The sequence below is a fragment of the Nocardioides lianchengensis genome (assembly GCF_900101465.1).
Lineage (GTDB): Bacteria > Actinomycetota > Actinomycetes > Propionibacteriales > Nocardioidaceae > Nocardioides > Nocardioides lianchengensis.
This window is the reverse complement of record NZ_FMZM01000018.1, coordinates 1-100306: the sequence shown is the minus strand read 5'-3', so window position 1 is coordinate 100306 and position 100306 is coordinate 1. Positions and strand designations below refer to the sequence as shown.

Below are 100306 nucleotides of genomic sequence, written 5' to 3'. Positions count from 1 at the left end.
GCACTCGATCACCGAGCCCGCGACACCCGCTCGTCCCTCACGGGCACTCGATCACCGAGCCCGCGACACCCGCTCGTCCCTCACGGGCACTCGATGACAGGTCTAGAGCACGTCCCAGGCGCAGCCGCAGCCGGGGTGCCGCGTCCAGGGCGTGCGTCGTACGTCGAGGCCCGCGTCGAGCCGGACCGTGGCCGACCAGGTCGACGGGACCCGACCCTCGGCCCAGGTGAGCAGGTCGGACACCGCCCAGGCCAGGGCGACCGCGTGTAGCGCCGGCTCGCGCGGCACCGCGGCCCGGGCCTGCTCGAGGAGCAGCGCGCGGCGCGGGTCGGCCTGACCGACGTGGGCGTCGACGCATCGCTGGCAGGCGGTGCGGCCGGGCTCGACGAACGGACCCACGGTCACCGCGCCCGCCTCGGCGGCCACCACGAGGTGCGGCGTGCCGTCGCGGACGCAGCGGTCGAGCTGCCGTCGCGGGACCGGTCCGTCACGAAGCACCAGGACCACCGACGCGTGGTCGGGGTCCGCGGCGACCGCGAGGTCGACGTCGCGCAGCCGCTCGGCGACGTTCCGGTCGAGGTCGGACGGCCCGTCGATCCCGACGGAGACCGTGGCCCGGGCGGCGCGACCGCGCTCGCGGGCGTCGAGGTCGTCGAGCAGCCCGGCCCGGACCAGCCGGTCGAGGGCTCGGGCGCCGGCCTCGGTCTCCGGGGCCGGTGCGTCGCCCGAGCGGAGCCGGTCCAGGACCCGGCGGACCTCCGGCTCGTCCGGCAGTACGACGCAGCGCGGTGGGTCGATGCCGACCTGGAGGTGCCGGTCGTCGCGCCGGACGACGGGGACGCCGGGGTGCAGGACGGGCCGGGCGGGGAGCATGCCGCCAGCCTCACACGGTCGTCGGGTCGGCTGACGGCGTCCTCCACAGACCACGACGGCGGCGTCCCCACCCGGGGACGCCGCCGTCGAGGGCTCAGCAGGGGAGTGCGGTCACGCCTTGCCGAGGATGCGGTTGAGGTTGGTGCCGCAGACGGGACACACGGCCTTGGCCATGCGGGTGCCCTTGTCGTTGACCTTGACCTCGCCCTCGGCCTCGCGCTTCTCCTTGCACTTCACGCAGTAGAACTCGCCGCTCCAGGTCTCCGCCATGACGGCCTCCTTGCTTCTCGTCTCACGTGGTCGACACGACGTGGGCCGTCGGGCCGAGTCGACCCTACGGCACCCGGACGTGAATCCGCTCACGGCACGCGGCCCCGCGTTACGCCTACTCTCCGGGCATGACCGACCTCCCGCACCTCCGCCTGGACCGCCCCTCCGAGGGCGTCGCCCTGCTCACCCTGGACAACCCCGACCAGCGCAACGCGATGTCGGCGGAGATGACGTCCTCCTGGGTCGCCTCGATCGACGAGCTCGCGGCCGACCGCTCGCTGCGGGCCGTCGTCGTCACGGGCGCCGGCACCGCGTTCTGCTCCGGCGGCGACACCAGCTGGATCGCCAGCGAGCCGGATGCGACGGTCGACGAGCTGCGGACCCGGATGATCGCCTTCTACCGGGCGTGGCTGTCGGTACGACGGCTCGAGGTGCCGACCATCGCCGCGATCAACGGCCCAGCTATCGGGGCCGGGCTCTGCGCGGCCCTGGCCTGCGACCTGCGGTACGCCGCCCGCGGGGCCAAGCTCGGGGCGCCCTTCGTCCGGCTGGGGATGCACCCCGGGATGGCGGCGACGTACCTGCTGCCGGAGGTGGTGGGGGAGGCACACGCCCGGGACCTGCTGCTGACCGGTCGCGTCGTCGACGCCGACGAGGCGCTGCGGCTCGGGCTGGTCTCGCGCGTGCACGAGCCGGAGACCTTCCTCGACGACGTCCTGGAGACCGCGGCCGGCATCGCCGCGACCGCGCCCGTGGCGAGCCGGCTCACCAAGCTGGCCCTCGCCGACGGCGGGCACCGCGACCTGGAGAGCGGCCTGCAGTGGGAGGCGATGGCCCAGCCGATCACCCTGGCCACCGCGGACCTGCAGGAGGGGATCCGGGCCAGCCGCGAGAAGCGGCCGCCGGTCTTCACCGGGCGCTGAGGCGCCTGCGGACGACAGAGACCCCCGGCCCACCTCGCGGCACTCGCCTTCCCCTTGCGAGTGCCCCTCGGTGGCCCGGGGGCCATCTGCTGCGCAACGCTAGGGACCGGCCCCCGGGTGGTCAACGCCGGACCGGACAACCCTGTGGACAAGGCTGTGGACAACGGTGTGGACGAGGGGTCTTACCCGTGGAGGAAGCGGGTCGAGGCCGGGAGGAGCCTGTGGAAAACAATCGCGTTCCGGCGGCGTACCCTGCCCTGACCAGCCAGAACGCCGGTCCACCACCTGTGGAGGAAAGACAGTGACCGACTCGTACGACGGGGGCCCGGTCGGCGCCCTGCGCCGGATCGCCTTCCTGCTCGAGCGCGGTCGCGAGGACACCTACAAGGTGAAGGCCTTCCGTGGGGCGGCGGCGGCGCTGCTGCCGCTCTCCGACGACGACGTACGACGGGCCGCGGCCGAGGGGACGCTCACCGACCTGCCCGGCGTGGGCGCCAGCTCGGCGAAGGTGATCGCCGACGCGGTCGCCGGCCGGATGCCCGAGCGGCTGGCCAAGGCCGAGCGCGAGCACGGGGGGCCGCTGACCGCGGGCGGTCACGACCTCCGCGCCCTGCTCAAGGGCGACCTGCACTCTCACTCCGACTGGTCCGACGGCGGCTCGCCGATCGAGGAGATGGCCTTCACCGCGATGGAACTGGGCCACGAGTACCAGGTGCTCACCGACCACTCGCCGCGGCTGAAGGTGGCGCGCGGACTCAGCGCCGAGCGGCTGGCCCGCCAGCTCGACGTGGTCGACGCGGTCAACGACCACCTCGCCGGCGGCGGGTTCACCCTGCTGAAGGGCATCGAGGTCGACATCAACGAGGACGGCACGCTCGACCAGACCGACGAGCTGCTGGCCCGGCTCGACGTCCGGGTCGCCAGCGTCCACTCCAAGCTCCGCTCGGACCGGGCGACGATGACCAGGCGGATGCTCGCGGCGATCGAGCACCCCCTGATGAACGTGCTCGGTCACTGCACGGGCCGGCTGGTCACCGGTGGTCGTGGCACCCGCCCGCCGTCGGACTTCGACGCCCGCGCCGTCTTCGAGGCGTGCGTCGAGCACGACGTCGCGGTCGAGATCAACTCGCGACCCGAGCGCCGCGACCCGCCGACGAAGCTCCTGCAGCTGGCCCGCGACGTCGGCTGCCTGTTCTCGATCGACACCGACGCGCACGCCCCGGGCCAGCTCGACTTCCTCGTGTACGGCGCGGAGCGGGCCGAGGAGGCCGGCATCGAGCCGGACCGGATCGTCAACACCTGGCCGAAAGAGCGCCTGTTGGGGTGGGCGAGCAAGTAGGTTCCCCGACATGGGCGCCCCACAGGTGGAGGTACGCCGCTCGAAGCGGCGTCGCCGTACCGTGTCCGCCTACCGCGACGGCGAGAAGGTCGTGGTGCTCATCCCCGCCTCGCTGACCCGTGCCGAGGAGCGGGACTGGGTGGCCACGATGGTCGCCCGCCTGGAGCGCTCGGAGCAGCGGCGCACGCCCACCGACGACGAGCTCCTCCAACGGGCCCGGACGCTGAGCGACGACTACCTCGGCGGCCTGGCGGTCCCCGAGTCGGTGCGCTGGGTGGACAACCAGCAGGCCCGGTGGGGCTCCTGCAGCCCGGGTGACCGCTCGATCCGACTCTCCAGCCGGCTGCAGGGCATGCCCGCCTGGGTCCTCGACTACGTCGTCGTCCACGAGCTCGCCCACCTCATCGAGCCGGCCCACGACGAGCGGTTCTGGAGCTGGGTGAACCGCTACCCGCAGGCCGAGCGGGCCAAGGGCTACCTGCTGGGCTGGTCGGCCGCGGCCCAGGTCGAGCCGCCCCCGGGGGAGTCCGACGAGATCGACTGAGCGAGCGCGTGGGCGACGAGCTCGTCCAGGTCGCGGTCGGGCAGCGCGTCCACCGGCCACCAGCGGACGTCGAGCGACTCCTCGCTGACGGTGTGCCTCGCGCCAGCCGGCGCGAGCGCGACGAAGCGGACGTCGAGGTGGTGCACGTCGGCGGTCGGCCCGCAGAAGGGGACGACGTGCTCGTCGAGGTGGACAGGTACGGCGAGCAGCTGCAGCCCGGTGATCCCGGACTCCTCGGTCGCCTCGCGCAGCGCGGCCCCGCCGAGGGTCCGGTCGCCCGGCTCGCAGTGCCCGCCGAGCTGGAACCAGCGGCGGGCCTTCGCGTGCAGGGTCAGCAGCACGTGGCTCCGGTCGGCGTCGAGGACGACGGTGCTCGCGGTGACGTGGTCCGGGCGGCACTCCCGGGTCAGCCCGTCCGGGTGGGCGCGCAGGTGCTCGACGTACCGCTCCCGGAGCGCGGCCTGGGCCGCCGTCGGCGGCGTCCAGGACTGGAGGAGGGTGAGCGCGTCGGCGTGGAGCGGGGTGCTCACTCGCCGTCGAGCATCTTCTTCAGCTCGGCGTCGAAGTCGTCGTCGCTGAGGCTCTCGGGCGCGGTGGCGTCCTCGCGGAAGCCCAGCGGGTCGTCGAGGTCGGCCGGCGTGGGCAGCAGGTCGGGGTGCATCCACACGCCGTCGCGGGCCTCGACGCCCTGCCGGGTGCGCAGCGAGCCCCACAGGGTGGAGGCATCGCGCAGCCGGCGGGGCCGCAGCTCCAGCCCGACCAGCGTCGAGAAGGTCTCCTCGGCGGGGCCACCGGCGGCCCGGCGACGCCGGAACGCCTCCTGCAGCTTCGACGCGGCGGGCATCCGCTCCACGGTGGCCTGGCCGACGACCTCGTCGACCCAGCCCTCGACGAGCGCCAGCACGACCTCGAGGCGCTGCAGCGCCGCCTCCTGTGCGGGCGTCTTCGGCAGGTCGAACATGCCGCCCTCGAGCAGCGACTGCATGGCCTCCGGGTTGGTCGGGTCGATGCCGCGCAGCTGCTCCTCCATCCGCGCCTGCATGCCCTCGGCGTTGACCTGGATGCCGCGGGCGTAGTCGGTGACCGCGCCGATGACGTGCTCGCGCAGCCACGGGACGTGGGCGAAGAGCCGCTGGTGGGCGACCTCGCGGAGCGCGAGGTAGAGCAGGAGGTCGTCCTCGGAGACGTCGAGGCCCTCCGCGAACGTCGCGACGTTGGTCGGCAGCAGCGCCGCCCGGCCCGCCGGGCCGAGGGGGAGGCCGATGTCGGAGACGCTGAGCACCTCGCCGGCCAGCCCGCCGAGCCCGGAGCCCAGCTGGGTGGCCAGGATCGCGCCGACCGCCTTGCCGAGGATCCCGAGGATCGGGCCGGCCTGCGCCTGCGCCTCGGCGGGCAGTGCGCCGCCGATGGCGTCGACCGACTGCTGGGCGACCGGCTCGACGAGGACCTTCCAGACCTCCAGGGTGCTCTCGACCCACTCGGCCCGGCTCCAGGCGGCGGTCGACTGCACCCCGGACGGGAAGTCCGTGGTGGCGTCGAGCCAGTGGTCCGCGAGGCGTACGGCGTCGGCCACCGCGTCGCGCTGGCGCTGGGACGGCGTCGGGTCCGGTTCGGTCGCGACCTGCTTGCGGGCCAGGTCGGTGGCCAGGCCCCAGTTGAGCGGGCCGTCGTACGGCTGCATCAGCTGCTGGATCTGGCCGAAGAGCTGGGAGAGGTCGGGGAAGCCGCCGGGTCCGCCGGCCGCGCCGCCGAGCATGCCACCCAGGCCGCCCAGGCCGCCTGCGCCGCCACTGAAGAACTGCTCGAAGGGCGTGCCCTTGAACGGGTTCTGGTCGTCGTCAGGGCGGTCCGACGGGTCGTTGGTCATGGCTCAACGGTACGCCGCCGCGGCAACTGATCTAGGGTCGCGGCGTGCCCGATTCCGCCGTACGTCTCGTCGACATCCGCGACACACCGCTCGACGTGTCCGAGGTGCTCGCCGCGCTCGACGACGACGCCTCCGGTGGGCTGACCCTGTTCGTCGGCCGGGTCCGCGACCACGACGGCGGCAAGGGCGTCACCGGCCTCGACTACACCGCCCACCCCAGCGCGCTCGACCGGCTGCACGAGGTGTGCGACCGCGTCGCCGAGGAGTACGACGTGCAGGGCGTCGCGGCCGTCCACCGCACCGGCCCGCTCACCATCGGCGACATCGCGGTCGTGGTCGCGACCACCGCCGCCCACCGCGACGAGGCGTTCCGCGCCTCGCGGGCCCTCATCGACACCCTGAAGGCCGAGGTGCCGATCTGGAAGCACCAGGTCTTCGGCGACGGCACCGAGGAGTGGGTCGGCGCGCCCTGACCCGCCAGGACGCGACGGGCGCCTACCCTCGAGGGGTGGAGATCCTGCTGTGGCTGGTGCCGCCCGTCCTGGTGACGGCGGCGGCGATGTGCTGGGTCGGCTGGGTCGGTCGCGAGGGCCGCGGCGAGGTCGATCGCGACGTCGCCGCCCGTCGGCTGGCCCGCGCCCTCCAGCACGAGCGACCGGGTCGTTACGCCGCTCCGACTCCCGAGCGCGACCGCAGCACCGGCGTCGCCGTACGGCCCTCGAGGCGCGCGTCCTGACCCACGCCTCTCGCGCGATTGGAGCGTGATGAGAGGCTGTGCCGCATGACGCAGCGCACCGTGGCCGCCCTGGTGGCTGTGCCGCTGCTCCTGGCGCTGCTGGTCCTGGCTCTCCTGGTGCCCCTTCCGTACGCGACCTATGAGCCCGGCCTGACGGTCGATGTGCTCGGCAAGAGCGGCGACCAGGAGATCATCTCGGTCGAGGGTCACCCGGTCTACCGCGACGACGGCAACCTCCGGATGACGACTGTCTTCGTCTCGGTGGCGGGCCCGCAGGGCGACAAGCGGCTCCCGGAGCTGATCCAGACCTGGCTCGACGACGACGACGCCGTCTACCCCTACGACGTCGTGCATCCGGACGGCCAGACCCGCGAGCAGGACGAGCGCGAGGGCGCCGTCGACATGGTCACCTCCCAGGACACCGCGACCGCCGTCGCGCTGACCGAGATGGGGGAGACGGTGGAGCCCGAGATCGGCGTCTCGTACGTCGAGGAGGGCGCGCCCGCCGACGGCCGGCTGGAGGTCCGTGACCTGCTGCTGAAGGTCGACGGCGTGCGAATCACCGACAGCAAGCAGATCACCGACGCCGTCCAGGGCGCCGACGGGCCGGTCACCTTCGACGTGCTCCGGGCGGGCAAGGAGAAGAAGGTGAAGGTGACCCCGACCGACGTCGACGGCACCCGCCAGATCGGCATCAGCCTGGGGCCGCTCTACCGCTTCCCGTTCGACGTCTCGGTCAACATCGACCCGGCGATCGGGGGCCCGAGCGCGGGCCTGATGTTCTCCCTCGCGATCTACGACACGCTGACCCCCGGCTCGCTCACCGACGGGCACGACATCGCCGGCACCGGCACCATCTCCGCCGACGGCAGCGTCGGCCCGATCGGCGGCATCGAGCAGAAGATCGCCGGTGCGCGGGGCGACGGTGCCGAGCTGTTCCTGGTCCCGCCCGACAACTGCGACGAGGCGGCCCGGCTCGACGACCCGGGCCTGCGCCTGGTCCGGGCCGACACGATGCACGACGCGCGCCTGGCCATCGAGGCCTGGGCGGCCGACCCCGACGCCGACCTGCCGAGCTGCGAGGCCTCCTGATGACCTCCCTGACCGACACCAGCGACTTCGACGTCGACCCCGCGCTCGCCGCGGCGGTCCTCGAGATCGAGTCCCACGTCGCCGAGGGCGGCTGGGATCAGCCGAACCGGCTCTACGCCCTGGTCGACACCGCCCAGCTCGTGCAGCGCGAGCCGGCCCTGGCCTCCCTGATGGGCCTCGACGCCGCGTCCGAGCAGGGCTCCCTCACCCCGATCGAGCAGGACCAGCTCACGCCCGGCCAGCTGCTGGAGCAGGTCCTGGAGTCGATCTCCTGGGGGCCCGAGGTGAGCGGCTGCGCGGCGGTCGTGGAGCGGCTGGTGCTGCCCCCGGGTGCCGACGAGGCGATCCCCGACGACCCGGCCGCCGCCGAGGAGTTCGCGCGCGAGCACCCCGACCGCCAGGAGGTGCGGATCGTGGCCGGCGCCACCCGCGCCGGCTCGACGTACTGCGCCCTCCGACTTCGCGCCCACGACGACGCCCAGTCCGTCGTCGGCGGCGCCGATCTCGTCCCCGGCCTGCTTGCGCTGCTGGTGGACACCCTGCACGACGACCCCGAGGTGAACCAGTGAGAGAGATCCCGTGAGCGAGCTGTTCGACCAGGACCCGCGCGACACCGCACCACCGCCGCGCAACGGGCGTTCCCGTGCCCTGATCATCACGGCCGTCGTGCTGGTGCTGGCCTTCTTCGGCCTCACCACCTTCGCGTCGATCTACACCGACCGGCTGTGGTTCACCGACACCGGGTACGGCGGGGTCTTCTCGACGCTGCTGTGGACCCGGGTGGTCCTGTTCCTGGTCTTCGGCACGCTGATGGCCGTGGCCGTCGGCGCCGCGATGTGGGTCGCCTTCCGCACCCGGCCGCTGTTCCACCCGAGCTCGCCCGAGCAGACCGGGCTGGACCGCTACCGCGAGGCGGTCACCCCGATCCGCACCTGGCTGCTGGTCGGCATCTCCGTGGTCCTCGGCGTCTTCGCCGGCACCTCCGGCATCGGCCAGTGGCGCAACTACCTGCTGTGGCGCAACGGCACCGACTTCGGGCAGGAGGACGCGGAGTTCGGCAAGGACATCGGGTTCTTCGTCTTCGACCTGCCGTGGCTGCACTTCCTGGTCGACTACACGATGGCCGTGCTCGTCGTCGCGCTGATCGCCTCCGCCGTCGTCAACTACCTGTACGGCGGCATCCGCCTGCAGTCCCCGGGCGATCGGCTGTCCGGATCGGCCCAGGCGCAGCTCTCGGTGCTGGTCGGGCTGTTCGTGCTGGTCAAGGCGCTCGATTACTGGCTGGACCGCTTCGACGTGGCCTACCAGTCCGGCAGCCTCATCGACGGCGTCAAGTACACCGACGCCAACGCCGTGCTGCCGGCCAAGAACATCCTGATGGGCATCGCCGTGATCTGCGCGATTCTCTTCTTCGTCAACGTCTGGCGCCGCACGTGGATGCTGCCCTCGGTCGGCATCGCGCTGCTCGCCGTCTCGGCCATCCTGCTCGGGATGATCTGGCCCGCGATCATGCAGCAGTTCCAGGTCAAGCCGTCCGAGGCCGACAAGGAGGCCGAGTACATCGCGCGCAACATCGAGGCGACGCGGGCGGCGTACGACCTCGACGACGTCGTCGTGGCGCCGTACTCCGGTTCGGCTCCCGATGTGGGGGCCGGCGGGATCGCCACGGCGACGAGCAGCGTGCCGCTCGTCGACCCGCAGCTGGTGCGCGACACCTTCGAGCAGAACCAGCAGGGTCGTGCCTACTACTCCGTCGCCGACGTCCTCGACGTCGACCGCTATGAGCTGAACGGCCAGGAGCGCGCCCTGGTGCTCGGTGCCCGTGAGCTCGACCAGCAGAACCTCAACGACGGCGACAAGAACTGGTCCAACCTGCACACCGTCTACACGCACGGCAGCGGCATCATCGCGGCCTACGCCAACCAGCGGGGGACCGACGACAACTCCCCGGGCACCGAGATCCAGTGGGCCGAGGGCAACCAGGGCGTCGACCAGGACGCGCTGACCACGGCCGCCGGGCCGGACGGCTACGAGAGCCGGATCTACTTCGGCGAGCAGAGCCCGGACTACTCCGTGATCGGCAAGGAGAGCGCGGACTCCACGAGCGTCGAGCTCGGCCTCTCCGGGGCCAACGACGACGACGAGCGCACCACGACGTACGACGGCGACGGCGGCGTGCCGATCGGCTCGACCTTCCGGCAGCTGATGTACGCCATCAAGTTCGGCGAGACGAACTTCCTGCTCTCGGGCCGCGTCAACGGCAACAGCGAGGTCATCTACAACCGGACCCCGCGCGAGCGCGTCGAGAAGGTGGCCCCGTGGCTGACCATCGACGACGACGCCTACCCGGCCATCGTCGACGGCAAGATCGTCTGGATCCTCGACGGCTACACCACCACCGACCGCTACCCCGGGTCGCAGCGTGAGTCGTTCGAGGAGATGACCGACGACTCCCTGCAGCAGGACACCGGGCTGCAGACCCTGCCGACCGACGAGATCAACTACATGCGCAACGCGGTCAAGGCGACCGTCGACGCCTACGACGGCACCGTGACCCTCTATGCGTGGGACGAGGACGACCCGATCCTGAAGGCCTGGCGCAGCGCCTTCCCGGGCACGGTCGAGGACCGGTCGGAGATGTCCGACCAGCTCATCGAGCACGTGCGCTACCCCGAGGACCTGTTCAAGGTGCAGCGCTACCAGTTCGCGCGGTACCACGTCACCGACCCCGGCGACTGGTACCAGGGCAACGACCGGTGGGCGGTCCCGACCGACCCGAAGGCGGGCAGCAACAGCCTGCAGCCGCCGTACCGGCTCTTCGTGAACGTGCCGGAGGTCGAGGCCGAGGACGGGACCCAGCTCCCGGGCGGCCAGCAGTGGGCGCTGACGTCGAACTTCGTCCCCTTCGGTCGCAACAACCTGGCGTCGTTCGCGACCGTCAACTCCGACGCGACGTCGGACGACTACGGCCGGATCACGGTCCTGCAGATGCAGGACCAGAACACCGACGGCCCGGGCACGATCGCCGCCCAGATCAACACCGACGACGAGGTCCGCGGCCTGCTGCGCTCCTTCGAGACCGGTGACTCGCCGATCTCCTACGGGAACCTGCTCACGGCTCCGGTGGCCGGCGGGCTGATGCACATCCAGCCGATCTACGCCGCCCGGCTGGGCGCCTCCGGTGGCTACCCGATCCTCCAGTACGTCGTGGTCGCGATCGGTGACCGCGTCGGCATCGGCGAGACCCTGATCAAGGCGATCAGCGATGCCCTCGGTGAGGACGTCCCGGACCAGCCCACGCCCGGCACCCCGCCGGACGAGGGTGGCACCGACCCCGGTGCGGGCGAGCAGTCCGTCGAGCAGCTGCTCCAGGACGCCCAGGCGGCCCTGGACGACGCGAACGCCGCCCTGGCCGACGGCGACCTGGCGGGCTACCAGGACGGGGTCGAGAAGGCCAACGACCTGATCGCCGACGCCATCGAGCTCTCGGGCGTCGACCCCACGACAACCCCGTCGGCCGACGCCTCGGAGACCCCGTCGGAGGAGGCCACGCCCGCCGGGTGACCCCCGATTTGGAGTCGCTCCCGCCCGTGTCGTAATGTTCTGTTCACCGACGCGGGGTGGAGCAGCTCGGTAGCTCGCTGGGCTCATAACCCAGAGGTCGCAGGTTCAAATCCTGCCCCCGCTACAAGGAACAAGGCCCGATCTGCAGATATGCGGATCGGGCCTTGTCGCGTTTCCGGTCCTGATGCCGATCGTCGGCGCGGGGATCTGGTGGGTACCGACGGGGCCCGCCGTGCGCTGCTGGTCGCTCGCCACGAGGCCGGCGTCCGGCGAGACTGAGCGGCGTGAACCCGATGCTGCTGGGCCTCGACCTGCCGTCCGGATCCTGGCTCGCCACGCTCGTGGTGGTCGCGATCGCCCTGGCGGGCCTGGGGATCCGGGTCGCGGCCCTCGGGATCATCCCGGGCAACCGGAAGCCGTCGACCGGGATGGCCTGGCTGCTGATGATCCTGCTGAGCCCGTGGGTGGGGCTGGTGGCCTTCGTCTTCTTCGGGTCCAACCAGCTCGAGGAGCGTCGCCGCAGGCGGCAGGAGTCGGTCACCGCGGCGATCGCCCAGCAGGCCGGCGACCTGACGGACGTGGCGCTGCCGGCCGGCGCGCCGGCGTACCTGTCGTCGGTCGTGACGCTCAACCGCCGACTCGGGGCCTTCCCGCTGCTGGGGGGCAACAGTGTCGAGGTGATCGCCGACTACGAGGCGTCGATCGCCGAGATGGCGGCCGCGATCGAGGACGCCACGGACTACGTGAACGTCGAGTTCTACATCGCGGCGTGGGACGACGTGACTGCGCCGGTCTTCGACGCGCTGGTCGCGGCGGCCGCGCGTGGCGTGACGGTCCACCTGCTGTTCGACCACCTCGGGTCGCGCCGGATCGCGGGCTACCGGGACTTCGTCGCCCGCCTGGCGGGGACCGGGATCGACTGGCACGCGATGCTTCCGGTCCGTCCGCTGCGGGGTCGGTTCCGCCGTCCCGACCTGCGCAACCACCGCAAGCTGCTGGTGGTCGACGGTCGGGTCGGGTTCACCGGCTCGCAGAACCTGATCGAGCCGAGCTACCACAAGCCGGCCCACCAGCGGGCCGGCCGGGCGTGGGTCGAGCTCATGGTGCGGCTGCAGGGACCGGTCGTGGCCGAGCTGGACGCGGTCTTCGCGGCGGACTGGCACGCCGAGACCGGCGAGATCCCCGCCATCACGGTGGTGGCCGGGCCAGCTCCTCGGGCCGGGTCGGTCACCGACGTGTCCGGGCAGGTGGTGCCGTCCGGACCCGGCTTCGTCGCCGAGAACAACCTGCGGCTGTTCACCACGCTCATCTACGGCGCGACGCGGCGGATCTCGCTGACCAGCCCCTACTTCGTCCCCGACGAGTCGCTGCTGTACGCCGTCACGACCGCCGCCCAACGGGGGATCGACATCGAGCTGTTCGTGAGCGAGCAGTCCGACCAGTTCATGGTCGGGCACGCGCAGGCGTCGTACTACCGGGCGCTGCTGGAGGCCGGGGTGCGGATCTGGCTCTACCCGGCGCCCGCGGTGCTGCACTCGAAGCACTTCACCATCGACGACGACGTCGCGGTGATCGGGTCCAGCAACATGGACCTGCGCTCGTTCGCGCTGAACTACGAGGTCTCGCTGATGCTCGTGGGCGAGCCGGTCGTCGCGCGGCTGCGCGCCGTCGAGGACGCCTACCGGGACCTCTCGCGCGAGCTCACCCGCGAGGAGTGGTCGCAGCGGCCCGCCGGACTGCGGTACGTCGACAACGTCATGCGGCTCACGGCCGCGCTGCAGTAGTCGGCGGCCCTCAGACGTGGGTGGCCAGGTAGCGCTCGATCTCGGCCAGACCCCGACGTACCTCCCTGCGGTCCGGGCGGCACGCGGCGGGAGGGATCGCGCCGTCGTCCGGCTGTGCCGGGACGCACGTCCAGGCGGTCCCGGAGCACACGAGGCCGTCGCGGAGGAACCGCACGACCGACGGGACGCAGGACCGGATCCGATGGAGCAGCACGACGACCCCCTCGCCCGCTCGTCTGTGTGACGGGCGTCATAGTCTGGACCGAACGTTAGAGGCTGGGAGCCGATCGCGGAACAGCCGGTCCCGGACACCAGGGATCTATGACCCCGAGCGATCCACGCTGACGCGCGACGACTGGCTGAGACGGCAGCCCGAAGTCCGGGACAGGCCCGACGAAGCCTTGGTTTACTGCTGTCAGGTCGCCGAGTCGCGCGGGGGGTGAGCATGGCCGGGTTCCGCCCCGAGGTGCGCTCCGACCTGCTGGTGCTGCTCGCGGAGGCCGCGGACGGACCGGAGCTGGTCGAGGTCGTGGTCGCCCACACGACCGCCGCCGTCTCGCGCCTCTCGACGCGTGACTGGGCGGGTCTCGCCGACCGGGTCCGGCTGCCCGACGGCCGCTACCCCGGCGAGTTCGCCTGGCGCTGCGGCTACACCCACCACCACCTCGGGATGTACTCCCGGGCCATCCACTTCTACGAGCAGGCCGACGCCGACCATCTCGACGACCGCGAGCTCGCGCACCTCTACGCCTGCCAGGCCGGCACCGCGTGGAAGCGCGGCGACGTCGAGGCGTGCGAGAAGTACACCGAGCAGGCTCTCGCGCTGGCCGAGGCCACCGGCGATCCGGGCGCGCTCGCCTTCGCGTGGCTGAGCCGGGCGCTGCAGACGGCGATGGAGGGCGACCGGCACGCCAACGCGCAGGCCTACGTCCTCTGCCTCGAGTACGCCGAGGCCAGCGGCGACCTGCTCACCCAGGCCCGGGTCCACAACAACCTGGCCTCCAGCCATCTGGAGGAGGCCCGCTACGCGCAGGCCATCGAGCACCTCCAGACCGGCCTGCTGCTCAACGAGGCGACCGGCCACCTCTCCATGCAGGCCCTCCTGCGGATCAACATGGCCGAGGCGCTCCACGGCATCGGCCGCCTCGACGAGGCGCTGCTGGAGGCCGAGGCTGCCCGGGCGATCTGGCTGTCGGTGCAGTCACCGATGGCCGACGCCTGGCAGCTCCTCGGCACCCTGCAGAGCTCCCGCGGCAACGTCGCCCAGGCCGCGCTGGCCTTCGAGGAGGCGGCCCGGCTCGCCGAGGAGGAGGGCGACGCCCAGAGTCTGATCCCCAGCCTCGCCGGCCTGGCCGTCTGCCGGGTCGCCGACGACCCGGCCGCCGCCCGCCAGCTCGCGGTCGACACCCTGGAGCTGCCCGCGGCGATGGGCCACGTGCCGGCGTACGTCGCCGCCGGGTGGGTGCATCTGCACAGCGGCGACCGCCCCCAGGCCCTGTCGTACGGCGAGCGCGCGGTCCGCGAGGCCGGCCGGCGCCGGGACCTGGTGCGGCTGGCCGAGGCGCTGGAGCTGTGCGTGCTCGCCGCCGGGGGCGACCACCGCGACCCGCGGCTGGCCGAGGCGGCGTCGATCTGGGAGTCGATCGGGAACACGGTCCGCGCGCGGGTCAACGACGTCATCGTCGCGCGGCTGTCCGGCAGCCTGCTCGGTGAGGAGGTGGCCCGCCAGCGGCTGCGGGCCCTCGGCGTCCACGACGACGCGTGGGGCATCGCCGGCCCGCTGCTCGCCGTACGCCCGCGCGAGCGGACCGCGGCGCTGCACGTCCACGTGCTCGGCACCTTCGTCGTCTACCGCGACGGGACGCCCGTGCCCGGCAACGCGTGGACCTCCCGCAAGGCCCGCGACATCCTGAAGATCCTGGCCGTCCACGACGGCCCGGCGATCAGCCGGGACGCGCTCGCCGAGCTGCTGTGGCCGGGGGAGACCGGCACCGGAAGCCGGCTGTCGGTGGCGCTCTCGCAGCTGCGCAGCGCGCTCGACCCCGACCGCGAGCACGACAGCTCCCACTTCGTCGTGGCCGACCGGGCGACCGTGCGGCTCGACACCGAGCGGGTCAGCATCGACGCGGTCGAGTTCCGCCAGGCGGCCCGCGAGGCGCTCGACGCGGCGCGGGCGGGCCGCCCCGACGCGGTCGCGCTCCTCGAGGCGGCCGCGGCGCGGCACACCGGCCGGCTGCTCGACGGCGACACCTACGCCGACTGGGCGGCGACCGCCGCCGAGCAGCTCAGCCTGGTCGGCCACGAGGTGATCCGGGCCCTGGCCTTCGCACTGGTCCGCGGCGAGGACCCGCAGCGAGCGCTGCCCTGGCTGGCCCGGCTCCTGGTCGAGGACCCGTACGACGAGCCGACGTACCAGGCGACCGTGCGGCTGCTGGTCGGCGAGCGTCGGCACGGGGAGGCCCGCCGCTACTACCGCGCCTACGCGCTGCGGATGCAGGAGATCGACGCCCCCGTCACGACGTGGGACGAGCTGGCCGGGAGCGACTGAAAGGTTTCTTCAAGGGTCGGGTCCGACAGTGGTGCTCCACTCGATCCCCTCGGAGGAAATCATGAGCTCGACCCGTCCCCGCGTCCACGTCGTCGAGGACCCCGCCGCCGGTCAGGTGGTGGAGCTGTCCGCCGGCAGCCAGCTGGAGCTGCGGTTCCGCCGCCGGTTCAGCGGTGGCACCTGGCAGGTCTCCGGGCGCCCCGGGCACCTGGTGCCGCTCGTCGAGGACAGCCACGAGATCACCTTCCTGGTCTTCAGCGGCCCGGGCGAGGGGCACGAGGCGCCGCTGCGCCTGGTCCGCCGCCGCGACACTCAGGGCGACCCCTACGAGGTGCGCGAGCTGCGGGTGGTGTGCGCCGGCTGAACCCGCCAGGACACCCATCGGTCACCTGATCGACAGACGGGGACCGCCGCCCGTACGCCGGGCGGCGGAACGGTTCGAGAGACATCCGATCCGAAAGGACCCCCCCCGTGCAGGTCAAGAAGCGCACCGTGCTGGCGATCGGCGCCCTCGCGTCCGTCGTCGCTGCCGGCACCGTGGCGGCCACCGCCGCCATCCCGGACCCCGTCGAGCAGGGCTTCACGAAGGAGCGGTCCGCGGAGCTCGCCGCCCAGGTGGACCCCAGCAAGCCCCGCAACGTCATCCTGATCATCGGCGACGGGATGGACGACTCCATGATCACCGCCGCCCGCAACTACGAGTACGGCGCCGGCGGACGCTTCCCCGCCCTCGACGCGCTGCCGTTCACCGGCGCGATGACGACGTACGGCCTCAAGGTCGGCGCGGGCCCGGACTACCCGATCGCCTACGTCTCCGACTCCGCCCCCACCGCGAGCGGCTGGTCGACCGGCAAGAAGACCGTCGACGGCCGGATCTCGCAGGGCCCGAGCACCGCCGCGGCGGTGCCCGGGACCAACTACGAGACGGTCCTGGAGAAGTTCCAGGCGCAGGGCAAGCGCGTCGGCAACGTCAGCACCGCCGAGATCACCGACGCCACCCCCGCGGCGGCCGCGTCGCACATCAGCCAGCGCGCCTGCCAGAGCACCACGAACGCCGCGGCCACCTGCCCCAGCGAGACCAAGGGGCAGGGTGGCCCCGGATCGATCTCCGAGCAGCTCGTCGACCACCAGATCGACGTGCTGCTCGGTGGCGGCAAGGACCGGTTCACCACGCCGATCGACGCCAACCCGGCCACGACCACGCTGGCCTACGCCCAGCAGCAGCACGGCTACCGGCTGGTCGAGAACACCGCCCAGCTCGCCGCCGTCACCTCGCTCGACCAGGGCCCGGTCCTCGGGCTCTTCAACGGCGGCAACATGACGCCGATGTACCAGCCGCTGGTGGCGAGCGCCGCCGGCGCGGGCGGCCCGACGACGCGCTGCGAGGAGGCCGACCGCGGTGCCCAGCCCGACCTGTCGCTGATGACCGAGAAGGCCATCGCGCTGCTCGACAACGACAAGGGCTTCTTCCTGCAGACCGAGAGCGCGATGATCGACAAGCAGGAGCACGCCTCGGACATCTGCGGCGCCATCGGCGACCTGAAGGAGCTCGACGAGACGGTCGCCGTCGCGTTGTCCTACCAGGAGGCCAACCCCGACACGCTGATCATCGTGACGGGCGACCACGCGCACTCGACGCAGATCATCGCCGGCAACGCCGACGACGGTGTCCAGCGCGCGACCGTGCAGACGGCCGACGGCGACCCGATGTCGGTCGCGTACTCCACCAACGCGGTCGGCTCCGACCACACGGGCACGCAGATCCGGGTCGCCGCCTCGGGACCGCAGGCGGCCAACGTCACCGGCGTGATCGACCAGACCGACCTGTTCCTCACGATGCTCGGCCGCACGCCCAGCGTGCTGCCCGGTCCGGGGGAGCCCGGTGATCCCGACCCGCTGAAGCCCGCCGTGTCGGTCGTCGCGGGCGCCTCGCGCATCTCACTGGCCGACCTGCGCCGGCGCGGCCTCCCGGTCGCCGTGGCGGCCTCGGGTGGAACGACGGTCACGGTCCGCCTGCTCAAGGGCAGCCGAACCCTGGCCAGCAAGAAGGTCGGCGCCTCCGGCGGCACCGTCCGGCTCAAGACCCGCAAGGCGTCGAAGGGCACCGTCCGGGTCGTCGCCACGGTGACCGGCGCGGGTGGCTCCGCGACCCGGTCCGACACCGTGCGCGTCACGAAGCGCTAGCAGCCTCCACGCCGTACGACGGGTCGTCGCCCCGGTCCTCTCGGGTCCGGGGCGGCGGCCCGACCCGTCCCGGCTTCGCCGAGCTGCCCGCGGCGCGGCCGCGGGCGCATCGATCAAAATTGGCTTATCTATAGTGAATTACTGGTCTAAGATGAGGGCTCACGATCCTTCCGAGAGGAGCTCCTCATGTCCGTCGACACCGAGCCGTCCCCCGTCCGCCGTCGTCGCGAGGACTCGGTCCTGCGTCACTGGCAGGCCGTCAGCGAGCTGCTCGAGCACCGCTCCGACCTCGTCGGCGTGCACTCGCTGGCCGACCTCATCCACGACTCCGTGCGCTGGTCCGCCTGACGATCGCGGTGCCTGCGTGCAGGCGGGACGGGGGACGTCGTACGCTCGGCGGGGCGTTCGTCGTGGGCGACGCCCCGCGCGCTGACTGCCCTTTGGTGGGCGCGATCACCTACGATGTCGAAGATTCGATCATCATTCTCAGCACAGAGGAGCTCAGATGAACAAGGCCCAGCTTCGGGACGCCATTGCCGAGGCGACCGGTTCCAGTGCGGCCGAGGCCGACCGGGCCCTGGAGGCGACCCTCCAGGCGATCACCAAGGCTGTCGCCGGTGGCGACAAGGTGACCATCCCCGGCTTCGGCACGTTCGAGGCGCGCGAGCGCTCCGCCCGGACCGGCCGCAACCCCCAGACCGGCGCCGAGATCCAGATCGCGGCGAGCAAGGCTCCGGCGTTCAAGGCCGGCTCGGCCTTCAAGCAGGCCGTCGCCGGCTGACCAGCCGACGTAGCCCGCAGGGCCCGACCCCTCCGGGGGTCGGGCCCTGCGTCGTCTCCGGGGATCGTCAAGATTCGATCAGGAATGGCCGCCGGGCAGCAGGAGTGCGGTCCGGCGCCAGTACCGTGGTGGAGTTCCGTCGAGCACGTATCCCGGGAGTTCGCTCGTGTCTGTCTTCCCCCGCCGTCCTGCGCGACCCGCCTCGGGTCGCCGGGACGCCCGCCTGAGCCTGATCGGGCTCGGCCTGGGCGCCGGCATCTTCACCGTCGCCGCCGGTCTCGCCCTGACCGGCCTCGACGAGAAGATCCCCGGCCTGCCCGACCTCCCGTTCACCAGCTCCGGCCCGGACTCCCAGGCCGTGGTCGGTGGCACCCGGCTGCCCGAGGCGCCCGCCCCGGTCGAGCCGTCCGCCGCCGCGCCCACGACGCCGGCCCCCGCGACCTCCTCGGCGCCGGCCGGGTCCGACCGTCCCGGGAAGGGTCGCCGCGACGTCGGCGCCCCGGCGAAGGCCGCGGGGCTGCCCTTGGCGGCCGAGCCGATCCCGGTGACCCCGCCCGTCGCTCCCGTCGCTCCCGTCGCTCCCGTCACCACGCCCGCCGCGCCCACCACGCCCGCGCCGCCCGCGACGGGGGCCGGGGCGGTCCCGACCGACCCGACCGCCGGGGACGACGACTCGGACCCCAGTCCGACCCCGAACGGGCCGAAGGGCTCCAGCGACTCCAAGGGCTCCGGCGACTCCAAGGGCTCCAGCGACTCCAAGGGCTCCAAGGGCGACGGGCGTGACCACCGTGGTCACGGTCACCAGGGTGACCGTGACGATCGCGACCACCGCGGCGGCCGGGGCGACCGGGGTGATCGCGGCAGCCGTGACGACCGCGGCAACCGTGACGAGCGGGGCGGCCGCGAGGGTCGTGGTGGGCGTGACGACCGGAACGGCGGTGGCCACGACGACCGCGGTGACCGGGGCGGTCGCGGCGACGGCGGCGACCGGGGCGACCGGGGCGACCGGGGCGACCGCGGTGACCGGGGCGGTCGCGGCGACGGCGGCGACCGGGGCCACCGTGGTGGCCGCGGCGGCCGGCACGGCTGACCGTGATGAGCATCCTTCCTCCGCGCGAGCTGTGGGCCAGGGGACGCCGCGTGCTGCGGCCGAGCCACGAGGCCCGCTTCGGCGTGGCCGCACTGGGTGCGGGCGCGCTCGTCTTCGTGCTCGCGATCGCGTTGTCGGTCCGCGTCGTCGGTGACGACGGTTCCGACGTGCCCCTCGCCGACGGCCCGTCGCGCACGCCGGACCGCCAGGCGGTGGTCGCACCCGTGCTGCTGACGCCCGCCGACCCGGTCGTCGTTGCTGCGGTCGACGGCGCGGGCGCGGGTGTCGAGACGCCGGCCGCCGATCAGGGCGCCGACGTCGACGCGGGCACCGGTCCTGCAGCGGGCGGCGGTGCGCCGGCCCCGGAGAGCGCGCCCACCGCCCCGACCAGCCCCACCGCCCCGAGCGCCGCACCGACCACTCCGCCGGCCGAGACCCCGGTCCGCCCGGAGCCCCCGGACCCCGAGCCGCCCGCAGCCGGCGGGCCCGGCCCGGTCTCCGCCCTCGCCGCGCCCGTCGTGGCCGGGGTGACCGGCCTCCTCGACACCGCCACCGGCGGAGCCACCGCGCCCCTCACCGGCGCGGTCACCGGGGTCACCGACGCCGTCACCGGCCTGGCCGACGGTCTGCTGGGAGGTCCGCGCCCCGGTCGGGGATGATGGTCCGGTGGACCTGGTGGTCGACCTCAGCTCGCGGGCCGACCGGGCCACCGCGATCTACCGTGCCCTGCTCGAAGCGGTCCGCTCCGGACGTCTCGTGCCCGGCGACCGGCTGCCCCCGACCCGCTCGCTGGCCCGCGACCTCGGGGTCTCCCGCACCACCGTCGCCACCGCCTACGAGCGGCTGGTCGCCGAGGGGTTCCTGGAGGCCCGGGTCGGCGACGGCACGTACGTCGCGGCCGCGGCCGCGGGACCGCGTCGCCGCCCGGCCCGCGCTGCCCTGCGGGCCCGGGCGGGCTGGGGGTTCGAGGCGCACCCGGTGAGCGGGACCGCCCCCGACCCGCCGTACGACTTCCGGGCCGGGATCCCCGACGCCTCGCTCTTCGCCTTCGACACCTGGCGCCGTCTGGTGGGCGCCGAGCTGCGGGCCGGCGCCCACGCGCCCGGACGGTACGCCGACCCCGCCGGCCACCCACCACTGCGCGAGGCGGTCGTGCGCCACCTGGCCCTCTCGCGCGGGGTCGCGGCCGATCCCGAGGACGTGCTGGTCACCCACGGCACCCAGCAGGCGCTCGACCTGGTCGCCCGGGTGCTGCTGGAGCCCGGCGACGTGGTGGCCGTCGAGGATCCGGGCTACCCGTCGGCCCGCGACCTGTTCGCGTCGTACGGCGCCCGCGTGGTGCCGGTCCCGGTCGACGACGACGGGCTGGTGGTGGACCTGCTGCCGGAACGGGCGCGGCTGGTCTTCACCACCCCGTCGCACCAGTTCCCGCTCGGCCCGCCGCTGGCGCTGGACCGCCGGCGCGCCCTGCTCGACCACGCCGCCCGGCACGGCACGGCGATCGTCGAGGACGACTACGACAGCGAGTTCCGGTTCACCGACCGACCGCTGGAGACGCTGCACGCGCTCGACGAGGACGGGCGGGTGATCTACGTCGGGACCTTCTCGAAGTCGCTGCTGCCGGGGCTGCGGGCCGGCTACCTCGTGGCGCCGCCGAGCCTGCGGGGCGCGCTGCGCGGCGCCCGCCAGCTCGCGGACGGGTACGGCGCGCTCCCGGAGCAGGCCGCGCTCGCCCGGCTGGTCGGTGACGGGCTGCTGGCCCGGCACGTCCGCCGCGCCCGCGTCGTGTACGGCGAGCGCCGCGACCTGATGCGCACGGGCGTGCAGGAGCTGCTGGGCGAGCACCTGGAGGTGGTCCCGTGCGCCGCCGGCCTGCACCTGAGCGCCCGGTTCCGCGATCCGGCCCGCTCCGACGTCGCCCTGGCCGAGGCCGCCCGCGCGGAGGGGATCGCGCTGGAGGCGCTGTCGTCGTACGCGGTCGAGGCGCCGGTGCGCGGCCTCGTGCTGGGGTACGGCGCCGCCGCGACCGCGACGATCACGCCGGGTCTGGAGCGCCTCGCCCGGCTGCTGTGAACCGGCACCACGCGAGCGCGCCGAGGCTGACCAGCGCGGCTGCGGCCAGGTGGGTGCCGGTGAGCACCAGCAGGGCGGTGGTCGCGACCAGCGAGAGCACCGCCCCGCGGTGCACCCAGGTGCCGCGGGGGAGCAGCCGGACGGCCGCGGCCGTCCCGACGACGTAGACCAGCGTGAACGCGCCGGTGACGAGCAGCAGCGCGGACTCCACGGCGATGCCGGTCGCCGCGACCACGGTCAGGCAGACTAGCGAGCCGCCGGAGACCACCGCGAGCGAGCGGCGGGGGACCTCGCCCGCGGACGACCCACGGCCCAGCCAGGCGGGCAGGGCCCCGTCGCGGCCGAGGGCCGCGCCGAGCCGCGCGCCGCCGGCGAAGTAGGCGTTCATCGCGCCCAGGGAGAGCAGCACCGCGACCACGGCGGTCGCTGGCCGGGCGCCCTCGCCGAGGCCGAGTGCGAGCAGGTCGGAGAGCGGCGCCGGGCCGGCGCCGGGGCCGAGCACGGTGATCGTCGCGACCGCGACGCCGAGGTAGAGCACCGCCACCACCCCGACGGCCGCGGCGGTGGCCCGCGGGATGTCGCGGGCCGGGTGGGCGTAGTCGGCCGACAGCGACGTCACGGCCTCCCACCCGGCGAAGGCCCAGACCAGCAGGGCCGCGGCGCTGCCGATCGCGGTCCAGCCGTGCGGGGCGAACGGCGTGAGGTGCGCGGCCGACGCGTGCGGGAGCGAGACCGCGGTGGCGAGCAGCAGCAGGAGGGCGAGGAGCGCGGCGATCGCGAGCTGGACCCGGCCGGACACGCGGACGCCGTACCAGTTGAGGACGGTGACGGTGACGATCAGTGCGCCGGTCGTGACCAGCTGGGTGGTCCGTCCACCGCCGAGCGCGTCCGCGACGTACGCCCCCGCGAAGCCGGCGGCGGGCGGTGCGCCGAGCGGGATCGCGGTGTAGAAGCACCAGCCGACCACGGTGGCGGCGCGCGTGCCGAAGGCCCGCCGGGCGTACGTCGAGACGCCGCCTCCGTCGGGATGGCGCGAGCCCAGCGCGGCGAAGGTCGCGGCGAGCGGGACCGACAGCAGGATCAGGGCCAGCCAGGCCAGCAGCGAGGCCGGACCCGCGGCTTCGGCGGCTAGGGCCGGGAGCGAGATCACGCCGGTCCCCAGCACGGCGCCGACCGTGAGGGCGGTGCCCTGGGCCGCGGTGAGGCCGCCGCCCCCGGTGAGCGGAACGGGGTCGGGGAGGGTGGGGGTCGCAGGCGCCGATGCGGTGGTCACCCGGGAAACCTAAACGCCCGATTGGCTCGGGTGGCGAGCCAATCGGGCGTCAGGTCAATGGACCAATCCGATGATCAGCGGGGGACCGCCGCCACCTTGATGGCGAAGGGCTTCCGGTCGTCGCGCGGAATGCCCTGGCAGCTGAACTGCGGGTCGGCGGACGGGCTCGCGCGGTAGCAGGAGAAGCGGGTCGACGCGTTGACCGCCGTGACCGTCACGCTGCGCACCGTGCGCCGGCTGAAGGAGACCTTGGTCTGTCCCTTGCCGTTGCGGTTCAGACGGACGGTCTTGCGCACCAGTCGACCGTTGCGCAGCTGCACGGTCACGACCGCCGCCGGCGAGGCCTTCCGCGAGGGGCCGTCGACCTTGACCTTCAGCTTCCAGCGCTTGGACCGCAGGCCCTTGTCGGGGCGCAGCCGGAGGTGGCCGGAGCTCAGGTGGTTCAGCGTCAGCGTCCCGGCCCGGGCCGGCGACTTCCGCGAGAGCACCGCGCTGCCCGCGAGGGCGGGGCTCGGCCAGCGGCGTCCCTCGGAGTAGGTCCGCGACGGGAAGGCGTTGCCGGCGGAGTAGGCCGCGAAGACGCGGGCGAAACCGCCGTGGCGTCGCAGCTGCTTCTTCAGGGCCCCCAGGGCGTAGGTGTTGCGCTTGCCGCGGGGCGCCGTACTGACCCACACGTCGCGCACGATGCGGTTGCCGTAGCGCTCGGAGAGGTACTCCCAGAACGCCCAGTTGGCGTACTGGAACGAGCCGCGGCCGGTGAACGTGTCGAGCGGGACGTGCGGCGCGCGGATCTGGCTGGAGCGGAGGTACTGGCGGTTGTCGTTGACGCGGTCGGCGTACCGCTCCTCCATCCAGGTGGCGGTCGACTCCATGAACCAGCGGTCCTCGCCGTAGTCGTAGGAGAACTGCACCGCGTGGAAGAACTCGTGGGCGGCGGTCACCTGGAGCGTGGGCTTGGGGGCGGTGCCGAACTGGGCGCGTGCGAAGTCGTTGTCGAGCACGCAGTAGGCGGTGGCCCGCCAGCGGTACTTCGCCCCCACCAGGCGGAACTCGGGCACGCAGTAGCCGTAGAGGCCCCGGGAGCCCAGGTCCTTCAGGTAGATGTCGAACTTGCCGTTGCCACCGTTGCGGGAGCTGCCGGCGGCCCGGTCGCTCAGCGGCTTGCGGTAGCCCAGCCGGCGGACCTCGTGCTTCCAGACCTTGTTCATCGTGCCGAGGGTGTAGCGCACCCAGCTGGAGCTCGGGGCGGCGTCCGCGGTGCTGGTGACGTAGTGGACGCAGAAGTTGCCGCCGCAGCTGCGGCGGGACGGCACGGTGTAGCCGTCGCCGAGCCGGTCGTTGGCGCCGTCGGTCGGCCGGGCCATCAGGGCCTCGGCCTCCTTGCGCTGGTCGGCGTCGAGCCGGGGCAGCGCCACGAACAGGTCGCGCATGGCCAGGGTCAGGTCGGGTGAGCCGGCCTGCTCGGTCCCGCCGGAGCGGCGCTCGGCGGTGGTGCCCTTCCCGGCCAGCAGGTCTCGCACGGTGGTCAGGGCCTGGTCGGCCTGGTCGGCCTGGTCGTCGGTGGCCGGCGACGCGGCCTCGGCCGGCTGGAGGACGTCGCCGTCGGCGGTCGCGGCCTGGGCGGGGAGGAGGGTGAACGCGGTGGCCACGGCCACCACGGCCGCGGCGATCGTACGGCGCATGCAGGTGCCTCATTCTCGGGAGAGCGGTGCCCCTGAGACACCGCGGTCCCGGGAGCCTGCCCCTGCCGGGCACCGGGTAAAACTCAGCCGGTCGAGGAGATCTTCTCGATGAGCGCGGTCGTCGAGATGGCGGGCGTGCGGGGCAGGTAGACGACCTCGCAGATGTCGCCGAACTCGTCGAACCGGCCGGCCCAGTCGTCACCCATCACGAGGACGTCGGCGCCGTAGCGGAGGATGTAGTCACGCTTGAGATCGAGGCTCTCCTCGACGAAGACCTCGTCGACGGGCTTCAGCGCCGCGACGATCTCGAGCCGCTCGCGCTCGCTGAAGACCGGCTCGCGACCCTTCTTACTCACGTTGAGCTGGTCGGCCGAGACCCCGACCACCAGCCGGTCGCCCAGCGCCGCCGCCCGCTCGATCACCCGGAGGTGGCCGACGTGGAAGACGTCGAAGGTGCCGAACGTGATGACCGTGCGTGACATGGGGGAGATTCTGGCAGTCACCGCCCCTCGGCAAGAATCGCCGGGTGGCCAGCATCGAGATGATCACCGGGGACCCGGCAGCCGACGCCGTACGACGTCGCGCGCTCCGCAAGATGCGGGTCGTGGCGGTCTCGCTGCTGCTCCTGGCCGCGGCCGTGTACGTCGCCACGCTGGGCCAGGACGGGTTCCTCGGCTTCGTCAACGCGGGGGCCGAGGCGTCGATGGTCGGCGCGATCGCGGACTGGTTCGCCGTGACCGCGCTCTTCCGGCACCCGCTCGGGCTCCCGATCCCGCACACGGCCCTGATCCCGCGGCGCAAGGACCAGCTGGCTCAGGGGCTGGAGGAGTTCTTCGGCGAGAACTTCCTGCAGGAGGCGATCGTCCGCGACCGTCTCGCGGCCGCGACGGTGTCGCTGCGCGTGGGCCGCTGGCTGCGGGAGCCGGCCAACGCCCGCCGGGTGGTCGACGAGGCGGCGGAGGTGGCCGCGATCGGGCTCGCGAAGGTGCGCGACGACCACATCGAGACGCTGGTCCGCGACGCCCTGGTGCCGCGGTTCCACGAGGAGCCGATCGCGCCGCTGCTCGGCAGCCTGCTCAGCGAGACCCTCCACGACGATCTCCACCACGGCCTGGTCGACCTGACCCTGCGCGAGCTCCACGACTGGCTGGTCGCCAACCCCGACACCGTCGCCGACGTCCTGGTCGAGCGGGCCCCGTGGTGGACGCCGCCGCGGCTCAACGAGCGGGTCAGCAGCCGCATCCACGTCGAGCTGGTCCGCTGGGTCGCCGACATCCGCGACGACCCGCGCCACCAGGCGCGGGCGGCCCTCGACTCGATGCTGGCCCAGCTCGCCCACGACCTGCTCGAGGACCCCGACACCCAGGCCCGCACCGAGCGGTTCAAGGAGCGGCTGCTCGACCACCCGCAGGTACTCGCCTCGGCGACCTCGCTGTGGAACGCCCTGCGCCGGGTGCTCACCTCCTCGCTGCAGGACCCCGACGGTGCCCTGCGCCAGCGGCTGCTCACCGAGGTCGTCGCCTTCGCCGACCGCCTCGTCGACGACGAGACGCTCCGCGCCCGGCTCGACGGGATGGCCGCCGACGCCGCCGTCTTCGCCGTCGAGCGGTACGGCGAGGAGCTGACCGCGGTCATCACGCACACCATCGAGCGCTGGGACGGTCGCGAGGCGGCCCGTCGCATCGAGCTGCACGTCGGGCGCGACCTGCAGTTCATCCGGATCAACGGCACCATCGTCGGCGGCCTGGTCGGGGTGCTGATCCACGCCGTCTCGGTGCTGGTTCACTAGCCCCATGAGCACCGAGCCGTTCGACGTCGCGATCAAGGACGAGTCGATCCGGCTCGGCCAGTTCCTCAAGCTGGCCAACCTGGTCGACTCGGGCGCCGAGGCCAAGCCGGTCATCGCCGACGGCGCGGTCAGCGTCAACGGCGAGGTCGAGCTCCGGCGCGGCCGCCAGCTGGTGAAGGGCGACGTGGTCACCCTCGGTCCCCAGTCCGCCCGCGTCTCCGACGAGTCGGCGGGCGACGACCTGCCCTGGTGACCCACCCCCCGCCGAGTCGGCAGCAGGGTCAGCGAGGGGTGGGCGCCAGCGAGTCGCGGGACAGCTCGCGGTGGCTGGCGTAGCCGGCGTTGCCGAGGGTCAGGTCGACCTCGGCCAGCAGGCAGCGCAGGACGTGCTCGACGCCGACCTGGCCGGCGAGAGCGAGGCCGTAGAGGAACGGCCGGCCCAGGAGCACGGCGTCGGCCCCCAGGGCGAGCGCCTTGACGACGTCGGGGCCGGAGCGGATGCCGGAGTCGAAGAGCACGGCCAGCCGGTCGCCGACCGCCTCGGCGATCGCCGGGAGCTGGTCGAGCGAGGCCACCGCGCCGTCGACCTGGCGGCCGCCGTGGTTGGAGACGACGATCCCGTCCATGCCGTGCTCGGCGGCCAGCCGGGCGTCGTCGACGTGCTGGATGCCCTTGAGCAGGATCGGGCCGTCCCAGCGCTCGCGCAGCCAGGCCAGCTGGCTCCAGTCGAGGCCCGGGTTGGGGAAGACCGACGCGAAGGCGATGCCGGCGGCACCCGGGTCCTCCTCGACCGACTTCTCCAGCCGGCGCAGGAAGACCGGGTCGCTGGTGTAGTTGGCGATGCCGACGGCCTGCAGGAACGGGAGGTAGCCGCGGTCCAGGTCGCGCGGGCGCCAGCCCAGCAGGGTGGTGTCGAGGGTGACGACCAGGTGGGTGTAGCCGGCGAACGCCGCCCGCGACAGGAAGCTCTCGCACAGCTCCGGGTCGGTCGGCCAGTAGAGCTGGTACCACCGCGGCCCGTCACCGACCGCGGCCGCGACCTCCTCGATGGAGTGGCTGGCCTGCGTCGAGTGGACGTAGGGCAGGCCGACCGCCGCCGCGGCCCGCGCGGACGCGAGCTCGCCCTCGGGGTGGGCCAGGGTCTGCACGCCGACGGGGCCGAGCAGCACCGGCGCGGCCATCGACGTCCCGAGGACCTCGGTGGCCAGGTCGCGCACGGCGTGGTCGCGCAGCATCCGCGGGACGATCCGCCACCGGTCGAACGCCGCGACGTTGGCGCGAGCGGTGGCGCCGCCCCCGGCGCTCGGCACGATGTAGCCGAGCGCCTCGGGGGAGAGCACCTCGGCGGCCCGCTCCTCCAGGGAGGTCAGGTCGGTCGGCAGGTCCGGGGTCTGGCCCAGGAACATGCCGTTGAAGTAGATCGACGACTGGTGGTCGCCGAAGTGCGCCATCGCCGGTCCTCTAGGAGACGCCGATGAGGTCCACCACGAAGATCAGCGTCTCGCCGGGCTTGATGACCCCGCCGGCGCCGCGGTCGCCGTACCCGAGGTGCGGCGGGATGACGAGCTTGCGGCGCCCGCCGACCTTCATGCCCTGCACGCCCTGGTCCCAGCCGGAGATGACCTGGCCGATGCCGAGGCGGAACTTCAGGGTGTCGCCGCGGTTGTACGACGCGTCGAACTCCTCGCCGGTGGAGTGGGCCACGCCGACGTAGTGCACGGAGACGGTCTGGCCTGCGCTGGCCTCGGGGCCGTCGCCCACGGTGAGGTCCTCGATGACGAGGTCGGCGGGCGGGTCGAAGTCGGGGAAGTCGATCTCGGGCTTGTCCATGAAACCCACCCTAGCCATCGAGGACGGCCCTGGAGCCGTCAGGCCACGACCTCGCCGAGCCATCGGGTCAGCACGGCGTCGACGTCGGCCGGGTCGATCGGCTTGGCGAGGTAGTCGTCCATGCCGGCGGCCAGGCAACGCTCACGCTCACCCTCGACGGCGCCGGCGGTCAGCGCGATCACCGGGGTACGACGCCCGCCGGCCTCGCGCCGCCGCAGCTCGCGGGTCGCCTCGTAGCCGTCGATGTCGGGCATCTGGCAGTCCATCAGGACGACGTCGTACGACGTGTGCTCGAGCAGCGCGAGCGCCGAGCGGCCGTCGTCGGCGAGCTCGGTGCTGAAGCCGAGGTGCTCCAGGATCCCGGTCGCGACCAGCTGGTTGATCTCGCTGTCCTCCACGATCAGCACGTGCCCGCGGTGCGGGCGCTCCTCGTGGGGCACGACCGGCCGCCCGGCGACCGGCAGCTCCGCCCCCCGGGAGCCGAGGGCCTGGACCAGTGACTCGCGGAGCCGCGCCAGGTGCACCGGCTTGGTGAGCCGGGCGGCGATCCCGGCCGCGGTGGCCTCGCCGGTGCTGATCTCCGGACCGGAGGTCAGCAGCACCAGGGCCGGCCGAGGGGGCCGGCCGCGGGTGACCGCCTGGGCGACCTCGAGACCGTTCATGCCGGGCATCACCATGTCGAGCACGGCGAGCTGGAACGGCTCGCCCAGCTCGGCCGCCTCGCGCATCATCGCGAGGGCCGTCGGCCCGTCGGCGGCGACGCTGGGCCGCAGGCCCCAGGCGGAGGTCTGCTCGTGCAGGACCAGCCGGTTGGTCTCGTTGTCGTCGACCAGGATCACCTTCGCGCCGACCAGCACCTCGGCGGGCGGCGTCGCCGCGGTCTCGGGGTCGTGGGCGAGCCGCAGCGGCAGCTCGAAGCCGAAGGTGCTGCCCTCGCCGGGCACCGACGCCAGGTCGAGGCCGCCGCCCATCGCGGTCACCAGCTGGTGGGAGATGGCCAGGCCGAGGCCGGTGCCGCCGTACCGACGGGTCGTGGAGGAGTCCGCCTGGGCGAACGGCTCGAAGAGGTGCTCCTGCTCGCGGGCGGCGATGCCGACGCCGGTGTCGCGCACCTCGAACCGCACGACCACCGACCCGTCGTCGCCGTGGGTTCGCAGGTGGGCGGAGACGGCGACCTCGCCGGCGGCGGTGAACTTGACCGCGTTCCCGACCAGGTTGACCAGCACCTGGCGCAGCCGGGTCGGGTCCCCGCGCAGGCCGAGCGGTACGTCGGGAGCGCAGTAGGCGAGCAGCTCCAGGCCCTTGCCCTGGGCGATCTCCGCCAGCAGCTCGGTGGCCTGCTCGACGACCTGCGAGAGGTCGAAGTCGATCTCCTCCAGCTCCAGGTGGCCGGCTTCGACCTTCGAGAAGTCGAGGATGTCGTTGATGATGCTCAGCAGCTGCTGACCGGCCCCGTGCACGCCGTCGGCGTACTGCCGCTGACGGGCGTCGAGCTCGGTCCCGAGCAGCAGGCCGGTCAGCCCGATGACGCCGTTCATCGGTGTGCGGATCTCGTGGCTCATGGTCGCGAGGAACGACGACTTCGCCCGCGAGGCCTCCAGGGCGGCGTCGCGGGCGTCCGCGAGCTCGCGCCGGGTACGGCGGTCCTCGTCGAGCAGGCGGACCGTGCGGACGAAGGTCAGGGCCAGCAGCACGACGAAGCCGACCATCTGCGCGGCCACGTCGCGGGCCTGGCCCGGATCCGGGTCGAGCAGTGGCATCACCGGCGGCACCAGCAGCGGCAGCACGGCCACCGCGGAGCGGCGCAGGATGCTGCGGCGGCACAGCTCGTCGTGCTCGGCGGCGGCGACGCGGTGGACCGGGACGAAGAGAGCCCGGGCGATGAGGGCGGTGCCGAGCAGGGTCCCGGCGGTGAGGATGGTGCTGTCGCGCTCCAGGCCGAGGACCAGCGAGCAGGTGTCGGCGACCAGCCAGAAGCAGATGCCGACGGCCAGTCGGGCGCTGGTCCACGAGCGCGAGCGAGGGTCCAGCAGGACCCGCAGGACGAGGGCCAGGAGGACGGCGTCGACGACGGGGTAGGCGCTGGTGAGTGCCCGGCCGAACAGGGAGGCTCCGTCGCCGGCCAGCAGCGTCTCCTCCAGCGAGGCGGCCCAGAAGATCAGGATGCTGACGGTGAGGACCGTGGCCACGTCGAGGAACGTGTCGATGCTGTTGACCTGCAGCCGGTGGGCCAGGAGCGCGATCAGCGCAGCCCCGACGCATCCGTAGCCGGCCAGCTGGGCGAGGTCGGCGACGTCCCCGGTGACACCGCCGCGGGTGGGGTCGAGGGTGTCCAGGAGGACGCTGAGGACCATCGAGGTGGTGCCGGCGCCGATCAGTCGGGTCTTCAGCCGTCCGGCACGTCGGGAGCCGCGGACGTCGATCCAGGAGATCGCCCCGCAGCAGGCGACGGTCACCGCGAAGGTCAGGGGCAGCACGACCGCCGCGAGCGGCAGGTCGAGGGCCATCCAGAGCAGGTGCCAGACGATGCACGCCGAGCCGACGAGGTGCAGCGGGCCCGCGCGGAACCGGCCGGTGAGCGCGCTCGACCGCACGACACCACCTCCCCCCGGAGCAGCGCGGCAGCACCACGCGTGCCACGTCGACCTGCTGATCGGCCGGCAGCGGGCCGCGCTGAGGATTTCTCAGGCCCACGTGTCACCATGTCCACCGCCCCGGCGCGCTGCCGGGACGGGCTGATGAACGGACGGAGCAGCGTGGACGTGCACGACGACGAGGGCGCCACCCCGGACCCCGCTCCCGCTCCCGCTGCCGTGGCCGAGCCGAAGCGGCGGCTCTCGCTCTGGCAGGAGACGGTCGTGCTCCTCGGGGCGGCGCTGGTCCTCTCCTTCATCGTCAAGACGCTCTTCCTCCAGGCCTTCTACATCCCGTCGGGCTCGATGGAGCCGGGCCTGGAGATCAACGACCGGATCCTGGTCCAGAAGGTCTCCTACTGGGGCGGGGGCAGCCCCGAGCGCGGCGACATCGTGGTCTTCGAGGACCCGGGCGGCTGGCTCGGCCCGGGGGAGGACGTCGGTCCGACCAGCCCGGTCAGCAAGGCGCTCGGCAAGATCGGGCTCTACCCGACCGGTGGACACCTGGTGAAGCGGGTCATCGGCGTCGCGGGCGACGTCATCGAGTGCTGCGACGACCAGGGCCGGCTGATGGTCAACGGGACGCCGATCGAGTCGGACTTCACCCTCAACGACATGGACTGCGACGGCCCGATGGTCACCGACTGCGAGTCGGACTGGTCGACCGGGCCGGTGCCGGACGGCGAGCTGTTCGTGATGGGCGACCACCGCGACGCCTCGGCGGACTCCTCCGAGCACATGTGCCGCAAGGACGAGACCGACTGCGTGCCCGGCAACGAGTTCGTGCCGACCGACCTGGTCGTCGGCAAGGTGTTCGCCCGGGTGTGGCCGGCCAAGCGGTTCTCGATCCTGCACAAGCCGGACACCTTCGCCGACCTGGGCTGACCCGGATCGGGCGCCCGGCTCAGGTCTGGTGCACGTAGCTGTCGAGCTGGTCGCGCTCGAACTCCAGCTGGTCGATGCGGTGCTTGACCACGTCGCCGATGCTGATGATGCCGACCAGGCGGCCGTCGTCGACCACCGGCACGTGCCGGATCCGGCGGTCGGTCATCGTCTTCATCAGCGCATCGAGGTCGGTGTCCGGCGCGCAGGTCTCGACCACGGACGTCATGATCGCGCCGACGGTGTTGTGGACGACCGTGCCGTCGTGGTGGAGGTGGCGTACGACGTCGCGCTCGCTGACGATCCCCTCGACGCGGTCGCCGTCGCCGCTGACGATCAGCGCGCCCACGTTGTGCTCGGCGAGCAGCGCGATCAGCTCGCGCACCCCTGCCTCCGGTCCGATGGTCACCACGGTCGCGCTGGGCTTGGCCTTCAGGACGTCACCGATGTTCATGCACCGACGGTAGTGGTGACGCGGGTCACAAATCTACGGCGTCACGACGGGGTGGGAGGCCGCCGGGAGCGGAGGTCGCTGACCGAGCCGGGACCGGTCCGTCGTACGTCGGGGTCGTCATCGTCGTCGCCGAGCGAGCCCAGGAACGACAGGGCGGCCTCGTGCAGGTGGCCGTTGGTGGCCAGCGCGTTCCCGCCGAACGGCCCGTCGGTGCCGTCGAGCGAGGTGAACCGGCCGCCGGCCTCGCGCACGATGACGTCGAGCGCCGCCATGTCGTAGACCTGCAGCTCGGGCTCGGCGGCGATGTCGACCGCGCCCTCGGCGAGCAGCATGTAGGACCAGAAGTCGCCGTACGCCCGGGTGCGCCAGCAGCGGCGCATCAGCGAGAGGAAGTCGTCGAGCCGGCCGCGCTCCTCCCAGCCGCCCAGCGAGGCGTAGGACAGCGAGGCGTCCTCGAGGCGTCGGACGTCGGAGACCTGGCACTGGGTGGCCTTGAGCAGCGACTTCCCGGTCCAGGCGCCGTTGCCAGTCGACGCCCACCAGCGGCGCTGCAGCTGGGGCGCGGAGACCACGCCCACGACCACCTCGTCGTCGACGGCGAGCGAGATCAGGGTCGCCCACACGGGCACGCCGCGGACGAAGTTCTTGGTGCCGTCGATCGGGTCGACGATCCACCGGCGGGCGCTGGTGCCGGTCGAGCCCTGCTCCTCGCCGGTGATCGCGTCGCGGGACCGGGTGCGCCCGAGGGTGCGCCGGATCATCTCCTCGACCGCCTCGTCGGCGTCGGTGACGGGGGTCAGGTCGGGCTTGCTCATGACGTGCAGGTCGAGCGCCTTGAACCTCGCCGTCGTGAGCGAGTCGGCGTCGTCGGCGAGGACGTGCGCGAGGCGCAGGTCGTCGGTGAAGTCGGTGGCCACGAGCACAGGCTACTTTCAGCAATCTGGCTTAACGTTCAACCATGGACATCAACGGACTCCCACTGCACGCCCTGGTCGTGCATGCGGCGGTGGTCTTCGGGCCGCTCGCCGCCCTCGCCGGCCTCGCCTACCTGGTCCCGCGCTGGCGCGATCGGCTCCGCTGGCCCCTGGTCGTCTCGGTGCTGATCGCCACCGTGTCGGTCTGGGTCGCCTACTTCTCGGGCGAGCAGCTCACCGAGGCCAACGAGTACGGCGGCCCGCTCGCCGCGCTCGTCGAGACCCACGAGGAACGCGCCGGGATGCTGCGGATCAGCGTGACCGCCTTCGCGCTGGTCTCGTTCGTCGCCGCCTGGCTGCACACCCGCTCCGGCCCCACCCGCCTCGCGCTCGCCGGCCTGGTCGGCGTGCTGGCGATCGTCACCGCGGTCTACACGGTGCTCGTCGGCGACGCGGGCGCGCAGATCGCGTGGTACGGCACGACCGCCTGACCGGGGCGCTCAGTACAGAGGCTCGCTCCGCGCGGCCAGCAGCCGCCGGAACGAGGAGACCCGCTCGGGGTCGGCGGTGCCGGCGGCGAGCGCCTCGTCGAGACCGCACTCGGGCTCGTCCGTGCCGTGGGTGCAGCCGCGCGGGCAGTCCTCGGTCATCTCGTCGAGGTCCGGGAAGGCCTCGATGAGGTGCTCGGGCTGGACGTGGGCCAGTCCGAAGGAGCGGATGCCGGGAGTGTCGATGATCCACCCGACGCCCTGCGCCTCGGTGCGGGGGAGCTCCAGCATGTAGGCCGACGTCGAGGTGTGCCGGCCGCGGCCGGTGACGGCGTTGACGATGCCGACCTCGCGGCCCGCGTCCGGGACCAGCGCGTTCACCAGGGTCGACTTGCCGACGCCGCTGGAGCCCACCAGCACGCTGGTGCGTCCGGCCAGGCGCTCGCGCACCTCGGCAAGGTCGCCGCCGCGCCGGGTGACCACCCACGGCACGCCCAGCGAGCGGTACGTCGACAGCAGCGTCTCGGCGTCGGCCAGGTCGGCCTTGGTCAGGCAGAGCAGCGGCTGCATGCCGGCGTCGAAGGCGGCCACCAGCGCCCGGTCGATGAGCCGCGGCTGGGGCTCGGGGTCGGCGAGCGCGGTGACGATCACCAGCTGCTCGGCGTTGGCGACGATGATCCGCTCGACCGGATCGTCGTCGTCGGCGGTACGACGGAGCACGGTCACCCGCTCGCTCACCTCGACGATCCGCGACAGGCTCCCGTCGTCGCCCGACACGTCGCCCACGACCCGGACCCGGTCGCCGACGACCACGCCCTTGCGGCCCAGCGGGCGCGCCTTCATCGCCATCACGGTCCGGCCGTCGACCAGCAGCGTGTAGCGACCCCGGTCGACGGTCACGACCACGCCGGTCACCGCGTCGTCGTACGACGGGCGCTCCTTGGTGCGGGGGCGGGTCCGGCGGCGGGGGCGCTCGTAGTGCTCGACGTCCTGGTCGGAGTAGCGCCCCGACGGCATCAGAACAGCCCGGACCAGAAGCCGGCGAAGTCGGGGAAGGTCTTGCCGGTGGTGGCGACGTTCTCGACCAGGACGCCGTCGACCGCCGCGCCGACGATGACGCCCGCGTGGGCCATCCGGTGGTCGGCGTAGGTGTGGAAAAGGCCGCCGCCCAGCGGGGCGGGCCGCAGGTCGAGCCCGTCGGGACGCTCGACGACGTCGGCGCCGAGGCCGCCGAGCTCCTTGGCCAGGGCGGCCAGCCGGTCGGTCTCGTGGTGCCGGATGTGCGCGATGCCGCGCAGGTGGGACGGCGTGGTGGCCAGCGCGCAGAGCGCCGCCACCGCCGGGGCGAGCTCGCCCACGTCGTGCAGGTCGAGGTCGACGCCCTGCAGCTCGTCGGGCCCGGTCACGCGCAGGCCGGCGTCGGTGAACCCGACCTCGCAGCCCATCTGCGCCAGGATCCCGCGCAGCGCGTCGCCGGCCTGGGTGGTCGCTCGCGGCCAGTCGCGCACGGTGACCGTGCCGCCGGAGACCGCCGCCAGGGCGAGGAACGGTGCGGCGTTCGAGAGGTCGGGCTCGATGACGTGGTCGACGGGGCGCACCGGGCCCGGGGCGACCGTCCAGCGGTTCGCGCCTCCGCCCGACCCAGGGTCGTCGACCTCGACCCCGTGCTGACGCAGCATCGCCACGGTCATGTCGATGTGGGGGAGCGAGGGGACCGGCGTGCCGTCGTGGCGCACGTCGACGCCCTGCTCGTAGCGGGCGCCGGCCAGCAGCAGCGCGGAGATGAACTGCGAGGACGCCGAGGCGTCGACCACGACGGTGCCGCCGCGGACCGTGCCGCTGCCCCGGAGCGTGAACGGCAGCGCGTCGCCGTCGACCTGCACCCCGAGCCCGCGCAGCGCCGTGAGCACCTCGCCGACCGGCCGGTTGCGCATGTGGGCGTCGCCGTCGAAGGCCACGGTCCCGCGGGTCAGGCCGGCGATCGGCGGCACGAACCGCATCACGGTGCCGGCCAGGCCGACGTCCACCGCGACGTCGCCGGCGAACGGCGCCGGGGTGACCGACCAGTCCTCGCCGGCGGTGTCGACGGCCGAGCCGAGGGAGGTCAGCGCCGCCGCCATCAATGCGGTGTCGCGCGAGCGCAGGGCCCGTCGTACGACGGAGGGGCCGTCGGCCACCGCCGCCAGGACCAGCGCCCGGTTGGTCAGCGACTTGCTCCCGGGGAGGGTGACGACGGCGTCGACCGGAGAGGTCGCGCGGGGGGCGGGCCAGGGATCGGGGACGCTCGTCACGCGCGGCACTCTATCGAGACTTCAGGAGACCTTCGCCTTCACCAGCTTGGCCTCGTGCCGGGCGGCGACCGCGAGGTGCTTCGCCTCGCGGCGGGCGTCCTTGGCGGCCCGGCGGGCGCGCCAGGCGACGCCCGGCTTCCCGTCGGTGTCGCCCGCGGCGATCACCAGACCGCCGAGCAGCGAGACGTTCTTGAAGAAGTGCAGCTTCTGCTGGGTCTTCTGGGCCGGGTCCTGGACCTCCCAGTAGCGGTGGCCGGCTGCGGTGGTCGGCACCAAAGACGCGGCCAGCACCGCGGCCGACAGGCGCGGGGCGCGACCGGTGGCGAGGCCGAGCGCGGCGGCGACCTGGACGCCGGCGTTGAGCCGGACCAGGGTGGCGGGGTCCTCGGGGAGCGGGATGCCGGCCCTCTTGACCGCGGGCACGACGCGGTCGGTGACGGCCTTGGCCTTGACCGCTGACGCCTCGGCGTTCTTCAGAGCGGTCGTGGCCCCGACGAGGAAGATCGAGGCGAGCATGGGACGGGCGACGAGGCGGCTGACGGTCATGGACCCTTCTTACCCGCCCTAGGGTGGACCCATGTGCGGCCGGTACGCGTCCACGCGGCGCCCCGAGGACCTCGTCGAGGAGTTCGAGATCGCCGAGGAGATGATCGAGGCACCGCTCGAGCCCGACTACAACGTCGCGCCCACCAAGGAGGTGTACGCCGTCCTCGAACGGCCGCCCTCGAAGGACTCGAGCGAGTCGCTGCGCCAGCTGCGGGTGCTGACCTGGGGGCTGGTGCCGTCCTGGGCCAAGGACCCGTCGATCGGCAGCCGGATGATCAACGCGCGGATGGAGACGGTGGCCGAGAAGCCGGCGTACCGGAAGGCGTTCGCGAAGCGCCGCTGCCTGCTGCCGGCGGACGGCTACTTCGAGTGGTACCCCACCTCCCAGGTGGCGAAGAACGGCAAGCCGGTCAAGCAGCCCTTCTTCATCCGCCCGAAGGACGGCGGCACGCTGGCGATGGCCGGGCTGTACGAGCTCTGGCGCGACCCGACGCGGGCCGACGACGACCCTGCGCGCTGGCGCTGGACCTGCACCGTGATCACCACCGACGCCGAGGACGACCTCGGCCACATCCACGACCGGATGCCGCTGATGGTCGAGCGCGAGCGGTGGGCGGACTGGCTCGATCCGGCCGCCCCGCAGGACGGCCTGCTCGACCTGCTGGTCCCCGCCGCCCCCGGGGCACTCGAGGCGTACGCCGTCCCGACGCTGGTCAACAACGTCCGCAACAACGGGGCCGAGCTGGTCGCGCCGATCCCGCTCGAGGAGGTCGTGGAATGAGCGAGCGGCTGATCGACACCCCCCGCGGCGCGGCCCGCCTCGTCACCCACGCGGCGCCCGAGCCGGTCGCCACGCTGCTGCTCAGCCACGGCGCCGGAGGCGGGATCGACGCGCGCGACCTGGCCGCGCTGGCGGCGGCGCTGCCCTCGCACGGCTTCACGGTCGTGCTCCTCGAGCAGCCCTGGCGGGTGGCCGGCCGGAAGGTCGCGACCCCACCGCCGACCCTGGACGAGGCGCTGCTGGCCGCCGTCGCGGCCGTGGACGCCGCTGGACCGCTGGTGCTGGGCGGCCGCTCGGCCGGGGCCCGGTCGGCGGCGCGCTGCGCCGTACCGGCGGGGGCGGCGGGGTGCCTGGCGCTGTCGTTCCCGCTGCACCCGCCCGGGAAGCCCGAGAAGAGCCGGCTGCCCGAGCTGGCGGGGGCCGGCGTACCGACCCTGGTCGTGCAGGGTGAGAACGACGCCATGGGCCGCCCGGAGGAGTTCCCGGCCGAGACCGAGATCGCCGTGGTCCCCGGTGGCGACCACGGGCTGAAGGTGCCCGCCCGCGGAGCGGTCTCGCAGGCCGACGCGATGGCGATCGTCGTCGAGTCGACCCTCGAGTGGATCGTGCGCGAGGTGACCGGGAATGGGGCGCCGGGCTGACGTGTTTCACCATCGTGATGGCACTCCTGGAAGCACCCGCCCCCGGCGTAGGCTGGGAGACGATGACTGACTTCACCGACGCCACGCTCGACGACCTCGAGCCTGTCGACGTCGCCACCGAGACCGAGGCCGACCGGGCCGCGCGCTTCGAGCGCGACGCCCTGCCGTTTCTGGACCAGCTCTACTCCGCCGCGATGCGGATGACCCGCAACCCGGCCGATGCCGAGGACCTGGTCCAGGAGACCTTCGCCAAGGCGTACTCGTCGTTCCACCAGTTCCGGCCCGGCACCAACCTGAAGGCCTGGCTCTACCGGATCCTGACGAACACCTTCATCAACACCTACCGCAAGAAGCAGCGGCAGCCGCAGCAGTCCATGGCCGAGGACGTCGAGGACTGGCAGCTGGCCCGCGCGGAGTCGCACCAGTCGACCGGACTGAAGTCGGCCGAGACCGAGGCCCTCGAGCACCTGCCCGACTCGCAGGTCAAGGACGCGCTCCAGCGACTCCCCGAGGAGTTCCGGCTCGCGGTCTACCTCGCCGACGTCGAGGGGTTCGCCTACAAGGAGATCGCCGAGATCATGGAGACGCCGATCGGGACCGTCATGTCCCGCCTGCACCGCGGTCGCCGCCAGCTCCGCGACATGCTGCAGGACTACGTCCGCACCAACGACCTGCTGACCGTCGGCCGCGGCCAGGAGAGGGGCGACTCGTGAGCACCCAGGACCAGGACCACGCTGGGCACAGCCACGGCGACGTCTCCGAGCGCGAGTGTGCCGACTACCTCGAGCAGATCGTCTACTTCATCGACAACGAGCTCGCCGAGGCCGACTGCGACGCCGTCCGGGTCCACCTCGACACGTGCAACCCCTGCCTGGAGAAGTACGACCTCCAGCGCACGGTGAAGTCGGTCGTCGCCCGGTCCTGCTCCGAGGCCGCTCCGGAAGAGCTGCGTCAGCGGGTGATGTTCCGGATCCGCGAGGTCCAGGTCCGCATCAGCGACAGCTGAGTCGCGCTCGCGGCCGGAGAGTTTCATCGGCTGGCCGATGAAACTGGAGCCGGGACGATGAAGCTTCGTCGTCCCGGCGTGAGTTTCATCGGCTAGCCGATGAAACTCTCCCGCGGCCTCGACGACCGCCGCCCCAGGCGGGTCCAGGAAGCAACGAACCCCCGGCCCAGTGGGCTCGGGGGTTCGGATGCGTGGTGCCTGCGCTCAGGCGTTGGGGCGCTTCCCGTGGTTCGCGCCCTTCTTCTTGCGAGCGCGGCGCTTGCGGCCGGTCTTGCCCATGGTGATCTCCTCGAATCGGTGTCGACCCAGACAGAGGGCCATCAGACAGTCTCTCAAATGAGCCCGCCGAGGCGAAATCAGAGTCGGGACAGGAACCGCTCGGCATCGACGACGACCCGAGTCACCTCGCCGGAGGCGATCACCTTCGCCGACCCGACGTGGCGTGCGGCGACGGTGAAGCGGTGCAGGCGCCCGTCGACGTACGACGACGTCGCGGTGACCTCGACCTCCCGGCCGACGACCGACGGCGACAGGTGCTCCAGCGACATCCGGGTGCCGACGGAGGTGCCGCCGGCGGGCAGGGTGGGCTCGATCGCGGCGCAGGTGGCGGCCTCGCACCAGGCGAGCAGGCGGGGCGTGCCGAGCACGGGGAGGGTGCCGGAGCCGACGGCGAGAGCGGTGTCCGCGTCGGTGACCGTGAAGGTGAGCGACGCCTCGAGGGTCACAGTTCCCGCCGGAAGGCGATCAGGTCGATCTCGGGCAGCGGGTGCCAGTCGCGCTCGGGCAGTCGGGAGAAGCCGAGGCGCTCGTAGAGCCGGTGGGCGGTCGTCATCTCGCGCAGGCTGGACATCGCGACCGCGGCAGCACCGTCGGCGCGAAACCGGTCGAGGACCTGCTCGACCAGCGCCCGGCCGACGCCACGGCCCTGGGCAGCGGGGGAGACGGCCAGCATCCGGAACTCGCCCTCGTCGTCCCGGGCGATCTCGCGCCACGGGGAGCCTGGTGGGCAGACGGTGACGCAGCCCAGCAGCTCCTCACCCGCCACGGCCACCCAGAGCTCGGCCTCGGCGTCCCGGGAGGCCGCGTCGGCGAGCCGGGCGGCGTAGTCGTCGTCGGGGCCGGACAGGAACGGCTCGTAGGCGGCCAGGGTGACCGCGCCCGCGGCCGCGTGGTCGGCAGCGCGGGCCCGCCGGACGATCACGCCCGCGGCGCCAGGTAGTGGGGGTTGGTCGCGCGGAGCGCATCGACGACGACCAGCAGCAGGTCGGCCCGCACGGCCGGCGGCCGCGGGCCGAGCGCGAGCTGGAGGTAGAGGGCCCGGAGGAACGCCTCCGCGTTGCCGCCGACGAGGTGCGGGTCGCGGTCGTCGTACGACGACCGCACGCCGGCCACCGCCGCCAGGCGGGCCACCCAGGGCTCCAGGACCTGGAGCGGTACGACGTCGCGCCGGAGCACCTGCAGGACGGTGTGGGCCAGTCGGTCGGTCTCACCGTTGGAGAACAGCCGCTCGACCCGCTCGACCAGGCGGTCGGCGACGACGTCGAGGATGACGGTCAGCTCGGGCTGCTGGACGTGCGGGGAGCCGGCGAGCGTGCCGAGCGCGTCGGCGCCGTGGGCCACGGCGTGCGCCCAGCCCTTGCCGGGGACGTAGCCGCGCAGGTCGCGCTCGCGCAGCAGCCAGGTCGCGAGCCGGTCGCCCCACTCCAGGATCTTGCCGCCGGGGACGAGGGGGCGCTGGTTGTCGCGGGCGATGCACTCGCCGAGGACCAGAGCGGAGAAGCTGCGCCGGAAGATCCCGTCGTCGTCGACGGTGCCCAGGCCGACCGACAATCCGGTGGCCATGCCGTCGCCGAGGCCGGTCAGCAGGTCGTCGTACACGCCCCGCTCGACCCAGGTCGCCAGCGTCGGGTAGGCGGTCCCGTCGCGGAGCTCGGGGTCCGGGTCGCCGAGCATCCGGGTGAGCTCGGCGGTGAGGTCGTCGAGGGGTCGGTCGTCGGGCACCGCCAGCCCGGCGGCGTGCACCTGCTTCCAGTAGGACCCCGACATGAGGGTCATCCTGCCAAAGAACCGGCCGGTCTGGACCAGGGGCCCGGTAGGCGGCGGAACGCTCCGCCCCGGAGCGGCCCGGACCCGCCGGGGCGGCCGCCACTAGCCTGGTGACGTGCCCACCTTCAGCGAGCTGGTCCGCAGCCACACGGACCTCGACGAGGCCGACGTCGCCTGGCTCCAGCTGCTGCAGGCGGACTGGCAGATCATCGCCGACCTGTCCTTCGCCGACCTGGTGCTGTGGCTGCCCGACCGCGAGGGGAGCGGCTTCTGGGCGGCCGGCCAGATGCGGCCGACGACCGGCCCCACGGCGTACGTCGACGACGTGGTCGGCACCTTCGTCCCCGCCGGGCGCCGGCCGATGCTGGACGCCGCCTACCGCGAGGGCCGGCTGGTCCGCGAGGGCGACCCGGAGTGGCGCGACGACGTCCCGGTCCGCGTCGAGACGATCCCCGTACGACGGGCCGGCCGGGTGATCGGCGTCGTCGGCCGCAACACCAACCTGCTCGGCGTGCGCACGCCGAGCCGCCTGGAGCTGTCCTACCTGCAGACGGCCGCCGACCTGACCCAGATGATCGCGAACGGGCACTTCCCGGCCCCGGGCCAGCGCAGCGACCACGCGGACTCACCGCGGGTCGGGGACGGGTTCCTGCGCGTGGACGGCGCCGGCCGGGTGGTCTACGCGAGTCCGAACGCGCTGTCGGTCTACCGGCGGCTGGGGCTCTCGGGCGACCTGACGGGTGTGGCCCTGGCCGACCTGACCCGCGACCTGGTCCCGCCGCGCAAGCGCCCGGACGAGGAGACGCTGAGCGCCGTGCTCGGCGGCCGGGCGCACCGTGACACCGAGATCGGCACCGACAACGTCTCGCTGATCGTCCGCAGCATCCCGCTGCGCCCCCAGGGCGACCACCTGGGCGCCCTGGTGCTGGTGCGCGACGTCACCGACCTGCGCCGGCGCGACCGCGAGCTGGTCACCAAGGACGCGACGATCCGCGAGATCCACCACCGGGTGAAGAACAACCTGCAGACCGTCGCCGCGCTGCTGCGGCTCCAGGCCCGCCGGATCGACTCGGAGTCCGCCAAGTCCGCCCTCGAGGAGGCCGTACGACGGGTCGGGTCGATCGCCATCGTCCACGAGACGCTCAGCCAGGCGGTCGAGGAGACCGTCGCGTTCGACGAGATCGCCGACCGACTGGGCGCGATGGTCACCGAGGTGAGCGCGATGGGCGGCCGGGTCCGGGTCCGTCGCGAGGGCTCGTTCGGGGTGCTGCCGTCCGAGGGGTCGACGGCACTCGCGATGGTGCTGACCGAGATCCTCCAGAACGCCGTCGAGCACGGCTTCGACCCGGACGCCGACACGACCGGGCAGATCCTCGTGCGGGTCCAGCGGATCGTCGGCCGGCTGCACCTGACCGTCGACGACGACGGCCGGGGGCTCCCGGACGGGTTCACGCTGGACGGCTCGACGAACCTGGGGCTCTCGATCGTGCGGACGCTGGTCGAGTCCGAGCTCGGCGGCCAGCTGGAGCTGGGTCCGGTCCCCGGAGGGACCGGGACGCGCGCGATGGTCGACGTACCCGTGGAGTGACGTGTCGCGACCTCGCGAGCTCGGTCGTGCGGCTCGCTCGACCACCACCAGCGAGTCCGCTGGCGCGTCCTCAAGGCCTCGACACGCCGGTCACGACCTCGCGAGCTCGGTCGTGCGGCTCGCTCGACCACCGTCAGCGGAGCCGCTGGCGCGTCTCCGCTAGGCGGTCCGGACGCGGGCGCGGGCGTTGCGACGCTTGAGAGCGCGTCGCTCGTCCTCGCTCAGACCGCCCCAGACACCGTGGTCCTGGCCAGCCTCGAGCGCCCACGCGAGGCACTGCTCGCGCACCTCGCAGCGTCGGCACACCTGCTTGGCCTCCTCGATCTGGAGGATGGCCGGACCGGTGTTGCCGATCGGGAAGAACAGTTCCGGGTCCTCGTCGAGGCACGCGGAACGGTGGCGCCAATCCATGGCTGGGGAATCCCTCATCTCTACTACGTACGTGCAGGCCAGGGGCAGCTCAGGCCTGCGGGCGCTTCGGTGGGCAACGCGGAAGTGAACGCGTTCACGAGCGCCGGTCCAGCCTGGCAAGGATTGGACCGTTAAACAAGACCCGCGGTGGTCTCGTTCATCACAGGTTGTCGGACGCTCACATGCCGCGCCCACCTGGTAGGCAACGCGCGGGGGTACCCCGAAGGTTCCCGCCGCGGCCGTGTCTACGCTGTCCGCCGTGACCGACGACCGTCCCGCTGCGCCCCGCCCGCTCCTCGCCGCGGCCCTCCTGGCCGCCCTGGAGTCGCTCGCGCTGCTGGTGAGCGCGGTGCTGGAGCTGGTCAACGTCTCGGGCGTGCGGATCACCATGGGGCTCACCACGGCCCTGTTCTTCCTCGTGTACGGCGCCGCGCTCGGCCTGTGCGCCTGGGGCCTGACCCGGCTCGCCCTGTGGTCGCGGGCGCCCGTCGTCCTGGCGCAGCTGATCCAGCTGGGGGTGGCCTGGAGCTTCCGCGGTGGCGAGACCACGGCGGTGTCGGTCGTGCTGGCCGTGGTCGCGGTCGCGGTCCTGGTCGGGATCTTCCATCCGGCGAGCACGGCCGCTCTCGTGGACGACCCCACGGGATTGACCCGGCAGCCGGAGCAGCCGGACTAGTCCGGCTGCTCCAGCGAGGTCCGCAGCTGCTCCAGGGTGCGGTTGAGCAGCCGGGAGACGTGCATCTGGGAGACGCCGATCTCCACGGCGATCTGCGACTGGGTCATGTTCTTGAAGAACCGCAGCAGCAGGATCTTCTTCTCGCGGGCGTCCAGGCGGTCGAGCAGCGGCTTGATCGACTCGCGGATCTCGACGTGCTCGAGCCCCTCGTCGTCGATGCCGATCGCGTCGAGCATGGTGGCGTTGCCGTCGTCGGAGTCGTCGGTCGCGTCCAGCGAGAGCGTGGAGTAGGCGTTGCTGGACTCGATGCCCTCGACGATCTCCTCGACGGTGCAGCCGATCGCCTCGGCGAGCTCACGGGGCGTCGGGGAGCGGCCGAGCGACTGGGTCAGCTCGGCGCTGGCCGACCCGATCTGCATCCGCAGCTCCTGGAGGCGGCGCGGCACTCGGATCGCCCAGCCCTTGTCGCGGAAGTAGCGCTTGATCTCCCCGATGATCGTCGGCGTCGCGTACGTCGAGAACTCGACCCCGCGGTCGGAGTCGAAGCGGTCGATGGACTTGATCAGCCCGATGGTGCCGACCTGGACCAGGTCCTCGTAGGGCTCGCCCCGGTTGCGGAACCGGCGGGCGCAGTGCTCGACCAGCGGCAGGTGCAGGTGCACCAGGGAGTCGCGGGCACTGTCGCGGCGCGCCTGCGTCTCCTCCTCGTCGTGGAAGACCAGGAAGAACTCCGCGCTGCGGCGGCGCGTGATCTCGACCCCGGTGGGGGGCGGGTCCGGCGCCGTGGCCGGTTCCCGAGTGGAGCCGCCCATGTCAGACGTCTGCCGCGGGGACGTCCGACAGGATGCTCGACCGCATCGTCATGGTGACCGCGAACCGGCCGGGGGTCGACTCGACCGACGCCGCGCTGGCGAGGGTGTCGAGGACCTGCCAGGCGAAGCTGTCGTAGTCGGGAGACGCGGCCGAGGACGCCTGCACACCGACCGTGATCGTCAGCTGGGAGGGGGCGAGGTGGAACTCGGTGACCAGCGAGGTGCCGGGGTCGGCCTCGGGCAGCACCATCGCGCACGCCTCGCCGACGGCGATGCGCAGGTCCTCGATGTCGTCGATGGTGAAGTCGAGCCGCGCGGCCAGCCCGGCGGTCGTCGTACGCAGGACGGACACGTAGGCCCCGTCGGCGGGCAGACGCAGCTCGACGTCGGCGCGAGCCGGTCGTGGGTCGGGATCGGTGACAGCCATCGTTCGTCCTTCGTCGCAGGTGCCTCGCGTGAACCCTAGGTCACCCGGGCCGCGGGAAGGGAGAACGGGGCCGAGGTCGGCTAGGTTCTCCGCATGTCACGCGCGCGGATGCTGAACGTGTCCGTGCGCGGGCCGGCGGACGCGCCGGTGGTGGTCCTGGTGCACGGGTTCGGCTGCGGACAGCACATGTGGCGCCACCTCGCTCCCGCGTTCGAGGTCGACCACCGGGTGGTGCTGCTGGACCTCCCGGGCTCCGGCGAGGCGGATCCGGCGTCGTACGACACGGTGCGTCACGGGCGCCTGGAGGGCTACCGGGACGACCTCGCGGCGCTGTTGGACGAGCTCGCCCTCGGTCCCGTGACGCTGGTCGGCCACTCGGTGTCGGCGATGATCTCCGTCCTGGTCCAGGTGGCCCGCCCGGACCTCGTCGAGCGTCTGGTCCTGGTCACGCCCTCCGCGCGCTACCTCGACGACGGTGAGTACGTCGGCGGGTTCGCCGCGGACGACATCGACGACCTGCTCGGTCTGATGAGCCGCAACCACCTCGGCTGGCAGGACCCGCTGGCGACGCTCGTCGCCGGCGACCCGTCGTCGGACACCCACGGCGAGCTGGAGGCGTCGTTCTGTCGCACCCGGCCGGACGTCGCGGCCGAGTTCGCCGCCGTGACCTTCCGGGGCGACAACCGCGCCGACCTCCCCCGGGTGACGGCCCCGACCCTGGTAGTCCAGGCGGCCCAGGACTCGGTCGCGCCGCTGACCGCGGGCGCCTTCGTCCGCGACAGCATCCCGGGCGCCGTGCTCGAGGTGATCGACACGCGGGGCCACTGTCCCCACCTGACCGCCCCGGCGGAGACCGCCGAGGTCGTCCGGCGCTTCCTGGTCCCCGCGCCGCGGTGAGGTCGCGATGACGGAGATCGACGACCTCCGCCGCCTGTTCGACGACGCGCCCTGCGGCTACGCCGTGCTGGCCGGGCCGGAGGGTCCGGTGCGCCACGCGAACGCGGAGCTGGCGCGCCTCGTGGGGCGCCCGGTGGGCGAGCTGGTCGGGACCGCGACGCTGGCCTCGCTGCTGACGGTCGGCGGTCGCATCCTGCTGGAGACCCACCTGCTCCCCATGCTCGAGCACGACGGGGTCGTCCGCGAGGTCGCCCTCGACCTGCTGCGCCCCGACGGCGGCCGCGTCCCGGTCCTGCTCAACGCGTCCACGTCGGCGGGCGACCCCGCCGTACGCGTCGTGCTCTTCGAGGTGCGCGACCGCCACCGCTACGAGCAGGACCTCCTGGTGGCGACCCGGGCCGCCGAGCAGGCGCGCAGTGCGGCGACGGCCCTGGCCCAGACGCTGCAGCAGACCCTGATCCCGCCGGCGCCGCCCGAGATCCCGCACCTCACGATCGCCGCCGCCTACCGCCCCGCGGGTGACGGGACCATGGTCGGCGGCGACTTCTACGACGTCTTCCAGGTCGCTGCCGACGCGTGGTGCGTCGTGCTGGGCGACGTCAGCGGCAAGGGCGCGTCGGCAGCGGCCGTGACGTCCTTCGTCCGCTACACCACGCGCGCCCTGGCCCTCGACCACCCGGACCCGAGCGACCTGCTCCGGCGCCTGGACCGGGCCCTGCGAGCGCACGGCACCGACCACTACTGCACGGTCGTCGTGGCGTTCCTGGCCCGCCACGGGGAGGCCTGGGAGGTCCGCCTCGCCCTGGCCGGCCACCCACCGGCCCTGCTCCGCGACGCCGCGACCGGTCTCGTCCACGAGCTCGGGGTCTTCGGGAGCCCGATCGGGCTCCTCGAGACGACCGGCTTCACCACCGTCACGCACCTGCTGCGCGACGAGACGCTCACCCTCTACACCGACGGCGTCACGGAGGCGCGGGGCGAGGACGGACTGTTCGGGGAGTCCCGTCTGGAGCGGCTCATCGCCGGTGGGCCGCACGACCCCCGGGCCATCACCGACGCCATCACCGAGGAGGTGCTGCGCTACCAGCGCGGCGTCGCCGCCGACGACATCGCGGTGGTCACCCTCGCCGCCCGCTCCAGCGACGTCAGTGGCCCACCGGCCGCGCGAGGGAGTTGACCGCGCCGTCGAAGACCCAGGGCAGCACCCGGGCGGCCGGCACGATCGCGCGTCGCGCGGCCCGCGATCGGGTGCCGGTGAGCAGGGCCCCGGTGAGCCAGCGGTAGCGGCGGGTGAGCCGGACCCAGTCGCGCTCGTAGCGCTCCGGGTCGTCGACGACCAGGGCGCCGACGGCGGCCCGCGCCTGGGCGAAGGCCAGGGCCAGGCCCTCGCCGGTCAGTGCGTCGACGTAGCCGCCGGCGTCGCCGACCAGCAGCACCCGCCCGGCGACCCGGCGGCTGGCCTCCTGCCGCAGCGGACCGGCCCCCCGCACGACGCTGGCCGGCTCGGCGCAGCCCAGCCGGTCGCGCAGCCCGGGGAGCGCGTCGAGGCGCGCGTCGTACGACGCCTTGGCCGAGGACAGCACGGCCACGCCGACCAGGTCGGGGGCCACCGGCGTCACGTAGGCCTCCACGGCGGGGGCCCAGTGCACCTCGACGTACGGCGACCACGGCGCGACCGCGAAGTGCTGGCGCAGGCCGAACCGCGGGTGGCGGGTCGTCGGACGGTCGAGCCCGAGCGCCCGGCGGACGGGGGAGTGCAGGCCGTCGGCCGCGATCAGGTAGCGGGCCCGGACGTGGTCGGTCCGGACCTCCTCGTCGTCCTGCCGGACCGCGCCCACCGTCCGCTGCTCCACCCGGGCGCCCGCGGCGAGCACCGCGCGGGTGAGCGCGTCGTGCAGGACGGTACGGCGGATGCCGCGCCCGGACCCGTGCCGGAAGTCGGCGCTGGCCGCGCGCGGACCGGAGACGTAGCGGATGCCGCGGAAGTCGTGGCCGGACGGGTCGACGCCCAGCTCGAGCAGCCCGGCGAGCGCGCCCGGCATCAGCCCCTCGCCGCAGGCCTTGTCCACGGCTCCCGGCCGCGGCTCCCACACCTCGACGTCCAGGCCCGCTCGCGCGGCGTGCAGCGCGGTGACCAGGCCGGCGGGTCCACCACCGGCGACGAGCAGGTCGATCCGTCGGACGCTCACGCGGCCACCGCCGCGGTCAGGGCGCGCTCCTCGGCCCGGATCCGGACGGTCAGGAGCGCGGCGTTGGCGACGCTGAAGACGACGGCGGTGACCCAGGCGCCGTGCACCAAGGGCAGAGCCGCACCCTCGATGACCACCACCAGGTAGTTGGGGTGGGGGAGGAAGCGGTAGGGGCCGGACCGCACCAGCGGGAGGCCGGGCACGACGATGACGCGGGTGTTCCACTGCCGGCCGAGGGACGCGATGCACCACCACCGGACGACCTGGCTGGCGAGGACCAGGGCCAGCATCGTCCAGCCCAGCGCCGGGACGAACGGCCGGTCCGCGACCAGCACCTCGACGACGCAGCCGACCAGCAGGCCGACGTGCAGCACCACCATGACCGGGAAGTGGCCGCGTCCCGACTCGACGCCGCCGCGCTCGAAGGCCCAGGCGGCGTTGCGCCGGGAGACGGCCACCTCGGCCAGCCGCTCGAGACCGACCAGCACGACGAGGACGACGTAGAGCGCCTCGCTGCTCACGCGGGCACCCGCAGCAGCACCAGCTCGGAGCAGAAGCCGGGGCCCATGGCCAGCATCAGGCCGAGCGATCCCGGTCGTGGCGGCCGGTCGCGGAGGGTGTCCGCCAGGACGTGCAGGACCGAGGCCGAGGACAGGTTGCCGATCCGCCGCAGCGACTCCCAGGTGACCCCGAGCGTCTCACGGTCGACGCCCAGCGTGTCCTGGAGCGCCTCCAGCACCTTGGGCCCGCCGGGGTGGGCGACGTAGAACTCGACGTCGTCGCGGGTCAGGCCCTGGTCGGCGAGGAACCCGTCGACGTCGGCGCCGACGTAGCGCCGCACGACGTCGGGGACGGCGCTGTCGAGGACGATCTTCAGCCCGCCGGCGCCGACGTCCCAGCCCATCGTGCGCTCGGAGTCGGGGTAGAGCCGGCTGCGGGTCGCGACCACCTCGGGCTGCGGCCACGCGGGCGGGGGCAGCTGCGCGGCCCGGGCAGACCCGGCGGCCACCACCGCGGCGGCGCCGTCGCCGAAGAGACCGCTGGCGACCAGGTTGGCCACCGACGAGTCGTCGCGCTGGAGGGTGAGCGAGCAGAGCTCGACGCTCATCAGGACCGCGATCGCGTCCGGGTGACCGACCAGGTAGTCGTGCAGTCGGGCGACGCCGGCGGCTCCGGCCACGCACCCGAGTCCGACGATCGGCACTCGCACGACGTCCTCGCGCAGCCCGATCAGGCCCGCGACGCGGGCGTCGAGGGAGGGCACGGCCAGGCCGGTGACCGTCGCGGAGATGATCAGGTCGACGTCGGACGGGACCAGGTCGACCGCCTTCAGCGCGTCCACCACGGCGCGGGCGCCGAGCTCGACACCGGCGGAGATGAAGGCGTCGTTCGCCGCCCCGAAGTCCGGCAGCGCGCCGTACTGCTCCAGGGGCAGCGCGGTGTGCCGGGTGTCGACGCCGGCATGCGCGTGGAAGCGCTCCACGACGGCGCGGCTCACCCGGCCGCGCAGCATCGTGTCGACGAAGGACGCGGTGATCTCGGCCTGGGAGTAGCGGTGCTCGGGCAGGGTGCCGCGGACGCTCAGGATGCGCATGGTCGGCTCTTCTCGGTGAGGGGTCGGGGGGAGGTCATGCGCCGCTCGCGACGAGCAGGACGACGTCGAGGAGGGCCACGGCCATGGCCGCGCGGAACGGCCACCGGCCGGCGCCGCGGAGGGCGACGAGGCTCAGCAGGGCGACGGCGACGAGCACGGCGAACGCCCAGGCGGGCGGGTCGCCGGGACCGAGCGTGGCCAGGACGGACGCGGCGGCGAGGAGCACGGCCGCGGCGACCCGCGCCCGGGCCGCCCCGAGCCGGTGCGGCAGTCCGCGGACGCCGGTCCGCTCGTCGTCGGCGAGGTCGGGGAGGGCGTTGACCAGGTGGGCGCCGACGCCCAGGGCCGCCCCGGCGGCCACGGCCCACCACGCGGGCCACCGGGTCGCGGGCTCCGCGGCGGTCGCGACGGCGGGCAGCAGGCCGAAGGCGCCGGCGTACGGGAGCCAGGACCAGGGACCGGTCTTCAGCCCGAGGTTGTAGGCGTGCGCGAGCACGAGGCAGGTGAGGTGCGCCAGGGCGGCCCGCCAGCCGAGGGCGAGGGAGAGGACGAGGCAGGCGACGGCGGCGATCCCGGTCGCCCCGGCCACCAGCCGCGCCGGGACGAGTCCCCGGGCGATCGGCTTGTCGGGGCGTCCGGTGGCGCGATCCCGGGCGACGTCGACGAGGTCGTTGCCCCAGCCGACGGTCAGCTGCCCGGACGCGACCGCCGTGCCGACCAGGGCGACCGTGCCGGGCGGCTGGTCGGCGGCCACCGCGAGGAGGGTCGCCACGAGCGAGACGGCCACGGCCGGACCCGGGTGGGACGACTGCAGGAGTCCCAGCACGCGGTCGCGCGGACCGGCTGGTCGCGGCGCCACGGCTGACGTCCGGTCAGTCCCACTCGTCATCGTCCGGCCCCCGCGTCCCTCGGGTGACCGGTGCCCCTCGGGCCCGGCGTCCACACGGTCGGGGGACGGACGCGTGCGGGCGGCGCCGCGGGGTTACCCGAGGGGGACGGGTGAGGGAGATGCCGATGACCGCGGTGACCGAGGACCTGGTGGTCCTCCTGGACGACGACGGCGCGCCCGTCGGGACGCACGCACGGGCGGACGTGCACGGGACGAGCACGCCGTTGCACCTGGCGTTCTCGTGTCACCTCTTCGACCGCGCGGGTCGGCTGCTGATGACCCGCCGCGCGCTGGCGAAGCGGACCTGGCCCGGCGTGTGGACCAACTCCTTCTGCGGCCACCCGCGCCCCGGCGAGGACCCGGTCGACGCCGTGCACCGGTACGCCGCGCACGAGCTCGGCATCGCGGTCGTCGACGTGCGTCCGGCCCTGCCGGACTTCCGCTACCGGGCCGTGGACGCCGGAGGCGTCGTCGAGAACGAGGTCTGCCCGGTCTTCTTCGCCTCGACCGACCAGGAGCCGGCGCCCCGCCCCGACGAGGTCGCGGAGCACGTGTGGGCCGATCCGGCCGACGTCGCGCTCGTCGTACGACGGGCGCCGTGGACCCTCAGCCCCTGGTTCGTGGAGCAGGTCGACCAGCTGGGCGCCGGCTCGCCGTACGCCTGACGGCCCGGGGCGGGCTGAGCGTCGTGGCGGGCGCCGCTCAGGGGCGGCGCCCGGTGACCAGGTACTGCAGCTGGACGTCGTGGCCGGGTGCGACGCCGTGGGAGCGGTCCAGCTCGAGCACCGACTCCAGCGGCTCGACCAGGACGTCGACCAGGCCGCCGTGGCGCAGGACGTCCGCGGTCTCGTCGATGCAGCGGGCGTCGGCAAGGGGGAGGGTGGCGGCGGGACGCTCGCCGTACAGGCTCCCGAGACCGTCGGTGAACCAGGTGCTGTCGGCCATCGCGACGACGCCGCCGGGCCGGAGCAGCCGGACCCAGCTGCGGACCGCGGCCTCGGGGTCGCGGAGCGTCCACATGACGTAGCGGCCGGTGACGGCGTCGAAGGACGCGTCCGGGAAGTCGGGGGCGACGGCGTCGGCGACCACGAACCGGGGCGCCGTACGGCGGGTCGCCGCATGCTCCCGGGCCCGCTCGAGCATGCCGTCGGACAGATCGGAGCCGGTGACCCGGTGGCCGAGGTCGGCGAGCAGGAACGCGACGTGGCCGCTGCCGGTGCCGACGTCCAGGACGTCGGCGGGCGCCTCGGGCAGCGCGGCGGACCAGATCGCGCTCCAGACCTTCGCGTCGAGGTCGCGGCGCTCGGGGCGCTGCTGGTAGTCGTCGTACGACGGGGCGCGCTCGGTCCAGTAGTCGTTGATGGTGGCCTGCAGCGGATCGGTCATGACGCGACCTCCTGGTCGTGGGTGTCGGGGAACGGGTGGAAGTGCAGGTGCAGCTCGCCGCCGTGCTCGACCCGCTGCACGCCGATGCCGTAGACCGGCTCCAGCAGCTCGGGAGCGAGGACCTGGTCGGTGGGGCCGGCGGCGACGATCCCGCCGTCGCCGAGCAGGACCAGGTCGTCGCAGTAGCGCGAGGCGAGGTTGAGGTCGTGGAGCACGACCACCGAGCTGGTGCCGAGCTCGTGCACGAGCCGGGTGAGCAGGCCCAGGACCTCGTGCTGGTAGCGGATGTCGAGGTGGTTGGTCGGCTCGTCGAGCAGCAGGTGGCTGGCCTGCTGGGTCAGGGCCCGGGCGATCAGGACCCGCTGCCGCTCGCCGCCGGAGAGGCCGGCTAACGCGCGGGTGGCCAGGTGGGTGGCCCCGACGCGGCGCAGGGCGTCGGCGGCGATCGCGTGGTCGTCCTCGCCGGTGCGCTGGAACGTGGAGAGGTGCGGGGTGCGCCCGAGCAGGACCATCTCGGCGACGGTCAGCGTCGACTCGCCGCCACTCTCCTGCACCACGACCGCCAGCCGCTGGGCGGCCTCGCGCGGGCGGATCGTGGTGAGCGGGCTGCCGTCGACCTCGACGGCGCCGGTGGGGGTGCTCAGCGCGCCGTAGAGCAGCCGGAGCAGGGTCGTCTTGCCGCTGCCGTTGGGACCGATCAGGCCGAGCAGTCGGCCCGGGGCGGTGGCCAGCGAGACCGCGTCGAGGACCCGCTGGTCGCCGTACGACCAGGAGACGCCGCGGGCCTCGATCACGAGCCGTCGCCGAAGCGCTCGACGATCCGCTCCAGGCCCTCGACCGACAGCGGGCTGGGCGGCTCGGTGAAGTTGAACAGCTGCGGCATCAGGTCGCCGTTGCGGACGGCGGTGAGCTCGTCGGCGCCCGGCAGGTCGGTGACGGCGGCCTCGACCGCGTCGGGGTCGCCGTCGCTGTGGAGCAGCACCAGGACGTCAGGGTCCCGCCCGAGGAGCTCCTCGAGGGTCACCTCGAAGACCCGCTCGTCGACGTCGGCGAAGACGTTCTGCAGCCCGGCGGCCGCCAGCTGCGGGTCGGCCATCGACCGGTTGCCGTAGGCGTAGGTCACGCCGCCGCCGACGGTCGGGTAGAGGACGGCGGCGGTGCGCCCGGAGGGCTCGCCGACCTGCGCCTCGACCTGCGCCAGCCGCTCCTGGAGAGCGGTCACCGCGGTCTCGGCCTGCTCCTCGCGGCCGAAGACCCGGCCGTAGGTGCGCAGCTGCTCGGAGACGTCGTCGTACGACGGCCGCTCGCTGCCGACGGAGTCGCACAGGGCGGGCTCCTCCAGCAGCGGGATGTCGACCGCGGTCAGGGTGTCGCGAGCGAGGTTGTCGACCTGGCCGAGGACCAGGTCGGGCTCCTCGGCGATCACCACCTCCTTCGAGATCTGCAGGTGGCCGCTGCTGTCGAGCTCGTCGGTCAGCAGCGGGATGTCGTCGAGCTCGGCGAGGGTCTCGGCGTCGTAGTAGTCGGCGGGGTACTGCCCGGCCCGGGCCGTGACCCGGTCCATGACCCCGAGGTCGTGGAGGTAGGGCACCGCGGCGCTCTTGAGCATCACGACCCGCTCGGGCGCGCGGTCGAAGGTCACGTCGGCGCCGCAGTTCTCGACGGTCACGGGGTAGGACCCGCTGCTGGTCGACGTGGGCTCGTTCTCGTCGGCATCCGCCCCGCAGCCGGCGAGGGCGGCCACGAGGGTCAGGCCGAGGGCGATCGGGGCGAGGGGGCGGGACATGGCGGACTCCTGGGTCAGCGGGTGGGTCAGGCGGTCGTGGCGTGGAGGCGGCGGATCAGGACGAGCAGGAACGGGGCGCCCAGCAGGGAGGTGATGATCCCGATCGGGATCTCCTGGGGCTGGAGCAGGACGCGGGCGACGACGTCGGCCCAGACGAGCAGGACGGCGCCCATCAGGGCGGCGACGGGGACGGCGCGGACGTGGGTCGAGCCGACGGCCCGGCGGGCCAGGTGGGGGACGACGAGGCCGACGAAGCCGATGCTCCCTGAGGCGGAGACGACGACGCCGATGCACAGGGCGACGACGACCAGCAGCAGCATCCGGAACGCCTCGGGCGAGACGCCGAGGGTGTGCGCGGTCTCGTCGCCGATCGCCAGGGCGTCGAGGCGGCGGCCCCACGCGGTCAGCAGACCCACGGTGCCGAGGACGACGACGGCGACCACGGCCAGGGGGGTGTTCCACTGGGCGAACCCGAGCGATCCGAGGAGCCAGAACATCACCGAGCGGGCGCCCTCGGCGGAGCCGGAGGCGAAGATCAGGAAGCTGGTGGCGGCGTACAGCGCGTAGCCGACCGCGACCCCGGCCAGCAGCAGTCGGACCGAGGTGACCCGACCGGCGCTCCGGGCGACGAGGAACACCAGCACCGAGGCCGCGAGCGCGCCGAGGAAGGCGCTGACCTGGAGGGCGTGCTCGCCCAGCCCGGCGCCGACCCCGAACAGGATCGCCGCCGCTGCCCCGCTGGAGGCGCCCGAGTTCACGCCGAGCAGGTAGGGGTCGGCGAGCAGGTTGCGGACCATCGCCTGCAGGGCCACCCCGCAGACCGCGAGCCCGGCGCCGACGAGGCACCCGAGCAGCACGCGGGGGAGCCGGACCTGCCAGACGATCGCGTCGGCCGGCCCGCTCCAGGTGCGCTCGCCCGGCCAGCCGAGCAGGTGGTGGCCGATGATCGCGGCCACCTCGCCCGGCGGGACGGTGAACGCCCCCACGCCGACGGCGACCACGACGGTGCCGAGGAGCGCGGCCACCAGCCCCGCGAGCCATCCCGTCGTACGACGTCGACGGCCGGCGAGGCCGAGCGGGTCGGCCGTCGACACCTGGGTCACGGGTCTCCTCTGTCGCCTCTGCTGCGTTGTTGCGAACGATGTGCAGCAAGCAACCTAGTCACCCGGTATCAACCCCGGGACGCGGGGGTCGGTCCTTCACGCGCCGGTTCCCCGGTGTTCACCCGCCCGGTCGGTCCAGGGCCGCCGTTCGCCGCCAGCTCTCGACGCCGACGTCATCGCGTCGGAATCCGACCCGATCGGGCCAGGGGCGGGGAGCCTGCGCTAGGTTGCTCGCGCCGTGGTGCACGGGAAGCCGGTCTGATGCCGGCGCGGCCCTCGCCACTGTAGCCGTCGAGCAGGACGGTCCTCGCGGCCCATCTCCGGATGGGTCGGACCACTGGGTGCGAGCCCGGGAAGGTCGACCGCCCTGTGCTGAAGCGGAAGCCAGGAGACCGGCCACGGCATGTCATGTTCCACGAGGGTTTGGAGAACATCATGCGCAGTCGACCCCTGCCGTCAGTCCTGTCCACCACCGTCCGGGCCGCTGTCCCGGCCGCCGCCCTGGCGCTCGTCCTGGCCGGCTGCGCCGGCGAGCCGGAGCCGGCGAGCGCCGACGCGGCGCCCGAGGCCGGCTTCCCGGTCGACGTGACCGCCTGCGGGCACACCAGCACCGTCGAGGCGGCGCCCGAGCGGGCCGTCACGCTCAACCAGGGCGCCACCGAGGTGATGCTGGCCCTGGGGCTCGCCGACCGGATGGCCGGTACGGCGTACCTCGACGACCCGGAGCCGGCCGCGGCCTGGGCCGAGGAGTACGCCTCGGTGCCGGTGATCGCGAAGGAGTACCCGACCCGCGAGGAGCTCCTCGCCACCCGGCCGGACTTCGTCTACGCGTCGTACACGAGCGCGTTCGACCCGGAGGTCGCCGGGCCGCAGGGCGACCTGGAGGCGGACGGGGTGGCGTCGTACCTCTCGCCGTTCGGCTGCGCCGACCGGGCCGACATCCCCGCGACGACCTTCGAGGCGGTCTGGGACGAGATCGACGCGGTCGCCATCGCGTTCGGTGTGGCCGACCGCGGCGCCGACATCCGGGCCGAGCAGGAGCGGACCCTGGCGGAGCTGGGCGACGAGGGAGCGGGCGCGGGCCTGGACGTGCTCTGGTACGACTCCGGCGACAAGACGCCGCTCGTGGGCGCGGGCGCCAGCGGCCCGCAGCTGGTGCTGGACGCCGTCGGCGCGACCAACCTCTACGCCGACGTCGAGGACGGCTGGGCCGACGGCAGCTGGGAGGAGGTCGTCGCGGCCGACCCGGACGTGATCGTGCTCGCGGACGCCTCCTGGTCGACGGCCGCCGAGAAGCGCGCGTACCTCGAGAAGGACCCGGTGCTCTCCCAGCTGACCGCCGTCCGCGAGGGCCGGTTCGCGACGGTGCCCTACTCGATGGGGACGCCCGGCGTGCGCCTCGTCGACGGCGCCAGCACCCTGGCCGAGCAGCTCTCCGCGCTCCCGTGACCCTGCGGACCGGGCTCGCCCCGGTCCTCGCGGTCGCCGTGCTGCTGGTCACCATGGCCGTCGCGCTCGGCACCGGCGCCGTCGCGGTGCCGGTGCCGGACGTGCTCGACGTGGTGCTGCGACGCGTCGGCCTAGGGGACCGCGGGGTGAGCCTGCTCGACGACCAGATCGTCTGGCAGCTCCGGATGCCGCGCGTGCTGGGGATGGCGGCCGTGGGTGCGGTGCTGGGCTGCTGCGGCGCGGTGCTGCAGTCGCTGACCCGCAACGACCTGGCCGACCCCTACCTGCTGGGGCTCTCCGGCGGCGCGGCCGTCGGCGCGGTGACGGTGATCGTGCTGGGGGTGTCGGTCGCCGGGTTCGCGGGCCCCGCGGCGGTGACGCTCGCCGGCTTCGCCGGGGCGCTGGCCGCGCTCGGGCTGGTGCTGCTGCTCGCGGTCGGCCGGTCGGGCTCGCTCGCGCCCACCCGGACCGTGCTCGCGGGGGTGGCGGTCGGGCAGGCGTGCTCGGCGTACACCTCCTTGATCGTGATCGGCTCCGGCGACCACGACGCGGCCCGTCGGGTGCTGACCTGGACGCTCGGCTCGGGCGCCGGCTTCCGCTGGGGTACGGCGCTGCTGGTGGTCGGTGTCGCGGTCGTCGCGACCCTCGCCTTCTCCGCCTGCGCCGACCACCTCGACGCGTTCGCCTTCGGGGAGTCCTCGGCCCGCTCGCTGGGCATCGAGGTGACCCGCCTGCGCTGGGTCCTGCTCGGCGGTACGGCGCTCGCGACCGCGGCCGCCGTCGCGTTCGCCGGCACGATCGGCTTCGTCGGGCTCGTGGTGCCGCACCTGGTGCGGACCTTCACCGGACCGCGGCACCGGCTGCTGCTGCCGATGTCGGCGCTGGTCGGCGCGACCCTGCTGGTCTGGGCGGACACGCTGGCCCGCTCGGTCGTCGACGGCCAGGAGATCCCGGTCGGGGTCGTGACAGCGGCGGTCGGCGTCCCGTTCTTCGCCCTGCTGCTGCGCCGGTCGGGGAGGTCGGCATGACGGCGCCGTCGATCGTGGTCGACGGGGTCGGCGTCACGCTGGGCGGAGCGGTCGTCCTCGACGCGGTCTCCCTGACCTGCCGACCGGGTCGGGTCACGGGCCTGCTCGGCCCCAACGGCTCGGGCAAGACCACCCTGCTGCACACCGTCGCGGGCCTGCGCCGACCCGCGACGGGCCGGGTGCTGCTCGACGACCAGGACGTGCACGTGCTGCGCGCCCGTGAGCGGGCCCGCCTGCTCGCGCTGGTCGAGCAGGACGCGTCCACCTCGCTCGACCTGCGGGTGCGCCAGGTCGTCGACCTGGGCCGGATCGCCCACCGGGTGCGCTTCGGGCCCCCGCAGTCCGACCCGGGTGGCATCGACGCGGTGGAGCGGGCCCTGGCCACCGCGCGCGTCGACCACCTCGCGGACCGGCCGTGGCACGCGCTGTCGGGCGGGGAGCGGCAGCGGGTCCACCTCGCCCGGGCGCTGGCCCAGGAGCCGAGCGTGCTGCTGCTCGACGAGCCGACCAACCACCTCGACCTCGGGCACCAGCTCGACTTCCTCGAGCGGGTGCGCGGGCTGGGCCTGACCACGGTCGCGGCGCTGCACGACCTGGAGCTCGCCGCGGCGTACTGCGACGACCTGGTCGTGCTCGACCGGGGCCGCCTGGTCGCGCACGGACCGGTCGCCGAGGTGCTCACCCCCGCGCTCGTCGCCGAGGTGTACGGCGTCCGCGTGACTGTCGAGCCGCACCCCACGCAGCCGCGTCCGCACGTGCGCTGGGAGGGAGTCGTCCGATGACCCTGCCGATGACCCTGGTCCTCGTCGCGATGGGGGTCGCCGAGCCGCCGGACCGGCTCGCGGCCCTCGCGGAGCGACACGGCGCGTCCGTGGCGCACCTGCAGCTCGCCGACCCGGCGCTGCACCGCGAACTCGACCGGTTGGCCGACGCCGGCGTACCCCGGATCGTGCTGGTCGGGGTGGCGTTCGGGATCGCGCCGGGCAACTCCTGGCTGCGCCGGGTCGCCGCGCACTGGTGGCGCGAGCGGCCCGAGCCGCCCGAGGTCGTGGTCGCGACCGGCCTCCTCGACCACGAGGACGACGACCTCGAGGCGGTGCTGGCCCGGGCCCGGCCGATCACCGGCACCGAGGCGCCGCTGGAGTCCGCGGCCTGGGAGGAGGTGCCGGCGCACCGGCACCAGGTGCTGGTCTGCCGTGGTCCGCGCTGCACCGCCCGGGGCGCCGACGACACCGCGCGGGCGCTGACCCTGGCCCTGATGGCCGCCGGGCTCGGCGACGACGGCGTGCTGGTCACCCAGACCGGCTGCCAGTTCCCGTGCAACCACGCGCCGGTCGTCAGCGTCCAGCCCGACGACACCTGGTACGGCGGGGTCGGGCCGGACGAGGCCGAGCGCCTGGTCGAGACGCTCGGTGCCAGGAGGCCGCCGGCCGGAGAGCGGCGGCGGGTGATCCGGCGGCTCTAGCGGTCCGGCTATCCGGTCAGCTGCGGCGGCGGCCCACCCGTCAGCCGTACGTCGGTGATCCTGCGCCGGGTGAGGGCGAACGCGGCGACGAGTGCGGCGAGCGCGAAGCACCCGAGCTGGACCCGGCCCGCGCCGAAGGCGATCGCGAGGGGGCCGACGGCGAGCTGGCCGATCGGTGTGGCCACGAAGGAGAAGAAGCCGTCGATCGCCATGATCCGCGACAGCATCTCCTCCGGCACCTTCTCCTGCACCAGCAGGTTCCAAGCGAGGTCGAGCAGGCTCAGTGCGGCCCCGGCGACGACGAAGGACGCCGACAGCACCCACACGTTCACGTGGGTGCCGAGCACCAGCATCGGGACGCACCAGACGACGAAGGCGATCATGATCGCCCGCATCGGTGCGCGCAGGGTCACCTTGGCGAGGAAGAACGCGGCCACGAACACGCCCACCGCCTGGCCGGACCTGGCCAGCCCCCAGCCCTCGCTGCCGATGGTGTCGTCGGCGATCACGGGTCCGAGCACGTTGATGGCGCCGCTGACGAGCGCGTTGAAGACGAGCGACGCCGAGGCGGCCGGGATCACCCAACCGAGGTGGCGGGCGAACGCCCAGCCCGCGAGGAAATCGCCGATGACGCTCGGCTTGGCGTTGCTGCGGTCGCCCGGCGGCAGGCGTACCAGGAGGAGCAGACCGGCCGCGACGAGGTACGTCGCGGCATCGACGGCCAGGGCCCAGCCCGGACCGGCGGTCGCCACGAGCACGCCCGAGACCGCAGGGCCGAGGATGCCGACGGCGCTGGTGGCCTGGCCGATGAGCAGGAAGGCCGCCTTGCGCTCCTCGACCGGCAGCAGGATCGGCACCATCCCGAGGAACGCGGGGTAGCTGACCGCGAAGACGGTGCCGGCCACGGCCTGCAGGACGACGAGGTGCCAGATCTCGGCGTACCCGGTGATCACGAGGACCGCCGTGGCGGTCTGGACGACGCCCTGGACGAGGTTGCACCCGCGCAGCACGACAGCGCGGGGGAGCCGGTCGGCGATCGCCCCGCCGAGGAGCATGAAGACGACCATCGGCACGCTCGAGGCGGCGATCACCCAGCCGAGGGCCGAGGCGGAGTCGTCGATGTCGAGGACGGCGAAGGCCAGCGCCACGCCCGCCATCGACGAGCCGACCCGGTTCACGACCTGTCCGACGAAGAAGTAGCGGAAGGCCGGTGCGGCGAGCGGCGACAGTCGGCTGCTCCTCACCGGAGAAGTAAAGCGGCCCGACTCCCCGGAGTGCACGCCATCGGCCGCGCGCCGCTCGTTACCCAACTGTGGGGACACTCGGTGGCGCCTGTGGCTCGCCCGGTGGTGATGCAGCCCCAGACTGGGGGTCGCCCCTAGGAGGCCCCGGTGCAGCAGTCCGAGTTCGACACTCTCGACGAGACGCTCGACGTCGCGGCCCGCCACGCGAGCCGTGCCCTCATCGCCCTCGGCGCTCTTCGCAGCTCACCCGACCCGGAGCACCGAGCCGCGTACCGCAGCATCCACGACCTCATCGGCGACCTCGGAGGGCTGAAGGTCCAGCTCGGGATCATGGAGCCCCGGAACGACGCGGCCGCGCACCGCCTCTCCGCCCTCGACGCGGACGCCGTCCGCCGTCACTGCACCCCTGCGCTCGTCGCCTCCCTGACCCTCGACTCCCGTCGCCGAGGCGAGTGAGCGACCCGATCCGAGCACGAGGTGGCAGGACATCGCCGGCAATTGCAGCAAGTGCTTGCTTAATTCAGGGATCGCGTCGAGGCTGGCCCCATGGACCTCGACCTGATCGGACGGCGAGCGGTCGTCACGGGCGCGGGCGCGGGGATCGGTCGCGAGATCGCCCACGCGCTGGCGCGCGAAGGGGTGTCGGTGGCGCTCGTCGCCCGCGACGAGGGCCGGCTGCGCGAGCTGGCGCGACAGATCGCGGACGCCGGGGCCCCCGAGCCCGTCGTGGTCGCGGCCGACCTCGTCGAGCGCGGGACCGCGGCACTCGTGCGCGCCGAGGTGGAGCGGGCCTGGGGCGGCGTGGACATCCTGGTCAACAACGCCGGGCGGGCGGACCCGCCGCTCGCGGAGCTGGACGAGGACGCGTGGCGGGCCTCCTTCGAGCTGAACTTCCACGCGAAGCGGATGCTCGCCGAGGAGCTGCGTCCCCTGCTGGCTTCGGGCGGGCGGGGCCGGGTGGTCAACCTGGTCGGCCTGCTGGAGCCGCGCGGGGTCTCGGCCGCCCAGGCGGCCGTGGCCGCCTGCATCCTGTGGGCGAAGGGCTTCTCGCGGGCGGTGGCGGCCGAGGGGACTACCGTCAACTGCGTCGCCCCGGGGCGCATCGACAGCGAGCAGCTGCGCCGGCACTTCCCGACGGTCGAGTCGCGACGGGCCTTCGCCGAGGAGCACATCCCGGTCGGCCGGTTCGGGACGCCGGCCGAGGCGGCGGCCCTCGTGGTCTTCCTGTGCTCGGGCGCGGCGTCGTACCTCACCGGCGAGACGGTGAGCGTCGACGGCGGGATGCACCGCCGCGCCTGAGCGCTACCCCGAGCCGCGCGCGTAGCGCTCGAACCGCTCGGGCAGCTCCTCGGAGCTCGTGGAGCGGATGCCGGCGACCCGCACCTTGCGGTAGCGGATCCGCCAGCGGTCGCCCTCGTCGACGAGCACGTCCTCGTAGCAGCCCCACACGTGCAGGTGCAGGTCCTGCTCGGCGTTGTCGTGGAAGGCGTAGACGTAGGTGATCGTCTCGGCCGTCCCGTCCTCGATCCGCAGGTGGCTGGTCGTCGAGCAGTGGTGGCTGGTGGCGGTGTATCTGCCGGTCGCCGCGACGAACAGCTCGCGCAGCGCGGCGCGGCCGGTGGTCACGTTGCCGTGGCCGTAGTCGAACGACCCGTCCTCGGTGAACAGGTCCGCCAGCAGGTCGATGTCGCGGCGGTCGATGCCGCGGCTGTAGGCGTGCAGCGTGTCGCCGATCTCGGCGCGGGCGAGGAGGTCCTCGGTGGTCAGGCGGGTCATCGGGGCTCCTGGTGTCAGCGCGCCGCGGGCGCGGGATCGTCGGCGAACGCGGCGAGGATGTCGCGCAGCCGGTCCGGGTCGTCGACCGGCCAGTCGAAGTACGACGACAGTCGGTCCAGACGCCCGCCGAAGCGCTCCTTGGCGAGCCGGGGCATCTCCTCCGGCGTGCCGACCAGCGCGATCTCGCCGAGCAGGCGGTCGTCGACCAGATCGCCCATCTCGGCCCAGCGGCCCGCACGCGACATGGCCTGCAGCTCGGGCTGCAGCTCGTCGTACCCGACGCTGGCCAGCACCGGCCGGTACGCCGGGGTGGAGGCGTAGAACGCGATCTGCTCACGGGTACGACGGGTCAGGTCGGCGACCTGCTCCTCGGTGTCGCCCATGACCATGAAGATCGGGGCGTACAGCTCCAGGGCGTCGCGGTCGCGGCCCGAGGTCGCCAGACCCCGCTCGACGGCGGGCAGGGTGACGGTGTCGAGGTACGACGTGGTCGTCATGCCGTGCAGCAGCAGGCCGTCGCAGAGCTCGCCGCCGAGCTCGGTCATCCTGGCACCGACCGCCGCGATCATGGTCGGGATCCGGTGCTCGTGGTGGTGCGGCGTGAAGACCGGCGTCATCAGGGTGTGCTGGTAGTGCTCGCCCTGGAAGTCGAGCCGGGTGCCGTCGCGCCACGCGGTGAAGATGGCGTCGAGCGCCAGCAGGAACTCGCGCATCCGGCCCGCGGGCGCGCTCCACGGCATGGAGAAGCGGCGCTCGACGTGGGCCTGGATCTGGCTGCCGAGGCCGAGCACGAAGCGGCCCTGCGACATCGCGGCCAGGTCCCAGGAGAGGTAGGCCACCGACATCGGGTTGCGGGCGAAGGCGACCGCGATGGCGGTGCCCACGCTCACCTGCGAGGTGGCCATCAGGGCCGCCTGGGACTGCAGGAAGGCGTCGGTGACGCTCTCGCTGGCCCAGACGCCGTCGAAGCCCTGCGTCTCGGCGGTGGCGGCAGCGGGGCCGCAGTCGACGGCCGAGGAGCCGATCAGGCCCAGGTCGATCTTCATCGCGCGTCCTTCGGTAGGTGGAGAACCCGTTCCCCGACGGCGTTCTTCAGGATCTCGTCGGTGCCGCCGCCCACCCGCAGCCCGGGGAGGCCGAGGGTCAGCTCGGACCAGGCGTAGCTGCCCCACGCGCCGGAGTCGGCGACGTGGCCTGCGCCGAGCACGTCGGCGGCGACGTCGCTCATCCGGGCGAGCAGGTCGGTCGTCAGCAGCTTGGTCAGGGCCAGCTCGGGGCCGGGCGTGCCGCCGCCCTCCAGGTAGCGGGCCGTCGTCAGCCGGGCCGCCCAGGCCCGCACGATCACGTCGGCCAGGTCGTCGCGCGTGCGCGCGTCCACGGGATCGAGGGTGTGGCGGGCCAGATCGACCAGCCGGTCGACCAGGCTCTCGTCGACGCCGACCTCGCGGCCGATGGCCGAGCGCTCGTGGAGCAGCGACGTGACCACCACCGACCAGCCGTCGTCGACCTCGCCCACGCGCGCGCTGTCGGGGACGTGCACCCCGGTGAGGAACACCTCGTCGAACGACGCGCCGCCGGTCAGCTGGCGGATCGGCCGGATCTCCACGCCCGGGGCCCGCAGGTCGACCAGGAACGTGGTCAGGCCCGCGTGCTTGGGCTTGTCGGGGGAGGTGCGAGCGATGCACAGGCCGAGGTCGCTGAAGTGCGCCCCGGAGCTCCACACCTTCTGGCCGTCGAGGCGCCAGCCGTCGCCGTCGCGCACCGCGCGGGTGGAGAGCCCGGCGAGGTCGGAGCCCGCCCCTGGCTCGGAGTAGAGCTGGCAGGCGATGGTCTCGGCGGAGCGCAGCCGGGGGAGCAGGTCGTCCCGCTGGGCGGCGGTGCCGTGTTCCAACAGCGTGGGGCAGAGCGTCGAGACGCTGAACCGCAGGTAGGCGTCGTCCGGCAGCACGAAGCCCGACTCGAGCTCGCGCAGCAGGGTCGCGAAGCGGTCCGGCAGGGCGCGGCCGCCGTACTCCTCGGGGCCGTCGACCCAGGCCAGGCCCCGGTCGACGAGGTGGGCCCGGTAGCGGCGCAGCTCGGCCAGCTCCTCCGCCTCGCCCTCGGACCGCTCGGCGACCACGGTCACCCGGTCGTCGCCGTGGCCCCAGCCGGTGGCCCCGGCGGACCGGCGCTCGGCGAACGCGGCCAGCGCCTCCTCGACCTCGGTGCGGAACGCCTGCTCGGTGTGCGTGCTCATGGCTCCTGGGGGTCCTCCCGGCTTCCTGTGGCCCTGGTTGCGGGCGGTAGGTGGTCGGTCTAAGGTAGCAAAGCAAGTGCTTGATTGAAACAGTCGATCCTCGGCCTGACCGGGGAGGATGGAGGGTCCGTGGTCGGCATCGAGGAGTACGCCGTCTATGTGCCGACGCCTCGTCTCGAGCGGGCCGCGATCACCGCGGCGCTCGGTGCGGGGCGCGCTCGCGGGGCCCGTCCGGTCGCGTCGTACGACGAGGACACCACGACCATGGCCGTGGCCGCAGCCCGACAGGCGCTCGCGGGCGCGGGCCCGGTCGAGTCGCTGTGGTTCGCCACCACTCGGCCCGCCTACCTGGAGAAGTCCAACGCCAGCACGGTCGCCGTCGCCGCGGGCCTGCCGCCCGAGACCGCGGCGTACGACGTCGGGGGAGCGCTCCGCGGAGGAGCAGGTGCGCTGCGCGCCGGTCTCGCGGCGGGTGCGGCGCTGGTCGTCTCCTCGGACGTCCGGTTCGGGCTGCCCGGGTCGGCCGACGAGCTCGGCGGCGCCGACGCGGCCGCCGCCTTCCGGCTCGGCCCGGACCCGGTCGCCGAGCTGGTCGGGTCGGCCTCGATCACCTCCGAGTTCCTGGACCGCTGGCGCGAGCCGGGCGACGCGCGCACGCGCACCTGGGAGGAGCGCTTCGGCGTCGAGGAGTACGTCCCGCTGGTGCAACGGGCCGTCGACGACGTCCTGGGCCGGTGCGAGCTCAAGCGCGAGCAGCTCGACCACGTCGTGCTCAGCCTGGCCCACCCCCGCGCCCTCGGCGTGGTCCGCTCGACCTTCGACGCCGCGCAGCTCGGCGCGCCCGACGACCTCGGGTACGCCGGCGCGGCCGACCTCGGCCTGCGGCTCGCGGCGGCCCTCGACCGGGCCCGGCCCGGCCAGCTGGTGCTCGCCGTCTGTGCCGCCGACGGAGCGGACGCCTTCGTCTTCCGGGTCACCGAGCGCCATCGGGGGAGCCGCGGCTCCGAGGTGGGCGCCGGTCAGCCCGTCTCGTACGCCGACTTCCTCACCTGGCGCGGCCTGCTGCCCCGCGAGCCCGCGCGTCGGCCGGACGTGAAGCCGCCGGTCCCGCCGGCGTCACGCCGTACCGCGGCGTGGAAGTTCGCCTTCGTCGCGGGCCGATGCACGTCCTGCGGCTACCGCAACCTGCCGCCGCGCCGGGTCTGCCTGCGCTGCTCGGCCCAGGACTCCTGCGAGCCGGTGTCGATGGTCGACGTCCCCGCCCGGGTCGCGACGTTCACCGACGACTGGCTCTCGGAGTCGGTCCAGCTGCCGGCCAAGGTGGTGGCCGTCGACTTCGAGGGCGGCGGCCGCTTCGAGTTCGAGATGACCGACGCGGTCGGCCGGGAGGTGGCGATCGGCGACCGGGTGCAGCCCACCTTCCGCCTGGCCAGCATCGCCGGCAACGGAGTCCGCAACTACGTCTGGAAGGTCCGACCCCAGGAGGGCGACAGCTGATGGGCACGCACGCACTGACCAACCCGGTCGCGATCGTGGGCATGGCCTGCACGCGCTTCGGCGAGCACTGGGACCGCTCGGTCGACGACCTGCTGGTCGAGGCGACCCATGGAGCGCTGGCGGCGACCGACGGGGTCACCCTCGACGACGTCGACGCCTTCTGGCTGGGCTCGATGATCTCCGGTGTCTCGGGCCTCACACTCACCCGGCCGCTCAACATCAGCCACAAGCCCGTGACCCGGGTCGAGAACATGTGCGCGACCGGCTCGGAGACCTTCCGCAACGCCTGCTACGCCGTCTCGTCCGGTGCGTACGACGTCGTGATGGCGGTCGGGGGCGAGAAGCTGAAGGACGCCGGCTACTCCGGCCTCGAGATGCCGAGCGTGCCCAACGACGGTACCGCGCCCAACCTGAGCGCGCCGGCGATGTACTCGATGATCGTGCCGGCCTACGCGCGTCGCTACGGCATCTCCGAGGACGAGGTGAAGGAGGCGATGACCCACATCGCCTGGAAGAACCACGGCAACGGCGCGCTCAACCCGCGGGCCCAGTTCCGCAAGGCGATGGCCAAGGAGGCCATCGCCGGCGCGCCCGCGCTGGCCGGGCGGCTGAGCGTCTTCGACTGCTCGGGCGTCGCCGACGGGGCGGCGGCCGCGGTCATCGTGCGGGCCGAGGACGCCCACCGCTACTCCGACCGACCGCTCTACGTCCACGCGCTCGCGCTGGACGCCGGCTCGGGCACCGGGCGCAACGACAGCGACTACGACTACTCGGAGCTGTCCGAGGCGGCCCGCTCGAGCCAGGAGGCCTACGCGCAGGCCGGGATCACCGATCCCGCGAGCCAGATCTCCCTGGCCGAGGTGCACGACTGCTTCACGCCGACCGAGATGGTGCTGATGGAGGAGCTCGGCTTCTCCGAGCGCGGCAAGGCCTGGCGCGACGTCCTGGACGGCCGGTTCGACCGGGACGGCGCGCTGCCCGTGAACGTCGACGGCGGCCTGAAGAGCTTCGGGCACCCGATCGGGGCGAGCGGTCTGCGGATGCTGTTCGAGATGTGGCTGCAGTTCCGCGGCGAGGCCGGTGAGCGTCAGGTGGCCGACCCGGTCTACGGCCTGGTCCAGAACCAGGGCGGCAGTCCGGGCGACCTGGTCAGCGCCGTGACGATCGTCTCCGACCGCCGCCCATGAGTGTCGGGACACCCTGGTCGGGGGACCGGTCGACTGGTACGCGTTCCAGTAGCCTGTGCCAGCACCGTGAGCCGAGCCCGTGGAAAGGGGCAGCATGACCACCACCCGTCGCCGCTCCACCGGGTCCCCGACCGGCGTCGCGCGCAAGGAGCTGATCCTGCGGTCGGCCGCGAAGGTCTTCTCGGAGAAGGGGTTCTCCAGCGCCACCGTCCGCGACATCGCCGACGAGGCCGACATGCTGTCGGGGAGCCTCTACTACTACTTCGACTCCAAGGAGGCGATGGTCGAGAAGGTCCTCGTCGACTACCTCGACTCCATGGTCCGCGGCTACCACGTCGCCGTCGAGGAGGCGGGCTCGCCGATCGAGGCCCTCGAGCGGCTGATGGCGAACGCCCTGCGTGGGCTGGTCGACAACCGCGAGGAGGTCACGATCCTCCAGAACGACTGGCACTACGTCCGGCCCATGGAGGGCATCGCGGAGCGTCAGCGCCAGGTGGAGACCGTCTGGCTCGAGACCATCAAGCAGGGCATCGACGACGGCGGTCTGCGCGGAGACATCGATCCCCGGATGCTCTACCGCACGATCATGGGGGCGATCCAGGCGGTCATCCGCTGGTTCGACCCCCGCGGCAAGGTGGCGATCGACGAGGTCATCGCCGTGCAGACCGCGATCCTGCTCGACGGCATCCGCACCGCCGGCCGCTGACCGCCCCGCGGTTGGAACGCCGTCCTCGTCGTCGGTCGACAAAACAGCAAGCGCTTGCTTAACCCGAGGAGACCTGAGATGCCCGACTTCGAGCTGAGCGCCGAGCTCACCCCCGTGCTCGCCCGGTTCATGGCGCAGCGCAGCCCGGTCGAGGTCAGCCGCGCCGGGGGAGCCGGGTGCCCGCCCCTGTGGACGGCGCTCGTGGAGGAGGTCGGCGTCGCCGGTCTGCTCGTCGAGGAGGCGTACGACGGCCAGGGGGCCACCGTCGTCGAGCTGGCGGCGGCGGTGCACGAGGCCGCCCGGTGCGGGTGGTCGGGCCCGCTCGTCGCGACGGCCGGCGTGGCCGTGACGCTGCTGGCCACGCTCGACCCGGCGGACGCGCACGGCCTGCGCGCCGCGATCGCGACGCGGGGCCGGGTCGTCGTGACCGCCTTCCACGAGGACGCGCGCGGGACCGACCTGGCGGCGGCGGCCGTCGTGCGACGCGACGGCGAGCGATGGCTGCTCCGCGGGACCAAGCAGTACGTCGACAGCGGCACCCACGCCGACGCGGTGCTGGTGTCGGCGGTGGACGGGTCCGGCACCCCCACCCTGTGCCTCACCGAGGTCGCGGACCCGGGGGTGACGGTCCGTGCGATGGAGGCGGTCGACCCGGGTCGGGGGCTGGCCGTGGTCGAGCTGGACGACGTGGTGGTCACGGTGGTGGCGTCCGGCGACGACGTCGCGCCGGCGCTGCAGGACGCCTGGCTGACCGGGGCACTGCTGCTCGCCGCCGACGCGGTCGGCACGGCCGACCGGGTGCTCGAGCTGTCGCTGGCCTACGCCCGCGAGCGCGAGCAGTTCGGCCGGCCGGTCGCGACGTTCCAGAGCGTCAAGCACAAGCTCGTCGACATGCACGCCGAGCTCGAGACCGCGCGGAGCATGCTGCGCCACGCGCTGGAGCGGGCGGCCGCGGGGGAGGCCGACTGGCGGACGGCGGCGTCGGCGGCGAAGGCCCGGGCCGCGGACGCGGCCATGCACGTCGCCCGCGAGGGGGTGCAGGTCCACGGGGGGATCGGCTTCACCTGGGAGCACGAGATCTCCCACCACTTCCGTCGGGCCACGGCCGTCCGGGCCCTGCACGGCACGCCGAGCGACCACCGGGCCCGGGTCGCCGAGGGGCTGGGTCTGTGAGCGCCGACGTCCCCGCCCGGGTGGTGCTGCGCGACGTCGGTCCGCGCGACGGCCTCCAGAACGAGCCGCCCGTGCCGACGGCGGCCAAGGTCGAGCTGATCGAGGCCCTGGGTGGCACCGGTCTGACCGAGATCGAGGCGGTCTCCTACGTCCACCCGCGGGCCATCCCGCAGATGGCCGACGCGGCCGAGGTCTGGGCGACGGTCGCGCCGCGCCCCGAGGTCCGCTACTCGGCGCTGGTGCCCAACCTGGTCGGCGCGCGACGGGCGCTGGAGGCCGGCTTCACCGACATCGAGGTCGTGGTCTCGGCGTCGCGCACCCACAACCTGCGCAACATCAACCGGACCCCGGAGGAGTCGCTGGCCGCGATCGCCGAGGTGATCGACCTGGCCCACGCCGACGGGGCCCGCTGCCAGGTCATCGTGGCGACGGCGTTCGGCTGCCCCTACGAGGGCGAGATCCCCGAGGACCAGGTCGTCGGGTACGCCGTACGAGCGGTGCGGGCCGGGGCCGACAGCATCTGCTTCGGCGACACCACCGGCATGGGCTCGCCCCCACGGGTACGACGCCTGGTCGGCGGCTTCCGCGACCGCGAGCCCGACCACGAGCTCGCTCTGCACCTGCACGACACCCGCGGCACCGGGATGGCCAACCTGGTCGCCGGGCTGGAGCTGGGGGTCGAGCGCTTCGACGCGAGCGTCGGCGGCCTCGGCGGCTGCCCGTACGCGCCGGGGGCGAGCGGCAACATCGCCACCGAGGAGGCCGTCTACCTGCTGCACGAGCTCGGCGTCGAGACCGGCGTCGACCTGGACCACCTGCTCGAGGTCGCCGCGACCGCCGAGCGCCTCGTGGGTCGCGAGCTCCCCTCGCGGCTGCTCAAGGCGGGGCCGCGCACGCGGCTCTCCCCGCTCTGAGCCCGTCCCGACCCGACAGGAGACCCATGCCTCTCGATCCCACCCGCCTCGGCAGCGCCGTCCCCGAGTGGACGGTGCGCTGGACCGACACCGAGTCGCTGCTCTACGCCCTGGCGGTCGGGGCCGGCCAGGCCGACCCGCTGGCCGAGCTGGCCTTCACCACCGAGAACACCGACGGCGTCGCGCAGCAGGTGGTCCCGAGCTTCGCGGTGGTGCTCGGCTTCGGGTCGGGGATGCCGGACGTGGGGGACTACGACCCCACCCGCGCGGTGCACGCCGAGCAGGAGGTCGAGCTCGACGGTCCGCTGCCTCCCGCGGGCGAGGCCCGGGTCAGCACCACGGTCACCGAGATGTGGGACAAGGGCCGCGACGCGATCGTGTGGACCGAGACCGTGCTCACCGACGTGACGACCGGTCGGCGTCTCTCGCGCAGCCGGACCGGGGCGTTCCTCGGCGGAGCGGGCGGGTTCGGCGGTGAGCGGGGGACCAGCGGTGCCTGGGAGCAGCCGACGGCGCCGCCCGACCACGAGGTCGCGTTCGCGACCCGTCCCGAGCAGGCCCTGCTCTACCGGCTCACCGGCGACCGCAACCCCCTGCACGCGGATCCGGCGTTCGCCGCCCGGGGCGGCTTCGAGCGCCCGATCCTGCACGGGATGTGCACCTACGGCTACGCCACCCGCCTGCTCGTGAACACCGTCGCCGGCGGGGACGCCGCCCGCCTGGCGTCGATCGCAGGACGGTTCACCCGCCCGGTGCTGCCGGGGGACGCGCTGTCCCTGCACGTGTGGGGCGACACCGACGGCGCCCGCTTCCGGGTGCTCGCCGCCTCCGGCGACCCGGTCATCGACCGGGGTCGCGTGACCCTCCGCCAGCACTGATCTGAGGTCTGGAACCCATTGCGTGACCGTCGTCACGTATGCAATTATCAAGTGCTTGCTTTACATGAACCAAGCACTTGCTTGATCACTTGCCTCAGAAAGGGAAGCCAGTGTCTCGACCCATCACCACCCGCCGGAGGGTCCGTACCCTCCTCGCGGCTGTCACGGCGACGTCGCTCGTCGTCCTCTCGGGATGCACCTCCTCGGACGAGGGAGGCGACGACAGCTACCTGGTCGGCTTCCCGGCCCTGACCTCCGGACCGGCGGCGTTCGCCGGCGTCCCGATCACGCAGGGCGCCGAGCTCGCGGTGAAGGAGATCAACGACAGCGAGTTCCTGGGGGAGGGAGCCACGCTCGAGCTGAAGATCGACGACATCAAGGGCGACCCGGCCCAGGCCATCTCGCTCTACCGCCAGTACGTCGCGGACGGCGCCTCCGGCGTGCTCTGCTGCGGTCTGTCCTCGGAGGCCGGCGCGCTGGCCCCGATGATCGAGCAGAGCAAGACCCCCGCGATCGTGACCTCGGCGATCCTGGCCGGGCTGGCGAAGCCGCCGTACATCTACCGTCCCGTCGTGCTGCCCGCCGAGCCCGGCGGGATGTACGACCAGTTCGTCGACGCCGTCGTGCCCGCCGAGGGCATCGAGACCGCGGTCCTGGTCGTGACCAGCGACAACGACGGCATGGTCGGCGACGCGGAGGTCTGGAAGGCGGCGCTGGAGCGCAACGGGGTCGACGTCGTCAAGACGATCAACACCGCGTCGGCGGACACCAACTTCACCCAGGCAGCGACCGAGGTCGCCTCGCTCGACCCCGACGTCGTCGTGCAGAGCATGCTCGGCACGCCGTCCGCACTGATGGCCCGGGCGCTGCGCGAGCGGGACTTCGACAAGCGGATCCTCACCAGCTACGGCATCGACAGCAAGGAGCTGTTCGACGCCTCGGGCGGCGGCCTCGCGGGCACCCTCTTCGCGGTGCCGTTCCACGCGGGGTTCACCGACAACGAGGCGGCGACCACCTTCGTCGAGGCCTACCAGGAGGAGTACGACGCCGAGCCCGACATGTACGGCGCCCAGGGCTACACCGCCATGTGGCTGATGGCGACCGCCATCAAGGAGGCCGGCAGCAAGGATCCCGAGAAGGTCGCCGAGGCCCTCGAGGCCATCTCCGAGCAGGACTCGGTCTACGGCCCGCTGACCTACAGCGACGGGCAGGCCACGCTGAACGCGCCGGGCAGCTACCTGGAGTGGACGGCCGACGGCACCCTCGCCGAGTGGGCCGGCTGAGCCGCCGCGCCGATTCGGACCTGAGCTGCTGAGGGAGAGGACGTCGATGGAGCACGGAGTGGCGTGCAGCCTCCGGACGAGGCCGGGCACCCGGCTCGCCGAGGCCGTGACCGAGGCCGCCTGGACCGCCGAGGAGGCGGGCCTGGCGTCGTGGTGGACGGTCGGGGACCGCGAGGCTGCGGCGGACCGGTCCTTCGACCCGCTGCTCGGCCTGCAGTGCGCGGCCCGGGCGACCACTCGGCTGCGACTGGCCACCTCGGGCGACCTCCTTTCCCTCGCCAGCCCCGCGGTGCGGGCCAAGCAGCTGGCCACGCTCGACTGGCTCAGCCGGGGGCGGGCGGAGGTGGGGCTCGACCTCGCCGTCCCGCCCCCGGTGCTGGCCGACCCGTTCCTCGAGGAGGAGCGCGACAGCCTCGAGGTCGCGCTCGAGCACCTCGCAGGCATGCGGGCGCTGTGGACCCAGGACCGGGCCGGGCACCAGGGCCGGGTCCTGTCCTTCGCGGGCGCGATCGCGCTCCCGAAGCCGGTCGGGGCCCGGGTCCCGAAGACCCATGTGCGGGCCACCTCGACCGAGGTGCTGGAGCGGGTCGTCGCCGCCGGGGTCGTGCCCGACGGCTGGCTGGCCTGGCAGCAGTCCGCGGACGAGCTGGTGCACGGGATCGGCGAGCTCACCGCGGTGGTGGGGGACGCCGCCGAGCAGGTGCGTCGTACCTGGTTCGTGCCGGTCGCGGACTACTACGCCGCCCGCGACTCCGTCCCCGGCCTGGGGGTGCGGGTCGACGAGCTCGTCGCCGTGCTCGACCACGTCCCCGCCCCCGTCGAGGTCGCCGCGCTGGCGGCCTGACGACCCTGACCCGACACCGTCCTGACGATGAGGAGTCCCGTGGAGATCGGCCTGGTCGACCTGTTCGACGGCAGCGAGGAGCGCGACGTCGCGTTCATGGCGGAGTTCGGCCGGACCGCGGAGGAGCTCGGCTTCTCCGGGATCTGGCTGCCGGAGCACCTGGTGTTCTTCGACGAGTACACCTCGGCGTACCCCTATCCGAACGCGCCCTCGGCGAGCGATCCCGACAAGCTCGAGACGCACAACAAGAGCGTCGGCGGCCGGGCACGCGTCGAGGCCGCGGCCGACCAGGGTCTCCTCGACATCCTGCAGGCGGCCGCCGAGGTCTGCGCCGCCACGACCCGGCTGCGGGTCGGGAGCTCGGTGCTGCTGCTGCCGCTGCGCAACGTGCGCACCTTCACCCGTGAGCTGATGACGCTGGCCGAGCTCACCGACGACCGCTTCGACCTCGGCGTCGGCGTCGGCTGGTCGGCCGAGGAGTTCGGAGCCTGCGGGAGCCCCTTCAAGACCCGCGGCCGCCGCTGCGAGCAGAACATGGTCGAGCTGGCCCGGCAGTGGGCCGAGGACGCCGACGGGCTCTACCCGCAGACCGGGCGGGCGCTGCCGCGGATGCTCGTCGGCGGGCACTCGCCGGTGGCGCTGCGACGCGCGGCGACGGCCGGCACCGGCTGGTACCCCTGGAACCTGACCGTCTCCCAGTTCGGCGAGCACCACGCGACGTACCTCCGGCACCTGGAGGAGGCGGGCCGCGACCGGGCCGAGCAGCACGTCGTCGCCGGGCTCCGCTTCACCGGGGAGCTGACGGCCCTGCCGGACGTGGTCGGGCGGTACGCCGAGCTGGGCGCCGACGGGGTCAACCTCTCGCTGCGGATGACCGCCGAGAGCTACGCCGAGACGATGAGCGCCGTCTCCGACGCCGTGGGGCTGGCCGCATGAGCACCGAGATGAGCGCCGAGATGAGCACCGAGACGAGCACCGTCGAGGAGTTCCGCGCCGAGGTCCGGGCCTGGCTCGAGGCCCACGTCCCGGCCGAGCCGCTGCCGTCGTGGACCGAGCGCGCCGGCTTCGACCTGCACCGCGCGTGGGAGAGGACCCTGTTCGAGGGCGGGTACGCCGCCGTCGACTGGCCCGCGGCGTACGGCGGGCGCGACGCCGGCCTGCGCCGCTCGATCGCGTTCGCGGAGGAGTACTACCGCGCGGGCGCCCCGGAGCGGATCAACATGGGCGGGCTCTACCTGCTGGGCCCGGTGCTGATGCAGTACGGCACTCCCGAGCAGTGCGAGCGCTGGATCCCCGACCTGCTGGCCTGCCGCACGATCTGGTGCCAGGGCTTCAGCGAGCCCGAGTCCGGCTCCGACCTGGCCTCGCTGCGCACCCGCGCCGAGCGCGACGGCGACCACTACGTCGTCAACGGGCAGAAGATCTGGACGTCGATGGGCGGCTTCGCGGACTGGATCTTCGCCCTGGTCCGTACCGACCCCGAGGTCGGCCGCCGGCGTAAGCACCACGGCATCACCTTCCTCTGCATCGACCTGCGCTCGCCGGGCGTCGAGGTCCGCCCGCTGGCGATGGTGGACGGCACCCGCGGCTTCGCCGAGGTGTTCTTCACCGACGTCCGCGTCCCGGTGGAGAACGTCGTGGGCGAGGTCGACCAGGGCTGGCGGGTCGCGATGTCCACGCTCGGCTTCGAGCGCGGGGCGGTCTTCGGCGACCACGCCAAGTTCACGGCCGACGTCGAGGCGCTGGCCGCCCTGGTGCGGGTCCGGGGTCTGGAGGACGACACCCGGGCGCTCGACGAGCTCGGCCGGGTGCTGGTCGAGACGGAGGTCTACCGGGCCAACGTCTACCGGCTCGCGGGCATCGCCGAGGCCGGGGGCGACCTGGACAGCACGGCCAGCATCAACAAGGTCTTCTGGACCCAGATGCAGCACGACATCTTCGCGACCGGCCTGCGGCTGATGGAGGAGGACGGCGCCGTCGTGGGCGACCCGGCCGCCGTGCCGTACGCCGACGCCGCCACCCGGCGCTCGTGGGCCGACTGGCACCACCGCTACTGGTACGCGCGGGCCGCGATGATCTTCGGCGGCACGAACGAGATCCAGCGCAACATCATCAGCGAGCGAGTGCTCGGCCTACCGATGGAGCCGCGACCGTGACAACGACCCACCCGACGACCGACGAGCGCCAGGAGCTGGTGCGCCTCACCGCGGACCTGCTCGGCCGGCACTGCGGCCCGGAGCAGCTGCGCGAGCGCCTCGACGCCGGCACCGCGCACACCCCGGAGCTGTGGGGTCGGCTGGCCGAGACCGGGCTGGTCTCGGCGCTGGTCGCCGAGGAGCGCGGCGGGGCCGGGCTCGACCCGTCGTACCTCTCGGGGGTGCTGGTCAGCCTGGGCGAGCACGCCGTGCCCGAGCCGTTCCTGGAGACCGCGGTGGTGGCGACCAGCGTGCTCGCGGCCTTCCCGGACTCGGCGCTCGCGGTGAGCTGGCTGGAACGGATCGGCGCCGGCGACGCCCTGGTCGCGGTCCGGCTCGGCGCGCTCACGCCGTACGTCGTGCACGCCGGCGACGCCGACCTGGTGCTCGACCTGGCCGAGGACGGCACGGTCCGGGCGCTGCTGCCCGCGGACGTCGACGTCACGCCGGTGCAGGCCCTGGATCCGCTGCGCCCGCTGGCCACCGTGATCCGGCGCGGCGAGGACGCCGGCACCGTGCTGGGGGTGGCGCCCGCGGCCGTGGAGCGTGCGCGGGTGCTCGCCGTCGCCGGGGCCGCCTGCCTGCTGGCCGGGGCCTCGCGGCGGCTGCTCGACCTCACCGTCGAGTACGTCGGCGTCCGCCGTCAGTTCGACCGGCCGGTCGGCTCCTTCCAGGCCGTCAAGCACGCGATCGCCGACCTCGCGGTGATGGTCGACATGGCCACCTCCGCCGCGCTCAGCGCCTTCGACGCCGTCGACGAGCCCGACGCCCGACGGCGCGCCTGGGCGGCCAAGGCGTACGCCGGCGACGCGGCCGACCGGGCCAACGTCTCGGCGCTGCAGCTGCACGGGGGCATCGGCTTCACCTGGGAGTACCACCTGCACCTGTGGCTGAAGCGGGTGATGGGCCTGGCCGCGTCGTACGGCACGACGGTCACGCTGCGCCGCGAGCTGGCCGTGGAGCTGCTCGCCCGGACCGGCGAGGCGACCGAGCGATGACCGGGCCGGAGCAGCCGCTCGGCTTCTGGCGGCTGGCGGCGGCCGCGCCCGACGTGTGCGCGGTGGTCGACCCCGACGGGGGCGAGGTGACCCGCGGCGAGCTGCTGGCCCGGGCGAACGCGACCAGCCGGCTGCTGCGCGAGCAGGGCCTCGAGCGCGGCGACCGGGTGGTCGGCGTGGTCTCCAACGAGTCCTGGACCCTCGCCCTGGTGCTGGCCTGCCAGCAGGTCGGCGCCTACTACGTCCCGGTCAACACCGCGCTGACCACCGCGGAGACGGCCTACATCGTCGGCGACTGCACCCCGGTCGCCGTGGTCACCTCCACGCGCCACGCGGAGAAGACCCGGGCGGCCGTGGCAGCGGCCGGCTACGCCGAGGACCGGTGCTTCGCGCTCGGGCCGGACGCCGGGCTGCGCGACCTGCTCGAGGAGCTCTGGGGGGTCGCCACCGAGCCGCTCGCGGACCGCTCGCCCGGCTCCTACCTGGGCTACACGTCCGGCACCACCGGCCGCCCCAAGGGCGTGCTGCGCCGGTTGCCCGAGGGCGACCCGGACGACGTCTTCGCCGCCGGCGCGCACTGGCAGCTCGGGATGTTCGCGATCGAGCCGGAGGACGACGGGGTCCACCTCGTCACCTCCCCGCTCAGCCACACCGCGGTCAGCGGCCTGGCCGTCACCTCGCTGCACTTCGGCCACACCGTGGTGCTGATGGACCGCTTCGACGCCGAGGAGGTGCTGCGGCTGGTCCAGGACGAGCGGGTCACCACGACCCACATGGTCCCGACCCAGCTGCACCGGCTGCTGCGCCTGCCCGCCGAGGTGCGGGCGTCGTACGACGTCTCGAGCATGCGCAACCTGGTGCACGGCGCCGGGCCGTGCCCGGAGTCGGTCAAGCGGGCGGTCATCGACTGGTTCGGCCCGGTCGTGCACGAGTACTACGGCGCGACAGAGGCGGCCGGCACCCGGATCTCCAGCGCCGAGTGGCTGGAGCGCCCCGGCAGCGTCGGCCGGCCGCAGCCCGGGGCCGAGGTGCGGATCCTGGACGCCGACGGCGCCGACGTGCCGACGGGGGAATCGGGCCTGGTCTACCTGCGGATGGGCGCGCACGCGTTCGAGTACCGCGGCGACCAGGAGAAGACCGAGGCCGGCCGGCGTGGCGACTTCGTGACGGTGGGCGACCTCGGGCGTCTCGACGACGACGGCTACCTCTTCCTCCTCGGCCGTACGTCGGAGGTCGTGGTCACCGGCGGCGTCAACGTCTACCCCGCCGAGGTCGAGGCCGCCCTGCTCGAGCACCCCGACGTCCAGGACGCCGGCGTCATCGGGCTGCCCGACCCCGAGTGGGGCGACGTGGTCTGCGCTGTGGTCCAGGCCGACCCGGGCTCGGTGCTCGGCGCCGACCCCGAGCGGGCCGGCGAGGAGCTGACGGCGTTCCTGCAGGAGCGGGTCGCCCGCTTCAAGGTCCCGCGGGTCTACTGCGTCGTCCCCGAGCTGCCCCGCGGCGCCAACGGCAAGCTCCGCAAGCACCTCCTGCCCGCCCTCGTCCCGGAAGCGAGCCCCACCCCGTGAGCGACATCTCCACCGACTCCCGGCCCGTGCCCCTCCCCACCCCCGACACCCAGGAGTGGTTCGACCGCATCGACGCGGGTGAGCTCACCGTGCCGCGCTGCCGCGCGTGCGCCGAGTTCTTCCTCTACCCGCGCAGCTGCTGCCCGCGCTGCGGGGCGCGCGAGGTCGACCTGGTGCCGGCCGCCGGCACCGGGACGGTGGCCTCGTTCGTCGTCAACCAGCGGGCGCCGGCCGGGTTCGCGCCGCCGTACGTCCTCGCGCTCGTCGAGCTCGCCGAGGGTCCGCTGCTGATGGGGCACGTGGTCACCGACGCACCCGACGCCCTCGAGGTCGACGCCGCCGTGCGCGTCGCCTTCGAGCAGCGCGGCGAGCGACGCGTCGTCCGGTTCGAGCCGACGGGGTCGGTCGCGTGAGCCGCGACCGCGCCCTGCGCGGCGCGATCGCCGTCGTCGGCGCCGCCGAGAGCACCGAGCTGGGCAAGATCCCCGGGAAGTCGGCCCTGGAGCTGCACGTCGACGCCGCGCTCAACGCGCTGGCCGACGCGGGGCTGAGGCCGAGCGACGTCGACGGGGTCGCCTGCGCGGGCGAGCTGCCGGTCGACGTGGCCGACTACCTCGGGATCGTCCCGGAGTACCTCGACGGCACCAACGTCGGCGGCTCGTCGTACATGCTCCACGTGCGGCACGCGATGGCCGCGATCACCGCGGGGCTCTGCGAGACGGTGCTGGTCACCCACGGCGAGTCGGGCCGGTCGCGGGTCGGGATGACGCCGTGGGCGCCGGCGCCGCAGTCGTTCATGGCCCAGCTCGAGCTCCCGCACGGTCCGGTGGGGGCGCCGTCGCTGTTCCCGATCGGCGTGCGCCGCTACATGGCCGAGTACGGCATGACCCGCGAGCAGCTCGCGACGGTCCCGGTCGTCCAGCGGCAGTGGGCCGCCCTCAACCCGCGCGCGAGGCTGCGCGACCCGATCACGGTCGAGGACGTGCTGGCCTCGCCGGTGATCGCCGACCCGATCCACCTGATGCACTGCTGCCTGGTCACCGACGGTGGCGGTGCCCTGGTGCTGACCTCCGCCGAGCGGGCCGCGCAGCTCGACCTGCCGGCGCCGCCGGTCTACGTCCTCGGTGCCGGCGAGTCCAGCGAGTCCACCGTGGTCTCCGGGCTCGAGTCCCTGACGTCGTCCCGGGCCATCCGGATCGGCGGGGAGCGGGCCTTCGCCCAGGCCGGCCTGACTCCGGCCGAGGTCGACCACCTGATGATCTACGACGCCTTCGCGCACGTGCCGCTCTACGGCCTGGAGGACCTCGGCTTCGTCGGCCGCGGGGAGGCGCCGGCGTTCGTCGCCGACGGCCACACCGCCCCCGGGGGTCGGCTCCCGCTGAACACCAATGGCGGCGGACTGGCCTATACCCACACCGGCATGTACGGCATGTTCGCGATCCAGGAGTCGGTCCGCCAGGTCCGCGGCACCGCCCCCGCCCAGGTCGAGGGCGTCGACGTCAGCGTCTGCACCGGCGTCGGCGGCATGTTCATGAGCTCCGGCACCCTGGTGCTCGGAAGCGCGGCGACCCTCTGAGCGCTCCTCAGGCGAGGACGGCGAGCAGCGTGCGCCAGTCGTCGACCGGGAACGGGTGGTCGGTCCACGCCGCGTCCGGGTCGAGCATCTGGACGCAGACGTGGTCGGCGCCGGCGGCGACGTGCTCGCGGACCCGGGCGGCGACCTGCTCGGGGGTGCCCCAGGCGACCAGGGCGTCCACCAGCCGGTCCGAGCCGCCCCGGGCGACGTCGTCCTCGGTGAAGCCGAGCCGCTGCCAGCTGCTGACGTAGTTGCCCTGGCGCAGGTACATCGCCAGGTAGCCGCGCGCGACCTCGCGGGCCCGGGCCGGATCGGCCACGAGCAGCGTCATCTGGGTCGGGGCCAGGAACGGCCCGGCGCCGAGCGCGGCGCGCGCCTCGGCGGTGTGCCCGGGCGTGGTGAGGTAGGGGTGCGCGCCGGCCGCGCGGAGAGCGGCCAGCTCCAGCATCCGGGGGCCGAGGGCGGCCAGCACCCGCGCCCCGGCCGGCGGGCCGCCGACCTCGTCGAGGCGGTCGACGTACTCCCGCATGCGGGTGAGCGGGCGGGTGTAGCGGCCCGGCTCGGTGCGGTCGACCAGGCGCGGGTGGCTGACGCCGAGGCCCAGCAGGAACCGGTCGCGCTCGGCGGGATCCAGCGCGGCGACCGCGGCGGCGACGTCGTCGGCCGGCATCGTCCAGATGGAGAGGATCCCGGTGGCGACCGTCGTACGACGGGTGGCGGCGAGCAGGTCCGCGACCCGGTCGAACGGGTCGTCCAGGCCGCCGGTCATCCACAGCGCCGAGCAGCCCGCGTCCTCGAGGGCGGCCGCCGCGTCCATCGCCGCGGACCGCTCGCCCAGCCGCAGCGCGGCCGACCAGGCGCCCCACGGGCCGGCGGGCAGGCTCACGAGAGCACGTCGCCGTGGGCGAGGTCGGCCACCCAGGAGGTGAACCGCCAGCCGTCGGGGGTGCGGGCGAAGGCGCCGTCGTACGACCCGACCACGACGTGGCTGCCGCCCCCGCGGCGGTAGTAGGCGACCGCCTTGAAGCGGGCCGTGGCGGTGTCGCCGCGGACCTCGACCTCCGGGTTCATCAGGGTGTGCAGGATCCACGGCATCGAGGACCGCAGGCGCAGGAACTGCGCGCGGATCTCGTCGTGCCCGCGACACGGCGGGCGGGCGGCGTTGATGTCGTAGACCCCGTCCGGGACCCAGAGCGCGACCAGGGCGTCCAGGTCGGGGTGGCTGTCACCGGCCCAGCCGCCGTCGCACAGCGAGTGGTAGCGGGCGGCCAGCTCCTCGATCGCGCGGACGTCGCGCAGCTCGGTGAGCTGCTCCTCCAGGAGTCGGACCCGGTCCTCCACGGAGGTCATGCGCCGCGCTCGTCCTCGGGGAGGCAGTGCACCAGGGCGGTCCGGACGGCCCGGCAGACCAGCACGCCGTCCTGGTTCAGCCCCCGGTGCTCGAGCGTGACGATGCCCTGGCCGGGGCGCGACGCGGACAGCCGCTTCGGGCCGATCTCGGTCTCGCAGTAGAGCGTGTCGCCGAGGAACACCGGCGCTGGGAAGGCGATCTCCTGGAAGCCCAGGTTGGCGATCGTCGTCTTCTGCGTGAGCTGCGGTACGCCGATGCTGCACACGATCGACATGGTCAGCAGGCTGTTGACGAGCCGCTGGCCGAACTCCGACTCCGCGGACCGGGCCGCGTCGAGGTGCAGCGACTGGCTGTTCAGCGTGATGCTGCAGAACAGGACGTTGTCGGCCTCGGTGATGGTCCGCCCCGGGTCGTGCTTGTAGACGTCACCGGTCACCATCTCCTCGTAGTAGCGGCCTCGGCTGGTGTGGACGGTCACGGGTGCTCCTCGGGGGTGGCGGACGGGCTCAGGGCCGCCCGGTGGTCGGGGTGCGCGACGGAGGCGAGCGCCTCGGCGCGCTCGTGGACGGTGCGCCCGCGCAGCCACGCGGCGCCGTACTCCGTGACGACGACGTCGGGGGTGTGCCGGGCGAGCGTGACCACGTCGGAGCCCAGCCGCGGCACGATCCGGCTGTGCCGCCCGTCCGGCGAGGTCGAGGTGAGTGCGATGACGCTCAGGCCGCCCGCGGACCCGAACCCGGACTCGACGAAGTCGGCGCTGCCGCCGATCCCGGAGACCTGGCGCGCGCCCACCAGCTCGGCGCTGACCTGGCCGTGCAGATCCACCTCGATGGCGGAGTTGACCGCGACCAGCCGCGGGATCCGGGAGAGGTACGACGGGGTGTGCGCGTAGCGACTGTCGCGCATCACGATGGCGGGGTTCTCGTGGGCCAGGTCCATCAGCAGCTGCGTGCCCATCAGCTCGGCGGCGCAGACGGCGGGGCGGGGGTCGCGGTCGTCGACGCGCAGCACGCCCCGGGCGAAGAGGTCGACCATCGCGTCGTTGCCCATGCCGACGAAGCGCACGCCGGGCACGTCGCTCTCGCCGAGGTACGCCGTGAGCGCCTCGGGGACGGCGCCGATCCCGAGCTGGAGGGTCGGCTCGGGCGGCAGCAGCTCCAGGACGTGGGCGGCCACCCGGTCGCTGGTCTCGTCGCGGCGCGCGGCGGGGAAGTGGCACGGCGCGGCGGCGATCTCGACCAGCGCGGCGAAGCGGGAGACGTGCACCATCGAGTCCCCGGTGGTCCGCGGCGTCAACGGGTCGACCTCGGCCAGCACCAGCGCGGCCCGCTCGACCGCGTGGCAGACGTAGCTCGCGGACGGGCCGAGGCTGCACCAGCCGTGGCGGTCCGGCGGGGAGACCCGCACCAGCGCCACCGACGTCCCCCACTGGTCGAGGAGGTCCGGTACGGCGGACGCCCGGGCCGGCACGTAGTCGACCCGGCCGGGGGAGAGGGCCGCCCGCGCCGGCCCATAGGGGTGCCACGTGCGGTAGGCGAGGTGCCCCGCGGCGGCGGCGTCGAGGAACGGGTAGGCCCCGAGCTGCAGACCGGAGTAGAGGGTGGGCCGACCGAGGAGATCGGCGGTGCTCCCGAGCGCCTCGAGCAGGGTCTCCGGAGTGCCGCACCCGGGGGCGGCGACGACCGCGGCACCGGCCGGCAGCAGCCGGAGCGCGGCCTCGGGGCGCAACGTCGTGGGGAGGGGCACAGCTCCGGAACGTAGCCCGCGACCGGAGGTTAAGCAAGTGCTTGATTGAGCATTGACACGGCTTCGTGTGACGTGAGTTACTTCAGGTCAAGCGAGCGCTTGATCTACGTTATGACGTCGGGTTCGCACGGAGGAGGAGAGCCGGTGCAACTGCTGGCACAGCAGCTGGTGAACGGTATCGCCCTGGGCTCGGTCTACGCGCTCTTCGCGGTCGGCTTCGCCCTGATCCTGGCCAAGATGGGGATCCTGAACGTCGCGCACGGCACGTTCGCGACCTGGGGCGCGCTGGCGTCGTACTGGCTGGTCTTCGACCACGGCCTCAACTTCTGGCTGGCCCTCGCGCTCGGCGTCGGGTTCGCCGGGCTGCTCGGGGTGCTGGCCGACCAGCTGGCCTTCGAGCCGCTGCGCCGGCGCAACGCCGGCACCTTCGCGCCGATCATCGCGAGCATCGGCATCTGGATCATCCTGCTGACGCTCGCCGAGGCCTTCAGCGGTCCGGTGGCGGTCAGCTACCCGACCGGCTCGGTGCCGACCGAGCCGATCCGGGCCCTCGGCCTGATCGTGCTCCCCGCGCAGGTGATCACCGTGCTCGCGCTTGTCGTGGTGGTGACCCTGGTCCACCTGCTGCTGACCCGCACCCGCTTCGGCGCGGCGGTCCGCGCGGTGTCGGTGGACCCGCGCTCGGCCACGATCGTCGGGGTCAACGCTCGGCGCACGCTGATCGCGGTGGCCTTCCTGGCGGCCGCGATCGCCGGCCTCGCCGGCGTGCTCGGAGCGCTCTCCGACAACAACGTCTCCTTCAGCATCGGCGAGGCGCTGCTGCTGAAGGGCTTCGCCGCCGTGGTCGTCGGCGGGTACGGCGACATCCGGGGCGCGGCCGTCTGCGGCGTGGCGATCGGCGTCCTGGAGGTCATGAGCTCGCAGTACATCTCGTCCGGGTTCCGCGACGCCATCACCTTCGGGATCCTGCTGCTCGTCCTCGTCGCCCGGCCCCAGGGGCTGTTCGGCGAACGCCAGCTGGTCCGAGCCTGAGTCGGGAGAGGAGACACACCGTGAGCACCACCGCCTGGTTGACCACCCTGCAGTTCGCCGGGGTCAACGCCCTGTTCGCGCTCGCCATCTACGCGTCCCTGTGGACCGGGGTGCTGAGCCTCGCCCCCGTCTTCTTCGGCGCCGTCAGCGCGTTCACCTTCGGCTACCTCGCCGGGGCGATCGGCCTCTCGCCGGCCCTCGGTCTGCTGCTCGGCGTCGCCCTCGGCGCGGCCCTCGGCGCGGCCACCGCGGGGCTGATCATCCGCCTCGACAGCCACTACCTGGCCATGGCGACCATCGCGATGGTGCTCATCGGCCGGGTGCTGGTCCTCAACCTCACCGAGTACACCGGCGGCGCCTCCGGCACCCTGGTCCCCGGAGACCTCGGCACCTGGGTCTGGCTGATCGGCACCCTGGTGGTCGCGGGCTACGTGATGTCGCGCCTCGCCGGCTCCCGCTTCGGCCTGGCGGCCGACGCGGTGCGCGAGGACCCGGCGGTCGCCCAGACCCTGGCCATCTCGCCGCGGCAGATCCAGTTCGTCGGCTTCATCCTCTCCGGCGCGCTGGGTGGCGCGGCCGGCGTCTTCCAGTCCAGCTTCCTGCAGTACATCGGGCCGGACACCTTCTACACCCACCTCGGCTTCGTGACCCTGGCCGCGGTGGTCCTCGGCGGTGCCTTCCACTGGGCCGGCCCGATCGTCGGGGCGATCGCCTTCACGATCCTGCCGGAGCTGCTGCGCGAGCCGATGGGCGAGTACGACCGCGTCGTCACCGGCGTCGCCCTGGTGCTGATCATCATCTACATGCCGCGCGGCCTGGTCGACGTACGGCGGCTGCGGCTGCTGCGCGACCGGACCCGACGGCGACCAGGTGACCGACGAGAGGACGTGACGCCCGCGGGCGCACCGGCCGGGGCGGAGGCGTCGTCGTGACCGCGACCGACTCGGAGTCCCGAGGCGTGCAGACCGCCCCCGTGGCGGTCGACATCTCCCACCTGACCAAGACCTTCGGCGGCCTGGCCGCCGTCGACGACGTGACGATCAGCGTGCCCGAACGACGCATCCACGGGATCCTCGGCCCCAACGGCGCCGGCAAGACGACCGTGCTCAACATGGTGAGCGGGTTCGTGTCCGCCGACGCCGGCCGGATCGACGTCTTCGGCGAGGACGTCACCCGGATGAAGCCGTTCCAGATCGCCCGCCGCGGGGTCGCCCGGACCTACCAGAACATCCGGCTCTTCCCGGGCATGACCGTGCTCGAGACCGTGATCGCCGGCGCCTATCTGCAGCGCAGCTCCACGATCCTCGGCGCCATCCTGCTCAGCCCGGCCGAGCGCCGCGAGCGGCGCGAGATGCGCGACCGGGCCGCCGAGCTCCTCGAGAAGGTCGGCGTGCGCGCCGACCACGGGACCCTGGCCGAGACCCTCTCGTACGGCGACCAGCGGCGAGTCGAGATCGCGCGGGCGCTGGCCACCAACCCGCGGGTGCTGCTGCTCGACGAGCCGACGGCCGGCATGAACGACGTCGAGTCCGAGGCGGTCGGCCTGCTCCTGCGCGAGCTGCGCGACCTCGGGCTCACCCTCATCCTCATCGAGCACAACATGCGGCTCGTCGAGGAGTTCTGCGAATCCGTCTCGGTGATGAACTCCGGCGCCGTGCTCGCCCAGGGCGAGCCCACCTGGTGCCTGGAACAGGACGACGTGAAGGAGGCCTACTTTGGCAAGCGATCCGATGCTGCGCGTATCGCGACTCTGCGCCGCGCACGGCGCGGTCCAGGCGGCGCGTGACGTCGACCTGGAGGTCGCCGCGGGCACCCTCGTCGCGCTGATCGGCTCCAACGGGGCCGGCAAGACCACGACGCTGAACTCGATCGCCGGGCTGCACAAGCCGGCGAGCGGGACGGTCACGGTCGCCGGCCGGGACATCACCGGCTGGGCCTGCCACCGCGTGGTCCGATCCGGGGTCGCGCTGGTCGCGGAGGGACGTCGCGTCGCGCCGCCCCTGACCGTGGTCGAGAACCTGGAGCTGTCGGCGTACTCGGGGAGGAGCAGCAAGGCCGAGCTGCGCGAGCAGCTCGAGCGCGTCTTCGACCTGTTCCCACGCCTGGCCGAGCGGCGCGACCAGTACGCCGCCTCGATGAGCGGCGGCGAGCAGCAGATGCTGGCCGTGGGGCGGGCGCTGATGACCAAGCCCGACGTACTCCTCCTCGACGAGCCGTCGATGGGGCTCGCGCCGAGCATCGTCGACGTGCTCTTCCAGACCATCACCACGCTGCACGAGGCCGGCGCCACGATCCTGCTCGTCGAGCAGAACGCCGAGCTCGCCCTGGCGGTGAGCGACCACGTCTACGTCATGCAGCGCGGCCAGATCGTGTCCGAGGGCACCCCGGACCTGGTCCGCGGGCGCTCCGAGGTCATGTCGGCCCTCTTCGGCTAGGGAAGCGCTGATCAATGGGGGTGGATGTCGGCGTCGTCTCGGTGGTGGGCTGGCAAGGCGCCGACGCGACGTCATACCGCGCGTCTTTCGGCGTGTCGGCAACGCCGCCGAGGCGGCGTCCGGCGCCGCCCGCATTGATCAGCGCTTCCCTCACCCATCCGAGACAGGAGAACCATGAGCGAGATCAGGTTGGACGGCCGCGTCGCCGTCGTCACCGGAGCCGGCCGCGGCCTGGGGCGCGAGCACGCCCTGCTGCTCGGCGCCCGGGGCGCCCAGGTGATCGTGAACGACGTCGGCGGCTCGCTGGACGGCGAGGGTGGCGGGGCCACGCCCGCCGAGCAGGTGGTCGAGGAGATCCGGGCCGCCGGCGGCACGGCGATCGCCGATGCCACCGACGTGAGCACCCTCGAGGGTGCGACGACGATCGTCGAGCTCGCGACCGGCACCTACGGACGTCTCGACGTCCTGGTCAACAACGCCGGCATCCTCCGGGACCGCTCGATGGCCAAGCTGACGCCCGAGGAGGTGGAGCCGGTCCTGCGGGTCCACCTCGGCGGCACCATCTGGATGACCAAGGCGGCCTGGCCGGTCTTCTTGGAGCAGGGCTACGGACGGGTCGTGAACACGACCTCGGCGGCGGGGATCTTCGGCAACTTCGGGCAGACCAACTACGCCGCGGCGAAGGCCGGCATCGTCGGCGTCACCAAGACCCTGGCCATCGAGGGCGCCCGCAGCGGCATCCAGGTCAACGCCATCGAGCCCGGGGCGCGGACCCGGATGACCGAGGACCTGCTCGGCGACCTGGCCGACAGCGTCGACCCCGCGCTCGTCTCGCCGCTGGTCCTGTGGCTCTCCTCCCAGGAGTGCGGGGCCAGCGGCGAGGTCTACAACGTCGGCGGCGGCCGGGTGGCCCGCGTGCTGGTGGCCCAGACCCCGGGCTTCTTCTCGCGGACCCTGACGCCGGAGGACCTCCGCGACCACTGGGACGACATCAACGACGTCGACCAGGCCCAGGTGATGCTGACGTTCCAGGAGGAGATGGCCGTCCTGGTCGCGCTCCTCTCGGACGCCACCCGGGCCTGAGGTGACCGACGCCGCTACGACGCCCGGGACGCTGGCGGTCGGGCGCGGCCTGCTGGCCGCGCTGGACGCCAACGACGCCGACGGCGTACGTCGCTGGTTCGCCCCGGGTGGGACCTGGTGGGTCGACACCGGGCTGGACCGTGCGGCCGGCGACCAGGCGGTCGACCCCGGCCCGGACCGCCCTTGGCCGCTGCACGGGCTGATGGACGCGCAGGCCAAGTGCGACCTGCTCGCCTCGGTCCCGGAGCGGTTCCCGGGCGGGGTGCGCCAACACGTGCGGCGCGCCTTCGCCGGGGGCGACGTGGCGGTGCTGGAGGTCGAGGGGGACGGGCTCTTCCTGGGGGAGCGGCCCTACCGCAACCGCTACTGCTTCGTCGTCCAGGTGTGCGACGGCCTGGCCACCGGGCTGCGCGAGTACCTCGACACCGCGCACAGCGCCGCGGTGTTCGACGGTCGCCACCTCGACCGCCGCTCGCGGGCCGAGCCCCGGGCGCCGTCGTACCGCTCGCCGGGGACCGGGCTCCACGGGATCGTCGATCGCTTCCTCGCCTGCCTCACCGACGCCGACGGCGCGCGGCTCCTGGGGCTGTGCACGCCGGACGCCACCTGGTGGGCCGACGGCGGCCGCCTCCGGACCGCCGGTCCGGAGGCGCCGGTCGACCTCGACGCCGAGCTGGTCGTCGTGGGTCGGGTGCCGGTCGTCGACCGCGCCGTCCGGATCGGGCGGCTGCGCGAGACCTACCCGGACGGCCTCCGCCTGGCCGCCCACCGGGTGGTCGTGGACGACGACCCCGGCAGCGGCCTGGTCGTCGCCGAGGTGGTCGGGCACGGGGTGCACCGCTCCGGGCGGACCTACCAGAACCGCTACGCCTTCGTGCTCCGCGTCGAGGGCACCGACCGGGGGCTGCGGATCGCCGAGGTGCGCGAGTACTGCGACACCCGGCACGCGTTCGACGTCTACGGCATCGACCGCTGAGCGGTTCGCCCCGGCGTACTGCCGACAAGTCAAGCAAGCAAGCGCTTGACATCTAATCAAGCACTTGCTTTACAGTGTGACCTGCTGCACTCGCCGCACCGACCCGGAGGACGACCCGCCCATGCCTGAGCTGCGCGACCCGGACCACGAGCTGATCGCCAAGGCGATCCGCGCCCGACTGGCCGAGTTCGACGACGCCTACTGGTCGGCGTGCGACACCGAGCACCGCTTCCCTTGGGAGTTCTTCCAGGTGATGGCGGACGAGGGCTGGGTCGGCCTCGCCATCCCGGAGCAGTACGGCGGGGGCGGGCGGGGCGTCACCGAGGCGGCGATCCTGCTGCGCGAGGTCGCCGCGTCCGGCGCGGCGATGAACGGCTGCACCGCCCTGCACATGAACGTCTTCGGCCTCCAGCCGGTCATCAAGTACGGCAACGAGCGGCTCAAGGACACCTTCCTGCCGCCGGCGGCGGCGGGGGAGCTGCACGTCGCCTTCGCCGTCACCGAGCCCGACGCCGGGACCGACACCTCACGGATCAAGACCAAGGCGGTCCGCGACGGCGACGGCTGGCGGATCTCGGGCCAGAAGATCTGGACGAGCAAGGCGATCGAGTCCTCGATGGCCCTGATGCTGGCCCGCACCTCGCCGGCGCCGACCGACGACGAGCGCCGCCGCTTCGACGGGCTGAGCCTGTTCCTCATCGACCTCGACCCCGACCACGTCGACATCCGGCCGATCGCCAAGGCGGGCCGCAACGCGGTCGCCACCTGCGAGACCTTCTACGACGACCTGCCCGTCGAGGGCTGGCGGCTGGTGGGCGAGGAGGGCCAGGGCTTCAAGCACATCCTCGCCGGCCTCAACCCCGAGCGGATCCTCATCGCCGCCGAGGCCACCGGCATCGGCCAGGCCGCGCTGCGCCGGGCCACCGACTACGCCAAGGTGCGGCGCGTCTTCGACCGCCCGATCGGCAGCAATCAGGCGATCAGCCACCCGCTCGCCGACGCCTACGCCCGACTCGAAGCGGCCTGGGAGCTGACCCTCGTCGCCGCCCAGCGCTACGACGCCGGGCTGTCCTGCGGTGCCGAGGCCAACATCGCGAAGTACCTCGCCGCCGAGGCCGGCTACGACGCCGCCGACCGCGCCGTCCAGGCCCACGGCGGCCTCGGCTACGCCACCGAGTACCACGTCGAGCGCTACTGGCGCGAGGCCCGGATCATGCGGCTGGCGCCGATCAGTCAGGAGATGTCCCTCAACTTCATCGCGCAGCAGGTGCTCGGCCTGCCGCGGAGCTACTGAGGAGCCGGCCGTGACACGACTCTCGGGCCGGGTGGCCTACGTCCTCGGCGGCGGCAGCGACGGACCGGCGCGCCCCGGCGACGAGCTGCCGATGGGCAACGGCCGCGCCATCGCGCTGCGGCTGGCCGCCGAAGGGGCCCTGGTCGTGGTGGGGGACAAGGTCCCCGAGCGCGCGCAGGCCACGGTCGACCACCTCCGGGCGACCGGCGGCGAGGGCCTGGCCGTCGAGGTGGACGCCGCCGACCCCGACTCGTGCCGCCGCGCCGTCGAGGCCACCGTGGCGTACGGCGGCCGCCTCGACATCGTGGTCTGCAACGTGGGGATCTCCGGCCGCGAGCCGCTGAAGGTGCAGTCCCTGGAGGACTGGGCGCTGGCCGACGCGGTGAACGTCCGCTCCCACTGGCTCACCGCGCAGGCCGCGCTGACCCCGATGCTGGAGCAGCAGGCCGGCAGCGTGGTCTTCGTCGGCTCGACGGCCGGCCTGGCGAGCAGCCGCCGGTCGCTGTCCTACGAGGCGACCAAGGCCGCCCAGCTCGCCGTGATGCGCCACGTCGCGGTCCGCTACGCCGCCCGGGGGATCCGGTCCAACGCCGTGGTGCTGGGCAACATCGACTCGGCGCTGGTCCGCCGCGAGTTCGGCGAGGGGGGCGCGGCGCGGGGTGCCGTCGTCCCGATGGGTCGTGAGGGGCGCCCGGAGGAGGTCGCCGGTGCGGTCGCCTTCCTGGTCAGCGACGACGCGGGCTACGTGACCGGCCAGAGCCTCGTCGTCGACGGCGGCGTCAGCGCCGCCTGGCCCAGCCCGCCGGTGATGCCGTGATGTCCCGCCCAGTCAGGAGCAGCGTGTGAACAGCAACGTCGTCGTCAGCGGCGTCGGGATGAGCCCCTTTGGCAAGTTCCTCGACCGATCGATGAAGGACCTCGGACGGGTGGCGGTCGACGCGGCCCTGGCCGACGCCGGCATCGGGGTCGGCGAGGTCCAGGCGATGGTCTTCTCCAACGCCCTCGCCGGCCTGATCACCGGCCAGGAGTGCATCCGCGGTGAGGTCGTGGGCTACCCGCTCGGCCTGGCCGGCATCCCGATCCACAACGTCGAGAACGCCTGCGCCTCCGGCGGCAACGCCCTGCACCTGGCCTGGCTGATGGTCGCCTCCGGCCTGCACGAGACGGTGCTGGCGCTCGGGGTCGAGAAGACCAACCACGAGGACCGGCAGCGCACCTTCAGCGCGTACGCCGCCGGCATGGACGTCGAGGAGCGCTTCGCCACGGGAGACGGGGCCGGCGAGGAGCGCAGCCCGTTCGTCGACCGCCAGGCGCGGCTGGCCGGGAAGCTCTTCGACGAGCGCGGCGTGACCATGGAGGGTCTGGCGCGGGTCACGTCCCGGTCGCTCGAGGCGGCCCGGCTCAACCCGTTCGCGCACCGCCGGTTCGGCGGCAGCCCCGAGGACGTCCTCAACGCCCGGGTCGTCGTCGACCCGCTGACCGTGCTGATGAGCTCCCCGATCAGCGACGGTGCCGCGGCGGCCGTCGTCACCAGCCGCCCGGACGCGGTCGCGTCGGGTCGCTCGGTGCGGATCCTCGCCTCCCGGATGGCCACCCGGCCGCCCCGCGACCAGCCCGACGCCCCGAACGCGGTCGCGGCCAGCGCGCAGGCGGCGTACGAGCAGGCGGGGCTGGGACCCGAGGACATGGACCTCGCCGAGGTCCACGACGCGTCCGTGGCCTACGAGCTGATGGCCTGGACCGACACCGGCCTCTGCGCGCCCGGGGACGAGCAGCGCTGGGCGATGGAGGGCGTCACCGAGGCCGGAGGCGCCATGCCGGTGAACCGCTCCGGGGGCCTGGTCGGGCGCGGGCACGCGCTCGGGGCGAGCGGGCTGGCCCAGGTGCACGACGTCGTCGCCCAGCTGCGCGGCGAGGCCGGTGACCTTCAGCTCGACGGGCCGCGGACCGGGCTCGTGCAGATCGGCGGCGGGGTCGTCGACTGGCTGACGGCGGCCTCGAGCGTGCACGTGCTGGCGGCGCCGTGAGGGCCGACGAGCTGGTGATCGACGCCCACATGCACGTGTGGGACGCGAGCTGGCTCCCCGAGGGCCTGCGCCAGGCCTGGGCCCGCCAGGGCGCGGGCCGCCGGCTGCCGGAGCGCTGCCCGAACGAGGTGTTCGGCCACGTCGCGGTCGGCCAGAGCGACCCCGACGCCGCGCTCACGATCGCCGCGTTCGACCGGGCGGGGGTCGCGGCCGGCCTGGTGCCGGTCGTCGACTGGACGATCGTCGGGCGGCCCACCGGCACCCACCTCCCGATCGCGGAGCTGAACGCCCGCTACGAGGAGCTGTCCACCAAGCACCAGGACCGGCTGTACTTCTGCGCCGGGCTGGACCCCCGCCACCCCGACGCCCGTGCGCTGTTCGAGGCCGCGGTCGCCCATCCGCACTGCCGGGGGCTGAAGCTCTACCCGGCGGCGGGCTGGGACCTGCGCGACCCCGCCCACGCGTGGCTGTTCGAGGAGCTGCTCGCCCGCGACCTCCCGGCGGTGGTGCACACCAGCCCGCTGGGCGGCGACCCGCTGCAGGTGATCCGGTGCCGGCCCGCGGAGGTGGCGGCGCTGACGGCGACGTACCCCGGGCTGCGCGTGGTCTACGCCCACGCGGGCCTGGAGGGCTGGTGGTCGGAGGCGGTCGACTGCGCGACCGGGTGGCAGCACGCCTACCTGGAGCTGTCGCTGTGGCAGCGCGTCGCCCTCCAGGACTACGACGAGTTCCGGCGCCGGGTACGGCGGATGCGCGACCAGGTGGGCGCGCACCGTCTCGTCTTCGGCTCCGACATCATCCGCGGTCCGCGTCACGACCCCGCGGGTGACGAGTTGGTGCAGTGGATCAGCATGGTCCGAGACCTCGCAGCGCCGTACGCCGGCGCCGCGGCGGTCCTCTCGGACGAGGAGCTCGGGCTCTTCCTTGCTGGCAACGCGGTTCGGTTGTTCGACCTCAAGGAGCACGCATGAGCGAGACCCTCGGAGACCTCTTCGCCAAGGCGGGTCGCCGGTTCCCCGACAACGTCGCGATCGCCTCGCTGGGGCGTGAGCGCACCTTCGCCGAGGTGATCGACCGCGGCTGGCGGTTGGCGCACGCCCTGCGCGACCGCGGGCTGCCCGCCGGCTCGTCGGTCGCCGCGATGCTCGGCAACCGCGTCGAGTCGCTCGAGGTGTACGTCGGCCTCGCGCTCGGCGGCTACACGGCCGTGCACGTGAACGACCGGCTGACGGCCGCCGAGGTCGACTACGTCCTGACCGACTCCGGCGCCGCCGGCCTGGTGCACACCGACGGCGCCTCCCCGGTGGCGGCCCAGCTGACCGGCGCCGGGGCGCTGCGGGCCTGGCTCGCGATCGACGACGCGCCGCCGGCGGGAGCGGAGTCCTTCGACGCCGCGCTGGACGCCGCGGACTCCTCGCCGCTGCCGATCGAGGCGGACGTCGAGGCGACCGCGCTGATCGGCTACACGAGCGGCACCACCGGCTTTCCCAAGGGCGTCCTGGTCAGCCACCGCGCGGTGGTCAACTGCATCAAGCTGGTGCCGTTCGCCTACCGGCTGCCCCTCCAGGGGCACGCGGCCTTCCCGGGCGGCTGGTCGTTCGTCTCGGGGCTGTGGGGCGTGATCTTCCCGCACTTCTACACCGGGGGGACGGTCTCCTTCATCCCCGGCGCGACCCCGGACGAGTGGGGCCGGCACATGGCCGAGCACCGCTCGACCTTCACCCTCGGCCTGACCCCGCTGATCCCCGGTCTGATGGCGGCCCTGCGCGAGCACCCGGCCGCGCTGGACTCGCTGCAGTCGGTGCTGCACTCCGGCGGGCCGCTGCCGCCCGAGCTGGCCTCGGACCTGGTCGACCTGATCGGCGACCGACTGGTCGAGACCTACGGCATGACCGAGGTCGTCGGCCCGATCACCATCACCAACCGCAGTGACTGGCGCGGCCAGGGCGCCGCTCGCGACATCTTCGAGTCGGTCGGCCGGCCGCTGCCCACGTCGTCGATGCGCGTGGCCGACGCCGCCGGCGCGACCCTCCCGGTCGGCGAGGTGGGGGAGTTGGTCATCTCGGCGGACACGATGTTCTCCGGCTACCACGGCCAGCCCGAGAAGACCGCCCACGCGCTGCGGGGCGACGAGTACTTCACCGGCGACCTCGGCTACCGCGACGAGGCCGGCTACTACTACCTCACCGGTCGCGCCCAGGACCTGATCATCAGCGGCGGCGCGAACGTCTACCCCGCCGAGGTCGAGCGCGTGCTGCTGCTCATGGACGAGATCAGCGAGGCGGCGGTCTTCGGGCTCCCCGACGACCGGTGGGGCGAGGCGGTCTCGGCGGCCGTCGTCGTCGCGCCGGGCGCGACGCTGGACGAGGACGCCGTACGGACCTTCGCCCGGGGGCAGCTGGCCGGCTACAAGAAGCCCGTCCACGTCTTCTTCGTCGACCAGCTGCCCCGCAACTCGGGGCTGAAGGTGATGAAGCACGTCCTGAAGGAGCAGCTCGCCGACGCGGCGGGCGCCCACGACACGGAAGGAGCGACGGCATGAAGCTCGGCATCAGCGAGCTCTTCCCCGGCGTCGGTCGACGCAGCGGCAGCTGGTCGGCCGAGGCCGCGCAGCTGATCGAGGAGATCGGCTACCGCAGCGTCTGGCTCCCCGAACATGTCGTGTTCTTCCCGGAGTACCGCTCGCAGTATCCCTACGAGTCGGGCGGGGCCCAGGAGGTCCACAAGACCCTGGGCGTGCACGACCCGCTCGTGCTCGCGGGGGCGATCGCCGCCTCGACGACGACGCTGCGGATCGGGACGTACGTCTTCGTGGTCCCGCAGCGCAACCCGATCGTGACCGCCCGCCAGGTCGCCAGCGTCGACCAGCTCAGCGGCGGTCGCTTCGAGTTCGGCGTCGGCGTCGGCTGGTCCGAGGAGGAGTACGGCGCCCTCGACGTCCCCTTCGAGCGCCGTGGCGAGCGGATGAACGACTACCTCGCCGCGATGCGCGTGCTGTGGTCCGAGGGCGAGATCAGCGAGTACCGCGGTGAGTTCGTCGACTTCGAGCCGCTCTACTGCTTCCCGAAGCCCGCGCAGGCCCGGCTGCCGATCATCGTCGGCGGCAACAGCCGCGCCAGCCTGGAGCGGATCGTCGCGTTCGGCGACGGCTGGGCCGGCTACAGCCGGACCCACGAGGACATCAAGGTCTTCATCGGCCGGCTCGAGCCGATGATGGCCGCCGCAGGGCGCAGCATGGACGAGCTCTCGCTGAAGGTGGGGCGCCGCAGCAAGGGCGCGACCGAGCAGGACTGGGAGGACGACCGGGCCTACATCGAGGAGGCCCTGCGGCTCGGCATCGACGAGGTCGTCGTGTCGCCCCGGATCGGCGACGACCACTACGAGCGCGACATGAGGCGGTACGCCGAGATCCTCGGCCTCTGATCGGCTCGACGGCGGCGTCTCGGTGACGTACGCTGGCAAAAGTAGAGCAAGCGCTTGATTAATTAGGAGAACGACATGGGCAGCACCGACCCGATCCCGTCCGAGGGCCCGGAGATCGACTACCTGATCATCGGCGCCGGGGTGTGCGGGCTCTACCAGCTCCACCAGCTGCTGGAGATCGGAGCCTCGGTGCGGGTGGTCGACGCCAACGCCGGTCTCGGAGGCACCTGGTTCAACAACCGCTACCCGGGCTGCCGGTTCGACTCGGAGTCGTACACCTACCAGTACTCCTTCTCCCGGGAGCTCCTCGACGAGTGGACCTGGAAGGAGCGCTTCGCCGCCCAGGGCGAGACGCTGTCCTACCTCCAGCACGTCGCCGAGCGCTTCGACCTGGAGCGTCACATCACCTTCGACGCGCGGGTCGTGCGCGCCGAGTGGGTCGAGGACGGCTGGTTCTGGCGGGTGCAGCTCGCCGACGGGACCGAGATCCGCACGCGCTTCGTGCTCGGCGCGATGGGCCTGCTCTCGGTCCCGACCTACCCGCGGGTCGCGGGCGTCGGCAGCTTCGGGGGCGTGGAGACGCACACCTTCGACTGGCCGGAGGGGCTCGACGTGACCGGCAAGCGGGTGATCGTCATCGGGACCGGCGCGAGCGGTGTCCAGGTGATCACCGACATCGCCGACAAGGTCGCGCAGCTGACCGTCCTGCAGCGGGACGCCAACTGGACGGCGCCGCTCGGCAACGGACCGATCACCGACGACGAGATGGCTCGGCTGCGGACGTCGTACGACGAGATCTTCGCGTGGTGCCGCGAGACGCCCGCCGGCTTCATCCACCGTCCCGACCGTACGCTGTCGACCGACGTCACCCGCGAGGAGCGCTGGGCGCACTGGGAGGACCTCTACGCGAACGGCCAGGGGGCCGCGATGTCGATGGGCAACTACCGCGACACGATGATGGAGGTCGAGCCCAACCGGGAGCTGTCGGAGTTCGTGGCCGGCAAGATCCGGGAGCGCGTGCAGGACCCGGCGGTCGCCGACATCCTCATCCCGAAGGACCACGGCTTCGGCAACAAGCGGGTCGCGGGGGAGTCGGGCTTCTACGAGGTCTTCAACCGGCCGAACGTCGAGCTCGTGGACATCATGGCCAACCCGATCGACGAGGTCACCCCGAGCGGGATCCGGCTGCTGCTGGAGGAGGGTGGGACGCGGGACCTCGAGGCGGACGTCATCGTCTACGCCACCGGCTTCGACGCGGTCACCGGCGCCTTCGACCGGATCGAGTTCGTCGGGGTCGACGGGGTCCGGCTCAAGGAGCAGTGGAAGGACGGGCCGGAGACCTGCATCGGGGTCCAGGTGTCCGGCTTCCCGAACCTCTTCATCCTGGTCGGCCCGCAGTCGGGCGCCGCGACGGCCAACTTCCCCCGCGGGATCGAGGACGTCGTGAACTGGATGACCGAGACCGCCCGTCAGATCGAGCGCAACGGCATCGGCCGCTTCGAGGCGCGCCGCGAGGCCGAGGTCGAGTGGGTCCAGCACGTCCGCGAGATCAACAGCCTGCTGCTGCTCGCCCACTCCAAGTCCTGGTTCAACGGCCACAACATCAACCTCGACCGCGAGGACAAGCCGCGCGTCATGGTCTATCTCGGCGGTGCTCCGCGCTACCGGAAGCGTCTCGCCCAGGAGATCGAGAACGGCTACCCGAGCTTCCGGCTCGCCCCGAGTCCGGACCTCCCCGTCGGATACGCCGCCACGGGGGCCTGAGCGGCACCCCGAACGCGCTCGACGCCGCCGGTCCGAGGGCCGGCGGCGTCGAGGCGGTGGAGCGGAGGAGGGCGTCAGCCCTTCTTGGTCTCCGAGTAACTAGCCGTCAACGGTGTTGACCGAAGATTGACGGAAATAGCCTCTGACCTGGGCGGACAAGATTTTCGAATAGCGATGGACGATGGTTGTGGACGGACTTCAGCGGGTGTCTTGCGGACCGTTTGCGGACTCATGAACGCCTCCGAAGCGCCGCGAGCGCGGCAGTGTGTCCGTGATTCTGACCCGGGCGGAAGATGCCTGTTCGGGCATCCGAGGGATGAGTCGGAACGAGCCACAAGGGACGTCTGACGAGCCAAACTCCACCACGTCTGAGGACCTTCGGGCCAGGCAAGAGGCGACGTAGGACTGGCACGAGAGCGAGGCATGTGTGTTGGGAATTCAACAGTTCGCAACAAGCCGTCGCGGACCCGGTGCGCACTAGTCGCGGACGGACTTTGAGCATCGACCGGACCGACAGAGTGACGATGTTCAGCGAGTTGGCCCCGCTCCCTTCAAGCCCGAAGGGCCCCGGTCCCGCCGGGTGGCGGGGCCGGGGCCCTCGTGGGTGGTGCGGGTGTCAGCGGTCGTTCGAGAACAGGTCCTTCAGGTCCTCGGTCGAGAACGAGCCCTCCGGGTGGCCGGAGAAGCCGTCGAAGGAGAAGTCCTGACCGTTGTGGTCCTCGGTGTGCGAGGACTGCTCGTCGGTCGTGACCTCGTCGCCGTCGCGCACCTCGTCGGACGTGGCGTGGTGGTCGGCCGAGCCCTGCTCGACCAGGCCACCGAAGCCGTCGTACGCGAAGGGCGCGTCGTAGCCGCCCTCGGTGGTGCTGTGGCTGGACGACTCGTCCTGGTCACCGGTGCTCGACGTGGAGCCGGACTGCTCGTTCAGCAGGCCGAACGTCGGGTCACCCGTCGCCTCGCCGGTGTGCCCGGACACCGTGGTGTCGTCGTGCGAGGCGTCGCTCTCGGTGCTCGAGGTGGACGTGTCGCCGTCCGTCGCCGTGGTGGTGTCGGTCGACGTCGAGTCCTGGGTGGTCCCGAAGGTGCCGAAGAACCCGTCGAAGGCGTACGGCGCGCCGCCGGTCAGCGCGCTGCTCGACGCGGAGTCGGACTCCTCGATCCCGTCCTCGTCACCGAGCGAGGAGCTGTTCTCGGACTGGTGCTGCGAGAACTGCCCGTGCGGGTCGATCGCCAGACCGCCGCCGCCGTACTCACCGCTGGTGCTCTGGTGGTCGGTGGAGGCGTGCGAGGACGAGGTGGACTCGTCGCCGTCGCTGCTCTGTGAGGCGTCCTCCTGGGTGGAGGTGCTGTCCGCGGTGAACCAGCCGGTCACGCCCTCGATGATGATCGGCGCGGCCGCCGCGCCCTGGGTGGACGAGCTGCTGCTGCTCTCGTCAACGCCGTCCTCGCCACCGAGCGACGAGTCGGACTGCTCCTGGGCGTTGCCGAAGGCGGCCTGCGGGTCGAGCGTGATGCCACCGGTGTCGAGACCGCTCTCGGAGCTGGACGAGTCGTGGTTCGACTCGCTCTCCTGGTGCGAGCGGTCGCCGTCCTGCGAGCTGCTCGAGGACTGGTCCCTCGACTCCCCGGACTGGTGCTGGTGGATCTTGACGCCACCGAGCTCGATCGGCGCGGAGGCGGAGCCCTTCGACTCGGACTGCGACGAGGACTCGTCGCTGCCGTGGTCGCCTCCACGGGACTCGTCGTGCGACGAGCTGCTGTTGGAGAGGGCGCCGCCGAGGTCGATCCGCGACGGGTCAATGTCGATGCCGCCACCGTTCTTCGAGTGCTCCTCGGAGCTCTCGTGGTGCTTCGTGGACTCCTCGCCGTCGGAGCTGCTGCTCGTCGAGGACGACGAGGAGGAGGTCTCGGAGGTCGAGCCGAGGCTCAGGCCGCCGATCTCCAGCGGGCTGGAGAGCGACGAGTCGCTCTGATTCGACGAGGAGTCGTGCTGCTCGTCGGCGTGGGCCGTGGCGGAGCCGGCGATCACGATGCCGCCGGTCACGGCCACGGTGGCCAGGGAACGCTTGATCCAGATGTTCATGAGAGTTGTTGCCTTTCGTCTGGTGGAGGTCGTTCGTCTGCAGGGATGCGGACGATCGGACCGGTCAGCCAGGCGAGGTGTCGGGGCGCAGGTGGTGCTGGGAGTCGTGGCGGATGTCGAGGATCGCGGTGCGACCGCCGTCCCAGGAATCGTCGGGCAGCAGGGTGCCGCGCAGGTCGCCCGCGACGGGTACGACGCTCAGCACGCCCTCGGTGTGCGTGATGCCGGTGTCGTCCGGGTCGTCGCTGCCGGCGGGTGAGGCGAGGTCGCGGGCGTCGGCGCGCTCGGGCTCCGGAGCCGGAGCAGGCGGCTCGGTCGCCGGGTGCCGGACGTCGCGGTCGGGGACCGCCGCCGGAGCCGGCGCAGCGGGTCGCTCGGCGGCCGGCTGGGGGTCGGTCGGCTGCTCGGCCGGGGTCCCGGTGGGCGGATCGACCGGAGGCGGCTCGGGCGCGGGGTCGGGGGTCGGCGGATCGGCGGCCGGTTCGGGTGCCGGTTCGGGTGCTGGAGCGGGCTCAGGGGCGGGCTCGGGCTCGGGGGTCGGCTCGGGCGTCGGCCGGGTGGACGGGTCCAGCAACTCCTCGGCCCCGGTGACGGTGTCCTCCACGACCCCACCCACGACACCGCCGACGCCCTCGACCAGCTGGCCGAGGACCGGGCGCGGCTCGGGATCAGGGCCGCCATGCGAGGAAGGCGACGCGGACGCACTCGCCGAGCCGAGCAGCACCAGGACGGCAGCGGCAGCGACCACCACGAGGGCTCCGAGCAGGAGCCGGGCGGGCCGCCGAGCGGCGTCCATGGGGTCACCTCTATCAGTGCACGTCGGGGAGCTGGGTCGAAAGTGGTTCGGTACCGCCTGGAGGTCGGATTGCCGGTCTAGCACTACTCCTGGATCGCTGAGGCCTCGTCGTCCGCCCGAGCCGGGTCCCGGTCGGGGCCTCGCGATCGTGGGGTGGTGTGTCCGCGCTGGGGTCATCAGAGCGTGAACGACGGACTCGTGAGCGACGTGGCCAGCTGTTGGACGAAGGCATAGCCGCTCTTGGTGCGGATCTGGCTGAGCTGGTCGGCGCCGGAACGAGGTTGGAGGAGATGGCCGACGAGCTTCTCATCCGCCTGCTGCCCGAGACGCCTGACGACGACGTTGCGCTCGCCATCGTCCGGCTTCACCGCGAGGACCGACCGCGTCCCGCGGAGGCCGGCCTGAACGGATTCCGCCCGACCTGCCAGCGAATCTCGCCACTCCCGAAGAAGCCTGATACGGAGCTGGACCGAAGGTGTCAGTCCCGCTCAGCCATGGTGGTACTCGCGGGCAGGCGAAGAGCATCGCGCGGGTATGGCCGGATGCCTTGGGCCACCACGATCATCCGCCAAGCTGCGCGGCTCACCGCGATGATGTCGAGACGGCTGCCGGCCGTGGCGGCGATCTGGTGGGCGCCGAGCAACGCGGTGATCCCGGCGCAGTCCATGAAGGTGACGCCGGAGAGGTCCACCGTGATCTGTCCGAGGACCACAGAGAGGTCCGAGACGACGGCGAGCAGGTGGTCGTGCGCGCCCAGGTCGAGGCTCCCGTCGAGGACCAGGTCGGCCCGTCTGGTGGGCAGCGGGTTCCGGTAGGGGATGGGTGGCTCCAGAGTGTTGGTACGAACCCGAGCAGCGTAGAGGGCGGACCAGTCGGCTCGCCGCGGCGGTGTCTGAGACGGAAGGGATGGGGGAGGTCCGTCCTGGGCAACAGGTCGGACATGAACGCTCCCCAGGCCGACGTCGCCGTCATCGGCGGCACCGGCTTCTACTCCTTCCTCACCCAGACCGGCGGCGACGCCGAGGAGATCGTCGTCGAGACGCCGTACGGCGCCCCGTCGGCGCCGGTCTCCCTCGGCACCGTCGCGGGCCGCCGGGTGGCGTTCCTGCCGCGGCACGGGAAGCGCCACGAGCACCCTCCGCACGGGATCAACTACCGGGCGAACCTGTGGGCGCTGCGCTCGCTGGGCGTGGGCCAGGTGCTCGCTCCGTGCGCGGTCGGCGGCCTGTGCACCGAGGTCGCGCCGGGTGACGTGGTCGTCCCCGACCAGCTCGTGGACCGCACGCACCGCCGGATCTCCAGCTACGTCGAGACCGGGGCCGTGCACCTGCCCTTCGCCGACCCGTACTGCCCGCGGGTGTCGCTGGCGGTCGCGGGCGCGGACCCGGAGGTGAAGGTCGGCGGGACCATGGTCGTGATCGAGGGGCCGCGGTTCTCCACGCGGGCCGAGTCGCGCCACTACGGCGCCCAGGGCTGGAGCCTGATCAACATGACCGGCGCCCCCGAGGCGGCGCTCGCCCGGGAGCTGCGGATGTGCTACTCGGCGATCGCCCTGGTCACCGACATGGACGCCGGGGTCGAGTCCGGCTCGGGGGTC

The 100306-nt window shown here is 73.2% G+C and carries 107 protein-coding genes, 1 tRNA gene and 1 riboswitch; of the genes, 65 read left to right on the top strand and 43 right to left on the bottom strand.

Features of this window, described 5'->3' with window-relative positions:
• Positions 1-102 precede the first annotated feature (102 nt).
• Both BLT76_RS24675 and BLT76_RS26055 read right to left on the bottom strand, forming a co-directional pair.
• Positions 103-873, bottom strand: coding sequence for a TOMM precursor leader peptide-binding protein (locus tag BLT76_RS24675; protein ID WP_090860968.1), 771 nt, complete (start codon positions 871-873; stop codon positions 103-105).
• Between the two features lie 111 nt (positions 874-984).
• Positions 985-1143 (bottom strand): DUF5679 domain-containing protein, encoded by a 159-nt coding sequence (locus tag BLT76_RS26055; protein WP_011754982.1) that lies wholly within the window; start codon positions 1141-1143, stop codon positions 985-987.
• A gap of 128 nt (positions 1144-1271) precedes the next feature.
• Here BLT76_RS26055 and BLT76_RS24665 point away from each other — a divergent pair, with 128 nt between their 5' ends.
• The 3 genes from BLT76_RS24665 to BLT76_RS24655 all read left to right on the top strand — a co-directional run bounded on the left by BLT76_RS24665 (position 1272) and on the right by BLT76_RS24655 (position 3949).
• Positions 1272-2066: an enoyl-CoA hydratase/isomerase family protein gene (locus tag BLT76_RS24665; RefSeq protein WP_090860967.1), complete on the top strand. Its 795-nt coding sequence runs from the start codon at positions 1272-1274 to the stop codon at positions 2064-2066.
• Positions 2067-2367: 301 nt separating this feature from the next.
• Entirely contained in the window at positions 2368-3405 is a 1038-nt protein-coding gene (locus tag BLT76_RS24660; RefSeq protein WP_090860966.1) for a PHP domain-containing protein, read from the top strand.
• A 10-nt stretch (positions 3406-3415) separates the two neighbouring features.
• The gene (locus BLT76_RS24655; protein ID WP_090860965.1) at positions 3416-3949 is read left to right on the top strand and encodes a M48 metallopeptidase family protein; all 534 of its coding nucleotides are present in this window, start codon (positions 3416-3418) and stop codon (positions 3947-3949) included.
• Here BLT76_RS24655 and BLT76_RS24650 read toward each other — a convergent pair.
• On the bottom strand, positions 3880-4479 hold the full coding sequence (locus tag BLT76_RS24650; protein ID WP_090860964.1) for an NUDIX hydrolase: 600 nt from the start codon (positions 4477-4479) through the stop codon (positions 3880-3882). The genes BLT76_RS24655 and BLT76_RS24650 overlap by 70 nt on opposite strands.
• On the bottom strand, positions 4476-5816 hold the full coding sequence (locus BLT76_RS24645; protein ID WP_090860963.1) for a zinc-dependent metalloprotease: 1341 nt from the start codon (positions 5814-5816) through the stop codon (positions 4476-4478). The genes BLT76_RS24650 and BLT76_RS24645 overlap by 4 nt, the downstream gene beginning before the upstream one ends.
• A 44-nt stretch (positions 5817-5860) precedes the next feature.
• Between BLT76_RS24645 and BLT76_RS24640 the strand changes: the two genes are divergently transcribed.
• The 7 genes from BLT76_RS24640 to cls all read left to right on the top strand — a co-directional run bounded on the left by BLT76_RS24640 (position 5861) and on the right by cls (position 12992).
• On the top strand, positions 5861-6289 hold the full coding sequence (locus BLT76_RS24640) for a molybdenum cofactor biosynthesis protein MoaE (RefSeq protein WP_090860962.1): 429 nt from the start codon (positions 5861-5863) through the stop codon (positions 6287-6289).
• Between the two features lie 35 nt (positions 6290-6324).
• Positions 6325-6552 carry a hypothetical protein gene (locus tag BLT76_RS24635; protein ID WP_090860981.1) on the top strand — a complete coding sequence of 76 codons (228 nt, stop codon included), beginning with the start codon at positions 6325-6327 and terminating at the stop codon, positions 6550-6552.
• Between the two features lie 45 nt (positions 6553-6597).
• Positions 6598-7644 (top strand): YlbL family protein, encoded by a 1047-nt coding sequence (locus tag BLT76_RS24630; RefSeq protein WP_090860961.1) that lies wholly within the window; start codon positions 6598-6600, stop codon positions 7642-7644.
• Positions 7644-8213 (top strand): PPA1309 family protein, encoded by a 570-nt coding sequence (locus BLT76_RS24625; protein ID WP_090860960.1) that lies wholly within the window; start codon positions 7644-7646, stop codon positions 8211-8213. Before BLT76_RS24630 ends, BLT76_RS24625 begins: the two co-directional genes overlap by 1 nt.
• 10 nt (positions 8214-8223) lie before the next feature.
• On the top strand, positions 8224-11208 hold the full coding sequence (locus BLT76_RS24620; protein ID WP_090860959.1) for a UPF0182 family membrane protein: 2985 nt from the start codon (positions 8224-8226) through the stop codon (positions 11206-11208).
• A gap of 50 nt (positions 11209-11258) precedes the next feature.
• Positions 11259-11332 (top strand) — tRNA-Met (locus tag BLT76_RS24615).
• Between the two features lie 169 nt (positions 11333-11501).
• Complete coding sequence (cls, locus tag BLT76_RS24610) at positions 11502-12992, top strand: cardiolipin synthase (protein WP_090860980.1); 1491 nt, start codon at positions 11502-11504, stop codon at positions 12990-12992.
• Positions 12993-13002: 10 nt separating this feature from the next.
• Here the strand turns inward: cls and BLT76_RS24605 are convergent, their stop codons facing one another.
• On the bottom strand, positions 13003-13206 hold the full coding sequence (locus tag BLT76_RS24605) for a hypothetical protein (RefSeq protein WP_090860958.1): 204 nt from the start codon (positions 13204-13206) through the stop codon (positions 13003-13005).
• Between the two features lie 231 nt (positions 13207-13437).
• Here BLT76_RS24605 and BLT76_RS24600 point away from each other — a divergent pair, with 231 nt between their 5' ends.
• The 8 genes from BLT76_RS24600 to pdxR all read left to right on the top strand — a co-directional run bounded on the left by BLT76_RS24600 (position 13438) and on the right by pdxR (position 21668).
• Complete coding sequence (locus tag BLT76_RS24600; protein ID WP_090860957.1) at positions 13438-15540, top strand: AfsR/SARP family transcriptional regulator; 2103 nt, start codon at positions 13438-13440, stop codon at positions 15538-15540.
• Positions 15541-15601: 61 nt separating this feature from the next.
• A complete protein-coding gene (locus BLT76_RS24595; RefSeq protein WP_090860956.1) occupies positions 15602-15904 on the top strand; it encodes a hypothetical protein in 303 nt (100 codons plus the stop codon).
• A 107-nt stretch (positions 15905-16011) separates the two neighbouring features.
• On the top strand, positions 16012-17724 hold the full coding sequence (locus BLT76_RS24590) for an alkaline phosphatase (protein WP_090860955.1): 1713 nt from the start codon (positions 16012-16014) through the stop codon (positions 17722-17724).
• A gap of 186 nt (positions 17725-17910) precedes the next feature.
• On the top strand, positions 17911-18072 hold the full coding sequence (locus BLT76_RS26050; RefSeq protein ID WP_170867253.1) for a hypothetical protein: 162 nt from the start codon (positions 17911-17913) through the stop codon (positions 18070-18072).
• Between the two features lie 157 nt (positions 18073-18229).
• The gene (locus tag BLT76_RS24585; protein ID WP_090860954.1) at positions 18230-18505 is read left to right on the top strand and encodes an HU family DNA-binding protein; all 276 of its coding nucleotides are present in this window, start codon (positions 18230-18232) and stop codon (positions 18503-18505) included.
• Positions 18506-18671: 166 nt separating this feature from the next.
• On the top strand, positions 18672-19595 hold the full coding sequence (locus BLT76_RS26045; RefSeq protein ID WP_170867252.1) for a hypothetical protein: 924 nt from the start codon (positions 18672-18674) through the stop codon (positions 19593-19595).
• Between the two features lie 5 nt (positions 19596-19600).
• A complete protein-coding gene (locus BLT76_RS24575) occupies positions 19601-20254 on the top strand; it encodes a hypothetical protein (protein ID WP_170867251.1) in 654 nt (217 codons plus the stop codon).
• Between the two features lie 7 nt (positions 20255-20261).
• Positions 20262-21668 (top strand): MocR-like pyridoxine biosynthesis transcription factor PdxR, encoded by a 1407-nt coding sequence (gene pdxR / locus BLT76_RS24570; RefSeq protein ID WP_090860951.1) that lies wholly within the window; start codon positions 20262-20264, stop codon positions 21666-21668.
• Here pdxR and BLT76_RS24565 read toward each other — a convergent pair.
• The 3 genes from BLT76_RS24565 to BLT76_RS24555 all read right to left on the bottom strand — a co-directional run bounded on the left by BLT76_RS24565 (position 21631) and on the right by BLT76_RS24555 (position 25105).
• The gene (locus tag BLT76_RS24565) at positions 21631-22941 is read right to left on the bottom strand and encodes an APC family permease (RefSeq protein ID WP_090860950.1); all 1311 of its coding nucleotides are present in this window, start codon (positions 22939-22941) and stop codon (positions 21631-21633) included. The genes pdxR and BLT76_RS24565 overlap by 38 nt on opposite strands.
• 74 nt (positions 22942-23015) lie before the next feature.
• Positions 23016-24623: an MXAN_6640 family putative metalloprotease gene (locus BLT76_RS24560; protein ID WP_090860949.1), complete on the bottom strand. Its 1608-nt coding sequence runs from the start codon at positions 24621-24623 to the stop codon at positions 23016-23018.
• Positions 24624-24706: 83 nt separating this feature from the next.
• Positions 24707-25105 (bottom strand): FAD synthase family protein, encoded by a 399-nt coding sequence (locus BLT76_RS24555; RefSeq protein ID WP_090860948.1) that lies wholly within the window; start codon positions 25103-25105, stop codon positions 24707-24709.
• 44 nt (positions 25106-25149) lie between these two features.
• Here BLT76_RS24555 and BLT76_RS24550 point away from each other — a divergent pair, with 44 nt between their 5' ends.
• The gene (locus BLT76_RS24550) at positions 25150-26412 is read left to right on the top strand and encodes a DUF445 domain-containing protein (protein WP_090860947.1); all 1263 of its coding nucleotides are present in this window, start codon (positions 25150-25152) and stop codon (positions 26410-26412) included.
• A gap of 4 nt (positions 26413-26416) precedes the next feature.
• Positions 26417-26665, top strand: a complete 249-nt coding sequence (locus tag BLT76_RS24545) for an RNA-binding S4 domain-containing protein (RefSeq protein ID WP_090860946.1) — start codon at positions 26417-26419, stop codon at positions 26663-26665.
• 28 nt (positions 26666-26693) lie between these two features.
• On the opposite strand, the gene BLT76_RS24540 is transcribed toward BLT76_RS24545, so the two are convergent.
• From BLT76_RS24540 to BLT76_RS24530, 3 genes are read right to left on the bottom strand one after another with little or no spacing between them, the layout of a single operon-like run.
• On the bottom strand, positions 26694-27863 hold the full coding sequence (locus tag BLT76_RS24540; protein WP_090860945.1) for a lactate 2-monooxygenase: 1170 nt from the start codon (positions 27861-27863) through the stop codon (positions 26694-26696).
• Positions 27864-27873: 10 nt separating this feature from the next.
• Positions 27874-28242 carry an FKBP-type peptidyl-prolyl cis-trans isomerase gene (locus BLT76_RS24535; RefSeq protein ID WP_090860944.1) on the bottom strand — a complete coding sequence of 123 codons (369 nt, stop codon included), beginning with the start codon at positions 28240-28242 and terminating at the stop codon, positions 27874-27876.
• 38 nt (positions 28243-28280) lie between these two features.
• Positions 28281-30836, bottom strand: a complete 2556-nt coding sequence (locus BLT76_RS24530) for a response regulator (protein ID WP_090860943.1) — start codon at positions 30834-30836, stop codon at positions 28281-28283.
• A gap of 108 nt (positions 30837-30944) precedes the next feature.
• Here BLT76_RS24530 and lepB point away from each other — a divergent pair, with 108 nt between their 5' ends.
• On the top strand, positions 30945-31760 hold the full coding sequence (lepB, locus tag BLT76_RS24525) for a signal peptidase I (RefSeq protein WP_244509559.1): 816 nt from the start codon (positions 30945-30947) through the stop codon (positions 31758-31760).
• A gap of 19 nt (positions 31761-31779) precedes the next feature.
• On the opposite strand, the gene BLT76_RS24520 is transcribed toward lepB, so the two are convergent.
• Both BLT76_RS24520 and BLT76_RS24515 read right to left on the bottom strand, forming a co-directional pair.
• On the bottom strand, positions 31780-32211 hold the full coding sequence (locus BLT76_RS24520; protein WP_090860942.1) for a CBS domain-containing protein: 432 nt from the start codon (positions 32209-32211) through the stop codon (positions 31780-31782).
• Positions 32212-32252: 41 nt separating this feature from the next.
• Entirely contained in the window at positions 32253-33128 is an 876-nt protein-coding gene (locus BLT76_RS24515; protein ID WP_090860978.1) for an inositol monophosphatase family protein, read from the bottom strand.
• A gap of 41 nt (positions 33129-33169) precedes the next feature.
• On the opposite strand from BLT76_RS24515, the gene BLT76_RS24510 reads away from it, so the two are divergent.
• Positions 33170-33616, top strand: coding sequence for a DUF2231 domain-containing protein (locus BLT76_RS24510; RefSeq protein WP_090860941.1), 447 nt, complete (start codon positions 33170-33172; stop codon positions 33614-33616).
• Between the two features lie 9 nt (positions 33617-33625).
• Here BLT76_RS24510 and rsgA read toward each other — a convergent pair whose 3' ends face one another.
• The 3 genes from rsgA to BLT76_RS24500 are packed head-to-tail and all read right to left on the bottom strand — an operon-like array spanning position 33626 to position 36450.
• Positions 33626-34630: a ribosome small subunit-dependent GTPase A gene (gene rsgA / locus BLT76_RS24505; protein ID WP_170867250.1), complete on the bottom strand. Its 1005-nt coding sequence runs from the start codon at positions 34628-34630 to the stop codon at positions 33626-33628.
• The gene (gene aroA / locus BLT76_RS26040) at positions 34630-35904 is read right to left on the bottom strand and encodes a 3-phosphoshikimate 1-carboxyvinyltransferase (RefSeq protein ID WP_170867249.1); all 1275 of its coding nucleotides are present in this window, start codon (positions 35902-35904) and stop codon (positions 34630-34632) included. The genes rsgA and aroA overlap by 1 nt, the downstream gene beginning before the upstream one ends.
• A gap of 21 nt (positions 35905-35925) precedes the next feature.
• On the bottom strand, positions 35926-36450 hold the full coding sequence (locus BLT76_RS24500; protein WP_090860939.1) for a DoxX family protein: 525 nt from the start codon (positions 36448-36450) through the stop codon (positions 35926-35928).
• A 31-nt stretch (positions 36451-36481) separates the two neighbouring features.
• Between BLT76_RS24500 and BLT76_RS24495 the strand changes: the two genes are divergently transcribed.
• From BLT76_RS24495 to rsrA, 4 genes are all read left to right on the top strand, one after another.
• Entirely contained in the window at positions 36482-37231 is a 750-nt protein-coding gene (locus BLT76_RS24495; RefSeq protein WP_090860938.1) for an SOS response-associated peptidase, read from the top strand.
• Positions 37228-37872 carry an alpha/beta hydrolase family protein gene (locus BLT76_RS24490; RefSeq protein WP_090860937.1) on the top strand — a complete coding sequence of 215 codons (645 nt, stop codon included), beginning with the start codon at positions 37228-37230 and terminating at the stop codon, positions 37870-37872. The genes BLT76_RS24495 and BLT76_RS24490 overlap by 4 nt, the downstream gene beginning before the upstream one ends.
• 62 nt (positions 37873-37934) lie before the next feature.
• Positions 37935-38585: a sigma-70 family RNA polymerase sigma factor gene (locus BLT76_RS24485; RefSeq protein ID WP_090860936.1), complete on the top strand. Its 651-nt coding sequence runs from the start codon at positions 37935-37937 to the stop codon at positions 38583-38585.
• Positions 38582-38878, top strand: a complete 297-nt coding sequence (rsrA, locus tag BLT76_RS24480; RefSeq protein WP_090860935.1) for a mycothiol system anti-sigma-R factor — start codon at positions 38582-38584, stop codon at positions 38876-38878. Before BLT76_RS24485 ends, rsrA begins: the two co-directional genes overlap by 4 nt.
• Positions 38879-39082: 204 nt before the next feature.
• Here the strand turns inward: rsrA and BLT76_RS26715 are convergent, their stop codons facing one another.
• The 4 genes from BLT76_RS26715 to BLT76_RS24465 form a co-directional block, all read right to left on the bottom strand.
• Complete coding sequence (locus BLT76_RS26715) at positions 39083-39157, bottom strand: 50S ribosomal protein bL37 (protein ID WP_369759046.1); 75 nt, start codon at positions 39155-39157, stop codon at positions 39083-39085.
• A gap of 77 nt (positions 39158-39234) precedes the next feature.
• The gene (locus tag BLT76_RS24475; RefSeq protein ID WP_090860934.1) at positions 39235-39603 is read right to left on the bottom strand and encodes a thioesterase family protein; all 369 of its coding nucleotides are present in this window, start codon (positions 39601-39603) and stop codon (positions 39235-39237) included.
• Positions 39600-40079, bottom strand: coding sequence for a GNAT family N-acetyltransferase (locus tag BLT76_RS24470; RefSeq protein WP_090860933.1), 480 nt, complete (start codon positions 40077-40079; stop codon positions 39600-39602). Before BLT76_RS24470 ends, BLT76_RS24475 begins: the two co-directional genes overlap by 4 nt.
• Positions 40076-40924 (bottom strand): DUF2785 domain-containing protein, encoded by an 849-nt coding sequence (locus tag BLT76_RS24465; protein WP_090860932.1) that lies wholly within the window; start codon positions 40922-40924, stop codon positions 40076-40078. Before BLT76_RS24465 ends, BLT76_RS24470 begins: the two co-directional genes overlap by 4 nt.
• Before the next feature lie 115 nt (positions 40925-41039).
• On the opposite strand from BLT76_RS24465, the gene BLT76_RS24460 reads away from it, so the two are divergent.
• Positions 41040-42512, top strand: a complete 1473-nt coding sequence (locus tag BLT76_RS24460) for a PAS domain-containing sensor histidine kinase (protein WP_090860931.1) — start codon at positions 41040-41042, stop codon at positions 42510-42512.
• Between the two features lie 159 nt (positions 42513-42671).
• On the opposite strand, the gene BLT76_RS24455 is transcribed toward BLT76_RS24460, so the two are convergent.
• Positions 42672-42923, bottom strand: coding sequence for a WhiB family transcriptional regulator (locus BLT76_RS24455; RefSeq protein ID WP_011755173.1), 252 nt, complete (start codon positions 42921-42923; stop codon positions 42672-42674).
• Positions 42924-43182: 259 nt separating this feature from the next.
• On the opposite strand from BLT76_RS24455, the gene BLT76_RS24450 reads away from it, so the two are divergent.
• A complete protein-coding gene (locus BLT76_RS24450) occupies positions 43183-43599 on the top strand; it encodes a hypothetical protein (protein WP_090860930.1) in 417 nt (138 codons plus the stop codon).
• Here the strand turns inward: BLT76_RS24450 and BLT76_RS24445 are convergent.
• Both BLT76_RS24445 and BLT76_RS24440 read right to left on the bottom strand, forming a co-directional pair.
• Positions 43596-44411, bottom strand: a complete 816-nt coding sequence (locus BLT76_RS24445) for an RNA polymerase sigma factor SigF (RefSeq protein ID WP_090860929.1) — start codon at positions 44409-44411, stop codon at positions 43596-43598. The genes BLT76_RS24450 and BLT76_RS24445 overlap by 4 nt on opposite strands.
• Position 44412: 1 nt before the next feature.
• Entirely contained in the window at positions 44413-44838 is a 426-nt protein-coding gene (locus BLT76_RS24440) for an ATP-binding protein (RefSeq protein WP_090860928.1), read from the bottom strand.
• Between the two features lie 93 nt (positions 44839-44931).
• Between BLT76_RS24440 and BLT76_RS24435 the strand changes: the two genes are divergently transcribed.
• Both BLT76_RS24435 and BLT76_RS24430 read left to right on the top strand, forming a co-directional pair.
• Entirely contained in the window at positions 44932-45735 is an 804-nt protein-coding gene (locus BLT76_RS24435; protein ID WP_090860927.1) for an alpha/beta fold hydrolase, read from the top strand.
• A 7-nt stretch (positions 45736-45742) separates the two neighbouring features.
• Complete coding sequence (locus BLT76_RS24430; RefSeq protein WP_090860926.1) at positions 45743-46912, top strand: PP2C family protein-serine/threonine phosphatase; 1170 nt, start codon at positions 45743-45745, stop codon at positions 46910-46912.
• Here the strand turns inward: BLT76_RS24430 and BLT76_RS24425 are convergent.
• From BLT76_RS24425 to BLT76_RS24410, 4 genes are read right to left on the bottom strand one after another with little or no spacing between them, the layout of a single operon-like run.
• Positions 46881-47924, bottom strand: coding sequence for an NAD(P)/FAD-dependent oxidoreductase (locus tag BLT76_RS24425; protein WP_244509558.1), 1044 nt, complete (start codon positions 47922-47924; stop codon positions 46881-46883). The genes BLT76_RS24430 and BLT76_RS24425 overlap by 32 nt on opposite strands.
• The gene (locus tag BLT76_RS24420; protein WP_090860925.1) at positions 47921-48445 is read right to left on the bottom strand and encodes an isoprenylcysteine carboxyl methyltransferase family protein; all 525 of its coding nucleotides are present in this window, start codon (positions 48443-48445) and stop codon (positions 47921-47923) included. Before BLT76_RS24420 ends, BLT76_RS24425 begins: the two co-directional genes overlap by 4 nt.
• Positions 48442-49518: a type III polyketide synthase gene (locus BLT76_RS24415; protein ID WP_090860924.1), complete on the bottom strand. Its 1077-nt coding sequence runs from the start codon at positions 49516-49518 to the stop codon at positions 48442-48444. The genes BLT76_RS24420 and BLT76_RS24415 overlap by 4 nt, the downstream gene beginning before the upstream one ends.
• Positions 49519-49552: 34 nt before the next feature.
• The gene (locus BLT76_RS24410) at positions 49553-50305 is read right to left on the bottom strand and encodes a UbiA family prenyltransferase (protein ID WP_244509557.1); all 753 of its coding nucleotides are present in this window, start codon (positions 50303-50305) and stop codon (positions 49553-49555) included.
• 221 nt (positions 50306-50526) lie between these two features.
• Between BLT76_RS24410 and idi the strand changes: the two genes are divergently transcribed.
• The gene (gene idi, locus BLT76_RS24405) at positions 50527-51072 is read left to right on the top strand and encodes an isopentenyl-diphosphate Delta-isomerase (protein ID WP_211753231.1); all 546 of its coding nucleotides are present in this window, start codon (positions 50527-50529) and stop codon (positions 51070-51072) included.
• 37 nt (positions 51073-51109) lie between these two features.
• Here the strand turns inward: idi and BLT76_RS24400 are convergent, their stop codons facing one another.
• The 4 genes from BLT76_RS24400 to BLT76_RS24385 are packed head-to-tail and all read right to left on the bottom strand — an operon-like array spanning position 51110 to position 54682.
• Positions 51110-51793: a class I SAM-dependent methyltransferase gene (locus tag BLT76_RS24400; RefSeq protein ID WP_090860921.1), complete on the bottom strand. Its 684-nt coding sequence runs from the start codon at positions 51791-51793 to the stop codon at positions 51110-51112.
• Entirely contained in the window at positions 51790-52587 is a 798-nt protein-coding gene (locus tag BLT76_RS24395) for an ABC transporter ATP-binding protein (RefSeq protein WP_090860920.1), read from the bottom strand. Before BLT76_RS24395 ends, BLT76_RS24400 begins: the two co-directional genes overlap by 4 nt.
• On the bottom strand, positions 52584-53579 hold the full coding sequence (locus BLT76_RS24390) for an ABC transporter substrate-binding protein (protein ID WP_090860919.1): 996 nt from the start codon (positions 53577-53579) through the stop codon (positions 52584-52586). The genes BLT76_RS24395 and BLT76_RS24390 overlap by 4 nt, the downstream gene beginning before the upstream one ends.
• Before the next feature lie 26 nt (positions 53580-53605).
• Positions 53606-54682 carry a FecCD family ABC transporter permease gene (locus BLT76_RS24385; protein ID WP_090860918.1) on the bottom strand — a complete coding sequence of 359 codons (1077 nt, stop codon included), beginning with the start codon at positions 54680-54682 and terminating at the stop codon, positions 53606-53608.
• A 222-nt stretch (positions 54683-54904) separates the two neighbouring features.
• Positions 54905-55097, top strand: a riboswitch (cobalamin riboswitch).
• Positions 55098-55117: 20 nt separating this feature from the next.
• Here BLT76_RS24385 and BLT76_RS24380 point away from each other — a divergent pair.
• From BLT76_RS24380 to BLT76_RS24365, 4 genes are read left to right on the top strand one after another with little or no spacing between them, the layout of a single operon-like run.
• The gene (locus tag BLT76_RS24380; protein WP_090860976.1) at positions 55118-56131 is read left to right on the top strand and encodes an ABC transporter substrate-binding protein; all 1014 of its coding nucleotides are present in this window, start codon (positions 55118-55120) and stop codon (positions 56129-56131) included.
• Between the two features lie 53 nt (positions 56132-56184).
• Complete coding sequence (locus BLT76_RS24375) at positions 56185-57159, top strand: iron chelate uptake ABC transporter family permease subunit (RefSeq protein WP_090860975.1); 975 nt, start codon at positions 56185-56187, stop codon at positions 57157-57159.
• Positions 57156-57941 (top strand): ABC transporter ATP-binding protein, encoded by a 786-nt coding sequence (locus BLT76_RS24370; RefSeq protein WP_090860917.1) that lies wholly within the window; start codon positions 57156-57158, stop codon positions 57939-57941. The genes BLT76_RS24375 and BLT76_RS24370 overlap by 4 nt, the downstream gene beginning before the upstream one ends.
• On the top strand, positions 57938-58624 hold the full coding sequence (locus tag BLT76_RS24365) for a (2Fe-2S) ferredoxin domain-containing protein (protein WP_244509555.1): 687 nt from the start codon (positions 57938-57940) through the stop codon (positions 58622-58624). The genes BLT76_RS24370 and BLT76_RS24365 overlap by 4 nt, the downstream gene beginning before the upstream one ends.
• An 8-nt stretch (positions 58625-58632) precedes the next feature.
• Here the strand turns inward: BLT76_RS24365 and BLT76_RS24360 are convergent, their stop codons facing one another.
• Positions 58633-59868 carry an MFS transporter gene (locus BLT76_RS24360; protein WP_170867248.1) on the bottom strand — a complete coding sequence of 412 codons (1236 nt, stop codon included), beginning with the start codon at positions 59866-59868 and terminating at the stop codon, positions 58633-58635.
• A 147-nt stretch (positions 59869-60015) separates the two neighbouring features.
• Here BLT76_RS24360 and BLT76_RS25520 point away from each other — a divergent pair, with 147 nt between their 5' ends.
• Together BLT76_RS25520 and BLT76_RS24355 are read left to right on the top strand one after the other, a co-directional pair.
• The gene (locus BLT76_RS25520; RefSeq protein WP_139175854.1) at positions 60016-60324 is read left to right on the top strand and encodes a hypothetical protein; all 309 of its coding nucleotides are present in this window, start codon (positions 60016-60018) and stop codon (positions 60322-60324) included.
• A 90-nt stretch (positions 60325-60414) separates the two neighbouring features.
• The gene (locus BLT76_RS24355) at positions 60415-61167 is read left to right on the top strand and encodes an SDR family NAD(P)-dependent oxidoreductase (protein ID WP_090860915.1); all 753 of its coding nucleotides are present in this window, start codon (positions 60415-60417) and stop codon (positions 61165-61167) included.
• A gap of 3 nt (positions 61168-61170) precedes the next feature.
• On the opposite strand, the gene BLT76_RS24350 is transcribed toward BLT76_RS24355, so the two are convergent.
• Genes BLT76_RS24350 through BLT76_RS24340 form a run of 3 tightly spaced genes read right to left on the bottom strand, consistent with a single transcriptional unit; the run spans position 61171 to position 63880 of the window.
• Positions 61171-61644: a nuclear transport factor 2 family protein gene (locus BLT76_RS24350; RefSeq protein WP_090860914.1), complete on the bottom strand. Its 474-nt coding sequence runs from the start codon at positions 61642-61644 to the stop codon at positions 61171-61173.
• Positions 61645-61658: 14 nt separating this feature from the next.
• Entirely contained in the window at positions 61659-62690 is a 1032-nt protein-coding gene (locus BLT76_RS24345; protein WP_090860913.1) for a TIGR03617 family F420-dependent LLM class oxidoreductase, read from the bottom strand.
• Positions 62687-63880, bottom strand: coding sequence for an acyl-CoA dehydrogenase family protein (locus BLT76_RS24340; RefSeq protein ID WP_090860912.1), 1194 nt, complete (start codon positions 63878-63880; stop codon positions 62687-62689). Before BLT76_RS24340 ends, BLT76_RS24345 begins: the two co-directional genes overlap by 4 nt.
• 129 nt (positions 63881-64009) lie before the next feature.
• Between BLT76_RS24340 and BLT76_RS24335 the strand changes: the two genes are divergently transcribed.
• The 14 genes from BLT76_RS24335 to BLT76_RS24270 all read left to right on the top strand — a co-directional run bounded on the left by BLT76_RS24335 (position 64010) and on the right by BLT76_RS24270 (position 78699).
• Positions 64010-65377, top strand: a complete 1368-nt coding sequence (locus tag BLT76_RS24335; protein WP_211753223.1) for a zinc ribbon domain-containing protein — start codon at positions 64010-64012, stop codon at positions 65375-65377.
• A complete protein-coding gene (locus BLT76_RS24330) occupies positions 65377-66564 on the top strand; it encodes an acetyl-CoA acetyltransferase (RefSeq protein ID WP_090860911.1) in 1188 nt (395 codons plus the stop codon). Before BLT76_RS24335 ends, BLT76_RS24330 begins: the two co-directional genes overlap by 1 nt.
• A gap of 94 nt (positions 66565-66658) precedes the next feature.
• Positions 66659-67270 carry a TetR/AcrR family transcriptional regulator gene (locus BLT76_RS24325; RefSeq protein WP_090860910.1) on the top strand — a complete coding sequence of 204 codons (612 nt, stop codon included), beginning with the start codon at positions 66659-66661 and terminating at the stop codon, positions 67268-67270.
• A 78-nt stretch (positions 67271-67348) separates the two neighbouring features.
• A complete protein-coding gene (locus BLT76_RS24320) occupies positions 67349-68443 on the top strand; it encodes an acyl-CoA dehydrogenase family protein (RefSeq protein ID WP_090860909.1) in 1095 nt (364 codons plus the stop codon).
• On the top strand, positions 68440-69357 hold the full coding sequence (locus BLT76_RS24315; RefSeq protein ID WP_090860908.1) for a hydroxymethylglutaryl-CoA lyase: 918 nt from the start codon (positions 68440-68442) through the stop codon (positions 69355-69357). The genes BLT76_RS24320 and BLT76_RS24315 overlap by 4 nt, the downstream gene beginning before the upstream one ends.
• Positions 69358-69383: 26 nt before the next feature.
• Positions 69384-70235 carry a MaoC/PaaZ C-terminal domain-containing protein gene (locus BLT76_RS24310; RefSeq protein ID WP_090860907.1) on the top strand — a complete coding sequence of 284 codons (852 nt, stop codon included), beginning with the start codon at positions 69384-69386 and terminating at the stop codon, positions 70233-70235.
• Positions 70236-70345: 110 nt separating this feature from the next.
• Positions 70346-71518 (top strand): ABC transporter substrate-binding protein, encoded by a 1173-nt coding sequence (locus BLT76_RS24305; protein WP_170867247.1) that lies wholly within the window; start codon positions 70346-70348, stop codon positions 71516-71518.
• Positions 71519-71564: 46 nt separating this feature from the next.
• Positions 71565-72362, top strand: a complete 798-nt coding sequence (locus BLT76_RS24300; RefSeq protein ID WP_090860905.1) for an LLM class flavin-dependent oxidoreductase — start codon at positions 71565-71567, stop codon at positions 72360-72362.
• A gap of 27 nt (positions 72363-72389) precedes the next feature.
• A complete protein-coding gene (locus BLT76_RS24295; protein ID WP_090860904.1) occupies positions 72390-73298 on the top strand; it encodes an LLM class flavin-dependent oxidoreductase in 909 nt (302 codons plus the stop codon).
• Entirely contained in the window at positions 73295-74518 is a 1224-nt protein-coding gene (locus tag BLT76_RS24290; protein ID WP_090860903.1) for an acyl-CoA dehydrogenase family protein, read from the top strand. The genes BLT76_RS24295 and BLT76_RS24290 overlap by 4 nt, the downstream gene beginning before the upstream one ends.
• The gene (locus BLT76_RS24285) at positions 74515-75555 is read left to right on the top strand and encodes an acyl-CoA dehydrogenase family protein (RefSeq protein ID WP_170867246.1); all 1041 of its coding nucleotides are present in this window, start codon (positions 74515-74517) and stop codon (positions 75553-75555) included. Before BLT76_RS24290 ends, BLT76_RS24285 begins: the two co-directional genes overlap by 4 nt.
• Complete coding sequence (locus tag BLT76_RS24280; RefSeq protein WP_090860901.1) at positions 75552-77123, top strand: AMP-binding protein; 1572 nt, start codon at positions 75552-75554, stop codon at positions 77121-77123. Before BLT76_RS24285 ends, BLT76_RS24280 begins: the two co-directional genes overlap by 4 nt.
• Positions 77120-77536, top strand: a complete 417-nt coding sequence (locus tag BLT76_RS26035) for a Zn-ribbon domain-containing OB-fold protein (RefSeq protein WP_170867245.1) — start codon at positions 77120-77122, stop codon at positions 77534-77536. Before BLT76_RS24280 ends, BLT76_RS26035 begins: the two co-directional genes overlap by 4 nt.
• Entirely contained in the window at positions 77533-78699 is a 1167-nt protein-coding gene (locus BLT76_RS24270) for a thiolase C-terminal domain-containing protein (RefSeq protein ID WP_244509554.1), read from the top strand. The genes BLT76_RS26035 and BLT76_RS24270 overlap by 4 nt, the downstream gene beginning before the upstream one ends.
• A 7-nt stretch (positions 78700-78706) precedes the next feature.
• Here the strand turns inward: BLT76_RS24270 and BLT76_RS24265 are convergent, their stop codons facing one another.
• Genes BLT76_RS24265 through BLT76_RS24250 form a run of 4 tightly spaced genes read right to left on the bottom strand, consistent with a single transcriptional unit; the run spans position 78707 to position 81796 of the window.
• The gene (locus BLT76_RS24265; RefSeq protein ID WP_211753221.1) at positions 78707-79585 is read right to left on the bottom strand and encodes a TIGR03620 family F420-dependent LLM class oxidoreductase; all 879 of its coding nucleotides are present in this window, start codon (positions 79583-79585) and stop codon (positions 78707-78709) included.
• A complete protein-coding gene (locus tag BLT76_RS24260; RefSeq protein WP_090860899.1) occupies positions 79582-80049 on the bottom strand; it encodes a nuclear transport factor 2 family protein in 468 nt (155 codons plus the stop codon). Before BLT76_RS24260 ends, BLT76_RS24265 begins: the two co-directional genes overlap by 4 nt.
• Complete coding sequence (locus BLT76_RS24255; RefSeq protein WP_211753219.1) at positions 80046-80528, bottom strand: MaoC family dehydratase; 483 nt, start codon at positions 80526-80528, stop codon at positions 80046-80048. The genes BLT76_RS24260 and BLT76_RS24255 overlap by 4 nt, the downstream gene beginning before the upstream one ends.
• Complete coding sequence (locus tag BLT76_RS24250) at positions 80525-81796, bottom strand: acetyl-CoA hydrolase/transferase family protein (protein WP_090860898.1); 1272 nt, start codon at positions 81794-81796, stop codon at positions 80525-80527. The genes BLT76_RS24255 and BLT76_RS24250 overlap by 4 nt, the downstream gene beginning before the upstream one ends.
• A gap of 144 nt (positions 81797-81940) precedes the next feature.
• Between BLT76_RS24250 and BLT76_RS24245 the strand changes: the two genes are divergently transcribed.
• The 13 genes from BLT76_RS24245 to BLT76_RS24185 all read left to right on the top strand — a co-directional run bounded on the left by BLT76_RS24245 (position 81941) and on the right by BLT76_RS24185 (position 95830).
• Complete coding sequence (locus tag BLT76_RS24245) at positions 81941-82828, top strand: branched-chain amino acid ABC transporter permease (protein ID WP_170867244.1); 888 nt, start codon at positions 81941-81943, stop codon at positions 82826-82828.
• Between the two features lie 20 nt (positions 82829-82848).
• A complete protein-coding gene (locus tag BLT76_RS24240) occupies positions 82849-83760 on the top strand; it encodes a branched-chain amino acid ABC transporter permease (protein WP_170867243.1) in 912 nt (303 codons plus the stop codon).
• Positions 83757-84614, top strand: coding sequence for an ABC transporter ATP-binding protein (locus tag BLT76_RS24235; protein WP_090860895.1), 858 nt, complete (start codon positions 83757-83759; stop codon positions 84612-84614). The genes BLT76_RS24240 and BLT76_RS24235 overlap by 4 nt, the downstream gene beginning before the upstream one ends.
• Entirely contained in the window at positions 84559-85263 is a 705-nt protein-coding gene (locus tag BLT76_RS24230; protein ID WP_090860894.1) for an ABC transporter ATP-binding protein, read from the top strand. The genes BLT76_RS24235 and BLT76_RS24230 overlap by 56 nt, the downstream gene beginning before the upstream one ends.
• A gap of 174 nt (positions 85264-85437) precedes the next feature.
• Complete coding sequence (locus BLT76_RS24225; RefSeq protein WP_090860893.1) at positions 85438-86346, top strand: SDR family NAD(P)-dependent oxidoreductase; 909 nt, start codon at positions 85438-85440, stop codon at positions 86344-86346.
• Position 86347: 1 nt separating this feature from the next.
• The gene (locus BLT76_RS24220) at positions 86348-87322 is read left to right on the top strand and encodes a nuclear transport factor 2 family protein (protein WP_090860892.1); all 975 of its coding nucleotides are present in this window, start codon (positions 86348-86350) and stop codon (positions 87320-87322) included.
• A 121-nt stretch (positions 87323-87443) separates the two neighbouring features.
• Positions 87444-88616: an acyl-CoA dehydrogenase family protein gene (locus BLT76_RS24215; protein ID WP_090860891.1), complete on the top strand. Its 1173-nt coding sequence runs from the start codon at positions 87444-87446 to the stop codon at positions 88614-88616.
• A gap of 10 nt (positions 88617-88626) precedes the next feature.
• Positions 88627-89433: an SDR family NAD(P)-dependent oxidoreductase gene (locus BLT76_RS24210; RefSeq protein WP_139175852.1), complete on the top strand. Its 807-nt coding sequence runs from the start codon at positions 88627-88629 to the stop codon at positions 89431-89433.
• Positions 89434-89458: 25 nt separating this feature from the next.
• Complete coding sequence (locus BLT76_RS24205) at positions 89459-90643, top strand: thiolase family protein (protein WP_090860889.1); 1185 nt, start codon at positions 89459-89461, stop codon at positions 90641-90643.
• The gene (locus BLT76_RS24200) at positions 90640-91614 is read left to right on the top strand and encodes an amidohydrolase family protein (protein WP_090860888.1); all 975 of its coding nucleotides are present in this window, start codon (positions 90640-90642) and stop codon (positions 91612-91614) included. Before BLT76_RS24205 ends, BLT76_RS24200 begins: the two co-directional genes overlap by 4 nt.
• Positions 91611-93185, top strand: a complete 1575-nt coding sequence (locus BLT76_RS24195) for a class I adenylate-forming enzyme family protein (RefSeq protein WP_090860887.1) — start codon at positions 91611-91613, stop codon at positions 93183-93185. The genes BLT76_RS24200 and BLT76_RS24195 overlap by 4 nt, the downstream gene beginning before the upstream one ends.
• Positions 93182-94066: an LLM class F420-dependent oxidoreductase gene (locus tag BLT76_RS24190; RefSeq protein WP_090860886.1), complete on the top strand. Its 885-nt coding sequence runs from the start codon at positions 93182-93184 to the stop codon at positions 94064-94066. The genes BLT76_RS24195 and BLT76_RS24190 overlap by 4 nt, the downstream gene beginning before the upstream one ends.
• Before the next feature lie 75 nt (positions 94067-94141).
• Entirely contained in the window at positions 94142-95830 is a 1689-nt protein-coding gene (locus BLT76_RS24185; protein ID WP_090860885.1) for a flavin-containing monooxygenase, read from the top strand.
• A 616-nt stretch (positions 95831-96446) separates the two neighbouring features.
• On the opposite strand, the gene BLT76_RS24180 is transcribed toward BLT76_RS24185, so the two are convergent.
• The 4 genes from BLT76_RS24180 to BLT76_RS26030 form a co-directional block, all read right to left on the bottom strand.
• On the bottom strand, positions 96447-97913 hold the full coding sequence (locus BLT76_RS24180; protein ID WP_090860884.1) for a hypothetical protein: 1467 nt from the start codon (positions 97911-97913) through the stop codon (positions 96447-96449).
• Positions 97914-97977: 64 nt separating this feature from the next.
• Positions 97978-98709: a hypothetical protein gene (locus tag BLT76_RS26240; RefSeq protein WP_090860883.1), complete on the bottom strand. Its 732-nt coding sequence runs from the start codon at positions 98707-98709 to the stop codon at positions 97978-97980.
• A gap of 176 nt (positions 98710-98885) precedes the next feature.
• Entirely contained in the window at positions 98886-99077 is a 192-nt protein-coding gene (locus BLT76_RS24170; RefSeq protein ID WP_090860882.1) for a hypothetical protein, read from the bottom strand.
• Positions 99078-99187: 110 nt separating this feature from the next.
• On the bottom strand, positions 99188-99490 hold the full coding sequence (locus BLT76_RS26030; RefSeq protein WP_257024158.1) for an STAS domain-containing protein: 303 nt from the start codon (positions 99488-99490) through the stop codon (positions 99188-99190).
• A gap of 159 nt (positions 99491-99649) precedes the next feature.
• On the opposite strand from BLT76_RS26030, the gene BLT76_RS24160 reads away from it, so the two are divergent.
• A partial coding sequence (locus BLT76_RS24160) for an S-methyl-5'-thioadenosine phosphorylase (RefSeq protein WP_090860969.1) occupies positions 99650-100306 on the top strand: 657 nt, incomplete at its 3' end.

Bases quoted from the DNA above. Each gene is read 5' to 3' on its own strand.
- BLT76_RS24630 (WP_090860961.1), top strand. From the start codon at position 6,598: ATGACGCAGCGCACCGTGGCCGCCCTGGTGGCTGTGCCGCTGCTCCTG.
- BLT76_RS24310 (WP_090860907.1), top strand. From the start codon at position 69,384: ATGCCTCTCGATCCCACCCGCCTCGGCAGCGCCGTCCCCGAGTGGACG.
- BLT76_RS24575 (WP_170867251.1), top strand. From the start codon at position 19,601: ATGAGCATCCTTCCTCCGCGCGAGCTGTGGGCCAGGGGACGCCGCGTG.
- BLT76_RS24180 (WP_090860884.1), bottom strand. From the start codon at position 97,913: ATGAACATCTGGATCAAGCGTTCCCTGGCCACCGTGGCCGTGACCGGC.
- BLT76_RS24645 (WP_090860963.1), bottom strand. From the start codon at position 5,816: ATGACCAACGACCCGTCGGACCGCCCTGACGACGACCAGAACCCGTTC.
- BLT76_RS24440 (WP_090860928.1), bottom strand. From the start codon at position 44,838: ATGGCTGTCACCGATCCCGACCCACGACCGGCTCGCGCCGACGTCGAG.
- BLT76_RS24400 (WP_090860921.1), bottom strand. From the start codon at position 51,793: ATGACCGATCCGCTGCAGGCCACCATCAACGACTACTGGACCGAGCGC.
- BLT76_RS24675 (WP_090860968.1), bottom strand. From the start codon at position 873: ATGCTCCCCGCCCGGCCCGTCCTGCACCCCGGCGTCCCCGTCGTCCGG.
- BLT76_RS24535 (WP_090860944.1), bottom strand. From the start codon at position 28,242: ATGGACAAGCCCGAGATCGACTTCCCCGACTTCGACCCGCCCGCCGAC.
- BLT76_RS24595 (WP_090860956.1), top strand. From the start codon at position 15,602: ATGAGCTCGACCCGTCCCCGCGTCCACGTCGTCGAGGACCCCGCCGCC.
- idi (WP_211753231.1), top strand. From the start codon at position 50,527: ATGCCGATGACCGCGGTGACCGAGGACCTGGTGGTCCTCCTGGACGAC.
- BLT76_RS26240 (WP_090860883.1), bottom strand. From the start codon at position 98,709: ATGGACGCCGCTCGGCGGCCCGCCCGGCTCCTGCTCGGAGCCCTCGTG.
- BLT76_RS24495 (WP_090860938.1), top strand. From the start codon at position 36,482: ATGTGCGGCCGGTACGCGTCCACGCGGCGCCCCGAGGACCTCGTCGAG.
- rsgA (WP_170867250.1), bottom strand. From the start codon at position 34,630: ATGCCGTCGGGGCGCTACTCCGACCAGGACGTCGAGCACTACGAGCGC.
- lepB (WP_244509559.1), top strand. From the start codon at position 30,945: ATGTCCACCGCCCCGGCGCGCTGCCGGGACGGGCTGATGAACGGACGG.
- BLT76_RS24370 (WP_090860917.1), top strand. From the start codon at position 57,156: ATGACGGCGCCGTCGATCGTGGTCGACGGGGTCGGCGTCACGCTGGGC.
- BLT76_RS24520 (WP_090860942.1), bottom strand. From the start codon at position 32,211: ATGAACATCGGTGACGTCCTGAAGGCCAAGCCCAGCGCGACCGTGGTG.
- BLT76_RS24445 (WP_090860929.1), bottom strand. From the start codon at position 44,411: ATGGGCGGCTCCACTCGGGAACCGGCCACGGCGCCGGACCCGCCCCCC.
- BLT76_RS24585 (WP_090860954.1), top strand. From the start codon at position 18,230: ATGAACAAGGCCCAGCTTCGGGACGCCATTGCCGAGGCGACCGGTTCC.
- BLT76_RS24435 (WP_090860927.1), top strand. From the start codon at position 44,932: ATGTCACGCGCGCGGATGCTGAACGTGTCCGTGCGCGGGCCGGCGGAC.
- BLT76_RS26050 (WP_170867253.1), top strand. From the start codon at position 17,911: ATGTCCGTCGACACCGAGCCGTCCCCCGTCCGCCGTCGTCGCGAGGAC.
- BLT76_RS24300 (WP_090860905.1), top strand. From the start codon at position 71,565: ATGGAGCACGGAGTGGCGTGCAGCCTCCGGACGAGGCCGGGCACCCGG.
- BLT76_RS24540 (WP_090860945.1), bottom strand. From the start codon at position 27,863: ATGGCGCACTTCGGCGACCACCAGTCGTCGATCTACTTCAACGGCATG.
- BLT76_RS24510 (WP_090860941.1), top strand. From the start codon at position 33,170: ATGGACATCAACGGACTCCCACTGCACGCCCTGGTCGTGCATGCGGCG.
- BLT76_RS24195 (WP_090860887.1), top strand. From the start codon at position 91,611: ATGAGCGAGACCCTCGGAGACCTCTTCGCCAAGGCGGGTCGCCGGTTC.
- BLT76_RS24430 (WP_090860926.1), top strand. From the start codon at position 45,743: ATGACGGAGATCGACGACCTCCGCCGCCTGTTCGACGACGCGCCCTGC.
- BLT76_RS24655 (WP_090860965.1), top strand. From the start codon at position 3,416: ATGGGCGCCCCACAGGTGGAGGTACGCCGCTCGAAGCGGCGTCGCCGT.
- BLT76_RS24415 (WP_090860924.1), bottom strand. From the start codon at position 49,518: ATGCGCATCCTGAGCGTCCGCGGCACCCTGCCCGAGCACCGCTACTCC.
- BLT76_RS24190 (WP_090860886.1), top strand. From the start codon at position 93,182: ATGAAGCTCGGCATCAGCGAGCTCTTCCCCGGCGTCGGTCGACGCAGC.
- BLT76_RS24490 (WP_090860937.1), top strand. From the start codon at position 37,228: ATGAGCGAGCGGCTGATCGACACCCCCCGCGGCGCGGCCCGCCTCGTC.
- BLT76_RS24465 (WP_090860932.1), bottom strand. From the start codon at position 40,924: ATGTCGGGGTCCTACTGGAAGCAGGTGCACGCCGCCGGGCTGGCGGTG.
- BLT76_RS24330 (WP_090860911.1), top strand. From the start codon at position 65,377: ATGGGCACGCACGCACTGACCAACCCGGTCGCGATCGTGGGCATGGCC.
- BLT76_RS24500 (WP_090860939.1), bottom strand. From the start codon at position 36,450: ATGACCGTCAGCCGCCTCGTCGCCCGTCCCATGCTCGCCTCGATCTTC.
- BLT76_RS24260 (WP_090860899.1), bottom strand. From the start codon at position 80,049: ATGACCTCCGTGGAGGACCGGGTCCGACTCCTGGAGGAGCAGCTCACC.
- BLT76_RS24215 (WP_090860891.1), top strand. From the start codon at position 87,444: ATGCCTGAGCTGCGCGACCCGGACCACGAGCTGATCGCCAAGGCGATC.
- BLT76_RS24665 (WP_090860967.1), top strand. From the start codon at position 1,272: ATGACCGACCTCCCGCACCTCCGCCTGGACCGCCCCTCCGAGGGCGTC.
- BLT76_RS24350 (WP_090860914.1), bottom strand. From the start codon at position 61,644: ATGACCCGCCTGACCACCGAGGACCTCCTCGCCCGCGCCGAGATCGGC.
- BLT76_RS24280 (WP_090860901.1), top strand. From the start codon at position 75,552: ATGACCGGGCCGGAGCAGCCGCTCGGCTTCTGGCGGCTGGCGGCGGCC.
- BLT76_RS24555 (WP_090860948.1), bottom strand. From the start codon at position 25,105: ATGTCACGCACGGTCATCACGTTCGGCACCTTCGACGTCTTCCACGTC.
- BLT76_RS24185 (WP_090860885.1), top strand. From the start codon at position 94,142: ATGGGCAGCACCGACCCGATCCCGTCCGAGGGCCCGGAGATCGACTAC.
- BLT76_RS24320 (WP_090860909.1), top strand. From the start codon at position 67,349: ATGCCCGACTTCGAGCTGAGCGCCGAGCTCACCCCCGTGCTCGCCCGG.
- BLT76_RS24290 (WP_090860903.1), top strand. From the start codon at position 73,295: ATGAGCACCGAGATGAGCGCCGAGATGAGCACCGAGACGAGCACCGTC.
- BLT76_RS24625 (WP_090860960.1), top strand. From the start codon at position 7,644: ATGACCTCCCTGACCGACACCAGCGACTTCGACGTCGACCCCGCGCTC.
- cls (WP_090860980.1), top strand. From the start codon at position 11,502: ATGCTGCTGGGCCTCGACCTGCCGTCCGGATCCTGGCTCGCCACGCTC.
- BLT76_RS24455 (WP_011755173.1), bottom strand. From the start codon at position 42,923: ATGGATTGGCGCCACCGTTCCGCGTGCCTCGACGAGGACCCGGAACTG.
- BLT76_RS24325 (WP_090860910.1), top strand. From the start codon at position 66,659: ATGACCACCACCCGTCGCCGCTCCACCGGGTCCCCGACCGGCGTCGCG.
- BLT76_RS24600 (WP_090860957.1), top strand. From the start codon at position 13,438: ATGGCCGGGTTCCGCCCCGAGGTGCGCTCCGACCTGCTGGTGCTGCTC.
- BLT76_RS24380 (WP_090860976.1), top strand. From the start codon at position 55,118: ATGCGCAGTCGACCCCTGCCGTCAGTCCTGTCCACCACCGTCCGGGCC.
- BLT76_RS24375 (WP_090860975.1), top strand. From the start codon at position 56,185: ATGGCCGTCGCGCTCGGCACCGGCGCCGTCGCGGTGCCGGTGCCGGAC.
- BLT76_RS24295 (WP_090860904.1), top strand. From the start codon at position 72,390: ATGAGGAGTCCCGTGGAGATCGGCCTGGTCGACCTGTTCGACGGCAGC.
- BLT76_RS26055 (WP_011754982.1), bottom strand. From the start codon at position 1,143: ATGGCGGAGACCTGGAGCGGCGAGTTCTACTGCGTGAAGTGCAAGGAG.
- BLT76_RS24340 (WP_090860912.1), bottom strand. From the start codon at position 63,880: ATGAGCACGCACACCGAGCAGGCGTTCCGCACCGAGGTCGAGGAGGCG.
- BLT76_RS24355 (WP_090860915.1), top strand. From the start codon at position 60,415: ATGGACCTCGACCTGATCGGACGGCGAGCGGTCGTCACGGGCGCGGGC.
- BLT76_RS24230 (WP_090860894.1), top strand. From the start codon at position 84,559: ATGCTGCGCGTATCGCGACTCTGCGCCGCGCACGGCGCGGTCCAGGCG.
- BLT76_RS24485 (WP_090860936.1), top strand. From the start codon at position 37,935: ATGACTGACTTCACCGACGCCACGCTCGACGACCTCGAGCCTGTCGAC.
- BLT76_RS24225 (WP_090860893.1), top strand. From the start codon at position 85,438: ATGAGCGAGATCAGGTTGGACGGCCGCGTCGCCGTCGTCACCGGAGCC.
- BLT76_RS24545 (WP_090860946.1), top strand. From the start codon at position 26,417: ATGAGCACCGAGCCGTTCGACGTCGCGATCAAGGACGAGTCGATCCGG.
- BLT76_RS24345 (WP_090860913.1), bottom strand. From the start codon at position 62,690: ATGAAGATCGACCTGGGCCTGATCGGCTCCTCGGCCGTCGACTGCGGC.
- BLT76_RS24390 (WP_090860919.1), bottom strand. From the start codon at position 53,579: ATGTCCCGCCCCCTCGCCCCGATCGCCCTCGGCCTGACCCTCGTGGCC.
- BLT76_RS24560 (WP_090860949.1), bottom strand. From the start codon at position 24,623: ATGCGCCGTACGATCGCCGCGGCCGTGGTGGCCGTGGCCACCGCGTTC.
- BLT76_RS24365 (WP_244509555.1), top strand. From the start codon at position 57,938: ATGACCCTGCCGATGACCCTGGTCCTCGTCGCGATGGGGGTCGCCGAG.